Annotated in this window: 98 protein-coding genes and 7 tRNA genes (1 of these 105 running past the window's edge); 51 read left to right on the top strand and 54 right to left on the bottom strand. The window is 66.4% G+C overall.

Going from position 1 to position 111,428, the window contains the following annotated elements; all coding sequences use genetic code 11:
• Window positions 1–241: the 5' portion of a MetQ/NlpA family ABC transporter substrate-binding protein gene (locus tag A4F85_RS10960; RefSeq protein WP_012204689.1), read on the bottom strand. It extends 545 nt beyond the left edge of the window; only the first 241 of its 786 coding nucleotides appear in the window; it begins with the start codon at window positions 239–241; its stop codon lies off the left edge, out of view.
• Between the two features lie 196 nt (window positions 242–437).
• Here A4F85_RS10960 and A4F85_RS10955 point away from each other — a divergent pair, with 196 nt between their 5' ends.
• Window positions 438–656, top strand: coding sequence for a DUF3820 family protein (locus A4F85_RS10955; RefSeq protein WP_063326593.1), 219 nt, complete (start codon window positions 438–440; stop codon window positions 654–656).
• 38 nt (window positions 657–694) lie between these two features.
• Here the strand turns inward: A4F85_RS10955 and A4F85_RS10950 are convergent, their stop codons facing one another.
• Window positions 695–2,035, bottom strand: a complete 1,341-nt coding sequence (locus A4F85_RS10950) for an aminotransferase-like domain-containing protein (protein WP_063326592.1) — start codon at window positions 2,033–2,035, stop codon at window positions 695–697.
• A gap of 102 nt (window positions 2,036–2,137) precedes the next feature.
• Between A4F85_RS10950 and A4F85_RS10945 the strand changes: the two genes are divergently transcribed.
• Window positions 2,138–2,623, top strand: coding sequence for a PaaI family thioesterase (locus tag A4F85_RS10945; protein ID WP_063326591.1), 486 nt, complete (start codon window positions 2,138–2,140; stop codon window positions 2,621–2,623).
• Between the two features lie 63 nt (window positions 2,624–2,686).
• On the opposite strand, the gene A4F85_RS10940 is transcribed toward A4F85_RS10945, so the two are convergent.
• The 4 genes from A4F85_RS10940 to mfd all read right to left on the bottom strand — a co-directional run bounded on the left by A4F85_RS10940 (window position 2,687) and on the right by mfd (window position 8,528).
• On the bottom strand, window positions 2,687–3,250 hold the full coding sequence (locus A4F85_RS10940) for a hypothetical protein (RefSeq protein ID WP_043819363.1): 564 nt from the start codon (window positions 3,248–3,250) through the stop codon (window positions 2,687–2,689).
• 307 nt (window positions 3,251–3,557) lie between these two features.
• A complete protein-coding gene (gene serB / locus A4F85_RS10935; RefSeq protein WP_012204694.1) occupies window positions 3,558–4,271 on the bottom strand; it encodes a phosphoserine phosphatase SerB in 714 nt (237 codons plus the stop codon).
• Between the two features lie 79 nt (window positions 4,272–4,350).
• Window positions 4,351–5,016, bottom strand: a complete 666-nt coding sequence (locus tag A4F85_RS10930; RefSeq protein ID WP_063326590.1) for a hypothetical protein — start codon at window positions 5,014–5,016, stop codon at window positions 4,351–4,353.
• A gap of 17 nt (window positions 5,017–5,033) precedes the next feature.
• Complete coding sequence (gene mfd, locus A4F85_RS10925; RefSeq protein WP_063326589.1) at window positions 5,034–8,528, bottom strand: transcription-repair coupling factor; 3,495 nt, start codon at window positions 8,526–8,528, stop codon at window positions 5,034–5,036.
• 161 nt (window positions 8,529–8,689) lie between these two features.
• Here mfd and ispD point away from each other — a divergent pair, with 161 nt between their 5' ends.
• Together ispD and ispF are read left to right on the top strand one after the other, a co-directional pair.
• The gene (gene ispD, locus A4F85_RS10920; RefSeq protein WP_043819361.1) at window positions 8,690–9,520 is read left to right on the top strand and encodes a 2-C-methyl-D-erythritol 4-phosphate cytidylyltransferase; all 831 of its coding nucleotides are present in this window, start codon (window positions 8,690–8,692) and stop codon (window positions 9,518–9,520) included.
• Window positions 9,521–9,536: 16 nt separating this feature from the next.
• Window positions 9,537–10,016: a 2-C-methyl-D-erythritol 2,4-cyclodiphosphate synthase gene (ispF, locus tag A4F85_RS10915; RefSeq protein WP_063326588.1), complete on the top strand. Its 480-nt coding sequence runs from the start codon at window positions 9,537–9,539 to the stop codon at window positions 10,014–10,016.
• Between the two features lie 103 nt (window positions 10,017–10,119).
• Here the strand turns inward: ispF and A4F85_RS10910 are convergent, their stop codons facing one another.
• Together A4F85_RS10910 and ompR are read right to left on the bottom strand one after the other, a co-directional pair.
• Window positions 10,120–11,622 (bottom strand): ATP-binding protein, encoded by a 1,503-nt coding sequence (locus A4F85_RS10910; protein WP_012204699.1) that lies wholly within the window; start codon window positions 11,620–11,622, stop codon window positions 10,120–10,122.
• A 243-nt stretch (window positions 11,623–11,865) separates the two neighbouring features.
• The gene (ompR, locus tag A4F85_RS10905) at window positions 11,866–12,603 is read right to left on the bottom strand and encodes an osmolarity response regulator transcription factor OmpR (RefSeq protein ID WP_017404718.1); all 738 of its coding nucleotides are present in this window, start codon (window positions 12,601–12,603) and stop codon (window positions 11,866–11,868) included.
• Window positions 12,604–12,908: 305 nt separating this feature from the next.
• On the opposite strand from ompR, the gene A4F85_RS10900 reads away from it, so the two are divergent.
• Window positions 12,909–13,655, top strand: coding sequence for an SIMPL domain-containing protein (locus tag A4F85_RS10900; protein WP_063326587.1), 747 nt, complete (start codon window positions 12,909–12,911; stop codon window positions 13,653–13,655).
• A 72-nt stretch (window positions 13,656–13,727) separates the two neighbouring features.
• Here A4F85_RS10900 and A4F85_RS10895 read toward each other — a convergent pair whose 3' ends face one another.
• Window positions 13,728–14,522 carry a 3-hydroxybutyrate dehydrogenase gene (locus A4F85_RS10895; RefSeq protein WP_012204702.1) on the bottom strand — a complete coding sequence of 265 codons (795 nt, stop codon included), beginning with the start codon at window positions 14,520–14,522 and terminating at the stop codon, window positions 13,728–13,730.
• Between the two features lie 69 nt (window positions 14,523–14,591).
• Here A4F85_RS10895 and A4F85_RS10890 point away from each other — a divergent pair, with 69 nt between their 5' ends.
• The 4 genes from A4F85_RS10890 to A4F85_RS10875 all read left to right on the top strand — a co-directional run bounded on the left by A4F85_RS10890 (window position 14,592) and on the right by A4F85_RS10875 (window position 18,533).
• The gene (locus A4F85_RS10890) at window positions 14,592–15,599 is read left to right on the top strand and encodes an alpha/beta fold hydrolase (RefSeq protein WP_175403263.1); all 1,008 of its coding nucleotides are present in this window, start codon (window positions 14,592–14,594) and stop codon (window positions 15,597–15,599) included.
• On the top strand, window positions 15,596–17,845 hold the full coding sequence (locus A4F85_RS10885; RefSeq protein WP_013803154.1) for a RelA/SpoT family protein: 2,250 nt from the start codon (window positions 15,596–15,598) through the stop codon (window positions 17,843–17,845). Before A4F85_RS10890 ends, A4F85_RS10885 begins: the two co-directional genes overlap by 4 nt.
• Window positions 17,846–17,912: 67 nt before the next feature.
• Window positions 17,913–17,989, top strand: a tRNA-Val gene (locus A4F85_RS10880).
• 130 nt (window positions 17,990–18,119) lie between these two features.
• Window positions 18,120–18,533, top strand: coding sequence for a DUF1801 domain-containing protein (locus A4F85_RS10875; RefSeq protein WP_063326585.1), 414 nt, complete (start codon window positions 18,120–18,122; stop codon window positions 18,531–18,533).
• Between the two features lie 10 nt (window positions 18,534–18,543).
• Here A4F85_RS10875 and speG read toward each other — a convergent pair whose 3' ends face one another.
• Both speG and A4F85_RS10865 read right to left on the bottom strand, forming a co-directional pair.
• Window positions 18,544–19,074 (bottom strand): spermidine N1-acetyltransferase, encoded by a 531-nt coding sequence (gene speG, locus A4F85_RS10870; RefSeq protein WP_016445275.1) that lies wholly within the window; start codon window positions 19,072–19,074, stop codon window positions 18,544–18,546.
• A 4-nt stretch (window positions 19,075–19,078) separates the two neighbouring features.
• Window positions 19,079–19,759 (bottom strand): TetR/AcrR family transcriptional regulator, encoded by a 681-nt coding sequence (locus A4F85_RS10865; RefSeq protein ID WP_013803152.1) that lies wholly within the window; start codon window positions 19,757–19,759, stop codon window positions 19,079–19,081.
• Window positions 19,760–20,083: 324 nt separating this feature from the next.
• Here A4F85_RS10865 and A4F85_RS10860 point away from each other — a divergent pair, with 324 nt between their 5' ends.
• The 9 genes from A4F85_RS10860 (at window position 20,084) to A4F85_RS30545 (ending at window position 29,858) form a co-directional block, all read left to right on the top strand.
• Window positions 20,084–21,451 (top strand): NAD(P)-dependent oxidoreductase, encoded by a 1,368-nt coding sequence (locus tag A4F85_RS10860; RefSeq protein WP_063326584.1) that lies wholly within the window; start codon window positions 20,084–20,086, stop codon window positions 21,449–21,451.
• 34 nt (window positions 21,452–21,485) lie between these two features.
• The gene (gene preA, locus A4F85_RS10855) at window positions 21,486–22,805 is read left to right on the top strand and encodes an NAD-dependent dihydropyrimidine dehydrogenase subunit PreA (RefSeq protein WP_063326583.1); all 1,320 of its coding nucleotides are present in this window, start codon (window positions 21,486–21,488) and stop codon (window positions 22,803–22,805) included.
• A gap of 132 nt (window positions 22,806–22,937) precedes the next feature.
• Window positions 22,938–24,431 carry an NCS1 family nucleobase:cation symporter-1 gene (locus tag A4F85_RS10850; protein ID WP_013803149.1) on the top strand — a complete coding sequence of 498 codons (1,494 nt, stop codon included), beginning with the start codon at window positions 22,938–22,940 and terminating at the stop codon, window positions 24,429–24,431.
• A gap of 30 nt (window positions 24,432–24,461) precedes the next feature.
• Window positions 24,462–25,922: a dihydropyrimidinase gene (gene hydA, locus A4F85_RS10845; protein ID WP_063326582.1), complete on the top strand. Its 1,461-nt coding sequence runs from the start codon at window positions 24,462–24,464 to the stop codon at window positions 25,920–25,922.
• 24 nt (window positions 25,923–25,946) lie between these two features.
• Window positions 25,947–27,212 carry a Zn-dependent hydrolase gene (locus A4F85_RS10840; RefSeq protein ID WP_012204713.1) on the top strand — a complete coding sequence of 422 codons (1,266 nt, stop codon included), beginning with the start codon at window positions 25,947–25,949 and terminating at the stop codon, window positions 27,210–27,212.
• A gap of 70 nt (window positions 27,213–27,282) precedes the next feature.
• Window positions 27,283–27,359 (top strand) — tRNA-Val (locus A4F85_RS10835).
• A gap of 213 nt (window positions 27,360–27,572) precedes the next feature.
• The gene (gene phaR, locus A4F85_RS10830; RefSeq protein ID WP_013803147.1) at window positions 27,573–28,112 is read left to right on the top strand and encodes a polyhydroxyalkanoate synthesis repressor PhaR; all 540 of its coding nucleotides are present in this window, start codon (window positions 27,573–27,575) and stop codon (window positions 28,110–28,112) included.
• A gap of 736 nt (window positions 28,113–28,848) precedes the next feature.
• On the top strand, window positions 28,849–29,541 hold the full coding sequence (locus tag A4F85_RS29580) for a DUF2806 domain-containing protein (RefSeq protein ID WP_197485481.1): 693 nt from the start codon (window positions 28,849–28,851) through the stop codon (window positions 29,539–29,541).
• Window positions 29,542–29,567: 26 nt separating this feature from the next.
• Complete coding sequence (locus A4F85_RS30545; protein WP_156517005.1) at window positions 29,568–29,858, top strand: hypothetical protein; 291 nt, start codon at window positions 29,568–29,570, stop codon at window positions 29,856–29,858.
• Between the two features lie 65 nt (window positions 29,859–29,923).
• On the opposite strand, the gene A4F85_RS29575 is transcribed toward A4F85_RS30545, so the two are convergent.
• The 3 genes from A4F85_RS29575 to A4F85_RS10820 are packed head-to-tail and all read right to left on the bottom strand — an operon-like array spanning window position 29,924 to window position 32,087.
• On the bottom strand, window positions 29,924–30,196 hold the full coding sequence (locus tag A4F85_RS29575) for a hypothetical protein (protein WP_082848183.1): 273 nt from the start codon (window positions 30,194–30,196) through the stop codon (window positions 29,924–29,926).
• The gene (locus tag A4F85_RS10825) at window positions 30,193–30,723 is read right to left on the bottom strand and encodes a hypothetical protein (protein WP_063326581.1); all 531 of its coding nucleotides are present in this window, start codon (window positions 30,721–30,723) and stop codon (window positions 30,193–30,195) included. The genes A4F85_RS29575 and A4F85_RS10825 overlap by 4 nt, the downstream gene beginning before the upstream one ends.
• Complete coding sequence (locus A4F85_RS10820) at window positions 30,720–32,087, bottom strand: hypothetical protein (protein WP_063326580.1); 1,368 nt, start codon at window positions 32,085–32,087, stop codon at window positions 30,720–30,722. The genes A4F85_RS10825 and A4F85_RS10820 overlap by 4 nt, the downstream gene beginning before the upstream one ends.
• Before the next feature lie 414 nt (window positions 32,088–32,501).
• Here A4F85_RS10820 and A4F85_RS30540 point away from each other — a divergent pair, with 414 nt between their 5' ends.
• The 4 genes from A4F85_RS30540 (at window position 32,502) to A4F85_RS31310 (ending at window position 34,059) form a co-directional block, all read left to right on the top strand.
• On the top strand, window positions 32,502–32,771 hold the full coding sequence (locus A4F85_RS30540; RefSeq protein WP_156517004.1) for a hypothetical protein: 270 nt from the start codon (window positions 32,502–32,504) through the stop codon (window positions 32,769–32,771).
• Between the two features lie 109 nt (window positions 32,772–32,880).
• Complete coding sequence (locus tag A4F85_RS10815) at window positions 32,881–33,207, top strand: hypothetical protein (RefSeq protein WP_156517003.1); 327 nt, start codon at window positions 32,881–32,883, stop codon at window positions 33,205–33,207.
• Window positions 33,204–33,641, top strand: a complete 438-nt coding sequence (locus A4F85_RS10810; protein WP_063326578.1) for a D-Ala-D-Ala carboxypeptidase family metallohydrolase — start codon at window positions 33,204–33,206, stop codon at window positions 33,639–33,641. Before A4F85_RS10815 ends, A4F85_RS10810 begins: the two co-directional genes overlap by 4 nt.
• Before the next feature lie 85 nt (window positions 33,642–33,726).
• Window positions 33,727–34,059: a DUF2514 family protein gene (locus tag A4F85_RS31310; RefSeq protein WP_331710734.1), complete on the top strand. Its 333-nt coding sequence runs from the start codon at window positions 33,727–33,729 to the stop codon at window positions 34,057–34,059.
• A gap of 41 nt (window positions 34,060–34,100) precedes the next feature.
• Here the strand turns inward: A4F85_RS31310 and A4F85_RS29565 are convergent, their stop codons facing one another.
• The 3 genes from A4F85_RS29565 to A4F85_RS31300 all read right to left on the bottom strand — a co-directional run bounded on the left by A4F85_RS29565 (window position 34,101) and on the right by A4F85_RS31300 (window position 36,925).
• Window positions 34,101–35,099 (bottom strand): acyltransferase family protein, encoded by a 999-nt coding sequence (locus A4F85_RS29565; protein ID WP_197485480.1) that lies wholly within the window; start codon window positions 35,097–35,099, stop codon window positions 34,101–34,103.
• A 533-nt stretch (window positions 35,100–35,632) separates the two neighbouring features.
• The gene (locus tag A4F85_RS31305) at window positions 35,633–36,187 is read right to left on the bottom strand and encodes a zinc ribbon domain-containing protein (protein WP_331710733.1); all 555 of its coding nucleotides are present in this window, start codon (window positions 36,185–36,187) and stop codon (window positions 35,633–35,635) included.
• A gap of 168 nt (window positions 36,188–36,355) precedes the next feature.
• Window positions 36,356–36,925: a recombinase family protein gene (locus tag A4F85_RS31300; protein ID WP_331710724.1), complete on the bottom strand. Its 570-nt coding sequence runs from the start codon at window positions 36,923–36,925 to the stop codon at window positions 36,356–36,358.
• Between A4F85_RS31300 and rimO the strand changes: the two genes are divergently transcribed.
• On the top strand, window positions 36,924–38,318 hold the full coding sequence (gene rimO / locus A4F85_RS10800) for a 30S ribosomal protein S12 methylthiotransferase RimO (RefSeq protein WP_013803131.1): 1,395 nt from the start codon (window positions 36,924–36,926) through the stop codon (window positions 38,316–38,318). The two genes, A4F85_RS31300 and rimO, sit on opposite strands and share 2 nt — an antisense overlap.
• 150 nt (window positions 38,319–38,468) lie before the next feature.
• On the top strand, window positions 38,469–39,497 hold the full coding sequence (gene adhP / locus A4F85_RS10795; protein ID WP_012204716.1) for an alcohol dehydrogenase AdhP: 1,029 nt from the start codon (window positions 38,469–38,471) through the stop codon (window positions 39,495–39,497).
• Window positions 39,498–39,558: 61 nt separating this feature from the next.
• Here the strand turns inward: adhP and A4F85_RS10790 are convergent, their stop codons facing one another.
• The 5 genes from A4F85_RS10790 to A4F85_RS10770 all read right to left on the bottom strand — a co-directional run bounded on the left by A4F85_RS10790 (window position 39,559) and on the right by A4F85_RS10770 (window position 44,528).
• Entirely contained in the window at window positions 39,559–40,977 is a 1,419-nt protein-coding gene (locus tag A4F85_RS10790; RefSeq protein ID WP_063326577.1) for an MATE family efflux transporter, read from the bottom strand.
• A 54-nt stretch (window positions 40,978–41,031) separates the two neighbouring features.
• A complete protein-coding gene (locus A4F85_RS10785) occupies window positions 41,032–41,634 on the bottom strand; it encodes a DUF2239 family protein (RefSeq protein WP_063326576.1) in 603 nt (200 codons plus the stop codon).
• A gap of 153 nt (window positions 41,635–41,787) precedes the next feature.
• A complete protein-coding gene (gene efp, locus A4F85_RS10780; RefSeq protein WP_012204719.1) occupies window positions 41,788–42,342 on the bottom strand; it encodes an elongation factor P in 555 nt (184 codons plus the stop codon).
• Window positions 42,343–42,504: 162 nt separating this feature from the next.
• Window positions 42,505–43,638 carry an elongation factor P maturation arginine rhamnosyltransferase EarP gene (earP, locus tag A4F85_RS10775; RefSeq protein WP_063326575.1) on the bottom strand — a complete coding sequence of 378 codons (1,134 nt, stop codon included), beginning with the start codon at window positions 43,636–43,638 and terminating at the stop codon, window positions 42,505–42,507.
• Window positions 43,639–43,643: 5 nt separating this feature from the next.
• Window positions 43,644–44,528, bottom strand: a complete 885-nt coding sequence (locus tag A4F85_RS10770) for a LysR family transcriptional regulator (protein WP_012204721.1) — start codon at window positions 44,526–44,528, stop codon at window positions 43,644–43,646.
• A gap of 168 nt (window positions 44,529–44,696) precedes the next feature.
• On the opposite strand from A4F85_RS10770, the gene A4F85_RS10765 reads away from it, so the two are divergent.
• From A4F85_RS10765 to A4F85_RS10695, 16 genes are all read left to right on the top strand, one after another.
• Window positions 44,697–45,914 (top strand): CaiB/BaiF CoA transferase family protein, encoded by a 1,218-nt coding sequence (locus tag A4F85_RS10765; protein WP_013803127.1) that lies wholly within the window; start codon window positions 44,697–44,699, stop codon window positions 45,912–45,914.
• Window positions 45,911–46,900 (top strand): hydroxymethylglutaryl-CoA lyase, encoded by a 990-nt coding sequence (locus A4F85_RS10760; RefSeq protein ID WP_063326574.1) that lies wholly within the window; start codon window positions 45,911–45,913, stop codon window positions 46,898–46,900. The genes A4F85_RS10765 and A4F85_RS10760 overlap by 4 nt, the downstream gene beginning before the upstream one ends.
• Window positions 46,901–46,951: 51 nt before the next feature.
• On the top strand, window positions 46,952–47,938 hold the full coding sequence (locus A4F85_RS10755) for a Bug family tripartite tricarboxylate transporter substrate binding protein (RefSeq protein ID WP_043823497.1): 987 nt from the start codon (window positions 46,952–46,954) through the stop codon (window positions 47,936–47,938).
• 58 nt (window positions 47,939–47,996) lie between these two features.
• A complete protein-coding gene (gene uvrC, locus A4F85_RS10750; RefSeq protein ID WP_063326573.1) occupies window positions 47,997–49,949 on the top strand; it encodes an excinuclease ABC subunit UvrC in 1,953 nt (650 codons plus the stop codon).
• A gap of 77 nt (window positions 49,950–50,026) precedes the next feature.
• Entirely contained in the window at window positions 50,027–50,596 is a 570-nt protein-coding gene (gene pgsA, locus A4F85_RS10745) for a CDP-diacylglycerol--glycerol-3-phosphate 3-phosphatidyltransferase (RefSeq protein WP_026062576.1), read from the top strand.
• Between the two features lie 452 nt (window positions 50,597–51,048).
• Window positions 51,049–51,321 carry an HU family DNA-binding protein gene (locus A4F85_RS29560; protein ID WP_012204727.1) on the top strand — a complete coding sequence of 91 codons (273 nt, stop codon included), beginning with the start codon at window positions 51,049–51,051 and terminating at the stop codon, window positions 51,319–51,321.
• A 14-nt stretch (window positions 51,322–51,335) separates the two neighbouring features.
• Window positions 51,336–51,411, top strand: a tRNA-Val gene (locus A4F85_RS10740).
• Window positions 51,412–51,471: 60 nt separating this feature from the next.
• A complete protein-coding gene (locus A4F85_RS10735) occupies window positions 51,472–53,367 on the top strand; it encodes a SurA N-terminal domain-containing protein (protein ID WP_063326572.1) in 1,896 nt (631 codons plus the stop codon).
• Between the two features lie 74 nt (window positions 53,368–53,441).
• Window positions 53,442–53,517: transfer RNA gene (locus A4F85_RS10730), tRNA-His, on the top strand.
• A gap of 253 nt (window positions 53,518–53,770) precedes the next feature.
• Window positions 53,771–53,846, top strand: a tRNA-His gene (locus A4F85_RS10725).
• Between the two features lie 447 nt (window positions 53,847–54,293).
• Window positions 54,294–54,806: a GspH/FimT family pseudopilin gene (locus tag A4F85_RS31245; protein WP_063326571.1), complete on the top strand. Its 513-nt coding sequence runs from the start codon at window positions 54,294–54,296 to the stop codon at window positions 54,804–54,806.
• Window positions 54,807–54,829: 23 nt separating this feature from the next.
• Complete coding sequence (gene pilV / locus A4F85_RS10715) at window positions 54,830–55,351, top strand: type IV pilus modification protein PilV (RefSeq protein WP_231890525.1); 522 nt, start codon at window positions 54,830–54,832, stop codon at window positions 55,349–55,351.
• A gap of 28 nt (window positions 55,352–55,379) precedes the next feature.
• Window positions 55,380–56,174 (top strand): prepilin-type N-terminal cleavage/methylation domain-containing protein, encoded by a 795-nt coding sequence (locus A4F85_RS10710; RefSeq protein ID WP_013803119.1) that lies wholly within the window; start codon window positions 55,380–55,382, stop codon window positions 56,172–56,174.
• Complete coding sequence (locus tag A4F85_RS10705) at window positions 56,171–56,764, top strand: pilus assembly PilX family protein (RefSeq protein WP_034392036.1); 594 nt, start codon at window positions 56,171–56,173, stop codon at window positions 56,762–56,764. Before A4F85_RS10710 ends, A4F85_RS10705 begins: the two co-directional genes overlap by 4 nt.
• Window positions 56,765–56,810: 46 nt before the next feature.
• Window positions 56,811–61,289: a pilus assembly protein gene (locus tag A4F85_RS10700; RefSeq protein ID WP_231890523.1), complete on the top strand. Its 4,479-nt coding sequence runs from the start codon at window positions 56,811–56,813 to the stop codon at window positions 61,287–61,289.
• 80 nt (window positions 61,290–61,369) lie between these two features.
• Window positions 61,370–61,783, top strand: a complete 414-nt coding sequence (locus A4F85_RS10695; RefSeq protein ID WP_185070527.1) for a type IV pilin protein — start codon at window positions 61,370–61,372, stop codon at window positions 61,781–61,783.
• Between the two features lie 105 nt (window positions 61,784–61,888).
• Here the strand turns inward: A4F85_RS10695 and A4F85_RS10690 are convergent, their stop codons facing one another.
• Together A4F85_RS10690 and ycaC are read right to left on the bottom strand one after the other, a co-directional pair.
• Entirely contained in the window at window positions 61,889–62,578 is a 690-nt protein-coding gene (locus tag A4F85_RS10690; RefSeq protein ID WP_013803115.1) for a hydrolase, read from the bottom strand.
• Between the two features lie 10 nt (window positions 62,579–62,588).
• Complete coding sequence (ycaC, locus tag A4F85_RS10685) at window positions 62,589–63,215, bottom strand: isochorismate family cysteine hydrolase YcaC (RefSeq protein ID WP_063326568.1); 627 nt, start codon at window positions 63,213–63,215, stop codon at window positions 62,589–62,591.
• A 132-nt stretch (window positions 63,216–63,347) separates the two neighbouring features.
• On the opposite strand from ycaC, the gene A4F85_RS10680 reads away from it, so the two are divergent.
• Window positions 63,348–64,250 (top strand): LysR family transcriptional regulator, encoded by a 903-nt coding sequence (locus A4F85_RS10680; RefSeq protein WP_016445413.1) that lies wholly within the window; start codon window positions 63,348–63,350, stop codon window positions 64,248–64,250.
• Between the two features lie 428 nt (window positions 64,251–64,678).
• Here the strand turns inward: A4F85_RS10680 and A4F85_RS10675 are convergent.
• The 4 genes from A4F85_RS10675 to A4F85_RS10665 form a co-directional block, all read right to left on the bottom strand.
• Window positions 64,679–64,755 (bottom strand) — tRNA-Arg (locus A4F85_RS10675).
• Window positions 64,756–64,840: 85 nt separating this feature from the next.
• Window positions 64,841–66,598, bottom strand: a complete 1,758-nt coding sequence (locus A4F85_RS10670) for a M14 family metallopeptidase (protein WP_013803103.1) — start codon at window positions 66,596–66,598, stop codon at window positions 64,841–64,843.
• Window positions 66,595–66,744 (bottom strand): hypothetical protein, encoded by a 150-nt coding sequence (locus tag A4F85_RS30535; protein ID WP_156517002.1) that lies wholly within the window; start codon window positions 66,742–66,744, stop codon window positions 66,595–66,597. Before A4F85_RS30535 ends, A4F85_RS10670 begins: the two co-directional genes overlap by 4 nt.
• Before the next feature lie 94 nt (window positions 66,745–66,838).
• Entirely contained in the window at window positions 66,839–68,638 is a 1,800-nt protein-coding gene (locus A4F85_RS10665; protein WP_063326567.1) for a DEAD/DEAH box helicase, read from the bottom strand.
• Window positions 68,639–68,905: 267 nt separating this feature from the next.
• Here A4F85_RS10665 and ettA point away from each other — a divergent pair, with 267 nt between their 5' ends.
• The 3 genes from ettA (at window position 68,906) to A4F85_RS10650 (ending at window position 74,544) form a co-directional block, all read left to right on the top strand.
• Window positions 68,906–70,567, top strand: a complete 1,662-nt coding sequence (ettA, locus tag A4F85_RS10660; RefSeq protein WP_013803101.1) for an energy-dependent translational throttle protein EttA — start codon at window positions 68,906–68,908, stop codon at window positions 70,565–70,567.
• Between the two features lie 60 nt (window positions 70,568–70,627).
• Window positions 70,628–73,231, top strand: a complete 2,604-nt coding sequence (locus tag A4F85_RS10655) for a DUF1631 family protein (protein WP_063326566.1) — start codon at window positions 70,628–70,630, stop codon at window positions 73,229–73,231.
• Window positions 73,232–73,398: 167 nt separating this feature from the next.
• Window positions 73,399–74,544, top strand: coding sequence for an FAD-dependent monooxygenase (locus A4F85_RS10650; RefSeq protein ID WP_012204753.1), 1,146 nt, complete (start codon window positions 73,399–73,401; stop codon window positions 74,542–74,544).
• A 6-nt stretch (window positions 74,545–74,550) separates the two neighbouring features.
• Here A4F85_RS10650 and A4F85_RS10645 read toward each other — a convergent pair whose 3' ends face one another.
• From A4F85_RS10645 to A4F85_RS10600, 10 genes are all read right to left on the bottom strand, one after another.
• Window positions 74,551–75,561, bottom strand: coding sequence for a P1 family peptidase (locus A4F85_RS10645; protein ID WP_063326565.1), 1,011 nt, complete (start codon window positions 75,559–75,561; stop codon window positions 74,551–74,553).
• Window positions 75,562–75,627: 66 nt separating this feature from the next.
• The gene (locus tag A4F85_RS10640; protein WP_063326564.1) at window positions 75,628–76,029 is read right to left on the bottom strand and encodes a copper-binding protein; all 402 of its coding nucleotides are present in this window, start codon (window positions 76,027–76,029) and stop codon (window positions 75,628–75,630) included.
• 14 nt (window positions 76,030–76,043) lie between these two features.
• The gene (locus tag A4F85_RS10635) at window positions 76,044–76,553 is read right to left on the bottom strand and encodes a DUF411 domain-containing protein (RefSeq protein ID WP_013803096.1); all 510 of its coding nucleotides are present in this window, start codon (window positions 76,551–76,553) and stop codon (window positions 76,044–76,046) included.
• Between the two features lie 35 nt (window positions 76,554–76,588).
• Window positions 76,589–77,080 (bottom strand): cupredoxin domain-containing protein, encoded by a 492-nt coding sequence (locus A4F85_RS10630; protein ID WP_063327955.1) that lies wholly within the window; start codon window positions 77,078–77,080, stop codon window positions 76,589–76,591.
• 20 nt (window positions 77,081–77,100) lie between these two features.
• On the bottom strand, window positions 77,101–78,483 hold the full coding sequence (locus A4F85_RS10625; RefSeq protein WP_034392056.1) for a multicopper oxidase family protein: 1,383 nt from the start codon (window positions 78,481–78,483) through the stop codon (window positions 77,101–77,103).
• 1 nt (window position 78,484) lies between these two features.
• On the bottom strand, window positions 78,485–79,933 hold the full coding sequence (locus tag A4F85_RS10620; RefSeq protein WP_063326563.1) for a TolC family protein: 1,449 nt from the start codon (window positions 79,931–79,933) through the stop codon (window positions 78,485–78,487).
• Complete coding sequence (locus A4F85_RS10615) at window positions 79,930–80,289, bottom strand: hypothetical protein (protein ID WP_063326562.1); 360 nt, start codon at window positions 80,287–80,289, stop codon at window positions 79,930–79,932. The genes A4F85_RS10620 and A4F85_RS10615 overlap by 4 nt, the downstream gene beginning before the upstream one ends.
• Window positions 80,290–80,410: 121 nt before the next feature.
• Window positions 80,411–80,920 (bottom strand): hypothetical protein, encoded by a 510-nt coding sequence (locus A4F85_RS10610; RefSeq protein ID WP_063326561.1) that lies wholly within the window; start codon window positions 80,918–80,920, stop codon window positions 80,411–80,413.
• A gap of 30 nt (window positions 80,921–80,950) precedes the next feature.
• A complete protein-coding gene (locus tag A4F85_RS10605; RefSeq protein WP_063326560.1) occupies window positions 80,951–81,337 on the bottom strand; it encodes a DUF3703 domain-containing protein in 387 nt (128 codons plus the stop codon).
• The gene (locus A4F85_RS10600) at window positions 81,334–83,520 is read right to left on the bottom strand and encodes a heavy metal translocating P-type ATPase (RefSeq protein ID WP_063326559.1); all 2,187 of its coding nucleotides are present in this window, start codon (window positions 83,518–83,520) and stop codon (window positions 81,334–81,336) included. The genes A4F85_RS10605 and A4F85_RS10600 overlap by 4 nt, the downstream gene beginning before the upstream one ends.
• Before the next feature lie 39 nt (window positions 83,521–83,559).
• Between A4F85_RS10600 and A4F85_RS10595 the strand changes: the two genes are divergently transcribed.
• The 4 genes from A4F85_RS10595 (at window position 83,560) to A4F85_RS10580 (ending at window position 86,689) form a co-directional block, all read left to right on the top strand.
• Complete coding sequence (locus A4F85_RS10595; protein ID WP_013803089.1) at window positions 83,560–84,024, top strand: Cd(II)/Pb(II)-responsive transcriptional regulator; 465 nt, start codon at window positions 83,560–83,562, stop codon at window positions 84,022–84,024.
• Window positions 84,025–84,096: 72 nt separating this feature from the next.
• Complete coding sequence (locus A4F85_RS10590) at window positions 84,097–84,900, top strand: MlaE family ABC transporter permease (RefSeq protein ID WP_012204765.1); 804 nt, start codon at window positions 84,097–84,099, stop codon at window positions 84,898–84,900.
• A 65-nt stretch (window positions 84,901–84,965) separates the two neighbouring features.
• Window positions 84,966–85,958, top strand: coding sequence for an MlaD family protein (locus A4F85_RS10585; RefSeq protein WP_013803088.1), 993 nt, complete (start codon window positions 84,966–84,968; stop codon window positions 85,956–85,958).
• A complete protein-coding gene (locus A4F85_RS10580) occupies window positions 85,955–86,689 on the top strand; it encodes a hypothetical protein (protein WP_063326558.1) in 735 nt (244 codons plus the stop codon). Before A4F85_RS10585 ends, A4F85_RS10580 begins: the two co-directional genes overlap by 4 nt.
• Before the next feature lie 59 nt (window positions 86,690–86,748).
• Here A4F85_RS10580 and A4F85_RS30875 read toward each other — a convergent pair whose 3' ends face one another.
• A complete protein-coding gene (locus tag A4F85_RS30875) occupies window positions 86,749–86,913 on the bottom strand; it encodes a hypothetical protein (RefSeq protein ID WP_013803086.1) in 165 nt (54 codons plus the stop codon).
• A 235-nt stretch (window positions 86,914–87,148) separates the two neighbouring features.
• Window positions 87,149–88,177: a porin gene (locus A4F85_RS10575; protein ID WP_013803085.1), complete on the bottom strand. Its 1,029-nt coding sequence runs from the start codon at window positions 88,175–88,177 to the stop codon at window positions 87,149–87,151.
• A gap of 529 nt (window positions 88,178–88,706) precedes the next feature.
• Here A4F85_RS10575 and A4F85_RS10570 point away from each other — a divergent pair.
• Entirely contained in the window at window positions 88,707–89,345 is a 639-nt protein-coding gene (locus tag A4F85_RS10570) for a LuxR C-terminal-related transcriptional regulator (RefSeq protein WP_034392075.1), read from the top strand.
• Window positions 89,346–89,369: 24 nt separating this feature from the next.
• On the opposite strand, the gene A4F85_RS10565 is transcribed toward A4F85_RS10570, so the two are convergent.
• Complete coding sequence (locus A4F85_RS10565) at window positions 89,370–92,021, bottom strand: hybrid sensor histidine kinase/response regulator (protein WP_063326557.1); 2,652 nt, start codon at window positions 92,019–92,021, stop codon at window positions 89,370–89,372.
• Between the two features lie 223 nt (window positions 92,022–92,244).
• Here A4F85_RS10565 and A4F85_RS10560 point away from each other — a divergent pair, with 223 nt between their 5' ends.
• A complete protein-coding gene (locus tag A4F85_RS10560; protein WP_063326556.1) occupies window positions 92,245–93,591 on the top strand; it encodes a dicarboxylate/amino acid:cation symporter in 1,347 nt (448 codons plus the stop codon).
• Window positions 93,592–93,751: 160 nt separating this feature from the next.
• Window positions 93,752–94,726, top strand: coding sequence for a DUF4434 domain-containing protein (locus A4F85_RS10555; RefSeq protein ID WP_063326555.1), 975 nt, complete (start codon window positions 93,752–93,754; stop codon window positions 94,724–94,726).
• Between the two features lie 17 nt (window positions 94,727–94,743).
• Here A4F85_RS10555 and A4F85_RS10550 read toward each other — a convergent pair whose 3' ends face one another.
• The 13 genes from A4F85_RS10550 to A4F85_RS31100 all read right to left on the bottom strand — a co-directional run bounded on the left by A4F85_RS10550 (window position 94,744) and on the right by A4F85_RS31100 (window position 111,297).
• Window positions 94,744–95,889, bottom strand: coding sequence for an acyl-CoA dehydrogenase family protein (locus A4F85_RS10550; RefSeq protein ID WP_063326554.1), 1,146 nt, complete (start codon window positions 95,887–95,889; stop codon window positions 94,744–94,746).
• Window positions 95,890–95,915: 26 nt separating this feature from the next.
• Window positions 95,916–96,617, bottom strand: coding sequence for an alginate O-acetyltransferase AlgF (locus A4F85_RS10545; protein ID WP_063326553.1), 702 nt, complete (start codon window positions 96,615–96,617; stop codon window positions 95,916–95,918).
• On the bottom strand, window positions 96,614–98,098 hold the full coding sequence (locus A4F85_RS10540; protein ID WP_063326552.1) for an AMP-binding protein: 1,485 nt from the start codon (window positions 98,096–98,098) through the stop codon (window positions 96,614–96,616). The genes A4F85_RS10545 and A4F85_RS10540 overlap by 4 nt, the downstream gene beginning before the upstream one ends.
• A gap of 57 nt (window positions 98,099–98,155) precedes the next feature.
• Window positions 98,156–98,395: an acyl carrier protein gene (locus A4F85_RS10535; RefSeq protein ID WP_012204786.1), complete on the bottom strand. Its 240-nt coding sequence runs from the start codon at window positions 98,393–98,395 to the stop codon at window positions 98,156–98,158.
• 21 nt (window positions 98,396–98,416) lie between these two features.
• Window positions 98,417–99,997 (bottom strand): MBOAT family O-acyltransferase, encoded by a 1,581-nt coding sequence (locus A4F85_RS10530; protein ID WP_063326551.1) that lies wholly within the window; start codon window positions 99,995–99,997, stop codon window positions 98,417–98,419.
• 13 nt (window positions 99,998–100,010) lie between these two features.
• Window positions 100,011–101,156, bottom strand: a complete 1,146-nt coding sequence (locus A4F85_RS10525) for an alginate O-acetyltransferase AlgX-related protein (RefSeq protein ID WP_063326550.1) — start codon at window positions 101,154–101,156, stop codon at window positions 100,011–100,013.
• A 4-nt stretch (window positions 101,157–101,160) separates the two neighbouring features.
• The gene (locus tag A4F85_RS10520; protein WP_063326549.1) at window positions 101,161–102,201 is read right to left on the bottom strand and encodes an alginate O-acetyltransferase AlgX-related protein; all 1,041 of its coding nucleotides are present in this window, start codon (window positions 102,199–102,201) and stop codon (window positions 101,161–101,163) included.
• Window positions 102,202–102,258: 57 nt separating this feature from the next.
• The gene (locus A4F85_RS10515) at window positions 102,259–105,126 is read right to left on the bottom strand and encodes an NfrA family protein (RefSeq protein ID WP_063326548.1); all 2,868 of its coding nucleotides are present in this window, start codon (window positions 105,124–105,126) and stop codon (window positions 102,259–102,261) included.
• The gene (locus A4F85_RS10510) at window positions 105,123–106,844 is read right to left on the bottom strand and encodes a glycosyl transferase family protein (protein ID WP_012204791.1); all 1,722 of its coding nucleotides are present in this window, start codon (window positions 106,842–106,844) and stop codon (window positions 105,123–105,125) included. The genes A4F85_RS10515 and A4F85_RS10510 overlap by 4 nt, the downstream gene beginning before the upstream one ends.
• Window positions 106,845–106,886: 42 nt before the next feature.
• Window positions 106,887–109,112 (bottom strand): hypothetical protein, encoded by a 2,226-nt coding sequence (locus A4F85_RS10505; RefSeq protein ID WP_063326547.1) that lies wholly within the window; start codon window positions 109,110–109,112, stop codon window positions 106,887–106,889.
• 79 nt (window positions 109,113–109,191) lie between these two features.
• Window positions 109,192–110,394 carry a non-hydrolyzing UDP-N-acetylglucosamine 2-epimerase gene (gene wecB / locus A4F85_RS10500; protein ID WP_063326546.1) on the bottom strand — a complete coding sequence of 401 codons (1,203 nt, stop codon included), beginning with the start codon at window positions 110,392–110,394 and terminating at the stop codon, window positions 109,192–109,194.
• 621 nt (window positions 110,395–111,015) lie between these two features.
• Window positions 111,016–111,105 (bottom strand) — tRNA-Ser (locus A4F85_RS10495).
• Between the two features lie 33 nt (window positions 111,106–111,138).
• Window positions 111,139–111,297 (bottom strand): hypothetical protein, encoded by a 159-nt coding sequence (locus A4F85_RS31100; RefSeq protein WP_156517001.1) that lies wholly within the window; start codon window positions 111,295–111,297, stop codon window positions 111,139–111,141.
• Window positions 111,298–111,428: the final 131 nt, after the last annotated feature.

Raw genomic sequence — 111,428 nt, 5'->3', positions numbered from 1 at the left:
AGGGCTGGTGCTGGAAGAAGTTCACGTCCAGCTGCTTGTCCTCGACGGCCGCATTGGGCTGCACGTAGTCGCTGAATTCCTTGATCTGCAGGTCGATGCCCTGGGCCTTGAGGGCCGGCTTCACATGGTTGAGGATTTCTGCATGAGGCACGGCGGTGGCGCCGACCTTGAGCACGTCGGCGGCCTGGGCCGTCAGGGCCAGCGTGGCAATCGCGATTGCGGAGAGGGCTTTCTTCAACATGACCGGAGGACTTTCTTCAACGGGTTGCAAAAACGCCGCAGGCCCGGTGGAGTGGTTCTGTATCGGGCGGTACGGCAGGCAGGCGCATAGTCTAGTGCGGCGCCAGCGGCCGCAATGAACAATTTTGCTATTTGGTTATAAGGCTGTGGCTTTTTATGCAGATTCTTGCGATGCCGCAGCGCGTACCATCGCCGCCATGGACTCCGAAATGCTGCAAAAGCTGGTGCAGGTGCACATGCCCTACGGCAAATACAAGGGCCGGCTGATCGCCGACCTGCCCGGCAACTATCTGAACTGGTTTGCACGCGAAGGCTTCCCCAAGGGAGAGCTGGGCCAGTTGCTGGCGCTGATGCAGGAGCTGGACCACAACGGCCTGTCGCACCTGCTGCAGCCGCTGCGCGCCGGGCCGCGCTGAAGCGCAAGGCCGCTGAACCGGGCCCTGGCCCGGCAGGCTCAGGGGGGAAAGCCTTCCACGGTATCCCGCAACTGAACGAGTACGGCCTCCAGTTGCGGCAGAGGCACCGAACCCAGTCCCAGGCGCAGCGCATGCGGGGCATGGGGTGTCGTTGCGTAGGCGTGGGCCTGCGATACGGCGATGCCGCACTGGGCCAGCGCCGTGGCCACCCGGTCCATTCGCAGCTCCCCGGGCAGGCGCAGCCAGAGGAAGAGCGAGCAGGGGTGGGCCAGCATCTGCATTCCTGCCAGCGCCTTGCGCGCAATCGCCTGCCGGCGCCGTGCCTCCTGCCGCATGCGTTGTTCCTGCTGCCGCACGGAGCCGCTGGCCATCCAGCGCGTGGCCATGGCCGTGACCAGGCCCGGCATGCTCCAGTGGCTGGCGCGCACCACGGCCTTGACGCGGCCAACCCATGCCTGGGGCACCACCATGAAGCCGAAGCGCAACCCGCTGGCCACGCTTTTCGAGAGGCTGGAGACGTGAATGCAGCGCTCTGGCGCCAGCGTTGCGAGGGCTGCGGGCGCCTTGCCTGCAAGAAAGGCATAGGCAGCATCCTCGATCAGCAGGCAATCGTGGCGCCTTGCGATCTCCACCAGGCGCTGGCGCTGCGCTAGCGGCATCACCCATCCCAGGGGGTTGTGCAGCGTGGGCATGGCATGGATGGCGCGTATGTGCCGGCGCGCGCACAGCCGCTCCAATGCATCGAGGTCGGGACCCTCGTCAAGGGCAGGGACCGGCTGGAGGTCTAGGTCCTGGAGCTCGGCCAGCATCCTGAAGCCCGGGTAGGTCAGCGCATCCACGGCCACCGCATCGCCGGGCCGCAGCAGCGCACGCACGGCAATGTCCAGTCCTTGCTGCGCGCCGTTGACCAGGAAGATGCGTTCCGGCTCGGCAGCCAGGCCGCGTTCGCGGGCAAGGAAGTCGGCCACGATGCGCCGCTCGTGCAGCCGGCCGCCGGGCGGCTGCTGGTGCATGAGCGCAGCCAGGTCGCCCGAAGCAGCCAGTTCGCGCAGCATGGAGCGCAACAGCCCGGCCTGCCCGGGCCAGGTGGGATGGTTGAAGGACAGGTCGGCCGTGTCCGAACTCAGGCGGGATTCGTCTCCGCCATCCCATTCGCGCTGCTGCGGCCGATCCCGCACAAAGGTGCCGCGCCCGGTTTCACCGATGACCAGGCCGAGGGAGGCCAGCCGCGCATACACCTTGCTGGCGGACGCCACGGCCATGCCATGGCGGGCCGCGAGGTCGCGGTGCGTGGGCATCAGCGTGCCGGGCGCGAGCCGGCCGGCGCGGATGTCTTCGGCCAGCCGTTCAGTCAGCAGAGCAACGCGAGAGGCAGCCATGGAGTGTAGCTAGGACAATTTTTTGATTGTTCCAGTCTAGGTCATCACACTGGCGAGACGGGCATTCCCGGGCCTTGCCCTCCCTCTCCAGACAGGAAATCCATGCATCTTCCCAGCACTTATCTCCCCGTGCTCGACTATCTGCAGCGGCAGATCGAAGGGCGGCTTGCCGCAGACGAGGCCACGCACATGCGCTATCCCTCCGCGATCTCGCAGATGCTGGGGTTTCGCATAGTGGCCGTCGGCGAAGCCATGGCCGTCGTGGAGTTCGACGCCGATGCGCAGCGCCATGGCAACCAGCAGGGCACGGTCCATGGCGGAATGCTGTGCGAACTGGCCGATGCTGCCATAGGCACGGCGCATTCCACTTTGATGGAGCCAGGCCAGAGTTTCACCAGCATCGACCTGAAGGCGGCCTTCCTGCGTCCGGTCTGGCGCTCCAGGCTGTGCGCGCGGGCGTGGGCCGAGCACCGTGGACGCACGATCAGCCACTACCGCTGTGAAATCGAGCGTGATGATGGTAAGACCGTTGCGAGCATTGCCAGCGCCGTGATGACGCTGCGTGGAGAGCATGCGCAAGGCCGTTGAAGCAGGCGCTGGACAAAACAGAAAGGCCGCGACAGGCGCGGCCTTTTGCAAGGAGCAGGCGGTTTACTTGGCGGCAGCGCGGGCGGCTTCTGCCTTGGCCTTGGCTTCGTCGGCCTTGCGCTGCAGCTCGGCTGCCTCGGTTTCAGCGGCCTTGGCCTTGGCTTCGGCTTCCTTGGCGGCCGCATCCTTTTCAGGGGTCATGGCGCCAGCCAGCGCATTGCCGGCCATGGAGCCTGCCACGGCGCCCACGGCAGCGGCGCCCAGCGTGCCCATCATGCCGGAGCCGCGTGCTGCGGGAGCGGCAGCCGCGCCAGGTGCAGCAGCAGCGGGGGCGGCCCCAGCCGCAGGTGCAGCAGCGGGGGCTGCCCCAGCGGTCGGGGCTGCAGGAGCGGCTGGTGCGGCGGGGGTGGACGGAGTCGCTGCCTTGCTGGCGGTGGGTGCCGCAGGCGCTGCGGGCTGAGCGGGGGCCTTGCCGATCGACGCCGGGCGCACGGACTTGCCGCCGCTGCCCATGCGCTTGGCCTGGGCCAGCGTGGGCACGGTCAGCGATGCAATGGCCAGGGCGATCACGGAGGCAGTGGCGCGGAACGAAGTCTTCACGGAGTTTTTTCCAATCATGGTGGTCATGTACACGGTCGGCGCAGGCGGGCCCGCGCCGGTCGGCGCGCCACAGGCTGCCCGTATGCGGGCAGGCCTGCGGCCTTGTGTGTCACATGGGGATGGGGGAGGAGATTCCAAGCACCGGCGCGCGGATGCGCCGGCGTGCAGCCTGCTGTTGTAGGTGGGCCACCCGGCGCTGGGGCGGTGGCCTATGGGGCTGCGTGATGCATTGTAGAAAAGACTGGGGCTTGCCGGAAAAGCAAGCCCACAGAACATTCTCAGCTATTGATTGCGGAGCGGCGCAGCGGCCTGCGCGCGCCGCTGCCACCCGTTTTCAGCGCAGGACTTCCAGCAGGCGGTCCAGGCCGCCTTCGGTGATGGAGACCTTGGCTTCGTTGCGCACGCGCGGCTTGGCGTGGTAGGCCACGGACAGGCCTGCGACCTGCATCATGGGAATGTCGTTGCTGCCGTCGCCCACGGCGATGCACTGGTCGGGGCGAATGCCCAGCAGCGAGGCGACTTCCAGCAGGGTGCGGCGCTTTTCGGCGCCGTCGCAGATGTCGCCCCAGGGCTGCTCGATCAGGCCGCCGGTCAGCGCGCCGTCACGCATCTCCAGCACGTTGGCACGCACGAAGTCGATGCCCAGCATGCCGCGCACATGTTCGGCAAAGTAGGTGAAGCCGCCCGAGACCAGCAGCACCTTCAGGCCCGCAGCCTGGGCTGCGCGCACCAGGGTTTCGGCGCCCGGGGAGAGCTTCAGGCGCTCGGCCAGCACGCGGGCCATGTCGGCCTCGGTCACGCCGACGAGCTTGCCCACGCGCTGGCGCAGGCTGTCCTTGAAGTCGGTGATCTCGCCGCGCATGGTGGCTTCGGTGATGGCCGAGACCTCGGCCTTCTTGCCGGTGGCGTCGGCGATCTCGTCGATGCACTCGATGGTGATCAGCGTCGAGTCCATGTCGAACGCGATGAGCTTGTAGTCGGCCAGCTTCAGTGGCGGCTGGATGCCGCGGATCAGCAGTCCGGGCGCGAATTCGGTGACATCGGTCATGGGTGGGGCAGCAAAAAGGGGACGGGCCGCCGGGCTGGCGGGAAACAGGCGCAAATCATATCCAGTGGCGGGCCTGCCGTCAGGCTGCGGGCGGCTGGCGCAGGTAGATGGCGTCCGACCAGGTGGCCAGCCATTGGGGGCGAAACACCACGAAGATGGCGGTGACCATGCCGGTGACCACGGCATCTCCCCAGGCCATGAGCCAGCGCGCGATGCGCGACAGATCCTCGTTGACGCCGGGCAGGGCGTGGCCCGCCGCCTGGGCCAGAAGCGCGGCGATGAAAACGCACAGCACCGTGCCCGCAAAGCCGCGCGCGAGGATGTAGACAAAGATCTGGTGCGGCAGCCAGCGCCGCAGCGCCGCACCCCAGAGCATGGCCAGCGTGGCGGGCACGATGCCCTGCCAGACCGAGATGCCCAGCGCATCGCCCCAGCCCAGGGCCGGCGACAGCAGGGCGGCCAGCCCGCCCACGATGAGCAGCAGCGGCACGGCTAGAGGCCAGCCCAGCATGAGCACCACCAGCGGCGCCGAGGACCACTGCAATTGCAGCGGCATGCGGTGCAGCGTGGGCAGGGCCCAGATCCAGGGCAGCAGCACGAGCACGCCCAGCAGCGGCGTGACCAGGGGCGAGGCCATGCGGTCCTGCGGGCCGCCCGGACCCGGGCGGCCGGCCAGCATGCGCCAGGGGCGCAGCCACAGCGCGGTGACCAGGGCCAGCAGGGCAATGCTCGCTTCGAGGAACATGGCTGGAACGACGCGTTCTATGCGGGCTGGGCCGCCTTCGCCTCCACCAGCGGCTGGCCCAGGCTGCGCAGCACGTCGCGCACCATCTGGGCGCGGTCCTTGGGGTTGTCCAGGGCACGCTCGATGCGCAGCTTCTCGTTGCCGGCCAGCTTGATGTGCTTGTTCTTCTGGATGAGGTGGATGATGGCCATCGGGTCCACGGGCGGCTGGGGCTTGAAGGTGATGTTGATGACGCCGGGCGCCGCATCCACCTTGACCACGCCGTAGGGCTGGGACAGCACGCGCAGGCGGTGCACGTCGATCAGCGTCTGCGCCTGGGGCGGCAGCTTGCCGAAGCGGTCCACGATTTCTTCGAGCAGGGTGTCGATCTGGTCGCTGGTGCGGGCCGTGGCCAGCTTCTTGTAGAAGGACAGGCGCAAATGCACGTCGCCGCAGTAGTCGTTGGGCAGCAGGGCCGGCGCGTGCAGGTTGATGTCGGTGGAGGCCGACAGCGGGCTGAGCAGATCGGGCTCCTTGCCGGCCTTGAGGCTGCGCACGGCCTCGGACAGCATCTCGTTGTAGAGCTGGAAGCCCACCTCCATCATGTTGCCGCTCTGGTTCTCGCCCAGCACCTCGCCGGCGCCGCGGATCTCCAGGTCGTGCATGGCCAGGTAGAAGCCCGAGCCCAGTTCCTCCATCTGCTGGATGGCCTCCAGCCGCTGCTGGGCCTGCTTGGTCAGGCTGTCCAGGTCGGGCACCATCAGGTAGGCATAGGCCTGGTGGTGGCTGCGGCCCACGCGGCCGCGCAGCTGGTGCAGCTGGGCCAGGCCGAACTTGTCGGCGCGGCTGATGAGGATGGTGTTGGAGCTGGGCACGTCGATGCCGGTCTCGATGATGGTCGAGCACAGCAGGATGTTGTAGCGCTGGGCCACGAAGTCGCGCATCACGCGTTCGAGCTCGCGCTCGGGCATCTGGCCGTGGGCCACGGCAATGCGTGCCTCGGGCAGGATTTCCTCGAGCTTTTGCTTGCGGTTCTCGATGGTCTCGACCTCGTTGTGCAGGAAGTAGCACTGGCCGCCGCGCTTGAGTTCGCGCAGCACGGCCTCGCGGATCACGCCCGTGCCCTCGTTTCGCACAAAGGTCTTGATGGCCAGGCGCCGCTGGGGCGCGGTGGCGATGACGGACAGGTCGCGCAGGCCTTCCAGCGCCATGCCCATGGTGCGCGGGATGGGCGTGGCCGTCAGCGTGAGCACGTCCACCTCGGCGCGCATGGCCTTCATGGCTTCCTTGTGGCGCACGCCGAAGCGGTGCTCCTCGTCGATGATCAGCAGGCCCAGGTTCTTGAACTGCGTGGACTCCGACAGCAGCTTGTGCGTGCCCACGACGATGTCCACCGAGCCGTCGGCAATGCCCTTGACGGCCGCCGTGATCTCCTTGCCCGAGCGAAAGCGCGAGACTTCGGCCACCTTGATCGGCCACTTGGAGAAGCGGTCCACCAGGGTCTGGTAGTGCTGCTCGGCCAGTAGCGTGGTGGGCGCGAGGAAGGCCACCTGCTTGCCGCCCGTGATGGCCACGAAGGCCGCGCGCAGCGCCACCTCGGTCTTGCCGAAGCCCACGTCGCCGCAGACCAGGCGGTCCATGGGCTGGGGGCTGATCATGTCCTGGATCACGGCGTGGATGGCGGCGCGCTGGTCCGCCGTTTCCTCGAAGCCGAAGTCGTTGGCGAACTGCTCGTAGTCCTGGGGCGAGTAGCGGAAGGCATGGCCCTGGCGTGCGGCGCGGCGCGCATAGATGTTCAGCAGCTCGGCTGCCGAGTCGCGCACCTGCTCGGCCGCCTTGCGCTTGGCCTTTTCCCACTGCGTGCCGCCGAGCTTGTGCAGCGGCGCGTCCTCGGGCGAGACGCCCGTGTAGCGGCTGATCAGCTGCAACTGGCTGACGGGCACGTAGAGCACGGCGTTGCCCGCGTACTCCAGGTGCAGGAACTCCTGCACGGCCGGCGTGCCGTCAGGGTTCTTCTGGCCCATGTCCATGTTGACCAGGCCCTGGTAGCGGCCGATGCCGTGGTCCGAATGCACCACGGGGTCGCCCACCTTGAGTTCGGACAGGTCCTTGATCAGCGCCTCCACATCGCTGACCTGCTCCTGGCGGCGGCGCCTGCGGCCCGTGGGGCTGGTGGCGAACAGCTCCGTCTCGGTGACGAAGTCCAGGCCTTCCTCCACCCAGGCAAAGCCGTTCATCAGGCCGGCCGTGGCAATGCCCACCTTCTCGCCCGCATCGCCCTGGAACTCGGCCAGCGAGTCGAAGACCGGCGGGTTCACGCCCGAGGCGCGGAAGAAGTCCAGCAGGCTTTCGCGCCGGCCATCGGACTCGGCCAGCAGCAGGATGCGGTGGGCGCTGCTGGCAATGTGCTTTTGCAGGCGCGCCAGCGGGTCTTCCGCGCCGCGCACCACGGACAGGTCCTCCAGCTTCTGGAAGATGGCGCTGTCTGCCACGTCCTCGGTGCCTGGGCGCAGCGCGAGCTGGGCATGCTCCTTGGCGCGCGTGTAGAACTGGTCGGCGGACAGGAACAGCACCTCGGGCGGCAGGGCCGGGCGCTCGGGGTCGCCCTGCACCAGGCGGAAGCGCTCCTTGGTGTCCTGCCAAAAGCGCTGGAAGGCCGGCTCCAGGTCGCCATGCATCACCACGGTGGCATCGGCGCCCAGGTAGTCGAACACGGTGGCCGTTTCGTCGAAGAACAGCGGCAGGTAGTACTCGATGCCGGCCGTGGCAATGCCTTGGCCCATGTCCTTGTAGATGCGGCTGCGCGTGGGATCGCCCTCCAGCAGCTCGCGCCAGCGCTGGCGGAACTTGGCGCGTGCGTCCTCGTCCATGGGGAACTCGCGGCCGGGCAGCAGGCGCACCTCGGGCACGGGGTAGAGGCTGCGCTGGGTGTCGGGATCGAAGGTGCGGATGGAGTCGATCTCGTCGTCGAACAGATCCACGCGGTAGGGCTGCAGCGAGCCCATCGGGAACAGGTCGATCAGGCCGCCGCGTACCGCGTACTCGCCGTGGCTGACCACCTGGGAGACATGCTGGTAGCCGGCCAGGGTCAGTTGGGCCTTGAGTTTGGCCTCGTCCAACTTCTGGCCGCTCTTGAACTCGAAGGTGTAGCCGGCCAGGAAGGAGGGTGGTGCCAGCCGGTACAGCGCCGTGGTGGCGGGCACCAGCACCACGTCGGCACCATGCTCCTTGTCGCGCTGGTTGATGCGCCACAGCGTGGCCAGGCGCTCGCTGATCAGGTCCTGGTGGGGAGAGAAGCTGTCGTAGGGCAGGGTCTCCCAGTCGGGGAAGAGCGCGCAGCGCAGGCCCGGGGCGAAGAAGGCCATCTCGTCGATCAGCCGCTGGGCATCCGAGGCGTCGGCCGTGACGATGGCCGTCACCCGGCCTGCAGCCTTCTCGCGCTCGCCCAGGCGGGCCAGCAGCAGGGCGTCGGCGCTGCCCACAGGGCGGGGCAGGGTGAAGCGTTTTCCGGGAGTGAGCTTGGGCAGTTCCATGGTGCTTGGACGTGGGCGCTGCAGCGCCTGGGCGAAGTAACGACAAAACCCCTCGGCAGGCGCAGAGGGGTATCGAACCATTTTAGCCAGCACGCATGGCGGCCATGCAGGCATGCCCGCATGTCCATGGTGGCGCATGGCCGTCACTACAATGCGCCACCATGACAGATCTGCTTGCGGCGGCTGCGCCCGCGTCCCTGGAGCCGGCCCGCCTGTGGGCCTTGATCCCCTGCGCGGGCACGGGCTCGCGCGCCATCGCGCCCGATGCGCCTGCGCCTGAACTGCCCAAGCAATACCACCTGGTGGCCGGTGCGCCCATGGTGGCGCACACGCTGGCCGCCTTTGCGGGCACAGCGCGCGTGCACCACACGCTGGTGGTGATCGCGCCCGGCGACGACTTCTGGCGCCAGGGCCTGCCGGGCCCGTCGCCCACGCGCTACTCCACGGCGGCCTGCGGCGGCGCCACGCGGGCTGAATCCGTGACCAACGGCCTGAAGGAGCTGCTGGCGCGCGGTGCGAGTGCGCACGATTGGGTGCTGGTGCACGACGCCGCGCGCTGCCTGGTGACGCCCGAACTGATCGATGCCCTGATCGACGCCTGCGAGCACGATGCCGTTGGCGGCCTGCTGGCGCACAAGCTGCCCGACACGCTCAAGACGGCCGTGACCGGGCCTGGCGGCGTGCGCGTGGCGGGCACGGTGGACCGCAGCGACAAATGGCTGGCGCAGACGCCGCAGATGTTTCGCATCGCGCCGCTGCTCGACGCCCTGGAACACGCGGGATCGGCCGTGACCGACGAGGCCAGCGCCATGGAGGCCGTGGGCCAGCGCCCGCGCCTGGTGCCCGGCGGCGCGCAGAACTTCAAGGTCACCTATCCCGACGACTTTGCGCTGGCTGCCGCCGTGCTGTCGCAGCGCGCGCATGGCGCGACGCTGGAACGCTACCGGGGCAAGCGCGACCAGCCGCAGGCGTCGGGCAATCCGTTTTTCTGAACCTGGAATGTTTCACATGAATTTTCGTATTGGCGAGGGCTGGGACGTGCATGCCCTGGTGCCCGGGCGCAAGCTGATCCTGGGCGGCATCGAGGTGCCGCATGAACTGGGGCTGCTGGGCCATTCCGATGCCGACGTGCTGCTGCACGCCATCACCGACGCGCTGCTGGGCGGCGCGGCGCTGGGCGACATCGGCCGCCATTTCCCCGACACCGACCCAGAATTCCATGGCGCCGATTCGCTGGTGCTGCTGGTGGAGGCGGCGCGCCGCGTGCGCGCCACGGGCCTGGAGATTGGCAACATCGACAGCACCATCATTGCCCAGGCCCCCAAGCTGGCGCCGCACATTCCTGCCATGCGCGAGCGCATCGCCACGGCGCTGGGGCTGGCGCTGGACCAGGTCAACGTCAAGGCCAAGACGGCCGAGAAGCTCGGGCCCGTGGGCCAGCAGCAGGCCATGGAGGCGCGCGCCGCCGCCTTGCTGTTCCGCGCCTGACCAGCGGGGTGCCGTCCCCATGGCAAAAGGCCCCGGCGATCGGTCAATGATCGCCGGGGCCTTTGTGTCTGCCGAACGTATCTGCCGAACGCGCGCTGCGAGCTCAGTCCTCTCCGTCCAGGGCGCCGTCCTGCGCACGCGGAGGCAGCTGGCGCTTGATCTGCGGGCGCTGCAGGCGCTGCTCGGGCTCGGCACCCTTGGCCACGCCCGAGGCACGCTGCAACTGCACATGGGCGACCAGTCCGCCCGTGGAGGAGTTGGACAGCGCAAACACGCCGCCCATGCGCTGCACCGTCTTGTCCACGATGGACAGGCCCAGGCCCGCGCCCGCTGCGGCCGTGCGCGCGGAGTCGCCGCGGAAGAAGGGCTGTGTCAGGCTGGCCAGCTGCTCGGGCGGCACGCCACGGCCATGGTCGCGGATGCGGATCACGACCCAGCTTTCGCGCTCCGATGCCGTCACGTCCACATGCGTGGTTTCGGTCTCGGGCGTCTTGCCGTAGCGGCGTGCGTTCTCGAACAGGTTGGAGATCACGCGCGCCAGTTCCACCTCGTCGGCCAGCACATAGACGCCTTCGGGCACGGCCATGCTGATCTGCAGCTCGCGGTGGTCCTGCACCGCATAGACGCAGGAAGACACCACGGCATGCAGGTTCACCGGATTGAGGGTCACATGGTCGGGGCGGGCGTAGTCCAGGAATTTGTCGATGGTGGCGTCCAGCTGCACGATGTCGGCCACCATGTGCTCGCGCGCCACGTCGTCCACCACGCTCATCTCGGTCTCCAGCCGCAGGCGGGCGAGCGGCGTGCGCAGGTCGTGGGAGATGCCGGCCAGCATCACCGCGCGGTCCTGCTCCAGCTGGGCCAGTTTCTGCGCCATGCGGTTGAAGCCGATATTGACCTCGCGGATCTCGCTGGTGACGGCTTCCTCGTCGAGCTGGCTGGCGTCGAAGTCGCCATCTCGCACGCGGTTGGCCGCATAGCTCAACTGCTTGAGCGGCCGGTTGATCAGGCGCGCGATGGCTGCCGCCCCCGCCAGGGACAGCAGGCCGGCCGTGATCAGCCAGATCAGCCAGGTGCGCCCGCTGGCCGGCGTGAAGCGCGAGCGGTCCATCAGCAGCCATGTGCGGTCGCCATTGATGGTGAAGCCCACCCACAGCCCCGGTTCGCCATTGACGCTACGCGCCACGATGGTGCCGTAGCCCAGGCGGCGCGTGAGCTCCTCGGTCAGGCGCTTGCCCAGCGTGCTCTGGTCCAGCAGCTCGAAGCTGTCACCAGGCTCGCGCGGCAGAATGCGCACGCCTTCCTGGTCGGCCATGGTCTTGATCAGAGAGACGCGGTTGATGGCATCCGAATGCACCAGGGCCGCGCGGCTGAGGTTGACCAGCGAGGCGATCTGCTGGGCGGTGTGCAGCGTGCGCGGCTCGAACTCGAAGGCGCGCAGCGTCTGCAGCCACGCCAGGATGCTGCCCACCAGCAGCAGGGCCAGCAGGCAGAAGGTACGCCAGAAAAGATTGAGTCCCAGCGGAGAGCGCGCAGTCATGCGCCGCTCGTAGTCGAGCGGCGCAGGGCTGGTGGCGTCGTGGGGCGGGACGGTGAAGGAACTCATGGAATGCGGTTCGTCATTCTAGGGGCCGGCTGCGAGATTACGCCTGTGCCGGCCAGCCTGCGTTACCGGTTGTCTCGGGCGACAGGGTGAGGTTTTGGCGCTGCGCATTGTCAACGGCACATAAAACGTTACGGCCCCAACCCAGGGACGCCGAGCAAGAGCCGCCTCGCGGCGAGGGCGTCGTCCCCCTCCCGCGGAGCGAGAGAGGGGGAAGGCGCGCAGCGCCTCAGGGGGTGATGCATTTCAGTTCGCGCCGTCCGGTACGAACACGTAGCCCACACCCCAGACCGTCTGGATATAGCGCGGTGCGGCAGCATCTTCCTCGATCAGCTTGCGCAGGCGCGAGACCTGCACGTCCAGGCTGCGGTCGAAGGGCTCGAACTCGCGGCCGCGCGCCAGCAGGGCCAGCTTCTCGCGCGACAGCGGCTGGCGCGGGTGGCGCACCAGGGCCTTGAGCATGGCGAATTCGCCCGTGGTCAGCGGCAGTTCCTCGCCGTTCTTTTGCAGCACGCGCGTGCCCAGGTCGAAGGTGAAGGGGCCGAAGCTCACCACCTCGTTGTCGCCGGAGGGCGCGCCCGGCGCTTCCTGCGGCGGGCGGCGGCGCAGCACGGCATGGATGCGCGCCAGCAGTTCGCGGGGGTTGAAGGGCTTGCCCAGGTAGTCGTCGGCGCCCACTTCCAGGCCCACGATGCGGTCCACATCCTCGCCCTTGGCGGTCAGCATGATGATGGGCGTGCGGTCATTGGCCGAGCGCAGGCGGCGGCAGATGGACAGGCCATCCTCGCCGGGCATCATCAGGTCAAGCACGATCAGGTCCACTGTTTCGCGCAGCAGGATGCGGTTCAGCGCCTTGCCATCTTCGGCAATCATGATCTCGAAGCCTTCCTGCGTCAGGTAGCGGCGCAGCAGGTCGCGGATGCGCGCATCGTCATCCACCACCAGGATCTTGTCGGTGCGGTTGGTCGTAGTGGCCATGTTCATCCTCGGTCGGTCATTTGTAACAGCCGCCATTGTTACCAGCTTGCGCTGAAAAGTCTGGTCAAAACCCCGAACTTTTGCCGTGTGTTACAGATGTTGCGTTTAAATTTAGAACGAAAAATGTGTCTTTAGAATATTTAACTATGGGTTTGCCGCGTTGATGCATTTATCGTTGCAATAATGTTGTGAATGACGGGGCGAATAGGCCTGAACGGCTCCACACCTGTCACCATCTGGCGGCATGCCGTAGCGAAAGGGCGGCATGCAGTTGTATCCCTGAACTACCTTTCATTTCAAAGGGTGAACGCATGAGCAAGCTTTCCAAACAGCTGTCCCGCCCCTGGGTCAAGTCCGTGGTCGCGGCCACTGCGCTGGCCTGTGCCAGCGGTGCCTGGGCGCAGAACGCCGCCTCGGCGCAGGCACAGCCGGCCAATGTGGTGCAGTTGTCTGCAGAAGGCTCGGTGGATGTGGTGCAGGACCTGCTGACCGCCACCTTGTCGGCCACGCGCGAAGGGCGCGATGCGGCCACGGTCCAGTCCCAGCTGCAGAAAGTGGTCGAGGCCGCCATGGCAGTGACCAAGCGCAGCGCCCAGTCGGGCCAGATGGATGTGAGCACCGGCAGCTTCGGCATCTATCCGCGCTATGGCAAGGACAACAAGGTGGAGGGCTGGCAAGGCCGCGCCGAGATTCTTCTGCAGGGCCGCGACTTCGCGCGCATCACGCAGACGGCGGCCCAGGTGCAGGACATGACGCTGTCGCAAGTGGGCTTCGGCCTGTCGCGGGAGGCCCGTGAAAAGGTCGAGGGCGAGGCCCAGGCCAAGGCCATCGAACAGTTCAAGCAGCGTGCCGCCACGCTGTCCAAGAGCTTCGGCTTTGCCAACTACAGCCTGCGCGAGGTCAATGTGAGCAGCAGCGACACCTCCGTGCCCATGCCGCGTCCGCGCATGATGGCCATGTCCGCCAAGGCCGCCGGCGCGGAAATGGATGCCGTGTCCGTGGAAGCGGGCAAGGCCCAGGTGATGGTCCACGTGTCGGGTTCGGTGCAGATGTACTGACCGGGTGACCCATCCATGAAAAAAGGAGCGCCGTGGCGCTCCTTTTTTGGCAGTGGTCCTGTCTGGCCGCGATTACTGCGCAGCCCAGCCGCCATCCATGTTCCAGGCCACGCCGCGCACGTTGGCGGCAGCGGGCGAGCAGAAGAACACGGCCAGTTCGCCAAGCTCCTCGGGCGTGGTGAACTGCATCGAGGGTTCCTTTTCGCCCAGCAGCAGCTTTTTGGCTTCTTCATTGCTGATGCCGTGCTGCTCGGCCTTGGCGTCCACCTGCTTTTGCACCAGCGGTGTCAGCACCCAACCGGGGCAGATGGCGTTGCAGGTGATGCCGGAGGTGGCGTTCTCCAGCGCCGTGACCTTGGTCAGCCCGACAATGCCGTGCTTGGCCGCCACATACGCGGACTTCTGCGCCGAGCCCACGAGGCCGTGCACCGAAGCCACGTTGATGATGCGGCCCCAGCCCTTGCCGCCATCGGCCGCCTGCATCATGGGCAGGACCAGGCGCGAGGTGTGGAAGGCGCTGGACAGGTTGATGGCGATGATGGAATCCCAGCGCTCGGGCGGGAAGTCTTCCACGCGTGCCACGTGCTGGATGCCGGCATTGTTCACGAGGATGTCGATCTGGCCGAAGTTGCGCACGCTGTACTGGACCATGTCCTCGATGTCTGCCACGCGGCTCATGTCGGCACCGTGGTAGGCGACCTGGGCGCCGGCGGCCTGGCCTGCGGCCAGCACTTCGGCACGGGGGCCGTCCACATCGCCGAAACCATTGAGCACGATATTGGCGCCCTGGCGGGCCAGCGCCTTCGCGATCCCGAGGCCGATTCCGCTGGTCGAACCGGTCACGAGGGCGGTCTTGCCTTTCAACATAGAGAGTCTCCGAATGAATGTACGATGCAACACAGCCATTATCGGCGCCGGCTCCGCGAATGCGTTTCCATGAATCATCCTACGCTGAACTACGTATCCTGCCCGGCAGTTGCCGGGCGTGCCTCACCCTGGAGCCGTACTGCCAGCCCGGCTGCTCAAGAGAATGCGTCGCACCGCATGGCCTATTGGGAATGGAATCGCACCGGCGATCCGAACCATCCCCATGTCGTGGTCTGCGTGCACGGCCTGTCGCGCCAGGGGCGTGACTTCGACGTGCTGGCCGAGCGGCTCAGCGAACGCGCCCGCGTGATCTGCCCCGACGTGGTCGGGCGTGGCGAAAGCGACTGGCTGCAGGATCCGGCCGCCTACCAGGTGCCTCTTTACGCAGCCGACATGCTGGCCTTGCTGGCCCAGGTGCATGCGCAGGCGCCCGTCGAACAATTGGATTGGGTGGGCACCAGCATGGGCGGGCTGATCGGCATGGCGCTTGCAGGCCAGCCGGGGCTGCCGCTGCCGGCGCCCATCCGCAGGCTGGTGCTCAACGATGTGGGGCCTGTCATCGAGTGGTCTGCCCTGGAGCGCATAGGTCAGTATCTGGGCAAGGGCCTGCATTTTGAAAATCTTGAACAGGCAGCCCATGCGCTGCTCTTGATTTCCGAAGGCTTCGGCCCACATAGCGAAGGGCAATGGTTGCGATTGACGCGACCTATGATGCGGCCGGCCGCCGATGGCGGCCTTGTCTTGCACTATGACCCTCAGATTGCAGTGTCCCTGCAGCAGATGACGCCCGAGATGGCCCAGGCCGGCGAAGCGCTGCTGTGGCAGCTGTATGACCAGATCAAGGCACGCGTCTTGCTAGTTCGTGGTGCGCAGTCCGATCTGCTGACTGCGGCCACGGCGCAGGCCATGGCGCAGCGCGGCCCGAAGGCGCATTGCGTGGAATTTGAAGGGGTGGGGCATGCGCCCACCTTCGTCGCAGCAGGGCAGGTGGCCTTGCTGTGCCGGTTCTTATGGGGAGAAGAGCGCTTGCCAAGCACCATGAATCTTGCCGAGCAGGCCAGGGAGAGTGACGAATGAAGACCGCCAGCAGCGAGGCCGCCGTGCAGGCGCCTTCGCCCGCCGCAGCCGCGCCGGGCCAGGTGCCGGCGGTTCTGCCGCACCTGATCACGGCCACGTCGCAGACCCTGCCCGAACAGGTCAACGCGCTGGCCCGCGCGCGCAGCTTTGCCGAGCCGCTGATCGCCACCGAGACCATGGAGTCCGGCGAGAACACGATGGCCCATGCCGATGCGGTGGCCGCCATCCTCAAGACCATCGGCGGCTCCGAAACGATGCAGGCGGCGATCTATCTGGTGCATGCCAGCGTGCACCTGAATCGCCCGCAGGAAGTGATCGCCAAGGCCTTTGGCGAGAACTTCGCCACCCTGGCCGTGGAAACCAACAAGCTCATGCGCGTGCAGCAGCAGGCGCGCGGCGCCGAGCTGGGCGGCCAGTATCTGGACGATGAGGCCACGCAGACCGAGAACGTGCGCAAGATGCTGCTGGGCTTCTCGCGCGATCTGCGTGTCGTGCTGCTGCGGCTGGCTTCGCGCCTGCAGACGCTGCGCTACTACGCGGCCAGCAAGCGCCCGGTCTCTCCCGGCATTGCGCGCGAGGCGCTGACGGTGTTCGCGCCGCTGGCCAACCGCCTGGGCATCTGGCAGATCAAGTGGGAGCTGGAGGATCTGTCCCTGCGTTTCCTGGAGCCCGAGACCTACCGCGAAGTGGCCCGCCTGCTCGATGAAAAGCGCGTGGAGCGCGAAGCCTACATGGAGCAGATGCGGGCACGGCTGGAGGCCGACCTGCGCGCGCACAGCATCAGCGCAACGGTGCAGGGCCGGCCCAAGCACATCTACAGCATCGTCAAGAAGATGCGCGGCAAGTCGCTGAACTTCGACCAGGTCTTCGACATCCGCGCCATGCGTGTAGTCGTGCCCACGATCAAGGACTGCTACGCCACACTGTCCTGGGTGCACGAGCAGTTCACGCCCATCGAGGCGGAGTTCGACGACTACATCGCCAAGCCCAAGCCCAACGGCTACCAGTCACTGCACACCGTGGTGCGCGACGAGACGGGCCGTGCCATCGAGATCCAGATCCGCACCCAGGCCATGCACGACCATGCCGAGCACGGCGTGGCCGCCCACTGGGCCTACAAGGAGGCGGGCACCAAGGGATACGCGGGCGTCACCGCCAGCAGCGAGTACGACGCCAAGATCGCCGTGCTGCGCCAGCTGCTGGCCTGGGGCAGCGACCTGGCGGGCGCGCACCATCGCGGCCTGTTCGAGGACCGCATCTACGTGCTCACCCCCGACGCGGCCGTCATCGAACTGCCGCAGGGCGCAACACCCGTGGACTTTGCCTACTCGGTGCACACCAGCCTGGGCCACCGCTGCCGCGGCGCGCGCGTGGACGGCGCCATGGTGCCCTTGAACACGCCGCTGCAAAACGGCCAGACCGTGGAGATCACCACGGTCAAGGAGGGGCGCCCCTCGCGCGACTGGCTCAACGCCGACCTGGGCTATCTGACCAGCAACCGCGCCAAGGCCAAGGTGCGCGCCTGGTTCAATGCCCAGGCCACGCACGAGACCGTGGCGCGCGGCCGCGAGGCCGTCGAGAAGCTGCTGCAGCGCGAGGGCAAGACCGCCGTCAAGCTGGAGGAGCTGGCGGTGCAGCTGGGCTTCAAGTCGGCAGATGCGCTGTTCGAGGTCGTCGGCAAGGACGAGTACTCGCTGCGCAATATCGAGACCGTGCTGCGGCCCGCCGAGGTGGAGGAAGAACCCGAGGAATTCACCCTCGTGCGCAAGGCGCGCGGCACGGACTCGCCCAAGGGCGGCGTGCTGGTCGTTGGCGTGGACTCGCTGATGACCCAGCTGGCCAAGTGCTGCAAGCCTGCGCCGCCGGACGACATCCGGGGCTTCGTCACGCGCGGCAAGGGCGTGAGCGTGCACCGCTCCGACTGCTCCAACTTCCGCGAGATGGCGGCGCGCAATTCCGAGCGCGTGATCGACGTGGCCTGGGGCCAGCCCAAGGCGGCCACCGTGGCCTCGGCCGTCTACCCGGTCGATGTGTCCGTGGAGGCCGCCGACCGGCAGGGCCTGCTGCGCGATATCTCGGAAGTCTTTGCGCGCGAAAAGACCAATGTCATTGGCGTGCAGACCCAGTCCGTCAAGGGAACGGCCTGGATGACCTTCACCGTGGAGGTGGCCGATTCGGGCCGCCTGAGCAAGGTGCTGGGCATCGTGGCCGCCGTGGCGGGCGTGCGTTCGGCGCGGCGGCGTTGAGCATGTTCAGGCATTTTTGCCTGGAGGCTGAAAAAGCCGTGCTAGAATCGCTTTCTCGAACAAACACAGGCGCGTAGCTCAGCTGGTTAGAGCACCACCTTGACATGGTGGGGGTCGTTGGTTCGAGTCCAATCGCGCCTACCAATTTTCCATTGCCAGATGGAATGCAAAAAGCCTTCTGATCACTCAGAAGGCTTTTTTGTTTGTGCGTTCTCCCTGTGGTCTTGCCTTGGCCTGTCTTGTGATCGAACATGCATCACTTTGGGAGACATGGATGATCAAGACAGTTTCGCCCGAGGCGGCCGCGTCGGCCAGCGTATTGATCAACCAGCGCATTGCCGAGCTGGGCGGCTGGCGCGGCGAGGTGCTGGCGCATGTGCGCCGGCTCATCGTGCAAGCGCTTCCGGACGCGGTGGAAGAGTGGAAATGGTCGGTGCCGGTCTGGTCGTGCAGCGGCATTCTGTGCACGGGCGAGGCCTACCAATCGGCCGTGAAGCTCACCTTTCCCAAAGGCGCATCGCTGGCCGACCCGCAGCACCTGTTCAACGCCAGCCTTGAAGGCAAGGTGCGCCGTGCCATCGATATCCGCGAGGGCGAGGAGATCGATGCGCAAGCGTTCAAGGACTTGGTGCGCGAGGCAGCCGCCCTCAACGAGGCGGCTGCCAGGAAGAGGTCGCCGAAAGGATGAAGGTCCGCGCTCAGGTGCCGACTCCGGCCTGTGCCTGCAGGTAGTCGTTTTGCAGCAGGTACATGCGGATGGCGTTGCGGTACTGGCCGTTGGCGAAGAACTCGTCGATCAGCACGCCTTCCTGCACGAAGCCTATGCGCGCGTAGATGTGGATGGCCTTCTCGTTCTCCTGGTCCACATGGAGAAAGATCTTGTGCAGGTTGAGCGTCTTGAAGCCATAGTCCAGCGCCAGCCGCGTTGCCTGGGCTGCGATGCCCTGGCCTTGCTGCTCGGGGGCGATGATGATCTGGAATTCGGCGCGCCGGTGGATCAGGTCGATCTCCACCAGCTCGACGAGACCGGCGCGATCGCCCTGGTGCTCGACGATGAAGCGGCGCTCGGTCTGGTCGTGCACGTGGGCGTCGTAGAGCGCGGAAAGCTCGTCGAAGGTCTCGTAGGGCTCCTCGAACCAGTAGCGCATGATGGCGGCATTGTTGTTGAGCAGATGCACGGAGCGCAGATCTTCGCGCTCCAGGGGTCTCAGGCGGATGCTGTGATTCATGCGCTCATTGTGCGAGAGCCGCGGTATCCGGCTGCAGGCCACGGATTACCAGCCGGTAGATCAGATCGGCCGCCGTGTCGTAGTCGTCGGCGGTCAGTTCCGGCCGGCCCAGCAGCAGCGCGAACTGGGCCTGCTGATCGGCATAGGCCTGGGTCACGGACCAGAGGATGAACATCAGGTGGGTGAAATCCACGCGGGCAATCTTGCCCTGCGCCACCCAGCGCTCGAAGGCCTGTACGTCGGCCGCCAGCGCCGGGCCCACCTGGCTCGCTATGGCCTGCCCGAAGCGGGGCGCACCGGCCATCACCTCGCGCGTGAAGACACGGGAGCCATGGGGCCGCTCGCGCGAGGACTGCAGCTTGGCCCGGATGTAGATGCGCAAGGCCTCCGCAGGGTCGTCGCCGCGCAGCAGGTCGGACATGCCGGCCAGCCACTGCGTCAGCACGTCGCCCAGCACGCGCAGGTACAGCTCCTCCTTGCTGGCGAAGTAGTACAGCAGGTTGTGGCGGCTCAGGCCGGCGTCGTGCGCGATCAGTTCCAGCGATGCGCCTTCGAAGCCGTATTGCGCAAAGTGCAGTTCGGCCGTCTGCAGGATGTTCAGTTCCTTGCGCAGGCGTGCAGCCGTGGGTTTGCGCGTGGCCGATCGTGCCAGGGAAGGGGGCGCATTGTCAGAAAGGGTTGCCATTGCGCAGATGGTAAGTCGGGATAAGTGGCGCCATTTTGGTGCGATTGTCTGGCATCTTTCTTGCTGACGACTTTCTGGGTGATTTTACTGATTGGTAAATTTTTTCACCCGCGTAAATTCCGTTCCACCCCCAGTGCGCCCGACAAGAGGCGTCACTCACACATGCGAGGACCACGATGAAACCTCCGAAGACTGTGTTGTTGGATCCGGGGCCGTTCAGGAGTCCTTCCTGCGGCCCGCCTTGCGTTGTCCGAGATGGCCTGGCGTGCACCTGCATGCCGCGGCCCCTTTCACGCCCTCAATCCTGACTCTGGAGGATGCACCATGGATAGCCCCGCGCAACGCGCCTGCGGCATTGCCGCCGGCCGACTGAACCTGGCCGACTACGCGGCCAATTTCTCCGACGCCCATCCCGCGCTGAACCGTTCCCAGGCCTTGATCGAGGCCGAGCGCTGCTACTACTGCTATGACGCGCCGTGCACCACGGCCTGCCCCACCAGCATCGATGTGCCGGCCTTCATCGCCCGCATCGCCCAGGACAACGTCCGTGGCGCGGCGCGCGAGATCCTGACGGCCAACCCGCTGGGCGGCATGTGCTCCCGCGTCTGTCCCACGGAGCAGCTGTGCGAGCAGGCCTGCGTGCGCAACACCCAGGAGGACAAGCCGGTCGAAATTGGTGCATTGCAACGCTATGCGACCGATGCCTTCATGGCCTCCGATGGTGCACCGTTGTTCCAGCGTGCTGCCGCCACGGGCCGCAAGGTGGCCGTGGTCGGGGCAGGGCCTGCCGGCCTGACCTGCGCCCATCAGCTGGCGCTGCAGGGCCACGAGGTGGTGCTGTTCGACGCCCGGCCCAAGCTGGGCGGGCTCAATGAATACGGCCTGGCCAGCTACAAGACCCCGGGCGATTTTGCGCAAAAGGAGATCGACTGGCTGCTGTCCGTGGGCGGGATCACGCCGCGCAACAACCAGCGGCTGGGGCGAGATTTCACGCTGGATTCGCTGCTGGCGGCGCACGACGCCGTGTTCCTCGGCCTGGGCCTGGCGGGCGTCAATGCGCTGGGCACGGCCGAGCCGCAGGCCGAAGGCTTGCGCAATGCGGTGGACTTCATTGCCGACATCCGCCAGGCGGCGGACAAATCCACGGTGCCGGTGGGCCGGCGCGTGGTGGTGATCGGCGGTGGCATGACGGCGGTGGATGCGTCCGTGCAGGCCAGGCTGCTGGGCGCCGACGAGGTCACCATGTTCTACCGCCGTGGCAAGGATGCGCTGTCCGCCTCCTGGGTGGAGCAGGAATGGGCGCAGACCCATGGCGTCAACCTGCGGCTGTGGGCCGCGCCCCAGGAGATCCTGGTGCAGGACGGCAAGGTCTGCGGCGTGCGCATGGCCAGCACCCGCATGGAGGGCGACAGGCTGCAGGTGACGCAGGAGGTGTTCGACGTGCCGGCCGACATGGTGCTCAAGGCCATTGGCCAGACCTATGTCGGCACGCCGGCGGGCGCGGCCATTGCCCTGCGTGACGGCCGCATCGACACCGACGACGAAGGCCGCACCAGCGTGCCGCGCGTGTGGGCCGGCGGCGACTGCCGCGCCGGTGGCCAGGACCTGACCGTGCAGGCGGTGGAGCACGGCAAGGTCGCCGCGCGAGCCATGCACCAGGCGCTGACCAGCGCCGTGGCGGCCGGGGTTTGAGCGGCTGTGCCCGCGCTTTTCAAGGAGCATCGACATGGCAGACATCAGCAGCCGCTTTCTGGGCATTTCCAGCCCCAATCCGTTCTGGCTGGCCTCGGCACCGCCCACGGACAAGGAGATCAACGTCACTCGCGCATTCGAGGCAGGCTGGGGCGGCGTGGTGTGGAAGACGCTGGGCGAGGACCCGCATGTGGTCAACGTGAACGGGCCGCGCTACTCCACCCTCATGGCGCAGGACCGGCGCGTGATGGGCCTGAACAACATCGAGCTGATCACCGACCGGCCGCTGCGCACCAACCTGGAGGAGATGACCCGCGTGAAAAAGGCCTGGCCTGACCGCGCGCTGATCGCCTCGCTGATGGTGCCCTGCGTGGAGGAAAGCTGGAAACGCATCCTGCCCATGGTGGAGGACACCGGCGCCGACGGGCTGGAGCTGAACTTCGGCTGCCCGCACGGCATGAGCGAGCGCGGCATGGGCGCGGCCGTGGGCCAGGTGCCCGAGTACATCCAGATGGTCACGCAGTGGTGCAAGCAGTACAGCCGGCTGCCCGTGATCGTGAAGCTGACGCCCAACATCACCGACGTGCGCTTTCCCGCGCGTGCGGCCAAGGCCGGCGGCGCGGATGCGGTGTCCCTGATCAACACCATCAACTCGCTGATGGGCGTGAATCTGGACACCCTGGTCATGCACCCCAGCACCGATGGCCAGGGCTCGCACGGCGGCTACTGCGGCCCGGCCGTCAAGCCTATCGCCCAGAACATGGTGGCCGAGATCGCGCGCGACCCGCAGACGGCGGGCCTGCCCATCTCGGGGATTGGCGGCATCACCACCTGGAAGGACGCGGCCGAATACATTGCGCTGGGATGCGGCAATGTCCAGGTGTGCACGGCGGCCATGGTCTACGGCTTTCGCATCGTGCAGGACATGTGCGACGGGCTGTCCAACTACATGGACGCGCACGGCTTTGCCCGCATCGAGGACTTCCAGGGCCGGGCCGTGCCCACGGTCAGGGACTGGAAGGACCTCAACCTCAACCACATCGACAAGGCCGTCATCAACCAGGACAGCTGCATCCAGTGCGGGCGCTGCCACGTGGCCTGCGAGGACACCTCCCACCAGGCCATCACCTTCAGCAAGGAGGGCGGTGTGCGCCGGTTCGAGGTGGATGACGCCGAATGCGTGGGCTGCAACCTGTGCGTGTCCATCTGCCCCGTGCCCGAGTGCATCACCATGCGCAGCCTGCAGCCGGGCGAGGTGGACCCCCGCACCGGCCAGACGGTCACCGGGGAGTATGCGAACTGGACCACGCATCCGAACAACCCCATGCGCCAGGCCGTGACGGCTCAGGGCTAGAGGGGGCATTGCGGCAGGTCGGCGCACGGCCCGCATCCGGGCCGACCTGGCACGAAATGCGCTTGATGGAAAAGGTCAGACCCTGGATCAGCAATGGATTGGTGATTTCTCTCTTCGAGAAGGAGCTTCGCAATGTCGCATGCCCCGCATTCCGGTGAGTCCACAGGCAGCCTGTGGAACCACGACCTCGCCCCCACGCTGCCTAGCCAGCGCACCTGGACCTGGTACCACTTCGCCGCCCTGTGGATAGGGATGGTGATGTGCATTCCGGCATACACCCTGGCCGCCAGCATGATCACGAACGGAATGTCGTGGTCGCAGGCGGTGATGACGGTGTTCCTGGGCAATCTCATCGTGCTGATTCCCATGCTGCTCATCGGCCATGCCGGGGCCAGGTACGGCATTCCCTTTGCCGTGCTGGCCCGTGCCTCCTTCGGCACCCACGGGGCCAAGCTGCCCGCACTGCTGCGGGCCCTGGTGGCCTGTGGCTGGTACGGCATCCAGACCTGGTTCGGCGGCATGATGATCTACACCCTGCTGGGCGTGCTGCTGGGCCATCCGCTGGAAGGCGAGAAGATCGCGGGCCTGGGCATCAATGTGGGGCAGCTGGTGTGCTTTCTGGTGTTCTGGGCGATCCAGTTCTACTTCGTGGTGCATGGCATAGAGTCCATCCGCAAGCTGGAGACCTGGACAGCGCCGCTCAAGATCCTGATCTGCTTCGTGCTGCTGGGCTGGGTCTACCAGAAGGCCGGCGGCTTCGGCCCCATCATGGAGCAGCCTTCGCAGTACGCGCCGGGCGGCCCCAAGGCGGGCCAGTTCATGTCGGTGTTCTGGCCGTCGCTGACGGCCATGGTGGGCTTCTGGGCCACGCTGGCCTTGAACATTCCGGACTTCACGCGCTTTGCCAAGTCGCAGAAGGATCAGGTCGTGGGCCAGGCCATCGGCCTGCCGGTGCCCATGGGGCTGCTGGCCATGCTGGCGGTGGTGGTGACATCGGGCACCGTGGTGATCTACGGCAAGGCCTTGTGGGACCCCGTGGATGTCGCCAGCCGCATGACGGGGGCGGCCGTGCTGATCGCGCTGATCGTGCTGCTGATCGACACCGTGAGCGTGAATTTGGCGGCCAACCTGGTCGGGCCGGCCTATGACTTCTCCGCCCTGGCGCCCAAGAAGATCAGCTACCGCGTGGGCGGCTACATGACGGTGGCCATTGCCATCGTGATGATGCCCTGGAAGATCCTGGAATCGACCGAGGGCTACATCTTCACCTGGCTGATCGGCTACTCGGCCCTGCTGGGGCCGATCGCGGGCATTCTGATGGTGGACTACTTCCTGGTGCGCAAAAAGCAGCTGGTGGTGGAAGACCTGTACAGGGAAGAGGGCGTCTACCGCTACTCCAACGGCTGGAACTGGGTGGCCGTGGCGGCCTTCGCTCTGGGCGTGGCGCCCAACCTGCCCGGCTTCCTGCACGCGGCGTTCCCCGCTGCATTCCCGAACGTGGGTGATTTCTTCAAGCATGCCTATGACTACGCATGGTTCATCGGCCTGTTCATTGCCGGCGTGGTCTACCGCATCGGCATGGCAGGCCAGGTGACCAAGGGCGCACCCGCGCTGAGCAAGGCATAGGCCGGACCAACCAACAGGAGGCATGACGCTATGGGTCAATCACAGGGTTCGGTATGGGTGCGTGGCGGCACGGTGGTGAATGCAGACCGGCAGGAGAAGGCCGACGTGCTGTGTGTGGATGGGGCGATTGCGGCCGTGGGGCCGGATGTGGCGGCCCTGGTGCCGGCCGGGGCGCAGGTGATCGATGCCTCGGGGCAGTTCGTCATGCCCGGCGGCATCGATCCGCACACCCACATGCAACTGCCCTTCATGGGCACGGTCACGGCCGATGACTTCTACACCGGCACGGCGGCGGCGCTGGCCGGCGGCACCACCAGCATCATCGATTTCGTCATTCCCGATCCGCAGGAGCCGCTGCTGGACGCCTACCGCAAATGGCGCGGCTGGGCCGAGAAGGCTGCGGCCGACTACTCCTTCCACGTGGCCGTCACCTGGTGGAGCGACAGCGTTCATGCTGATATGGGCACGCTGGTGCGCGAGGAGGGCATCAACAGCTTCAAGCACTTCATGGCCTACAAGAACGCCATCATGTGCGACGACGAAACGCTGGTGAACAGCTTCAAGCGCGCGCTGGAGCTGGGCGCCATGCCCACGGTGCATGCCGAAAACGGCGAGCTGGTCTACCTGCTGCAGCAGGAAGTGGCCAAGATGGGCATCACCGGGCCCGAGGGCCATCCGCTGGCCCGCCCGCCCATGGTGGAGGCCGAGGCGGCCAACCGCGCCATCGCCATCGCCGGCGTGCTGGGCGTGCCCATCTACGTGGTGCATGTCAGCTGCACCGAGGCGGCGCAGGCCATTGCCGCGGCCCGTGCACGCGGCCAGCGTGTGTATGGCGAAGTGCTGGCCGGCCATCTGGTGATCGACGAAAGCGTGTACCGCGACCCTGACTTTGCCAAGGCGGCAGCCCACGTGATGAGCCCGCCCTTCCGCGCCAAGGGCCACCAGGAGGCCTTGTGGCAGGGCCTGCAGTCGGGCCAGTTGCACACCACGGCCACCGACCATTGCACTTTCTGCGCCGCGCAGAAAGCCATGGGCCGGGACAACTTCGCCAAGATCCCCAACGGCACCGGCGGCGTGGAAGAGCGCCTGGCCGTGATCTGGGATGCGGGTGTGAACACCGGCCGGCTGACGCCCAGCGAATTCGTGGCCATCACCTCGGCCAACACCGCCCGGCTGTTCAACATCTATCCGCGCAAGGGCCTGGTCGGCGTGGGGGCCGATGCCGATCTGGTCGTCTGGGACCCTGCCGCCACCCATACCCTGTCGGTCAAGACCCAGCATTCCAAGGGCGACTACAACATCTTCGAGGGGCGCACCGTGCAGGGCATGCCCAGCCACACCATCAGCCAGGGCGTGGTGGCCTATGCGAAGGGCGATCTGCGCGCCGAGATGGGCAAGGGGCGCTATATCAAGCGCCCGGCCTTCGGCCCCAACTTCGACGCGGTGCAGCGCCGCGCCGCCACGCTGCAGCCCACGGCCGTGGCGCGCTGAAGCCCGCATGACAAGGAGACCGCAATGGATACAGATACCCAAGTGAAGCAGGACATCGCGCAGCTGCGCGTCAACGGAAGCCGGCTGTGGGATTCACTCATGGAGCTGGCGCAGATCGGCGCTACGCCCAAGGGCGGCGTCTGCCGCCTGACGCTGACCGACCTGGACCGCCAGGGCCGTGATCTGGTGACCCGCTGGGCGCGCGAGGCGGGAATGACGGTGACCATCGACAAGATCGGCAACGGCTTCATGCGCCGGCCCGGGCGCGACAACAGCCTGCCGCCCATCATGACGGGCAGCCACATCGACACCCAGCCCACTGGCGGCAAGTTCGACGGCAACTACGGCGTGCTGGCGGGGCTGGAGGTGGTGCGCACGCTCAACGACCACGGCATCGAGACCGAAGCGCCCATCGAGGTGGCCTTCTGGACGAACGAGGAAGGCTCGCGCTTCGTGCCGGTGATGATGGGCTCGGGCGTGTTCGCCAAGGCCTTCACGCTGGAGCATGCCTATGCGGCTACCGACTCCGAAGGCAAGACCGTCAAGGGCGAGCTCGAGCGCATCGGCTATGTGGGCAGCCAGGAGCCGGGCGACCACCCGATCGGCGCCTACTTCGAGTCCCACATCGAACAGGGCCCGGTGCTGGAGGACAACGCCAGGACCATTGGCGTGGTCACCGGCGTGCTGGGCATCCGCTGGTACGACTGCGTGGTCACGGGCATGGAAGCCCATGCCGGCCCCACGCCCATGGCCCTGCGCAAGGATGCGCTGCAGGCCGCCGCGCAACTGATGCAGGAAGTGGTGGCCTGCGCCCACCGCCATCCGCCCCACGGGCGCGGCACCGTGGGCATGGTGCAGGTCCATCCCAACAGCCGCAACGTGATCCCGGGGCAGGTCAAATTCAGCATCGACCTGCGCAACGCCACCGATGCCGACTGCGAAGCCATGGACGCCGACATCCGCGCCGTGGCCGACCGCATCAGCCGGGAGACGGGCCTGCCCATAGCGATCAACCTGGTGTCCAGCTACCCCGCCCAACCCTTCCATGCCGACTGCGTGGATGCGGTGGCGCGCGCCGCCAAGGCCCTGGGCTACTCGCACATGCCCGTCGTCTCGGGCGCTGGGCATGATGCGGTCTACATGGCGCGGCTGGCACCGGCCGGCATGGTATTCATCCCCTGCAAGGACGGCATCAGCCACAACGAGATCGAGGATGCCACGCCGGCCGACATCACCGCAGGCTGCAATGTGCTGATGCACGCCATGCTGGAACGCGCCAGGGTGCTGTGATCGGAAAAACTGCGCAACTTGCCCGGAAGCCCTGTTTTGCACTGCTATACTTGCGGCTTCAACAAACGACAGGCGCGTAGCTCAGCTGGTTAGAGCACCACCTTGACATGGTGGGGGTCGTTGGTTCGAGTCCAATCGCGCCTACCAAACAAAGCAGTCTCACCAGGGGCTGCAGAAAATCCCGCTTCAAGCGGGATTTTTTTTGCCCGGACGGCGGCAAGGCAGCCATTCGCTCTGTCGCATGCGTTGATCACCATCAGGGTTACTGCTGCGCCAGGTGCTGTGTGCGCTGCCTAGAATCTGTTGCAGTGCAATAGATCAATTGCCCGTACAAGCACGTACAAGAGGAGAAGCATTGCAATGCAAGAGACGACAACAGCCGCCGCCCCCAGCGCTCAGCGCGTGATCAAGAAATACCCCAACCGCCGTCTCTACGACACCAACACGTCTTCCTACATCACGCTGACGGAAGTCAAGCAGCTGGTAATGAGCAACGAGCCCGTGGTGGTCAAGGACGCCAAGAGCGGCGAAGACCTCACGCGCAGCATCCTGCTGCAGATCATTCTGGAAGAAGAGGCCGGCGGCGCGCCCATGTTCTCCGAGACCGTGCTGGCCAACATCATCCGTTTCTACGGCCATGCCATGCAGGGCTACATGGGCTCCTACCTGGAAAAGAACGTGCAGATGTTCACCGACTTCCAGAACAAGCTGGCCGAGCAGGCCCAGGGCACCTCGCCCGAGGCCTGGAGCCAGTTCATGCGCATGCAGCCGCCCGCCATGCAGAACATGATGAGCAGCTACATGGAGCAGTCGCAGAACATGTTCACCCAGATGCAGGACCAGATGCAAAAGCAGACCGAGCAGATGCTGGGTGCCTTGGGCATCAAGCGCGGCAGCTGAGCTTTCAGGGATAAGTTCGGGTCGATGTGCCAAGTTCACGCAGAACTGGACAATATCGCCCCTGATGAATCCCACGAGCGACGCGACAACCATGACAATCCCTGCCGGCGCGGCCGCTCCGCGCGTGGGTTTCGTGTCTCTAGGGTGCCCGTAGGATACTGCATCTATATCGTTAAAGGGTCGGTCACATATTGGAGCACTGTAGGGCGCCAACGTGGCTTATCGCTATCTGTGGGATGGTCCGAGCTTGGTTGATCGCAGGCGAGACGAGGGTGCAGTCGGTGTCGATGGATCGACCCTCGCCGAAACCAACGCAATCCGGTCGTTGACCGCAACCGCCGAGTCATTGTCAACAGTAGATGTTCTCACGCAACTGAGGGTTTGCACTCAATCTCTCTTGGTGTGCGTCTGAATTGGGTCACAAGCCAACAGTAGTTGCACTGCGGGTCGATGGCGCTGAAGGTCTCCGTTTAACTGTCTCATGAGTTGCTGTAGAGTCTAATCAACACATTGCCGCGTCGGTTCCTGTTGATCGAAAACGCGTAGATCAGTAGATTTGTTGTAACCGACGCTCTTGCAAATGGGCTGCTGAACGTGCATTAGAGACTCGGGTGCGAATAAATTTGTGAACAATCAACCGCACAGGTCAAAGAATATATTGTTATTGACTTAGGTCTATGGCTGCAGGGATTTGATTGCGCTCAGTGTTATGAGTTTCGTTAACTGTGGAGGATTTATGGAGCTGCCTGGCGAAAAGTTAGTGATCAAGTTATGGGAAACTCTAGTAGAAAGAGGAATGGGTTCGTTGCTTTCGCCTTGGCAAGCTGGTCGAGAGGGGAGAGTGAGGAACGAGATTCGTCGAGCTGAAATGCTTATGTTGGCACAGGCTGAAGTGGATGTTGCTGATATTCGCTCTGGTAAAAAGCAGCTTCAGTCAGATGGTTCATTGCTATTAAAAAATGGGTTAAATGAAATTAGCCCGATAAATGAGCGAGTAGAGCCTTTTTTTGCTCTTTCATTGGCTGTTGAAAGTGGGAAAAAAACCGAATTTTCAGCTGCTGCGCGTTCCGAAATAAACTCATCTAAAGCCATTATCTTCGCCGAGGAACAGCTTGCTGCCGATGGCCATATTCCATCTGAAAAAGGTATTGAGGAAGATTGGTTGTTTATATGGCGTGAACATGCTGGACGGGTATCTTCAGTGGATTTGCAACGTTTGTGGGGCAGTGTGTTGGCTGGAGAGTTGAAAGATCCTGGAAAGCACTCAATTCGAACATTAGAGTTTCTAAAGACACTTTCTAAAGCAGATGCTGAATTAATTTCCTCTTTGGCGAGGTACGTTGTTGATAATCGGATACAGCGGGTCTCTGGGATTACTTGGCTACTAAGGGGATTTCATTTACAACTCTTCTGGAGGCTCAGGACTTAGGTGTTCTTAGTGGTGTTGACACCGGGGTGCTATCAACCTATAAATCAATTAAAGAAGATAAATTTTTTGCCGCTTTAATATCTCACAATAAAGCTATTATTGTGGAGCACACTGAGCCGTCGAAAGAGCTACAAATGCCTTGTTATTTGCTGACAGCCGTTGGTCGTCAAGTGCTTGGGCTTGGATCATTTGAGCCCGACCTAGATTACTTGCGTGTAGTGGGAAGAAATTTTGTGGAGCAAGGGTTTACTGTAAAAATCGCAGATTGGGTGGGCATGCCGGGTGGCGGGGGAAATACTTTAATGCCAAATTATTAGATTAGGTTTGATATGTAAATGGAAATCCCGCTATGTAAGATAGCGGGATTTTTTAATCATAGTATCTAACTGGTGTCTCTGGTGTCTGTGCGATCAGTCAGAATTGGTCTGCTTAGAATGCGCAGGAAGCCTTTGCCTTGAAGGAAGTTGCGGTAGCAGTTGACGGCGACGGCTTGGGCTTCCCGAGCCACGTCTTTGCCTGCCGCTATGATTTGGCCATCATCCGAGATGATGGCCAAGCGCCCGGGTTTGCCGTTGATACTGACGGTCAGCCCCTCATGACTTACTGCGCTGATTTGCACGCCGTCGATGGCGCCAGTGGGTTGTGTGCCGATCATGCGGGTGCCTCCTCTCGGCTCTTGCGATACGGTTTGGTTTTGCTCAGGTCCACGTCGGTTTGCAGCATCTCTCCACCGCTGCTCTCTGTACGAGCGATCAGCCTGCGCGTCACTTCTTGGATCTCATGAGCCGTCAACTGCTGCAACTGGAATTCATGCAGGTCAATCGCGGTGGTGAGAGCGTCCAGCTCGTAGAAGTGCACGGCGCTGGGATGCCAAGCACCGCCGGCGCGGCAGCGGGCAAAGTAGGCTTCGCATGCGGCCTGGGCGCTGTTGAAATGTTCGGCCAAGCCGTGGACGATGCCCCCGCGTTCTATCTCCTGGGCCACATGGATAATGCTGTGCATGACGGTGGCGTGCACCTCAGTGGCTGTGCCGGCGCGGATCTGCGCAAAGCATTCGCGCACGGGGTCGATGATTGAGGCGATCTCTCTGCTTGTCAGCTTGGTGCCGTGGTGATTGATCACGGCAAAGGTGTCGGGACGACCCGCCCAGCGACTGCGGAAAGGTTTGCGGCGTCCGTTCATGCCAGGCTCTCCAGTTCCTTGGTATCGAAAATTGCAGCCTTGGCCACGGTGCCAGGCTTGCCCGAGAACTCCACTTTCCAGCCGTCTGCCGTGCATGCTCTGATCGTGCCTTCTCGCCAGCGATAGGCGCTGTCCGGATTGAGTACGCGCACGCGCTGGCCCACGATGGGGTCTGCTGTGTAGCGCTCCAGCTCCTCCGGCTCAAACCCTGTGCGCTGGCCCACGCCGGCACCAAATTCCACGATCAGTGACAGATCTCCGAGGCGCACTACGCCCACGCGGCCGCACTCTTTGCGTGGGCGCCCGGTTGTGCCCTTGAGGCCAGCTTTCACGCGCACCAGGTCGCCGCTGTGAAACTCGGGCGCCTGGCTGGTGGCTGCTTGATCTGCTGCCCCGGTGCCGGCGTCCGCACTGTCCTGGCCATTGTCAGCGGGGGCAGTCTGCGTGGGCGCAGACTGCTGCGTGTCAGGGAATTTGGCCTGGTCAACATCAGCGGCCGCAGGGGAGGGCGGCAGGCCCTGCGCAGCGTCAGCTGCGACTGGGCCTGCATCGTCGCCTTGCGCGGCTGCGGCCGCGCCTGATTCTTGGTCTTGGAGCGCGGCCGCGATAGCGGCCGAGGCTTCGTCGGCAGTCGTCTTCGGCTCGGCGCTCGCACGCGCAGCGGGGGATTTCTTGGCTTTGCCCTTCGCGCGACTCTCGCCAGCGCGCGCAGCGGGATCAAGGGGTAGATCTGCCTTCGGAGCGGCAGGTTTGACGGGGGCAATCTTCGGCAGATGCTTGTCGGCCGCTGCCATCTTGACCTCTTTGATTACAGCCTGCAGGCGCTCCTGCAGCACAGCGCCGGCCACCAGCATCAGGCCCTCATTCGGCGTGCCGTTGTAGGGGTTGTGCGTGGCGCGGCTGTCGCCCTGCATGATGCACAGGAGCTGCAGGAAATCGGGGTTGACGGTTTCCTTGGCGTACTCGATCAGCGCGGCATGGGCGCCCACGCGGTCGAAGCCGAGCACATCAGCAATGGCCTGTGCGTCGTCGGTCCCGAGGCTTTTGACGGAGCGCAGGGCGAGATAGCGATGCACATCAAGATTGAAGGCCGGGGGCTGTTCGGCATTGAGGGTGTTCCATGCGCGATCCAACAGGCCATCGCGCCATGCCTGTTCGAATTTGGCCTGTGCCTTCGCTTCGGCCTGGGCCTTCTTGGACTCGGAGAACTGCCGCGCTTCCTTGGCCACTTTCTCGGACGCCTTCGCTTGGCCGTCCACGATCTTCAGCAGGCGCAGCACCGTCTCATTGGGCAGGGCGTCAACAAGCTCGCCCTTGCGGCGTGGGTGTTCGACTTTGACCGGCTGGATGCCTTCGGTCTTCATCTGCGCGCCAATGATCTTGCGCAGCGGCTCGTCGGTGGGGCTGTCCTCGCTGTAGTCCAGGTGAGATAACCCTTCAATTTCTCGTTGTAGCCCTGAGTCTGCAGCTCTGCAGCTTCCTTTCCAATGAGGACGGTATGGCCCTTGTCTTTGGCCTCCTGTACCAAGCGGGCGGTATGCGCTTCGGCCTTGGCCTCATAACATGGCTTGTCAGTGCAGATGGCCGCAGGCACAACAGTGCCAGAGCCCAATACGGCTAATGGTGAAGTCGCATGGATCGCCAGTGGCAGCTATCCCATTGACGATCTGTGCACCTCAAATGGATCTGTCTACTCGTGCTTCCGGGCGCACTCGGGCCGCACGGTGCGTCTTGAGGCTGATCCTGGCTATTGGCTCCGCAAGGGGCCAACAGACCGGATGGCTCCTTTCGATGATTATTCGGCGACGAAATCTCGCGGCAAAGGGGCCATCACGTTCGTGCTGACCCCTGGTTGTGTGAATGGTGTGAGCGTGTATGGCCCTGAGGGGGCCACCTATTCGCTTGTCGTCCGAGAAGCCCGGGGGGGGGGCGCGGTGATACGGGAGGCGGTGATCCAAGACGCAAGCGTGCGCAAGTACATCGACCTGGACAACCCGGATTTGCCGGCAGGCCTGGCCATCCTGCAGGCGTGCCGGGCACGCAATTGATCCTGCTGCGATCCTCGACGCGCCGATCCAGCCGCACGAACTGTCCTGCCAGATGACACCCCACAACAAACCGCCTTCGGGCGGTTTTTTCATGCCCGGAGGAGGGCACATGGACAACAACTGGTTCGATCAAATTCGACCCAAAGTGCCGGGGATTCTCGGCAGTGCAGGAGCGCTTATGTGGATGCAAGGTACACGGCCGCGCAAGGCGGCAGTGCTGGTGCTCGGGATCGCAGCGAGGAACTACGGTACGCCTGACTTCGTGGTGACGACAGGCCTTTCCGAGGGGCTCGCCGGCTTCGTCGTCGGCATGTTCTCGATGACTACGGCCGACTGGGTGTTCCGGGCCTGGGATCAGTTCGCACTCGGGCCGTTGCTCAATGAATGGGTGCGCAAACGCCTGGGCCTGCCGCCAAAGGATGGGGGTGCTGTATGACTCCTCATTTCAGCCTGGCCGAACTCACGGCCCAGTGCCAGGGCCTGGACAACACGCTAACTCCCGAAGCCCTGCAGCGCCTGGCGCTCACGGCCGCGATGCTGGAGCGCGTAGGTGCGCACCTGGGCGTGCCCATCATCGTGACCAGCGGCTACAGCTCGCGCGCTGTAAATGCGGCCGTTGGCGGCGTCACAAGCAGCGACCACGCGATAGGCTCCGCCGTTGACATCGTGGCGCCGAAGTTCGGTGCGCCCTACGCCGTGGCCAAGACCCTGGCCCCGCACGTCAACGCGCTGAGCATCGGGCAGATCATCTATGAGAGCGTGGGAGGCAAGCACTGGGTGCACTTGTCCACACGCACGCCGGACAAGCCTGTCAACCGCGTGATCACCATCAGCGGCAAAAGCACGCTGGTGGGCATTCAGGAGGCGTAGATGCTTACCCTCCTCAAATCCCGCGCCTAGCGGCTTCTGGCCTTGGTGCTGGCATGGCAGAGCCGGGCGCACCAGCTTGCTCAGCGTGCGGTCGACAAGGCCCGCACCGACCTGGCGATGGAACGTGCGGCCGCCGCCGCACTGGTCGCTGAAACGTCAGAGCGCTATCGAAAACTGGAAAGCACCTACCGTAAAAACCTCGATACTATCGCCCGCGAGTCTGGCCGTGCACAAGCCCGCGGCTGCCGGACAGTGCGCGCCAGACACCGCAGCCCTCGATCTGCTCGCCGAGCTGCAGCGCCGCGCTGACGAGCGAGCGGGAGAATTGGCGCGCATTGCTGATGACGCCAGAAGTCGTGGTGAAGCCTGCGAGCGCACTCACGAAGCTGCAATTTCACTGATTGTGCTGGCGCACTGAGGTCTGTTTTATATATATTAATCAGAGTTGAATATTTATATTCATTTAAGAGGGAATTTTTTCTTTATAAAGATGGATATGGGTTTTTCGATAAACCTGAAGCTAAGATAAGAAATGGCTGCAATTCCTATAACGCTTAAAGCAATTGCATTTTTTTCATCAATCAACATTATTTTGGTGAATTCAATGGAAATTGATATTATTATTACATGAAACAGATATGTAGAATAAGACCAGTCGCCTAGGTGCTTAAAGAACTTTAGGCGCTTAAAATATTTCTCTTGAGTGATTATGGAAATGAAAATTAGCGCGCAAGGTATTCCATTTTTTACTGGATCGTGAGATGCTCCGCCCGCTGCGTGCAATAAATATATTCCAATAGAAAATAGAATGACTGATATTATTATGTTTATGTCCTTTGATTCGCTCTTTTCATAAAATGAGCCTATCAGTATTCCGATCATGAACTCATATATGATAGTGGATGAATAGAATTGAATATTTGGTATGAATTTTGCAGGTATGGTATTTATTAAAAATATTCCAATGAATATCATGGATATTAAGTTTTTCTTACCAAAAAATATGGCTAAGAAAAATATCAAATAGAATGCCGCCTCGAAATTTAGCGTCCATCCAACAGTAACCAGGGGGTAAATGCCAATCCCTGACGGGTTTGGTGATGGGATAAAAAGCAGACTTTTGAGGAAAAAGCTTAGTTCAAAAGCGGTGGACGGTATTAGTTTGGGCCAACTGATAACCAGTACTGCTGTAATTGCTGTGCAAATCCAGTAGATTGGTAATATTCTGGCTACTCGATGAACTGCAAAGGTCATCGCAGTTGTTGTATTATTTTTTGTGGCGAGATAAATTACAAAGCCACTTATTATGAAAAAGATATCTACACCAATTGCACCGTAGTTTGAGAGAAATGCCAGAGTTGGCGTTGCTTGGCTGAAGCCATGGACTATCTGTACATAGTGATGAGCTACTACAATCCAGGCGGCAATTGCTCGTAATATTTGAATGGAGTAAAGCACGATTTATTTATAGTCAATCCGAAGCATATTTTAAACTGTAGCTTTTGTGGATAAATGGTCGTTTTAGTGTCTCCAAAAATTCGCTGATTTTGAAATTTTGATTTTGAAGATTTTTATTACTCCCTGTTCACGAATTGTGTGGTTTCCTCGAATAAGTGTCTCTGTTGTGATTATAAAAGCGTTTCAACGGAGGATTGATATGATTGCTCCCCTGCAATCCAGTTGCCCTGCCGATCAATCGTAAGCATGCGGGCTGTGCCCCCTCGAGCGATCAGTACGAGGTCAATTTTGCAGGTGCGTTCGGAGCAATCAGGCTGAGGATTGACACCTCGCGCGTACACCACTATGCGCTCAAACGTGTCCGCCACTAGCTGGCGGGCCTGCAGTCTGGGCCCTATCTCCTGTGCCTCCACGCCGGTAGCCAGCGCGCGCCAAGCGGCATCGGCGCCAGCGATGTCTGTGCGCGTCGCGCCGGCCAGATCCAGTTCGGCCGCCTGCAGCCGGGCTTGAGCAGCGGCCAGGTCGACCTCCAGCTAGCGGGCGCGCCATGCGAACACTGCCGGCGTGCCCTCATCGGCGCTGGCCAGCATCGCGTCGGTGAGCTTGTCGAGCTGGGCGCTGATCTGGTCCACCTCCTGGCGTGCTGCAACCACCTGGGCGCGGGGCGCCTGGTTGCGGTCTGCCCCGTACAGCGCCTGCAAGTTCACGATGTCGCTGCAATAGGACATGATCGCGCGCTCAACAGGGGCCACGCTGGTGCTCCCTGACACTGGGCAGCCCCCGCCATAGGCGGCAGCCGAGGCGCAGAGCAGGCGCCGATTTCCGTCGCGTAGTCTCCCATCTGGCAGGCGATTCTTGGTCGCCAGGTGCTGGCCGGACATCGGGCGGCCGCAGTATCCGCAGATCGTGATACCGAGACCTGTGATGACATGCGGCAGATCCCCTTTGACCCGCCTGCGGCCGCTCTGCGCGGCGACGCGCTGCAACTCGGTCCACTCGTCTGCACTCAGTAGAGCAGGGTAGTAGCCGCGCAGCTGGTACTCCTCGCCATCGATGGCAATGGGCTTGATGCCTGCAAGCTGGGGCATCTTCAACAGGCGGTAGATCTGCGGCGTTCTCCGCCGATGTGCTGTAGAGCTTCAGTCCCTCGGCATCGAGGCGCTGCACAATGCCCTTGCTCCCATGGCCTTGGACATATAGCTGACCGGCCCGGCGCACGGCGGCCGCGCGGTCGGAGTCGATCTCCCGTCCGCCTTCTACCTCCTTGACCCATTCGGGTCATGTCCCTGGCGCACATGCCCCCGATACGTGCCGTTCTGCCACCCCTCGCACAAACGCCTGATGCTGGCCTTCACGCGCTTGCTCTTCGTGTCGCTTTCTTCGTGCGCGCGGATCATCACCAGCAGGCTGTAGACCAGATCCATGGGGTTTTCCTTCAGCCGTGCCCGGCTGTAGGCCTTTCCGTCGCTCGCTGTGACCACGGTGATGCCCGCATTTACAATCTGGGCCAGTTGCGCCTGAGCCTGGATGGGCTCTGCGCGAGAGAGGCGGTCCAGCCCCTCCACGATCAGCACAGATCTATGCGGTACACGCTCGTCCTCCACGGCCCGCAGGAACACCCCGAGCGCACCACTTTTGATGTGCTGCTGGTGGTAAGCGCTCAGGCCCTCGTCGCGAAGGGTCAGGCTGCTGTCAAGCTGCAGGCCGTGCTCAGAGGCCCATTTTTCCGCGTATGCCAGCTGCCTGTCCGTGCTGCTCCCCGTTGACTGCTTGGGGTCCGAGAACCGCAGGTAGCTATAGACAAGACCTTTAGAAGTTTTTCCCATGAATGAAACTGCTGTCAAAGTGGATCGGCTGCCCCGTATAGGTATGGTCTCCCTCGGGTGCCCCAAGGCACTCACGGACTCCGAACTCATCCTTACCCAGCTCAGCGCCGAGGGTTACCAGACCTCCAAGACCTTCGAGGGCGCTGACCTGGTGATCGTCAACACCTGCGGCTTCATCGATGACGCCGTGCGCGAGAGCCTGGACACCATTGGCGAGGCGCTGGCCGAGAACGGCAAGGTCATCGTCACGGGCTGCCTGGGCGCCAAGGCGGGCAAGGATGGCGGAAACCTGATCCAGGAAGTGCATCCCAGCGTGCTGGCCGTGACCGGTCCGCACGCCACGCAGGAGGTGATGAACGCCGTCCACACCCATCTGCCCAAGCCGCACGATCCCTTCATCGACCTGGTGCCGGGCGCCTTTGGCGAGGCGGGCATCAAGCTCACGCCCAGGCACTACGCCTACCTGAAGATCTCCGAAGGCTGCAACCACCGCTGCACCTTCTGCATCATCCCTTCCATGCGCGGCGATCTGGTTTCGCGTCCGGTGGGCGATGTGCTCAAGGAGGCGCGTGCGCTGTTCGAGGGCGGCGTCAAGGAGCTGCTGGTGATCAGCCAGGACACCTCGGCCTATGGCGTGGATGTGAAGTACCGCACGGGCTTCTGGGACGGCAAGCCGGTCAAGACGCGCATGCTCGAACTGGTGCAGACGCTGGCCGAGATCGCCGAGCCCTATGGCGCCTGGGTGCGCCTGCACTATGTCTACCCGTATCCCAGCGTGGACGAGATCATTCCGTTCATGGCCACGGGTCGCGTGCTGCCCTATCTGGACGTGCCCTTCCAGCACAGCCATCCCGATGTCTTGAAGCGCATGAAGCGCCCCGCCAACGGCGAGAGGAACCTGGAGCGCCTGCAGCGCTGGCGCGAGATCTGCCCGGATCTGGTGATCCGCTCCACCTTCATCGCGGGCTTCCCCGGCGAGACCGAGCAGGAGTTCGAGCACCTGCTGCAGTTCCTGCGCGAGGCGCAGATAGACCGCGCTGGCTGCTTTGCCTACAGCCCGGTCGAAGGCGCTGCCGCCAACGAGATTCCCGGCATGCTGCCCCTGGAAGTGCGTGAGGAGCGCCGTGCGCGCTTCATGGCCGTGGCCGAAGAGGTTTCCACTGCGCGCCTGCAAAAGCGCGTGGGCCAGACCATGCAGGTGCTGGTGGACAAGTCCGTGGGCCTGGGCAAGAAGGGTGGCGTGGGCCGCAGCTATGCCGATGCCCCCGAGATCGATGGCCTGGTGCACCTGCTGCCGCCCGAGAAGGCCAGCAAGACCTACAAGGTGGGCGACTTCGTGAAGGCGCGCATCGTGGGCACGCAGGGTCACGACCTGGTGGGCCAGCCCGTGTAAGGCCTGCATTCGCATCCCTGAAAAGCGGGCAAGGTTTTCCTTGCCCGTTTTTTTTGTCCTTGATGGTCCAAGGCCTGATTTTGATCAAGGCGTTCAGGTCGCTTCGCTGAAATGCTGTCCCTACTTTGACGCAAAGAAAGGATGGCGCGAATGAACAGGACCATGAAGGCCGCCGTGGTGCGGGAGTTTGGCAAGCCGCTCACCATCGAGGAAGTTCCGGTGCCCAGGCCCGATCCCGGCCATGTGCTGGTGAAGATCGAGGCCTGCGGCGTCTGCCATACCGACCTGCACGCGGCGCAGGGCGACTGGCCCGTCAAGCCCAATCCGCCTTTCATCCCCGGCCATGAAGGCGTGGGCTATGTGGCCGCCGTGGGTGCAGGCGTCACCCATGTGAAGGAGGGCGACCGCGTCGGCATTCCCTGGCTCTACACGGCCTGCGGCCATTGCGAGCATTGCCTGGGCGGCTGGGAGACGCTGTGCGAGCAGCAAAAGAACACCGGCTACTCGGTCAACGGCGGCTTTGCGCAGTACGCGCTGGCCGATGCCAATTTCGTGGGCCTGCTGCCGGGCAGCGTGGACCTCATCGAGATCGCTCCCGTGCTATGCGCGGGCGTCACCGTCTACAAGGGCCTGAAGGTCACCGACACCAAACCCGGCAACTGGGTGGTGATCTCGGGCATCGGCGGCCTGGGCCACATGGCCGTGCAATATGCCAAGGCCATGGGCCTGAATGTGGCAGCGGTGGACGTGGATGACGACAAGCTGGCGCTGGCCCGGCGCCTGGGCGCACAGGTCACGGTCAACGCCATGACCACGGACCCTGCGGCCTACCTGAAAAAGGAGATTGGCGGCGCACACGGCGCCCTGGTGACGGCGGTATCGCCCAAGGCCTTCGAGCAGGCGCTGGGCATGGTGCGGCGCGGCGGCACGGTGTCGCTCAACGGCCTGCCGCCCGGCAGCTTTCCGCTGCCCATCTTCAACATGGTGCTCAGCGGCGTGACGGTGCGCGGCTCCATCGTGGGCACGCGGCTGGACCTGCAGGAGTCGCTGGACTTCGCGGCCATGGGCAAGGTCAAGGCCACCGTGTCCACAGACCGGCTGGAGAACATCAACGACATCTTCGCGCGCATGCATGAAGGCAAGATCGAAGGGCGCGTGGTGCTGGACCTGAACGCCTGACGCCTTGCCCACCCCAAAAAACAGGCTTCCCTTGGGAAGCCTGTTTTGCATGGCGCATGCCTTACACCATCCGGCGGATGGGGCGCTTCTTCCAGACCAGCTTGTAGTAGGCGGTCTGCAGGCACAGCGTCAGGGTGTAGGACAGCGGAAGCGCCATCCAGATCCCCATCAGCCCGAAGCCGCGGCTCAGCCACCAGGCCATGGGCAGCTCCAGCACGGCGAGCACCGTGATGGTGATGGCCGTGGGAATGACCACATCGCCGCTGGCACGCATGATGGACGACAGGGCGATGAAGCAGCCCAGCAGCAGGCCGCTCCACAGCACGATGTACAGCAGCTCGATGGCCAGCACCAGCACCTGCTCGTCGGTGATGAACATGCCCAGCAGCGGCCGTGCGAACAGGCTGCCGATCAGGGCCAGGGCGGCGCCCAATGCCAGGTTCATGCGGATGGCCGTGGCCGTGATGGCTCCCAGGCGCTCGCTGCGTCCCGCGCCGATGGCCTGGGCTCCGAGGATGGAGGCCGTGATGGCGACCGAGATCACGGGAAACTGCGCAAACGAGTTGATCTGGTTGACCGCGCCATAGGCGGCCGTGGCGCTGGAGCCGAAGCCGTTGACCAGCGACACGACGACCAGCCCGGCCATGGACGAGGCAATCATCTGCACGCCCGTGGGAATGCCCACGCGCAGGATGCTCTTGAGCAGGGTCCGGTCAATGCGCATCGCCTTCCACAGCGCGGCATTGGGCGCCAGCGGGCTGCCGATGCGGCGCAGCCGCCAGCCCAGCCAGGCCAGCGCCAGGGTGAAGCCCAGGATCATGGATACACCTGCGCTGGCCACGCCCAGGCGCGGCAGGCCGGCCCAGCCCGCGATCAGCGCCGGGGTGCAGGCCAGGCCCGTGCCCGTGGAGATCAGCAGGGCCAGCATGGGCGAGACCGTGTCGCCCACGCCGCGCAGCAGCGAGGTGGCCAGCAGGAACACGAACAGCCCCGGCATGCCCAGCAGCACGATGCGCGAGTACAGCGTGGCCTGCTCCATGATGTCGGGCGGCGTGCCCAGCAACCGCATCAGCGGCTCGGTGAACAGCCCGCCGAACAGGGCCACGATGGCGCCGAACAGCAGTCCTATGCACATGGCCGTGCCCGCAATCGCGCGCAGCTTGTCATGCATGCGCGCGCCGTAGGCCTGGCCGATCAGCACCGAGGAGCCCGCGCCCAGGCCGATCACGAAGGCGATGAAGAGGAACATCACCGGAAAAAAGGCCGCGACGGCGGCCAGCGCCTGCACACCCAGCATCTGGCCGATGAAGACGCTGTTGATGGTGCCCGACAGCGATTGCAGTATGTTGGCCAGCACCATGGGGCCCAGGAACACCAGAAAGGTGCGCCACAACGGCTGGCTGCCGGCAATGGGCGGCCCGCCGTGGCTGGATGCGGCAGGCGCGGCGGCCTGGGGCAGGGGTTCGGTTGGTTTCGTCATGTTGTGTCTGGTAATGCGACGAGAAAAGCAGTGAGGTCGGGCCGTTTCAGGTCTTCAGTCCTGGGCTGGCGCCGCAGGTGAGCCCGCCCACACGGGGCCGCCCAGTTGCTGCAGATAGCTTCGCACATCCTTGGGCCAGGCGGCGGTGTGCTGTGCAAAGGCTTCGGCCTGGCGTGCAAACAGGGCGCGGCTGGCGTCCTCGAAATGGGGCAGGTCGCCCGCCATCTCGCTCATGAAGCGGTAGACGGCTTCGGTGGCGGCGCGCACGGCATCCTGTGCGGCGTGCTTGCCGCGCGCCTCGTCCACCAGCCTGCGCAGTGCGCCGGAGGCGCCGCCGGGCTGGCGGTTGAGCCATTCCCAGTGGCGCGGCAGCAAGGTGACTTCGCGTGCCACCACGCCCAGCTTGGGGCGGCCCACGCTGCGCGGGGCGGCGGCTTGACCGGGTGCGGGCGATGCGGCCAGTTCGCTGCGCCAGTCCAGGTCCAGCCGCATGCCGCTGTGGTCGTCGAAAACCCACAACGGCGGTGCCGATCCACTGCCCTGCGCCTGTTGTTCATGGCTTTGCAGGAACTGCAGGACGGCAGGCCTGTCCCCCTGGAGCAGACGGCCATGGCCCTGGAAGATGGTGTAGCTGGGTGCGGGCTCGGCGCCCGCCATGCAAGAGTCGGTAGTCATGCGGAGGATATTAGCCGGGTAAAATTCGCAAGTCAATTAAATCCGGGTAAATATCTGCGTGGATACCGCGCGCCCAAAGAAAAAGCCCCTGGCAGAGACTGCCAGGGGCTTCGCAGAGGGAACTGCAGGCGTTGTTTAGACGCGCTTGCGGTACTCGCCCGTGCGGGTGTCGATTTCGATCTTGTCGCCCTGGCTCACGAACAGAGGCACGGGCACTTCGAAGCCGGTGGCAATCTTGGCAGGCTTGAGCACCTTGCCCGATGTGTCGCCCTTGACGGCGGGTTCGGTCCAGGTGATTTCGCGTTCCACGGAAGTGGGCAGTTCGCAGGAGATGGCCTTGCCGTCGTAGAACACGACTTCGGCTTCCATGCCGTCTTCCAGGTAGTTGATGGCGTCACCCATGTTGGTGGCTTCCACTTCGTACTGGTTGAAGTCGGCATCCATCCACACGTACATCGGATCGGCGAAGTAGGAGTAGGTGCACTCCTTCTTGTCCAGGATCACGTTGTCGATCTTGTCGTCGGCCTTGAAGACGACTTCGGTGCCCATGTTGCCCAGCAGGGACTTGAGCTTCATGCGGACGGTGGCGGCGCCGCGGCCACCGCGAGCGTATTCGGTCTTCAGGACGATCATCGGGTCCTTGCCGTGCATGATCACGTTGCCGGCGCGGATTTCTTGAGCGATTTTCATAGCTTGCTTGGCTGAGGTTGAGCCGCTCAACAGGGCAGGCAAGCGAAGTCGCTGGGACGGTGCGCCTGCCGCAGTTCCGCGGCGGGTGCAACCCTGGTTGGTCGATGGCGGCCGGCTGGCGGTCGCCCGCAGCGGCGCCTCCAGGGAGGCAAAACGTGCATTCTAGCTTTTTTCGGTCACGAAAGCTTGTAGCTGCTCAATCAATGGGGTCTGTTGCAGCAGCCGCAGGCGTGCCGCCTGCACGCATTCCTGCCATTGCTGCAGCAGCGCAGGCGTGATTGCGGGCAGGGTGCTTGCCGGTGCCATGCCGTTCCAGGCATGGTGGAAGGCGCGCAGGCTGGCCGGTGCCTGCAGCCAGTCAAGAAAGGCGTCGAGCTTGTCGTGATGGGCGTCGTCGTGCTGAGGATAGATGTGCCAGACCAGCGGCTGGCCCGCCCACAGCGCGCGTACCAGCGAATCCTCGCCGCGCACCAGGTTCAGGTCGCAGGCCCAGAGCATTTCGTCGAACTGAGGTTGGGGGCAGGGCTGCAGCGCATGCCGGGTCACCGCGCCTTGTTCCGTGGCGGGCACGCTGGTCATGGCCTGTTGCACGGCGGCGGCTGCGCGCCCCGGGGTCACCAGCAAATGCGTGGCCTGCGGCGCAGGGGGCGCTGCATGCAGTTGGGCCAGCCATTGAGGCAGGGCAGGGGGCTCGTAGCAGAACAGCGAGATGGCGCAATCGCCGGTGCCTATGCCGTGGCGTGTGCGCCAGGCCTGCCGGCCCTCGGAAGCAAAAGCCGCCTGGCGCGCGGCCAGGTCCGGCTCGCGCAGCAGGCCGCCCGTGGCGGCCGTGAAGCCCGGGTAGAAGAACCAGCGCGTCAGTCCCGCAGCCGGCCCCGACATCAGCGGCGAGGGCAGGCGGTGGCAGCGCTCCACATAGTCCTCTGCCGACAGGTATTCGAGGTTGATCCACAGCGGTGACCGGCGCGCGATGGCCGCCAGAAAGGGCGGCGGGATCTCGCAGCCGAAGGCCTCGATGACTACATCGCCCACGGCCTGAGGGACATCCTGCGCCTGCGTGGGCCAGCCGTGCACGCTGAGCCCGGCCGGGTGGGGCGGGGGTGCCATCCAGGCCAGGGCGCTGGCGTCGTCCATCCACAGCCGCACGCGCTGGCCGCGTGAAGCCAGGTCGGCCGCCGCGCGCCAGCACACGCCGATGTCGCCAAAGTTGTCTATGACCTGGCAGAAGATGTCCCAGGTCCGTGCAACGGCCTGCTCTGGCAGAGGGGCCGGGGGGATGGGTTTGAAGGCAGGCATGGGGATCAGGGTTCGCACAGGTGTTCGACCAGCAACTGCGCCACGGGCGGCAGTGCCTCTTGCGAGCGCACGCACAGCATCAGCTGGCGCTCGGCCCAGGGCTCGTCCAGCGCAATGCAGCGCAGCGGCAGGGCGCCCAGGTACAGGCGTGCGCTGCCTTCGGGCAGGATGCCGACGCCCAGGCCCGAGGCCACCATCAGGCACAGCGCGTCATAGCCCGTGACCTTCATGCGCAGCCGGGGCTGCAGGCCCAGGTCGGCCGCGGCGCGCGTGATCTGGTGGTTGAGCGCGCTGCCGGCGTGCATGCCCACCAGGTCATGGTCCAGCACCTGGGCCAGCCGCAGCGAGCGCCGCCGTACCAGCGCATGGCCCTGGGGCACGATGACGATGAGGCGATCGCGCCGGTAGGGGCGCAGGCGGATCTTCTCTCCGTAGCTGCCCTGGTTGAGGATGCCGATGTCGGCCTCGTTGTCGGCCACGGCGCGCGCGATGTCGCTGCTCACCCGCTCCTGCAGGCGCACGTCCACATGCGGGTGCTGGTCCAGGAAGCGCTGCAGCTGGGAGGGCAGGAACTGCGTGATGGCCGAGATGTTGGCCATCACGCGCACATGGCCGCGCAGGCCGCTGCCGTACTCGCGCATCTGCTCGCCGATGCCGTCCAGGTCGTTGAGCACGCCGCGCGCCATATTCAGCAGTGCATAGGCGGCGGCCGTGGGCACGCTGCCGCGGTTGCTGCGGGTGAACAGCTCCACCTGCAGTTGGCTTTCCAGCTCAGCCAGCCGCCGGCTGGCGGCCGAGGGGGCGATGTGTTCACGTGCGGCGGCGCGGGCGATGGCGCTTTCCTCCATCACGGCCACGAACAGGCGCAGCGAAATCGGGTCGAGTTTCATGGGGTGGCGATTATCTCCCGGCCCCGCCCGGCTGGGTTCTGCCATGCCGGTTTGCGATGGCAGCGTCGCGCTTGAGCGTTTTGCAGCGCGCGCGGACGGCGGCAAGATCGGCGCCGCGGCAATGCCATCGGAGGCTGGCCGCAGGAGACAAAGAGGAAGCGCTAACCCATGACACAACAGACAAGGCAGGCACCCACACCCGGCGCGCTCAATGGCGTGCGCGTGGTCGAGATGGGGCAATTGATCGCAGGGCCGTTCTGCGGCAAGACGCTGGGCGAGTTCGGCGCCGACGTGGTCAAGATCGAGGCGCCGGGCGCGGGCGATCCCCTGCGCAACTGGCGCCTGATCAAGAACGGCACCTCGGTCTGGTGGCAGGTGCAGTCGCGCAACAAGCGTTCGGTGGCGCTGGACCTGCGCCAGCAGGAGGGCCAGGACATCGCGCGGCGCCTGATCGCCGAGGCCGATGTGCTGGTCGAGAACTTCCGCCCCGGCACGCTGGAAGGCTGGGGCATGTCGCCCGAGGAGCTCCATGCGCTCAACCCCGGCCTGGTCATCCTGCGCATCTCGGGCTACGGCCAGACCGGCCCCTACCGCGACCTGCCGGGCTTTGGCGTGATCGGCGAGGCCATGGGCGGCCTGCGCCACCTGACGGCCGAGCCGGGCCGCGTGCCGGTGCGCGTTGGCGTCTCGATTGGCGACACGCTGGCCGCGCTGCATGGCGTGATCGGCGTGATGATGGCCCTGTACCACCGCAAGGTGAACGGCGGTGCCGGCCAGGTCATCGACGTGGCGCTGCACGAGGCCGTCTTCAACGTCATGGAAAGCCTGCTGCCCGAATACAGCGCATTTGGTGCCGTGCGCGAGGCGGCGGGCAGCGCGCTGCCGGGCATTGCGCCGTCCAACGCCTATCCCTGCCAGGACGGGTGGGTGCTGGTGGCCGGCAATGGCGACTCCATCTTCAAGCGCCTGATGGCCACCATCGGCCGCCAGGACCTGGCCGACGATCCGCAATTGGCCGACAACGCGGGCCGCGTGGCGCGCATCGCCGAGATCGACGCCGTCATCGGCGGCTGGACGCGCTCGCAGAGCGTGCAGGCGGTGATGGACCAATTGGCCGCCGCGCGCGTGCCGGCCGGCAAGGTCTACACGGCCAAGGACATTGCCGAGGACCCGCACTACCGCGCCCGCGACATGATCCTCAGCCAGCACACGCGCGACGGCGACGACATCGAGGTGCCGGGCATCGTCCCCAAGCTCTCGCTCACGCCCGGCACTGTGCGCAGCAGTGCGCCCCATGTGGGCGATGACACCGATGCCGTGCTGGCCGAGGCCGGCCTCACGGCCCAACAGATTGCGCTGCTGCGCAGCAAGGGAGTGATCCAATGAATGCCGTCCACCCCACGGATGTCTGGCAGGGCGCGGGCCGCCGCGTCTTCTTCAACGAGGTCGGCACGCGCGACGGGCTGCAGATGGAGCAGGCCTTTGTCCCCACCGAGGACAAGATCGCCCTGGTCAATGCGCTGTCGCAGGCCGGCCTGTCCAAGATCGAGGTCACGGCCTTTGTCTCGCCCACGGCCATTCCCGCGCTGCGCGATGGCGAGATCGTCATGCGTGAGATAGAACGCCGGCCCGGCACCGTCTACACGGCCCTGGTGCCCAATGCCCGCGGCGCCGAGCGCGCCATCGAGGCGCGCACGGACGAGCTCAACCTGGTCATGTCGGTCAGCGAGACGCACAACCTGTGCAACCTGCGCATGCAGCGCAGCCAGTCGTTCGCGGCGCTGGCCCAGGTCGTGGCCACGGCGCAGCAGGCGGGCGTGCCGGTCAACGTCTCGCTGTCGTGCTGCTTTGGCTGCCCCATGGAGGGCGAGGTGCCGCAACAGGAAGTCTTCGACTGGGTGCAGCGCTTTGCCGACCTGGGCGTGCAGGGCATCACGCTGTGCGACACCACGGGCATGGCCTTCCCGACTCAGGTGCGTGCCATGGTGGCCGCCTTCCGGCAGCGCTGGCCGCAGCTGGGACTGACCCTGCACTTCCACAACACACGCGGCATGGCCCTGGGCAATGTGCTGGCCTCCATCGAGGCGGGCGGCGACCGCTTCGACGCCTCCATCGGCGGCCTGGGCGGCTGCCCCTACGCGCCCGGCGCATCGGGCAATGCCTGCACTGAGGACATCGTCCACGCGCTGCAGCTCATGGGCTACGACACCGGCGTGGACCTGGCGCAGATCGTCGCGGCCGCGCGCAGCCTGCCCGCGCTGATCGGCCATGACACGGCCAGCCAGATCGCCAAGGCCGGTGCCCGGCTGGACCTGCACCAGCCACCAGCCGACTTTGCAGCCATCCGCGAACGGGCTTTGGCCAAGGGCTGAGGCCGGCGCGCATTCTCATTCACAAGAACCGAGCAAACCAAGGAGACAAAGATGAAGAAGATTCAACGCAGACAGATCGCAGCCGTGGCCATGGCCATCGCAGGGCTGGGCCTGGGCGGCACAGCCGCGCTGGCCCAGGGCGGCTACCCCGCCAAGACCATCACCATGATCGTGCCGGCCGCAGCCGGTGGCACCACCGACCTGGCGGCGCGCATGGCGGCCCAGGCCCTGGCGCCCGTCATCGGCCAGTCGGTGGTGGTGGACAACAAGGGCGGCGGCAACGGCTCCATCGCAGCCAGCCTGGTCAAGCGTGCCGAGGCCGATGGCTACACCCTGCTCATGCAGTACTCGGGCTATCACGTCATCTCGCCCCACCTGACCAAGGCCCGCATCTGGGAGCAGGGCGACTTCCAGCCCGTGGCCAATGTGCTGTCGGCGCCGCAGATCATCGTGGTGCGGTCCGAGCTGCCCGTGAAGACGCTGGCCGAACTCGTGGCCTATGCCAAGGCCAACCCCGGCAAGCTGAACTACGCCTCGTCGGGCAATGGCTCGCTGCAGCACGTGACGGGCGCCATGCTGGAGCAGCAGGCCGGCATCAAGATGGTCCACGTCCCCTACAAGGGCACCGGCCCCGCGCTGCAGGACCTGCTGGGCGGCCAGGTGGACCTGACCTTCGGCACGGCGCCGCCCTTCATGCCCCACGTGCAAAGCGGCAAGCTGCGCGTGCTGGCCGTCACCGGCACGCAGCGCCTGCCCAGCCTGCCTGATGCGCCCACCACGGCCGAGGCCGGCTATGCGGGCGTCAACGCCACCTCCTGGTTTGCCGTGTTCGCGCCCGCCGCCACGCCCAAGCCCGTGATCGACAAGCTCACGGCCGACCTCAAGAAGGTGGTGGAGAACCCGGCCTTCAAGCAAAAGGCACAGGAGCAGGGCGCCACGGCGGACTACATGAGCCCGCAGCAGCTGGGCGCCATGGTCAAGACCGAGTGGTCCAACTGGGCCCAGGTGGTCAAGTCCTCGAAGATCGAGGCCGAGTAAGAGCCCGAGGGCCCGCAGGCCCGCTGCGGCGGGCCCGGGCAGCGGCCACAATAGGCGCATGTCCGAACCCCATTCCGATGAACTGCTGGCCCAGGTGGCAGCGCTGCCGGGCCTGCCCGGCGTCTACCGCTATTTCGACGCGGCAGGCACGCTGCTGTACGTGGGCAAGGCCATCAATCTCAAGCGCCGCGTCTCCAGCTACTTCACCAAGAACCATGGCGGCACGCGCATAGGCCACATGGTGGGCAAGATCGCCCGCATGGAGACCACGGTGGTGCGCTCCGAGGCCGAGGCCCTGCTGCTCGAAAACAACCTCATCAAGACGCAGCACCCCAAGTACAACATCCTGTTTAGGGACGACAAGAGCTATCCCTACCTGAAGATCACCGGCGTGGCCGCGCGCGACGGCCAGGCTGGCGAGCCTGCCCACCAGCGCTTCGCGCGCATGGCCTACTACCGTGGTGCCGTGGACAAGCGCCACCGCTACTTCGGTCCCTATCCCAACGCCTGGGCCGTCAAGGAAAGCATCCAGCTGCTGCAGAAGGTCTTCCGGCTGCGCACCTGCGAGGACACGGTCTTTGCCAACCGCTCGCGCCCCTGCCTGCTCTACCAGATCAAGCGCTGCAGCGGCCCTTGCGTGGATCTGATCTCGCCCGAAGCCTATGCGCTGGACGTGCGCAATGCCGAGGCCATGCTGCGCGGCGAAACCCAGGAACTGCTGCGCCAGCTGGAGGCCCGCATGATGGAGCACGCCGGGCGCATGGAATACGAGCAGGCCGCCGAGGTACGCAACCAGATGACGGCGCTGTCGCGCGTGCTGCACCAGCAGGTCATAGAAACCGCCGACGACCGCGACGTGGACATCCTCGCCGTGAAGGTGCAAGGCGGCCGTGCCTGCGTGAACCTGGCCATGGTGCGCGGCGGCCGCCACCTGGGCGACCGGCCGTACTTTCCCGCCAACCTGGGCGATGCCGCCTCGGTCTACGCCGGCGAGGAAGAGGCCAATCTTGCCGAATCCGCGCGCCCGGTTGAGGACATCGTGCTGGAGGCCTTCATCGCCCAGCACTACACCGGCGTGGCCGTGCCGCCTGTGCTCATCGTCAGCCACCCGGTGGACAAGAAACTGCTGGCGCTGCTGAGCGAGCAAGGCGGCGTGCGCATTACCGCCGTGCAGCAGCCGCGCGAGCAGCGGCGCATCTGGCTGGAGATGGCGCAAAAGAACGCCGACATCCAGATGGCCCGCCTGCTGGCCGAAGAAGGCTCGCAGCAGGCGCGCACGCGCGCACTGGTCGAGGCGCTGGACCTGGCCTGCGAGAACCTCGATGAACTCACCATCGAATGCTTCGACATCTCGCACACGGCGGGCGAGGCCACGCAGGCCTCCTGCGTGGTCTTCCATCACCACAAGATGCAAAGCAGCGAATACCGGCGCTTCAACATCGAGGGCATCACGGGCGGTGACGACTATGCCGCCATGCGCCAGGTGCTGACGCGCCGCTACAGCCGCGTGGCCGAAGCGCAAAGAGAGGCGGGTGGTGCCGAGCTCACGGGCAAGCAGCCGCAACTGCCGGACCTGGTGCTGGTCGACGGCGGCAAGGGCCAGGTCAGCATGGCGCGCGAAGTCTTCGAGCAGCTGGGCCTCGATGTCTCGCGCATCGTGGGCGTGGAAAAGGGCGAGGGGCGCAAGGTCGGCCTGGAAGAGCTGGTCTTTGCCGACGGGCGCGAGAAGATCTACCTGGGCTACGACTCGGCCGCGCTGATGCTGGTGGCCCAGATCCGCGACGAGGCCCACCGCTTCGCCATCACCGGCATGCGCGCGGCGCGTGCCAAGGTGCGGGTGGGCGGCGGCAAGCTCGAGGAGATTCCGGGCGTAGGCCCCAAGAAGCGCGCGCGCCTGCTGCAGCGCTTTGGCGGCGTGCGCGGCGTGTCCGAAGCCACCGTCGAGGACCTGTGCAGCGTGGACGGCATCTCGGCCGCGCTGGCTGAAGATATCTACCGTGCATTGCATTGAAATGACCGTCCCGCAGGCTGCACCGCGGGCCTTGAAACAGAACCTCAAACACCAAGGTACGTGACACAATGGCGGCCATGTTTCTCACAATCCCCACCTTGATGACCTGTACGCGGATCGTCGCGATTCCGCTGATCGTCGGGGTGTTCTACGCGCCGTTCGATGTGGCGACCCGCAACCTGGTCGCCACGGTCATGTTCATCGTCTTCGCGGCCACCGACTGGCTCGACGGCTACCTGGCGCGCAAGCTCAACCAGACATCGGCCTTCGGCGCCTTCCTCGACCCGGTGGCCGACAAGTTCCTGGTCTGCGCGTCGCTGCTGGTGCTGGTGCACCTGCAGCGCACCGATGTGTTCGTGGCCCTGATCATCATCGGCCGCGAGATCGCCATCTCGGCCCTGCGCGAGTGGATGGCGCACCTGGGCGCGGGCAAGAGCGTGGCCGTCCACATGCTGGGCAAGCTCAAGACCACGGCGCAGATGGTGGCCATCCCCTTCCTGCTGTACGACGGCCGTGTGTTCGGCATGATCGACACCGGCGTCTGGGGCCAGGTGCTGATCTGGGTGGCGGCGGTGCTCACCGTCTGGTCGATGGTGTACTACCTGCAAAAAGCCCTGCCCGAGATCCGCGCGCGGGTCACGCACTGAGGGCCTTTCCGGCCGTTCCCGGGATCCTGCGCCAGACACGTCAAACTGTCTGGCGTTGCTATTTTTTTGGAAGCATTTGAATCAGGCAGGGCAGTAGCTGCGGCGTCGTGGATGCGAAGCGGTGAGGCGCATTGCAGCACTGGCAAGGCCTGCAGCGGACAAGTCCATTGTCAACCCTTGTCAATTCGTGAAGCCGCTAGCCTGCGCCGGGCGCAAAAAACCGGCCGCAAAGCCAAAGCTGGCGCCAAAACCGCATAGAATCGTCCCCTGTCGCTGCGATGCGCAGCGTGCATTGACACCTGGAAGGTCGATGGCTTTAATTCACCGATGTCTGCCCCGAGGCAGGCGTCGAACGGCAAGCCAGATTCCGTATCCGTCGCGCCGGGTTTCTGGCCGAGCCAAGTTGGTGGCCGCAGAGACATCCCATTCACTTATTTCTCCAGAGGCATCTTGTGAATAAAACCGAACTGATTGAGCACATCGCTAACAACGCCGACATCTCCAAGGCTGCGGCTGCTCGTGCACTGGATTCCACGATTGAGGCTGTGAAGAAAACCCTCAAAAAGGGTGGTACAGTGTCGCTCGTTGGTTTTGGCACATTCGCCGTTGGTAAGCGCGCTGCTCGTACGGGCCGCAACCCCCGCACCGGCGAAACCATCAAGATCAAGGCCGCCAAGGTTCCAAAGTTCCGTCCGGGCAAGGCATTGAAAGATGCCCTGAACTGACACCAGTCAAGGTGGGGTGCTTAGCTCAGTTGGTAGAGCGGCGCCCTTACAAGGCGTAGGTCGGCGGTTCGACCCCGTCAGCACCCACCAAGAACAAAAGGCGAACGAAAGTTCGCCTTTTCTATTTCTGCCATTGAAAGACGACAGACCATGTTCGAATCCATCCGCAAGCATTCCAAGTTCGTGATGATCTTGTTGTTCTTGCTGATCATTCCCTCGTTCATCTTCGTGGGTGTGAACCAGAACTACTTCACAGAGTCCAGCGTCATCGTCGCACGTGTCGATGGTCATGAGATCAAGCAGGCCGACTGGGAGAACGCGCACCGCATGGAGAGTGATCGCCTGCGCGCCGAGAACCCCAACATCGACCCCAAGCTGCTGGACTCGCCGCAGGCGCGCTACGCCACGCTGGAGAAGATGGTGCGTGACCAGGTGCTGGCCGCTGCCGTGCAGAAGATGCACCTGGCCGCATCCGATGCGCAACTGGTGCGCACGCTGCAGGAGATCCCCGCGATTGCCGCGCTCAAGAAGCCTGACGGCTCGATGGATGCCGAGGCCTACCGCGCCCTGGTCGGATCGCAGGGCCTGACGCCCGAAGGCTTCGAGGCCAACCTGCGCCGCGAGCTGTCCATGAACCAGGTGATGGGTGGCGTGACGGGTACGGCCTTTGCGACCGACACCCAGGTCAAGCAGGCCATCGATGCGCTGTACCAGCGCCGCGAAGTGCAGGTGGCACGCTTTGAAGCCAGCGCCTACGCCAGCAAGGTCCAGCCCACCGAGGCAGACCTCAAGGCCTACTACGACGCTCACACCAGCCAGTTCCAGCAATCGGAGCAGGCCAAGGTGGAATACCTGCTGCTGGACGTTCCCAGCATCGAGGCCGGCATCACGCTGAGCGAAGACGATGTGCGTTCCTACTACAACCAGAACGCCGAGCGCCTGGCCGGCCCCGAAGAGCGCCGTGCCAGCCACATCCTGATCAATGCAAGCAAGGATGCGCCTGCCGCCGAGCAGGAAAAAGCCAAGGCCAAGGCCGAGGAACTGCTGGCCGAGCTGCGCAAGGACCCCAAGCGCTTCGCCGAACTGGCCAAGGCCAATTCGCAGGACGGTGGCTCCGCTGCATCGGGTGGCGATCTGGGCTACTTCGGCCGCGGTGCCATGGTCAAGCCCTTCGAGGACGCAGCCTTCGGCATGAAGGTGGGCGACATCAGCGACGTGGTGCACAGCGACTTCGGCTACCACATCATCTCGCTGGTGGACATCAAGAAGCCCAAGGCGCCGAGCTTCGAGCAGATGCGTCCCAAGCTGGAAGCCGAACTCAAGCAGCAGCAGGCCCAGCGCAAGTTCGCCGAACTGGCGGAAGGCTTCTCCAACGCGGTCTACGAGCAGTCGGACAGCCTGCAGCCCGTGGCCGAGAAGTTCAAGCTCACCGTGCAAAAGGCAGACCATGTGACGCGCCAGCCCGGCCCCAACGTCAAGGGTCCCCTGGCCAACCCCCGCTTCCTGGAGGCGCTGTTCTCCAGCGACTCGCTGAACAACAAGCGCAACACCGATGCGGTGGAGCTGGGTTCCAGCCAACTGGTGGCCGGCCGCGTGGTGGAGTACACGCCTGCCCGCACGCTGCCCATGGCCGAGGTAGCCGACAAGCTGCGCACCCTGTACGTGGCGCAAAAGTCCGCCGAACTGGCCAAGGCCGATGGCGAGGCCAAGCTTGCAGCATGGAAGGCCAAGCCTGATGCGGCGCAACTGCCTGCCGCCAAGGTGATCAGCCGTGACCAGCCCGAAGGCCTGTCGCGCGAAGTGGTGGATGCCGCCCTGCGCGCACCGACCGCTCAGCTGCCTGCCTGGACGGGTGTTGACATGGGTGCCCAAGGCTATGCCGTGGTCAAGATCAACCGCATCGTCGAGCGCCCGGCCGATGATGCACAGGCTGCTGCCGCGCAGAAGCAGGACTTCCTGCGAAGCTCTGCGGTCGCAGAAGCTATGGCATACTACGAGCTTCTCAAGAAACAGCTCAAGGTGCAGATCAAGGTCCCGCGCCCCTGATGAGAGAAATTTCTAGCAAAACAGAAATTTCAGAAATCAAGCAGTTTTTTGGAATAGAATAGCGTTCTTCTACGGTGGCTGTAGCTCAGTTGGTAGAGTCCAGGATTGTGATTCCTGTTGTCGTGGGTTCGAGCCCCATCAGCCACCCCAAATAAAAAAATCCCCAGAGCAGAAATGCTCTGGGGATTTTTGCTTTGGGCGGCAGGGGGACTGGTTGTCCCGAAAGCTCCAGGGACGCCGGAAAAGGTTCCTGCCGGCTGCGGCTGCATGGAGGATGGCGGCATCATGCCCGTTGCCCGCGTCCTCGATGCACCTTTGTTCCTGCTGCTCCCGATGCGTCACGCAACGCCTGTTCCAAAGCATTTGCCTGCTAGTTTTTGGCATATAATCGAATGCTTCAACGGTGGCTGTAGCTCAGTTGGTAGAGTCCAGGATTGTGATTCCTGTTGTCGTGGGTTCGAGCCCCATCAGCCACCCCAAACAAGAAAATCCCCAGTGCAGAAATGCACTGGGGATTTTTGCTTTGGGCGAAAACTTTTTCTTCCTCGGGCTGCAAGCAGACGGGATATTCGCATGGCCAATCGCGCTGCGGCTGGATTGCGGCCGCTCATGCTGCCGTGGATTTTCAGGCGCTTGATGCGAGGCCTGCCTGCCTGACTTCGCGGTCTGCCGTATCGCCAATGGCCATGCCCGTTGCGCGGGCCGTTCCGCCGAGCTTGCGTGCGCGGACGGCGGGCCGGGCTTGCTGGATGGGGTGTTGCGCTCTGCGCAGGTTTTATAAGACAAGTCCTATATTTGTCCCATGACCTGTGTCAATAGGTGTTTTGCATTGCTATTGAATTACGATTGCAAACATCAATCAAGAGCAATGGCGCAGGGCTTGCAGGCCTGTCGCATGGTCCCCCGCCAACGAGAAGCACGCTTGCATGAAAAATCCCGGTTACACACGCAACGGCTGTCCAGGTGGCAGGTGGCAATGGCCCCGTGGCTTCACCCTCATCGAGATGATGGTTGTGGTGGCGCTGGTCGCGATTCTGGCCGCTCTGGCCGCTCCTTCCTTCATCGTTCAAATAGCCAACCAGCGCGTCAGCTCGGCTGCGCTCGAGTTGCAGTCGTTGCTGCAGCTGGCTCGCTCCGAAGCGGTCTACAAACGGGTGGAAAGCAGCTTTGTGGGCGCGGGGCAGACATGGTCCGCCAAGTCGGGAGGGCAACTGGTGCGCGAGGCCCGGGTGCCTGATGCCGTGACCGTGTCGCCCTCCGGTGATTCTTCCCAGGGCGTCCTGTTCGAAACCACGGGGACCGCCAGGCAGTTCTCCGGCGCCAGCACGCTGTACACGCTGACCGTCACGGCTCGCCATGCCACGCGCATGCACTGCCTGAGAGTGACTCGCGCCGGGCTTGTGCGCCAGCAGCGGCTGCCTGCCGGCGGCAGTTGCTGATGCGCGTGCAACGGGTCTGCAACATGTCCATTCCTTTTTCTTCTCGCAGGCAACGCGGCGCAGGCCTTATCGAGGTACTCGTCGCCGTGCTGCTGGTGGCCGTGGGGCTGCTGGGCGCCGTGCGTATCCATGTGCGTGCCATTGAATACACCGTGGATACCGAGCGGCGCCAGATGGCATCCATGCTGGCTTCCGAACTGCTGGAGACTCTGCGGGGGGATACAGCCACGGTCCTGGACGCGAAGGGCGCGCCCGTGGAGGAACTGGCCGGCTATCAGAAGCTGGAGGGTGCGGCGATGCCCGCGGCCCCTGCGGCCTGCCAGCCTCTGCCGCAGCCGCGTGAGCAGCGCCTGGCCTGCTGGGGCGATCGGGCCCGCAAGCTGGTGCCCGATCTCACCGCGGACCGCATCGACAGCTCCTTCGCCGTGAGCGCCGATGCCGATGGCCTGGTGTCCGTGACGGTGGCCTGGCCGGTCAAGAAAGGCCAATGTCTGGATGGAAGCGACAATGAATTTTGCACATTCACGCTGCGGTCGCGGCTTTGAGCGCGGGCCGGGCGCACGGGCGTGCCGCATGCGCATGCCGTCACAGGCAGGCATGTCCCTGGTGGAGATTATGGTGGCGCTGGCCATCGGCCTGTTCCTCGTGCTGATTGCCACCACCATCTACATGCAGGGGCTGTCGAGCTTCGGTTTTCGCGTGGGGCAGAGCGAGAACCTCGGCAACAGCCGGCTGGCACTGGCCGTGCTGGACTCCGAGTTCTCCAAGGCAGGCTACAGGAGAGACCCTTCGCAGGCGATGTTCGACGCATTTCCTGCCGATTCCTCGCCCCATCCCAACGGCTGCCAGTTCGCCCAGGGACAGGCGCTCTACGCGGCTGACGCGCAGAGCATCTGCCTTCGCTTCCAGCCCCGGGACGCTGCGGAAACCGATTGTGCCGGCACGCCCGCGAACCTGGGAGCCGCCGGCCCCTATGACGCTCCGGCGCCGGCGACCGGCATGTTCGCGGAGAAATACACCGTCGAAAGTGGTGTGCTGGTCTGCCGGGCAGCGCAGGAGGTTGTGCCGCTTGCCGATGGCGTGCGGGCGGTGCATTTCGAGTTCGGCATCGATCGGCAGACAGCGCCCGGCGCGATACGCAGGGTCGATGCCTTCGCGGCCACGTTGCCCGGGCAGCAGGAAGCCATCCGTTCCCTGCGCCTTGCCCTCTTGCTGGAAAGCTCCGGCAAGGTGACGCAGGGCATGGCCTCCACCGTCTGCGAGCGTTGGGCGCAACTGGGCGGCGCCGCGGCCCGATGCGATGCGAATGCCGGCGCCCTGCTGCAACTGGCCACCGGCACGCTCACCCTGAGGAATCTGATGCCATGACCGCGCTGATCGGAGCCCGGAGCCGCCGCTGCATGTCCTGTGTCCTGCACGGGCGCCAGCGCGGCAATGCCTTGCTGGTGTCCATGATCATGCTGCTGCTGGTGTTGTTGCTGGCGGTGGTCGGCATGCGCGTGGCCACGCTGGAGGCGCGCATCGCCGCCAACATGGTGGATAGCCAGCGGCTGTATGAAACCGCGGATGGCACGCTGCGAGAAGGCGAGCGCAAGCTGCTGGAGCATGCCGTCGCGCTCAAGCCTTGCAATGGCGCCGGCACTCCGGTGGCCGAGGGCAGCGGCATTCCCTGCTCGGTGTCCGACGTGCGTACGGACTCCATCGGGCTCGGTACGGATTTTCGGACGACCAAGGCCAAGGCGGCCGGGTTTCAGAAGCCCGATGGGTACTGGTATCCCCGATACATCACGACCGCCTGTCCCAAGTCGGGTAGTGCGACGTCCGCGCTGGATGCACCCGCCACCGGCTGCACGGACTTCTATGAGGTCAATGCCCAGGCCACGGAAAAGTCGCAGGCCCAGGCCTGCGGAGCGGATGCGCTGTGCCTGCGGTCCAGCGTCAACATGTTCATAAAGTAAGCAGGGGGAGGGAGCTTCAATGGCTCGCATTGCAAGTTGGAAAACCATGCATGGCCCGAGGGCGCGCCAGGGCCGGGCACTCGCGTGGCCGGCCCTGGCGCTGTGGACGTGCGCACTGGCACTGGCCAGTACGCCGGCGCATGCCCAGGGGCGCGCGGACACCGTGCTGTCCCAGATGCCGCTGTTCGTGAACCAGGCGTTGGCGCCCTTGAACATGCTGGTGATGGGGCGTGACCACAAGCTGTACTACGAGGCCTACAACGATGCCTCCGACCTCAACGGCGACGGTGTGATCGATGTCGGGTACAAGCCGGACCAGATCGACTACTACGGCTACTTCAACAACAACGTCTGCTACAGCTATTCCAAGGGTGTTTTCGTGCCCTCGCAGGCAGCGACCGGAAGCAACAGGAAAAAGTGCTCGAACAACTGGAGTGGCGACTTCCTGAACTATCTGGCCACATCGCGCATGGACGCCATACGCCGCGTGCTCTATGGCGGCATGCGTGCGGAGGACACTGCTTCGCGCACCGTTTTGCAGACCGCCTACATTCCCAGGGATGCGCACAGCTGGGGCAAGGCCTATGACCCTGCGCGGGATCTCGGGGTCTACAGCATTTCGGACTATGCGCCGCTGCGCCAGCCGGCGTCCGGCACGCGCCATCTGTTTGCCGTCACCACGCTGGGGGAGGCCGCTGGCGTCATCACCCAGTTGCGCGTGCTCAATGACTCCTCGTTCCAGATCTGGGATTGGGTGTCCCAGGAGGGCTTTGCAGGGCAGAGCAACTGTGCAGGCGGCAATTCGTGCGCGCGAGGCACCAGCAGGATCACCGACTACAACCTGCTTGTGGAGGCCTGCTCCAGCAGCAATGTCCAGTTGCTCGAGGCCAGCTGCAAGGCCTATCCCAACGGCGGCAAGACCATCTACAAGCCCACGGGGCTGCTGCACGACTTCGGAGAGAACGGGAAGATGTACTTCGGCCTGCTCACAGGCTCGTACGAGAAAAACATCGCCGGCGGCGTGCTGCGCCGCAATATCAGCAATTTCGCAGAGGAAGTCGACCCTCAGACGGGCCAGTTCAGGACGGGTGTCAATGGCGTGGTCGCCAACATAGACCGCCAGCGCCTGATCGGCTACACCGGCGGCAAATACGTGGAATGCGGCTGGATCACGTCCGGCCCCATCAGTTCGCTGGACAAGCCATCGAAGTGCGCCATGTGGGGCAATCCCATCAGCGAAATGATGTTCGAGACCATGCGCTATTTCGGCGGCGCGTCCCAGGCCCTCGGCATCTATGACTACGCCGGCGGCTCCTCCAAGGACGCGTCCCTGGGCCTGTCCAAGCCCGCCTGGGAAACGCCCTACAGGGCCAAGGCCGAAGGCGGGGGCGGCTACCAGTACTGCTCCCGTCCCGTCATGACGGTGCTCAGCGACATCAATCCCTCCTACGACGGCAAGCTGCCCGGCAGCCGCTACGCGAGCGTCGGTGCCAGCGCCCTCAATGGCTTCAATGTCTCTGACGAGGTGGCGGCCATCGGCTCGGCCGAGCGCATAGACGGGAAGAACTTCTTCATCGGCCAGTCAACGTCGGCCAATGCCGACCAGGCTCCTTCGGTCAAGACCATTGCTGACCTGTCCTGGGCGCGCGGCCTGTCTCCCGAGGAGCCCAGCAAGGAAGGCACCTACTATGCCGCCGGCGTGGCCCGTTTTGGCGCCAGGAATGCCATCTTCGGCAACAGCCAGGGCAAGAATGCGCTGAGGACCTACTCCGTGGCCATTGCGTCACCGCTGCCGGAAATACGCTTTCCGATCGGCGGCAAACGCTTTGTGACCATTGCGCCGTTTGCCAAGACCGTCTCCGGCAGTGCCGGCGGCAGCACCGTGAACAATGCGGTCTTCACGCCGACCAACCAGATCGTTGACTACTACGTGGTCAACATTGCCAACACGGGCAAGGCGGACATCGATGCCTCGGTCAATGGCGGGCGGCCCTATGCGGAGTTCCGCATCAACTACGAGGACGTGGAGCAGGGCGCCGACCATGACATGGACGCCATCGCGCGCTACACGATCGCGCTGCAGGCCGATGGCAAGGTGAAGATCGACATGGTGTCCGAATACGCCGCTGGCGGCCTGGGACAGCACATGGGCTATGTGATCTCGGGCACCACCAAGGACGGCATGTACCTGGAGGTGCGTGACAAGGACACGGCCTCGGCCTACTACGCCTACAACACGCCACCCAATCGCGATCCGGGCTACTGCCGGGGCAGCATCTCGGCCCAGCAGCGCACGGAATGCACGAACCTGGGGCTCACGGCCACCCGCAGCTTCACTCCGGGCAATGCGACCGACGCGGGCAGCTTCCTGAAGGGGCCGCTGTGGTATGCCGCCAAGTACGGTGTGCCGGACCGCGATCCCTCCAAGATCACGGGAGATCCAGACAACTATTTTCTGGTGACCAATGCCGGCACGCTCAAGGACCAATTGACCAAGGCGTTCAACGACATCCTGCAGAGCATCAGTTCCGTGACGGCGGTCAGCGTGGACATGCCCACGGCGACACTGGGCGAAGGCGCCGACCTGTATCGCACCACGTTCGAGGTCCAGTACTGGAGCGGCGATGTCATCCGCGAGAAGCTCACCACCAGCGACAGAACGCTGGTCTGGAGCGCGGCGGAACTCCTGTCGGCGCGGTCCGCCGATGACCGCAAGATCTACTATCCCAGCAGGACCGGCAGTGCCGTGTCGCTGAGCCCTTTCACGTACTCCAGTCTCAGCGGGCAGCGCTCCGATGCGTCCTGGCTGGCCGTACTCAACACGGACCCGGCCACGAACTCCGCCGATGGCCAGGCAAAAAAGCGCATCGAGTTCCTGCGTGGCGAGGTGCGCGATGACTTGCGCGTGCGCAAGCCCCTGGACAGCGGAAAGCCCAATGTGCTGGGCGATATCGTCAATTCCTCGCTGGTGCGGGTCAAGGGCGGCCTGTACCGCGCCTCTGCCGCGGACAAGCTGGAGGGCAGCACCACCTATGCCGCCTTTGCCGCGAAACAGGCTGCCAAGGAGATGCTGTATGTGGGCGCCAACGACGGCATGCTGCACGCCTTCGACGCGGCATCGGGCAAGGAGGAGTTCGCCTTCATTCCATCGGGCGTGAAGGATTCGCTCAATGTCCTGGCGTCCCGGTATGGCGCGGGCGGCGCTCCCCACCGCTACTTCGTGGACGGGACGCCCGTGGTCTCCGATGTCTACTTCGGCAACGCCTGGCACAGGGTGCTGGTCGGCAGCCTGGGCGCGGGCGGGCGGCAGGTCTTCGCGCTGGACGTCACGGACCCCACCTCCCCCCGGTTGCTGTGGGAGTTCGGGGTTGAACAGGACGAACGCATGGGTTACTCGATGCCCGCGCCTGTCGTTGCGCGGCTCAACGACGCCGGCCGGTCCAAGGGCAGGTGGGTGGTATTCCTGTCCAATGGCTACCAGGCGTCGAACAGCGCCTCCGGCGAGTCCAGCCTGTTTGTGCTGGATGTCTCCAGTGGCGAGGTCATCCGGCGCTTTGATTTTGCGGCAGGCATGACGGCCGCAGAGCTGAACGCGCTGCCTGCGCCGAAGAACGGCCTGTCGCGCGCCGCCGTGGTGGACAACAACGGCGATGGCAAGGTGGACCTGGCCTATGCCGGTGATCTTGCGGGCAATGTATGGCGCGTGGACCTGGCCAGTGGTGCCAGCGGCTCATGGAATGCGCAACTGTTCTTTGTGGCACGCGAGTCCGAACGCAGCGGCGGCAAGCGGCTGTCCATCACCACCGCACCCTACGTGGTGCGGCACTCCAGCGGCAAGGGCGATGTGGTGGCCTTCGGCACGGGCCGCTTCATGACGGATGACGACAAGCTGGACATGCGCCGGCAATCGGTGTTCGGTATCTGGGATCGCTACGGCACACCCGCCACGACTGCGCCGCAGCCGCTGCCTACCGCCGGCAAGGGGCGTGGGGATCTGCAGGCCCAGCAGTTCACCCAGGTGAGCGGCTTTCCGGGCAAGTTCGCCCTGTCGGCCAACCCGGTCACCTGGTACAAGGACGCCACCAGCACCGCCGACTCCAATGTGCACAGCTGGGGCTGGTACGTCGATCTGCCGCGCGACGGAGAAAGACTGGTCTACGACATGAGCCTGTACGGGCGGGGGCTGGTGTTCACCTCCATCCGGCCGCCGCTGGGCGACCCCTGCTCCGCAGGCCTGGCCAGCACGATCTACGCCATCGATCCCGACACCGGGGGCAAGACCGACTATGTCGCCTTCGATGTGAACGGCGACGGCATCTTCAACGCCTCCGACAACCTGGCAGGCCAGCAGGTCAACGGCCGCGAGGTGGGGCCGGGCAGGCCCACCATCAGCGGCGCGAAGATCTTCGACTCCAGCGGAAAGCCAAGCGGGGCGGGAGACCCAGTCAAGACCGGGGGCGACGATATCAACAGCGGAGTGGACCGGGGGCGACAGAGCTGGCGCCGCCAGCCAGCGAACCCGTGACCGCCATCCCATCCACTACACACAGGGGCCTGCCGGCCCCGGCCGTCTGGCTGGCCCTGCGGGCCCCCAAGGAGAAATGCGTGCGCAGCAAGCTACATGGATTCACGCTGATCGAGCTGATGATCACGGTGGCGGTGGTCGCCATTCTTTCGGCGATCGCCTACCCCTCCTACCAGGAATACGTGCTGCGATCGCGGCGCGTGGAGGCGCAAAGCCTGCTGGGCGAGGCCGCCGCCCGGCAGGAGCGCTGGCGGGCGCAGAACGGTGGCTACACAAGCTCCGTCGCCAACCTCAGACTGCCCTGGGGGGACAAGTCCGAGAACGGCCACTACACCCTGACGATGGCCACGGCCGCCAATGACGGCGGCTACACGCTCAAGGCCACGCGCACCGGCCGCCAGGCATCGGACAGGCGCTGCGGCGACTACACCCTGAACGCCCTGGGCGTGAAGGGCATCTCGCCCCTGGGAACGGTGGGAGACTGCTGGCGCTGAGCGCCTCCGGGGCCGGGGTCTCAGTCCTGCGCCTCATCCACAAATTCCACCATGGCCGCCGACACCTTGGGCAAGCGGCCTCGTACCCGTGCCGTGCTACCGCAGTCAGGTGCGTTGCGAATCCAGCTGCTCACCGTTCCTGGCCACTTCCTGCGCCTTGGAGTAACTTTCAATCAGCAACTGGTAAGGCGGGAAGACTGCGCTGTAGGCCTGCGCCCACTGCAACGCGTCCTCACGGTTCCAGGTCTTTTGCACCTCCGAGCACACCGCCGCCGTGTCCATCGGCACGACACCAGCCTGCACGATGCGCGCCAGCGTGATCTCCTGCGCCATTTTCGAGTAGGTCCCCGAGGCGTCGATCACCGCGAAGACCTGGTAGCCCTCGTGCACCGCGGCGATGCTGGGAAAGGCCATGCAGACGCTGGTGATCGTCCCCGCGATGATGAGCTGCCTGCGCCCAGTGGCCTTGACGGCAGCGACGAACTCCGGGTTGTCCCAGGCGTTGATCTCGCCCTTGCGCGCAACGTACCGGGCATGCGGGGCGTACTGGTGGATCTCGGGGATCAAGGGGCCGTTCGGACCCTGCGGCACCGATGCGGTGGTGATGACCGGGATCTTCGCCAGTGTCGCTACCTTGGCGAGTGTGGTGGCATTGGCACGCACCTCGGTGAAGGGCATGTCCTTGATGGTCTGGAACAGGCCGCTTTGATGGTCGATCAGCAGCATCGCTACATTGTCGGGATCGATGACCGGGCGGGCGCCGTTGAAGTTGGCGATGGTTTGGGGTGTGCTCACGGTCTTCTCCTCAATTGCCCTGGGTGAGCATGGTGTGGCTAGTGATCAGGTTGCGATAGTCGGGGATGTGGTTGTAAAACAGAGTGCCCAGCCCCTGCACGTCGTTGCGCCAGTCGCGGTGCAGTTCGCAGGCAGCGCCGAACCAGCTCATCAGTTGCACGCCGGCCTGCGACATGCGATTCCATGCCGCATCGCGGGTGATGGAGTTGAAGGTGCCGGAGGCGTCAGTGATCACGAAGACGTCGAAGCCTTCCTCGATGGCCGACAGTGCGGGGAAGGCCACGCACACCTCGGTCACCACGCCGGCGATGATGAGTTGCTTCTTGCCCGTGGCCTTCACGGCCTTGACGAAGTCCTCGTTGTCCCAGGCGTTGATGTTGCCGGGCCGGGCGATGTAGGGCGCCTGGGGAAACTGGCTCTTGAGCTCCGGCACCAGCGGTCCGTTGGGGCCGTTCTCGAAGCTGGTCGTCAGGATGGTGGGCAGCTTGAAATAGCTGGCGATGTCGGCCAGCGCCAGCACGTTGTTCTTGAACTTGTCCGGGTCGATGTCGCGTACAAGGGATAGCAGGCCGGTCTGGTGGTCTACCAGCAGCACGGCGGCGTTGTCCTTGTCCAGGCGGACGTAGGGCTTGGTCATGGTGAGTCTCCTTGGGTCGCCGAGACAAAGGTCTTGGCTGACGGATAGAGAATAGGATTTGAACGATGAACGCGGTAGTCGTTAATAATTGCCATCAGAGTCCTATCTGAGGAACGATGAAGACGGTGTGCAATGAAAGACCTGAACGACCTCTACTACTACGTGCAGGTGGTGGACCACGGCGGCTTTGCGCCCGCGGGCCGCGCGCTGGGGATGCCCAAATCCAAGCTGAGCCGGCGCATCGCGCAGCTTGAGGAGCGTCTCGGCACGCGCCTGATCCAGCGCTCCACGCGGCGATTTGCCGTCACCGAGACCGGCCAGACCTACTACGGCCACTGCAAGGCGATGCTGGTGGAGGCCGACGCCGCCGACGAGGCCATCGCGCTGACCCACGCCGAGCCGCGCGGCATCGTGCGCATGACCTGCCCGGTGGCGCTGCTCGATGCGCGCATCGCCGACATGCTGGCGGCCTTCATGGCCGCGTATCCGCGCGTGGAGATCCACCTCGAGGAAACCAACCGCCGCGTGGACGTGGTGGGCGAAGGAATCGACGTTGCTATCCGCGTGCGCCCGCCGCCGCTGGAGGACAGCGACCTGGTGATGCGCATGCTCGCCGAGCGCGGGCAATGCCTGGTGGCCTGCCCGCAGCTGTTGACAGGCGGCATCCCCCAGGTGCCCGCCGACCTGGCAGGCCTGCCGAGCATGGACCTGGGCCTGCCGCAGCATGAGCATGTGTGGCACCTGATCGGCCCGGACGGCACGCAGGCGGCCATCCGCCACCGGCCGCGCCTGGTCACGCGCGGCATGCTGGCGCTGCGCGCGGCGGCCTTGGCGGGGGTGGGCGTGGTGCAACTGCCCTCGATGATGGTGCGCGAGCAGATCGCGCGCGGTGAACTGGTCCACGTCATCCCGGGCTGGGCGCCACGGCGCGAGATCATCCATGCGGTGTTCGCCTCGCGGCGCGGGCTGCTGCCGGCCGTGCGGGCGCTGCTGGATTTCCTGGCAGAGCGGTTTGAGGCGCTGGACGAAGACTGAGCTGCCGGGAAGCCGACTGGCTACCACCCGGAGCTCCATCTTCATCGCTGACAGATGAACGATCCGGCCGGGTACCTTGATGCCTTCCACCTCCGGAAGCTGCTTTTCCAGAGCGACCAGATTTTCAATCAATCGGGACCGTGAGATCACGCGGCCGTCGTGTTGCATCTGCGCCGAGCGGACGCCAGGAGACAGCTCTTGTGCGCCATCGATCCTGCCCGTAGAGCACGGCAATGTCCCGGTGCTTGCCGTTAGTCAGGCACGTAGTCAGGCACGTCGAACCCACTCCGGATGGCATCACGTCACGCGTGTATCGCGCCACCGGGGCGCCGTTGGACGACATCGAAAGCTAGGTGTACCTGAAGCCCGAGGCCAGCGCGGGCCCTTGGACTTCTTTGGACGTATTGGGATTTCTTGGGATGCCAGGATGGCCTGCCCGGAGGGACTCGAACCCCCGACCTATTGCTTAGAAGGCAATTGCTCTATCCGGTTGAGCTACGGGCAGGTATGGCCGCTGACGGGCCAGCGCGGATCATACCCGCAATGGGTGGGCGCTCAGGGCTTGGCGGCGTGCCCTGGCGCCCTTGCCGTCATTCGGCGTCGTCTTCTTCCTCGAAAACCACCGAAGGAGGCGCCATCACGCGCGCCATGTCGGTCATCGTGGGAACCAGGCCGCGTGCAAGGTAGCTGTAGGGTGTGTCCGGCTCCAGCGCCGCAGCGGCAAGATTGGCCATGGGCTGGTTCATCGTCAGGTAGTAGCTGCCCACGGGCGCTTCGACGGCGCCGCGCGTGAGCGCATAGGCGCCGCTGGCGGGCGTGGCCGAGCGGGCTTCGTTGTACGAGTCGGCCAGCAGCTGGCCGGGCTCGGCCACCTTGAGCACCTGCAGGCCCAACAGCCGCAGCCTGTCCACGGCGGGCTGGGCGCTGGCGGACAGCCAGTAGCCGCAGGAGCGCGGGCGCGACAGCGTGGTGCGCGGCTGCAGCGAAGCGTTCCAGTCCACGCGCACCTGCTGGTCGGCGCCCGTGTCGGGCTGGATCATGGTGAGGGTGCGCTGCTCGGGCGTCTGCTCGGCCAGTACGGCCAGTTGCTGGTGGCAGGCAAGGGAGGCGGTCTCGCGCGCCACGAAGGCCTGCACCTGGGTGAGGTCCTTGGCGCGCTCGGCGCTGGAATGCAGCATGCGTGTGGACGCGGTGACCAGGGTGTGCACGCGCCGCTGGATGTGGGCGCGGCCCAGGTCCGAGCCACGGCTGCTGACCAGGTAGCCCACCGAGTTCTTGAGCCCGCTGACGTTGCGCAGCGAATCGGGCGCGAGGCTGCCCATGGAGATGGACTTGTCCTGCAGATCCTGGCTGGTGGTGTAGTACCAGTCGCTGCTCAGCCCGGCCTGTGACAGCGCGGTGCGCAGCGGCGCCGTGTACCACTCGCGCGCAGCCTTGGTCACGAATTCATTCTGGTTGGCCGTGGCCGAGTACTGCAGCAGGGCGTCGTAGCGCTGTATGGCCTGGTACTTCTGCAGGAAGATGCTGGCGGCGGGGAATTCCTGCAGGTCCACCACGGCGACGGGGCGGTAGTCGCGCGCCAGCGTGGCCAGGGCCTTGGCCTCCGGCGTGTTCAGGAGAAGGTGGTCATGGGCGATGTCGGTGCCATCGGCTGCATTGCGCGTGCCGGCTTCCACGGCGTCGGGGTTGGCGCGCGGCACGAGGATCACGTTGATCTGCTGCAGCAGCGGCTCCAGCAGGCCGCCGGGAGCGAGCTCGCGGGCGATGATGAGCAAGGCCTCCGTACCCGCAGGTTCGTCGCCGTGCTGGCCGGCCACGAGCATGACCGTCGGGCGGCGGCTGTCATAGAGCGCCGACGGCTGAATGCCGGGTGCGCGCGTGGCCACCAGGGCCTGGATGGGGCTGCCGCGCTGCGAGCTGCCGGGCTGCACGATACCCAGGCGCGTGTCGCGGCCCAGGGATTTGCTGGCCTGGCTGTTCAGCCAGGAAGACAGTTCGCTGGCCGTGGTGAACTGGTTGCGCTGCGGCGCCAGGCCCGGTGTGTCGTAGCGGGTGGCTGGATCGGGAAAGCGCGCAGCCACGGCCGCGTTGTAGGGCAGGGGGACCAGGTTGTTGGCCGGCGCGATGGGCTGCGTGGTCGCCTGCGGCACCACCGGGGTGGCCGGGGCCGGCCGGGTGGGGGCGGGCGCCTGGGGCTTGGAGGTGGTGGGCCATGGCGGCAGCGGGGTGCTGGCGCAGGCGGAAAGCAGGGCTGCGCACGCCAGGGCCGACCACCGCAACCTGTCCTGTGGCAGCTCCGAATCGGGGCGCTGGCTGGAGGGGGTGGCGTGTGGGGTCTGCAGTGTCATGGCGTGGCCTTGAGGAACCAGTCGGGGGAGTCTTTGAAATCCGGGAAAAGGGCGCGGCCTTCAATCGCCGCAGGCCGCAATGCTATCGGGATGATAGCCATGCAGGCTTGCGGCGCGCTGTCGGCTGAATGCGCAATCTGCGCCATGTGAAAAGGGCTGCAGCCCCGGAGAGATGCAGCCCTTTTTTGCTGGCGGATTCCTCGGCTTGCCGCAGGGCATGCCAAGGAGCCGTGGTGCAGGTCAGCGACCGTAGCCGCCGCGCGAGGGGCCGCCACGGCCACCGCCGCCGAAGCCGCCACCACCGCCGCCGCCACCATTGCCGCCGCGGTTGAAGCCGCCACGGCGGCCGCGTTCGGCCATGGTGTCCACGCTGGTGCGCATCGGATCGGGCTGGCCGCCACCTGCGCTGCCACGGGGGCCGCTGCTGCGTGCATGGCCCAGCTGGGTGCCCAGGTGGGCATCAGCGCGCGGGGGTTGGTCATCGAAGCGACGGACACCACCGCCGCCTTCGCCGTCAGGGCGCGGGCCGCGCCGGGGGGCGTTCTGGGGGGCTGCCTTGGGACGGTGGGCGGCGCCGGAGCCATTGCCCGGACCATCGAAGCGATCGCGGCGCGGCTTGTTGTTTGCGCTTGCACCGGCGTGGTTGCGGCCACGGCCCTGGCCGCCGGCGTTGCCTTCGGAGCGGCCTTCGTCCGAGCCGGCCTTGGGAGCCTGGCCACGGCCGCCTGCGCGGCCGCCACGGTCGGGCTGGGTGGCCTTGGTGGTGCGGATGCGGTCCATCATTTCCTGGCGCGCAGCCTTGGCGGCGGCCTGCATGACGTCACGGCTGGGCGGCTTGCCTGCACCGCCCCAGATGGTCTGGCGGCCCATGGCAATGGGCTCGGCCACTTCGTCCTCTTCGGGGCCGAAGCCTTCGAGCACCTGCACCGGGATTTCCTGCTTGGTGAAGCGCTCGATGTCCATCATGAAGCCTTCTTCGTCCATGCAGACCAGGCTGACGGCGTGGCCTTCGCGACCGGCACGGCCCGTGCGGCCGATGCGGTGCACGTAGTCCTCGGACACGTTGGGGATCTCGTAGTTCACGACGTGCGGCAGCTCGTCGATATCGATGCCGCGTGCAGCGATGTCGGTGGCGACCAGGGCGCGCAGCTCGCCGGTCTTGAAGCCGGCCAGGGCCTGGGTGCGGGCGCTCTGGCTCTTGTTGCCGTGCAGCGCCATGGCGCTGATGTTGTTCTTGGTCAGGAATTCGGCAACGTTGTTGGCGCCGAACTTGGTGCGCGTGAACACCAGAACCTGGCTCCAGTTGTTCTCGTTGATGATGTGCAGCAGCACCTGCTTTTTCTTGCCGCGGCCCACGGGGTGGATCACCTGGGTGATGCGCTGCACGGTGGTGTTGCTGGGCGTGACCTGGATGGACTGCGGGTTGCGCAGCAGGCCGTTGGCCAGGTCGCGGATCTCGTCGCTGAAGGTGGCCGAGAACAGCAGGCTTTGCTTGTCCTTGGGCACCAGGGCCAGCACCTTCTTGACGTCATGGATGAAGCCCATGTCCAGCATGCGGTCGGCCTCGTCAAGCACCAGGACTTCGACGGTGGACAGGTCCATGAAGCCTTGCTGCTGCAGATCCAGCAGGCGGCCCGGCGTGGCGACCAGGATGTCCACGCCCTTCTTGATGCGGTCGATCTGGGGCTTCATGCCCACGCCGCCGAAGATGACGGTGGAGTTGATGTCCAGGTACTTGGCGTAGCTGCGCACCGATTCCTCGACCTGTGCGGCGAGTTCACGCGTGGGCGTCAGCACCAGGGCGCGGATGCCCTTGCCGCCGAACTTGTTGCGCGGCACCTGGCCTTGCGAGAGGCGGTGCAGCATGGGCAGGGTGAAGGCAGCGGTCTTGCCGGTGCCGGTCTGGGCACCTGCCAGCAGGTCGTGGCCGGCGAGCACCGCAGGGATGGCCTGTGCCTGGATGGGAGTCGGGTTCTCGTAACCCTCCTCAAGCACGGCCTTCAGAATGGCGGGAGCCAGATTCAGTTCTTCAAATGTCATGTGATCAAAGATGCGCCCGTCCGGGGCGCTGGGTATCTGCCTGTCGAGGCAACCAGGGCGGTTGCCGGACCAGTCGTAGGCGGATGTAGTTCAATGTCGGGAGCCTGGAAAACAGCGTCCATCGTCCCCAGCTGGAATGCTGATGTCACGGGCAACTGGAACCCGTGACGCAGGGTATTGTCGCATGCGCGGATAATCACGGCTGGCGTGCAACCGATTTGTTGCCCGGTTTTTGCAGAAATCAACGATTCAAGTACTCGGACCAGAATGGCTCAATACGTTTTCTCGATGAACCACCTCACCAAGACCGTGCCGCCCAAGCGGCAGATCTTGAAGGACATCTCTCTAAGCTTTTTCCCGGGCGCCAAGATCGGCGTGCTGGGTCTGAACGGCTCGGGCAAGTCCTCGCTGCTCAAGATCATGGCTGGGGTGGACAAGGAATTCGAAGGCGAGGCGCTGCCCATGCAGGGCCTGTCCATCGGCTACCTGCCGCAGGAGCCGCAGCTCAATGCGGAGCACACCGTGCGCCAGGCCGTGGAAGAGGCCATGGCCGAAGTCAACGCGGCCCGTTCGCGCCTCGATGAAATCTACGCCGCCTATGCCGAACCCGACGCCGACTTCGACGCGCTGGCCGCCGAGCAAGGCGAGCTCGAAGCCAAGATCGCCGCTGCCGGCACCGACTCCGAGCACCAGCTGGAGATCGCTGCCGACGCCCTGCGCCTGCCGGCCTGGGATGCCGTGATCGGCAAGCTGTCCGGTGGCGAAAAGCGCCGCGTGGCCCTGTGCAAGCTGCTGCTGTCCAAGCCCGACATGCTGCTGCTTGACGAACCCACCAACCACTTGGACGCCGAGTCCGTGGAATGGCTGGAGCAGTTCCTGCACCGCTTCACCGGCACCGTGGTGGCCATCACCCACGATCGCTACTTCCTGGACAACGCTGCCGAGTGGATTCTGGAACTGGACCGTGGCCACGGCATTCCCTACAAGGGCAACTACTCCGAATGGCTGTTCCAGAAGCAAAGCCGCCTGGAGTCCGAGCAAAAGGGCGAGGAAGCCCGCGCCAAGGCCCTGAAGAAGGAACTGGAGTGGGTTCGCCAGAACGCCAAGGGCCGCCAGACCAAGTCCAAGGCCCGTATCGCGCGCTTCGAGGAACTGAGCGATTTCGAATACCAAAAGCGCAACGAAACCCAGGAAATCTTCATTCCTGTGGCCGAGCGCCTGGGCACCCAGGTCATCGAGTTCAACAACGTCACCAAGAGCTTTGGCGACCGCGTGCTCATCGACAACCTGACCATGAACATCCCCGCTGGCGCCATCGTCGGCATCATCGGCCCCAACGGTGCCGGCAAGTCCACGCTGTTCAAGCTGATCGCGGGGCGCGAGCAGGCCGACTCCGGCGAAGTCATCGTGGGCCAGACGGTCAAGATGGCCTATGTGGAGCAGACGCGTGACGCGCTGGCCAACGACAAGACGGTGTGGGAAGACATCTCGGGCGGGCTGGACATCATCAACGTCGGCAAGTTCCAGATGGCTTCGCGTGCCTACGCAGGCCGCTTCAACTTCAACGGCCAGGACCAGCAAAAGAAGGTCGGCAACCTCTCCGGCGGCGAGCGCGGCCGCCTGCACCTGGCCAAGACGCTGATCCAGGGCGGCAACGTGCTGCTGCTGGACGAGCCGTCCAACGACCTGGACGTGGAAACCCTGCGCGCGCTGGAAGATGCGCTGCTGGAGTATGCGGGCACGGTGCTGGTGATCTCCCACGATCGCTGGTTCCTCGACCGTATCGCCACGCACATCCTGGCCGCCGAAGGCGATTCGCAATGGGTGTACTTCGACGGCAACTACCAGGAGTACGAAGCCGATAAGAAAAAGCGTCTGGGCGAGGAGGGTGCCAAGCCCAAGCGCATGCGCTACAAGGCACTGAAGTAAGCATCAAAGGCAAGCCTCAAAGCGCCTCCGGCACGGGCTGGAGCCTGTATTCTTCGGGCCATGAATCCTCCACCCGTTTCTGTTGCCGCGTTGCAAGCCTGCCTGGTGCAGGCTGTGCGTGGCTCGGAGGCGCTGATCCTGCGGCTGCTGCAGCGCACGGCGCATGCCATGGAGCAGGCCGACCAGCCGGGCTCGGGCCTGCCGCGCCGCGCTGAAATCCCCGAGGCGCTGGAGCTGCTGGCCCGCCACCGGGCGCCCATGCTCAAGGGCTATGGGCGGGCGCTGCTGGAATGCTTTGGTCAATCCGGCGGCGCTGCGGCCTGGCCCCCTGTGCCTGGCATGTCCGGTGCATCCGGTGTGCCCGGAACCACCGATTTCGCCTCTCTCTCCCTCCTGGACGACTCCGTGCTGCAGTCGCAGCTGGCCCACCAGCGCCTGCTGCAGCATGTGGCGCCGCAGGTGGAGATCGCGCTGGCCGAGCTCGATGCCCTGGTCAGTGCCGTCCAGGGCCTGGACCGTGTCCAGCCCGAACGCAATCCGCTGCGGCCCCACAGCTATGTGCAGGCGCTGCAGCGCGTGATCGACGACACCGGGGTGGACCCCGGCTCCGCCGCCTGCTGGCTGGGCTTCATGCGCGAGCACCTGGGTGCGCTGCTGGTGTCCGAGTACGGCCATATCGCCCAATCCCTGCGTGACAAGGGGGTGCAGCCTGCGGCCTATGGCCTGGCGCCGGCACAGGCCCCATCGCCCGACGCGGGGCGCCGCCATTCCGACCTGCCGGGGCAAAGCCGCTGGCGGGCGCCTTCCCACTATGGCGATGCCGTGGCCCAGAGCCGCGCCTATGGCTCCTTTGGCCAGCAGGCCCAGGAAGATGAGCTGACGCGGCGCCTGGTGGCCGCCCTGCTGTCCGATCCACGCTGGATGGATTCGCACCGCGAGGCGCCCACTTCGGCGCCTTCTTCCATGTTGGCGCTGGCCCACACATCCGCCTATTCCGTGCCCGGGCAGTTTGCGCCGGCCATGGACGGCGCAAGCCGCCTGCAGACCACCGCCCGGCAGGGCAGCGAGACGGCACCCACCGTGCTGGCGGCGCTGCCCGAAGGCTGGACTTCGCTGAGCTGCATGGCGCTGGAGTCCGTGCAGCACCACTCGGCCCAGCTGGAGCAACTGATGCAGGCGCTGCAGCCGCCCGAGCAGCAGGAGCCCGCACCCGGCGTGCGTGCCGACGACGGCGCCGCGCTGCACACCCTGCAGCGCATGATGCGTTTCATGGCGGCCGACACGCGCTTGCTGCCTTCCGTGCAGCGCACCGTGGGCCGTCTGGAGCCGCTGCTGCAGCAGCTGGTGGTCCAGGACGCACGCTTTTTTGAAGACCGCAGCCACCCCGCGCGCCAACTGCTGGATGAGCTGACGGCACGCAGCCTGTGGTTCGACAGTGAATCCGCGCCGGGCTACGGACAATTCCTGCAGGTGGCCGATTCCGCCGCCATGCGGCTGGCGGCCCTGCAGCGTGCCGATGCGTCGGCCTTTGCCACGGTGCTGCAGCAGCTGCGCGACGGTTGGGGCGGCAGCGGCATGCAGCCCGTGGGTCCTGGCGAAATGCCGGAAGGCGGCACGGTGACCGGGCCTGTCTCGGCTGCGCTCAGGCATGTGGAAAGGCGGGGCGTGGACCCGCGCTGGCCCGAAATCGCCATGCCCAGGGCCGAGCAGATTGCAGCCGCCATCCGGCGCCTGCCCAGCGCCCAGGGCGTGCCCGATGACATTCTGGAATTCGCCACGGGACCCTGGGCCGAAGTGATCGCCAGCGTTCAGGAACCCGTGGACGGCAGCGAGGCCCGGGACCCCGGCGGCTATCTGGCCCTGGTGCCCAGCCTGCTGTGGAGCGTGTCGGCACATGCGGGCCGTGATACCGACCGCCTGGTGGCGCTGGCACCCCGGCTGCAGGCCCGGCTGCGCGCCGGCCTGCGCAGCGTGGGGCGTACGGAAGAGGAAATCCAGGCCTTTGCCGCGCGCCTGGCCGGCCTGCACCAGGATGCGCTGGATGCCGGTGTGGTCCGCCAGCCCATAGAGAGCGTGGACATTTATCTGGACTCCGTACCGCCGACCATCTACGGGTCGGACTCGGTGCTGGCGTCCCTGTCTTCCTCCACTGGTGCGGCAACGCTTGGCCAGACAACGCCCGGCTCCCTGGCGGGCCGTCTGCCGCAGTCTTTGTTTGGCGTGGCGGCCTCCCTGCCGGTGCCGCTCGATGTGCGGCGGCCGATGGTGGACGATATCGGCGCGCTGACCGAGCAGGACCTGGAGCTGCCCGAGGCGCTGCAGTATGAGCTGCCGGCCACCCCGGCTGCACAAGCGCCGCAGGCCCTTGCTGGGCTTGCGGGGCAGGCTGCGTTGGCCGTTGGCGAAGCCGCCCCGATGCCTGCCGAGCCCGCGCTGCCCCTGGAGCCACCGCCGCCGGTGGTTCCCGTGGTGTCCGAAGACTGGGCGCTGGGCACCTGGGTGGAACTGTCCAACGCCCGGCAGTGCATCCGCACCCAGCTGACCTGGGTCAGCCCGCAGCAGACGCTGTTCCTGTTCACGGCCACCGATGGCAGCACCCAGTCCATGACGCGCCGCATGCGCGACAAGCTGCTGGCACAAGGGCAACTGCGGCGCGTGGACTGAGGCGCCTGCCGGACATGCGCCGGCGCCGATGGGGACGAATCGTGCCCAATTCGGGCCTTGCGGAGGTTGAGGCCTGAGGCCTGTCAAAAAGACAATGTCCTGCATCGGTGCGCTCCGGATCACGGGGCGCATCACCGAATAGACCCCACCAGCAGGAGACAGGAACCATGGCGCGTTTGAGGATAGGCATCGTCGGAGCAGGCATTGGCGGACTGGCGGCAGCCAATGCGCTGCACCAGGCAGGGCATGAAGTATTGGTGTTCGAGCAAAGCCGGCAGTTTCTGCGCGTGGGCGCGGACATCAACCTCACGCCCAATGCCGTGCGCGCCCTCGATGGCCTGGGCGCCGACATTGCCGCCGCCGTGCGCGCCAGCGCCGCCCGGCCCACGCACCGCATCAGCCGCAACTGGGACACGGGCGAGGAAACCTCGCGCCTGACCATGGGTGACGAGGCCGAGCGCAAGTACGGCGCCCCGCAGTTGACCATCCACCGCGCCGATCTGCTGGCCGCGCTGGCCGATGCCTTTCCGCTGGACCAGGTGCAGTTGGGCAAGCGTGCCAGCCAGATCACGCAGACGGGGCAAGGCGTGGATATCGCCTTCACCGATGGCAGCGAAGTGGCCGGGCTGGACGCACTCATTGGCGCGGACGGCATCCACTCCGTGGTGCGCGCGGCCCTGTTCGGTGCCGAGAGCCCGCGCTTCACGGGTGTGGTGGCCTTCCGCGCGGTGGTGCCCACCGAGCGCGTGCGCCATGTGCCCGACATCCAGGCCTTCACCAAATGGTGGGGCGCCACGCCGCAAAGCCAGATCGTGACCTTTCCTCTGAACCAGGGGCGCGACACCTTCATCTTCGCCACCACGGCCCAGGATTCCTGGCACGAGGAATCGTGGACCACGCCCGGCAGCGTTGAGGAGTTGCGCGGCTTCTACGCCGATTTCCATCCCGATGCCCGGGCGCTGCTCGACGCCTGCGATGGCGTGCTCAAGACTGCGCTGTACGAGCGCGATCCCCTGCCGGCCTGGTCGCAGGACCGCATCACGCTGTTGGGCGATGCCTGCCACCCGATGATGCCCTTCATGGCCCAGGGCGCAGGCATGGCCATCGAAGACGCCGTGGTGCTGGCCCGCAACCTGGATGCCGCCCCGGGTCCGCAGCAGGTGCCCGAGGTCCTGGCGCGCTACCAGGCCATGCGCATGCAGCGCACCAGCGAGATCCAGATCGGCTCGCGCGGCAACAACTGGCTGCGCGCCGGTGGCAATGCCGATGGCGTCTACGGCTACGACGCCTGGGCGGTTGCGCTGCAGGCCTGAACCCGGTCAGGGCCGGCAGGCGGCCAGTTCCCTGGCGCAGGGCAGCTCCAGCCCTTCGGCCGTGGTCAGCGACTGCGCGGCCAGCACGGCGCGCACCGTGGCCAGGGCGACGGCCTCGGCGGCCATGGCGGACAGGGTCAGCATGCCCAGAGAGTGCTCGGCCAGGCCGGTGCCCAGGGCGAACAATGTGTCGCCATCGCTCATGGTGTGCACGGGGCGTATGGCGCGTGCCAGGCCGTCATGGGCCACCACGGCCAGGCGCTGGGCCTGGACCTTGGTGATGCGTGCATCGGTGGCAATCACGCCGATGGTGGTGTTGGTGCCTGCCAGCAGCGGCCGGGGCTCTTCGCCGCGCAGCAGGGCACGGCAGGTGTCGTGCAGCTGGCGGCCATCGGGGCTGCGCGCGCCGGCCAGCAGCGCGCCGCTGTGGGGGTCGACCACATCGCCCACGGCATTGCAGGCGATCAGCGCGCCCACGGTGACGCCGTGCACGGTGAGCGAGGCCGTGCCGATGCCACCCTTCATGGCGCGATCCATGCCGAAGACCTTGCCCACGCAGGCGCCCATGCCGGCGCCCACATTGCCCTCGGCAGGCCGCGCGGCGCTGGCGGCCTGGCAGGCCGCATGGCCGGCATCGGCACCCGGGCGGATGCGGCTGTCGCCCACCGCCAGGTCGAACAGCACGGCGGCCGGCACGATGGGCACGCGGCCCACGCCCACATCCAGCCCTATGCCCTGCTCATCGAGCCAGCGCATGGCGCCGCTGGCAGCGTCCAGCCCCCATGCGCTGCCGCCCGAGAGCATGACGGCATGCACCTGCTGCACCAGGTTGGAGGGATGCAGCAGGTCGGTCTCGCGCGTGCCGGGGGCGGCGCCACGCACATCGCAGCCCCCCACGGCACCGCCGCGCGCCAGCACGACGGTGCAGCCCGTGGGCCGGCGGGCATCGGTGTGGTGGCCTACCTCGATGCCCTGTACGCGGGTGATGGAGCCGGGGTCTGAGTCGGTGCTTGGCATGCGCTGCTCTGCTCGGTGATGGACAGGCCTTCACCTTAGCCGAAACGGCAGCCCTGCACCCGCTCTTCAGCGCAGCACTTCCAGCTGCGTGACCACGAAGGCGCCCTGGTCCTGCTCGGCGCGAAAGCGCACCTTGTCGCCGGCCTTGAGGGCGGGCTCGGGTGCAGCCACGCGCAGCTGGAAGACCATGGTCATGGGCGGCATGCCCAGGTTCTTGAGTTCGCCGTGGCGCAGCGTGACCTTGCTGGTGCGAGCATCCCAGCGCGTGACCTCGCCTTCGCTGAGGTCCTGGCTGGCGGCGGCAGGTGCGGTTTCTGCAGATTGCGCGCCATGCGCCGCATGGTCGTGGGCCGTGGCCTGGGCACCGGCCCAGGCCGGGATCAGCGCGGCGGCAAGGGCCAGGCGCACGGCAAGGGCGGTACTGGACGTACGGGACGTACGGGAAACAAGGAGGGCTGTGTTGTGCATGGTGTGCTCCGGGTTCAGCGGTAGCTGGTGAAGGTGCGGGTGGAAACGTCGCTGTTCATGAGGTTCTTGGTGATCAGCAGCACCTCGTAGGGGTCCTTGCGGCCGCCGTACTCGGGGCCGTCCATGCCGGGGCTGCCCACGGGCATGCCGGGCACGGCAATGCCCACCGCCTTGGGCTTTTGCTTGAGCAGCTTGTGCACGTCGGCCGCAGGCACATGGCCTTCGAGCGCATAGCCTTCTACCAGGGCCGTGTGGCAGGAGCCCAGGCGCGCCGGAATGCCCAGCCTGGCGCGCACGGCGCTGTTGCCGGTGTCGTGCACGGTGACGGCAAAGCCGTTTTGCTCCATGTGCACCACCCAGTCCTGGCAGCAGCCGCAGTTGGGGTCCTTCCAGACCTCGACGGGGATGCGGGCCGTGGGTGCGGCCGCCCACAGCGAAGGGGCGGCGAATGCCGTGCAGGCCAGGGCCATGCGGCGCAGCGCACTGCGGCGCGGGTGGGCGGATGCCATGCGTTCATGTTTCATGGGGTGCTCCTGAAGGGGTGGAAGAAGTGGCGCGCTCATTGCGTCACCGTGATGGTTCCGCGCATGCCGGCCTGGTAGTGGCCGGGGATGAGGCAGGCAAAGTCGAAGCTGCCTTCGCGGTTGAAATTCCAGACCAGGTCGCCGGATTTGCCGGGCGAGACATGGGCCATGTAGGGCTCGCCGTGCTCCATGGTGGGGAACTTGAGCATCATCTGCGCGTGCTCGTCCAGCGAGGCCGGCGTGCCCAGCACGATCTCGTGCATGACCTGGCCTTTGTTGGCCACGCGCAGGCGCACCGTCTCGCCGCGCTTGACGCTGATGCGCTCTGGCGTGAAGCGCATGTTGTCGCTCATGTCCAGGGTGATGGTGCGCCGGGCGGCCGAGGCATCGCCGGCAATGCCCCAGGGCTTTTGCTCCTTGACCGCGGCGGTCTTGGGAGCTTCATCGTGGGCTTCGCTGCCATGGGCGAAGACGGCAGCGGGGCCGGCGAGCAGTGCGGTGGCGAGGAGGAGGGCAAAGGTGTTCATGAGGTGCTCCTTGGATGGCATCAGTGGTGCTCATGGCCCGCACCGGGCTTGCGCACGCTGGGTGCGCCGGGGGACTGGCCGGGCGTGGTCTGGCGCGGTGCGGAGGCTTCGGCCGCCGGCCCCTTCCATTCATAGGCCACGCTGCCCTTGGGGTGGGTGAACCAGCCCGGGTCGCCGTAGTCGTTGGCGCCCAGCTGCTCACGCACCTTGAGGGTGGTGAACATGCCGCCCATCTCGATGGGGCCGAAGGGGCCCGTGCCCGTCATCATCGGGAAGGTGTTGTCGGGCAGGGGCATTTCCATGGAGGCCATGTCGCCCATGCCGCGCTCGCCCATGACCATGTAGTCGGGCACGATCTTCTGGATCTTGCCGACCAGGCCCCGGTGGTCCACGCCGATCATGGTCGGCGTGTCATGACCCATGGCGCCCATGGTGTGGTGGCTCTTGTGGCAGTGCAGGGCCCAGTCGCCCAGCTCGTCGGCGATGAACTCCACCTGGCGCATCTGGCCCACGGCCACGTCGGTGGTCACCTCGGGCCAGCGCGCGGACCGGGGCACGGGGCCGCCGTCGGTGCCCGTGACCTCGAATTCGTGGCCGTGCACGTGGATGGGGTGGTTGGTCATGGTCAGGTTGCCCACGCGCAGGCGCACGCGGTCGCCACGCCTGGCGACGACGGGGCTGATGGCGGGGAACACCCGGCTGTTGAAGGTCCAGATGTTGAAGTCCGTCATCTCGGCCACGCGCGGCGTCATGGAGCCGGGCTCCACGTCGTAGGCCGACAGCAGGAAGGCGTAGTCGCGCTGGACCTCGGCGATCTGCGGATGGGCCGCCTTCGGATGCGTGATCCACAGTCCCATCATGCCCATGGCCATCTGCACCATCTCGTCGGCATGCGGGTGGTACATGAAGGTGCCGGGACGGCGCGCCGTGAACTCGTAGACGAAGGTCTTGCCGGGCGGGATGTGCGGCTGGGTCACGCCGCCCACGCCGTCCATGCCGTTGGGCAGGCGCTGGCCGTGCCAGTGCACGGTGGTGTGCTCGGGCAGGCGGTTGGTCACGAAGATGCGGACCTTGTCGCCTTCCACCACCTCGATGGTCGGTCCCGGGCTCTGGCCGTTGTAGCCCCACATGTTGACGAAGAAGCCCGGTGCCACCTCGCGCACCACGGGCTCGGCCACCAGGTGGAATTCCTTGACGCCTGCGTTCATGCGCCAGGGCGTGGTCCAGCCGTTGAGCGTGACCACGGGGCGGTAGGGGCGGCCGTTGGGCGGTGCCAGCGGGGCGGCGGTTTCGGCCGAGGACTGGGTCGCTGCCTCGGGCAGGGCGGCCAGGGCCACGCGGCTGACGGCGGCGCTGGAGACGGCGGCCACGGCCGCGCCGGTGAAGAAGTTGCGGCGGTTCATGTCAGTGGCTCGCTGTGTTCGTGGGAGTCGGTGCGGCGGCGCTGGATGCGGCCTCGACCGTGCCTGGCGAGGTTCCGGCCAGAGCCAGCTGCAGGTCGGTGTCGGCCAGCCAGAAGTCGCGCTGGGCGTCGGTGGCGGTGGCCACGGCCTGGGCGCTGTTGCGGGCCTCGGCCAGCAACTCCCAGACGCTGACGAACATGCCGTTGTAGCGGAGCATGGTTTCGTCCTGGATGAAGCGGCGCAGCGGCAGCACCTCGGCCTGCTGCTGGTGGGCCAGGTCCCAGGCCGTGCGGTAGCGCATCCAGCTGCTGCGCGCCTCGGCCCGCGCCTGGATGGCGCCTTGCTGCAGCTGGGCCGCGCTGCGCTGGACCTCGGCGCGCGCGCGGCCGCTGGCGGCGCCACCCCAGTCGAACAGCGGCAGGGGCAGGTCGATCTCCCAGCCGCGTGTCACATCGCTGTGGCCGGTGGCCCGGTCCGTGGCGGTGTTGCGGTTGTAGCCCAGGCCGATGTCGCCGAACATGGCGCCCAGGCGTGCCCAGCCACGGCGCTCGGCCAACTGGTCCAGGTCGCGGCGCAGGGCGCGCAGGTCCAGGCGCTCGCGCAGCGCGGTGGCTTCGGCATCGTCCCCGGCGCGTAACTGCGTGGCGGCCTGCGGGATGGCGGGCAACTGGTCGGGCAGCTTGAAATCGATGCGCCGTCCCCACAGGCCCATCAGACGGGCCAGTTGCTCATGCTCGGCCGTGGCGGCAAGGCGCGCACGCGCCAGCTGGGCTGCGGTGTCCTGCTGGATGCTGAGCTCGCGTGCCTGCTGCAGCCGGCTGAAGTTGCCCACGCGGGCCATGCGCCGCGCCAGCTCGGCACCGGCCTCGGCCGCTTCGTGCATGCGCTCGCTGGACGCCAGCTGCTGGCGTGCGGCCACGGCGCGCAGCCAGGCGCGGCGCGTGTCGGCGGCCAGCCGCAGCACATCCTGCGCGGCGGTCAGGGTGGCCTGTTCCATCTGCATGCCCTGCCAGCGGCTGCGCCAGGGCAGGGTGATCAGGCTGACCAGGCCAAAGCTCAGCTGGCGCTCGATCTCGCGCTCGTCGCTGTTGACCATGCGGCCCAGGGCCAGCGTGGGGTTGGGCAGGGTCAGGGCCTGAACGCGTTCGGCATCCTGCACGCCCAGTTGCGCCAGGCGCGCCTGCAGGCCGGGGTTGTTGAGCAGTGCGATGCGCACGGACTGGTCCATGTCCAGCGGCTGGCGCAGCCACTCGTCGATGCGCTGCTGCGCCGCGTCGCGGGCCTGCAGATCGGTTGGCGGCAGCTGGGCGCCGTCCGGCAGGCGGCTGGCGGTATGGGATTGGACCGCGCCGCGCAGGCCGTCGGGCGAGATGCTGGCGCAGCCGGCCAGGACCAACACGGCAGCCATGGCGCCGACCAGCCGGGTGGGGGCGAAGAGGGTGCGCTTCATGGCCGGCCTCCGTGCTGCATGTGAGAGCCGTGCGGGGACGGCGCAGGCGTGGATCGGCCGCCCTGGGCGGCTTCCCAGCGCAGGATGTCCATATGGCCGTTGGGAAACTCGGCCACGGCCGCATTGGCCTGGCGCCAGTCGGTCAGCTCGGTTTCCACGGCGCCACTGGCCGGCAGCGGGGCATGGCGCAGCGGCAGGCTGGCCGCAGCCGGATCGATGGCGCCGGTCAGGCCTGCGGAGGAAGAGGCCGGGGGGTGGCTGCCGTCATGGGCTTGGGCCCAGGCAGCGGGGCTGGATGCGGCAAGGGCCGCCAACCCGAATTGGATAAGGGGGACGAGAAAATGCGCACGGCGCATGGTGTTCTCCTGAATGCGAAACGGACAACGCATCCGCGGCCAGACGCCCCGCCATGCCCGCAAGCGGGCTGCCCATGAAGGGGCGGCAGGGATCGCGCGGACGCACTTCGGGCGTCAGGCTTCAGGAAATGGGTGGCTTGATGGCCTGCAGCTTGGCCGCGCTGGCAAAGCGCGCGCTGCCTTGGGGGCGCAGTGCGGCGGACGGCGCTGCGCCGTCCGAACCGATCTGGCCAGGGGTGAAAAGGGCCGAATGGCAGATGCCGCACAGGGTGCAGCTGGGCCCATGTTCATGTTCGCCGCAGCTGCCGCCCGCAGGGCCACCGGCCTGGGGAGCGCAGGCTGCACTGTGCTCGGCGTGTGATGCGTGATCTGGGCCGTGGTCTGCGGCGTGCGCCGCATGATGCTGCTCGGGGCTGTCCGGCGATTGCGTGATTTCCAGCGCGACTTCCCGCGCGATTTCGGGCGCGTGGTGGTGGAGTGCCGACGCCGGAGCCAACGCTGGCGCAGATGCGGCAGCCGGCGCCAGGGCCGACATGACCGGCGCAGCCCCCATGGCCATGGCGTCGCCCAGCAGGCCACGAAGGACCAGCAGCAAGACCAGGACAATGGACAGGGGGCGGCGCATAGGCATGGATGATACCGGACGGTGCTGCGAAGTTCCTCAGGTGCGGGCCCTTCGCCCGGGCGGGCGGCGCGTGGCGCGCAGGGCCTCGGCGATCAGGGCCGATACGGCGGGCGGCATGTCCATGGGCAGGGTGGCCGGCACCGTGGCGCGGCCTGTGTTGCCGCGCGGCAGCCGGTCCAGCAGGTGGCCTGCAGGCACCAGGGCCAGGCGCAGCAACTGGCCTGCCACCTCCCCGCCATCGCGCAGTTGCAGCGCATGGCGCAGCATCCAGCAGTGGGATCGCCAGTGCAGGCCCAGCAGCTGCTGGCCCAGCACATGGCTGGCCTCCAGCAGCAGCCAGCGCTGTGCGGGCGCCTGGTCCTGGCTTGAGCGGAAGCTGTGCAGCAGGTGGGTGAAGGCGGCGCGGCGCTGGGCGTCGGTCATGCCGCCTCCCTGTCGCTGCCCCAGCGGCGCAGCCGCAAGCCGTTGGCGACCACCAGCAGGCTCACGCCCATGTCGGCGAGCACAGCCAGCCACATGCTGGCGTTGCCGGCCAGGGCCAGTGCGAAGAACACCAGCTTGACGCCCAGCGACAGGGCGATGTTCTGCCAGAGCACGGCGTGGGCGCTGCGCGACAGCTCCACCACTTCGGGCAGGCGGCGCAGGTCGTCGTTCATCAGCACCACGTCGGCGGTTTCCATGGCCATGCCCGTGCTGTGCATGCCGCCCATGGCAAAGCCGATGTCGGCCTGGGCCAGTGCCGGTGCGTCGTTGATGCCGTCGCCCGTCATGGCGGTGGGGCCGCGGGTGCGCTGCAGCTCGGCCAGTGCGTCGAGCTTGTCCTGGGGCAGCAGGCCGCCGCGCGCATCCTGGATGCCGGCTTCGGCAGCGATGGAGCGCACGGTGGCCGTGTTGTCGCCGCTGAGCACCACGGGCTGTACGCCCAGGGTTTGCAGGCGTGCCACGGCCTCGTGGGCCTGGGGCCGCAGCGGGTCGGCCACGGCGAACAGGGCACGCACGCTACCAGCATCGGCCAGCAGGGTCACGGTGCGGCCCTGGGCTTCGTGCATGGCCAGGCCGGCGCGCAGCGCGGCGCTGTCCCAGCCTTGCTCCTGCACCCAGCGCAGGTTGGCCAGGGTCCAGAGCTGGCCGTCGATCTCGGCCTGCACGCCACGGCCGGGCAGGGCCAGCAGCTTGCTGACCGAGGACCGTGCGGCCACGGCGGCCACGCCGGCATCGGCCTGGAGGCCGGAAGCAATGGCGCGCGAGACCGGGTGGTCCGAGCGGCCGGCCAGGGCCAGGGCATATGCGGCGGGCTGGCTGGAGTCCTGGGCCGCGTCTTCTTCGCTCCAGGATTTCCATTCGACCAGCTTCGGGCTGCCCGTGGTCAGCGTGCCGGTCTTGTCCAGGGCAATGGCGCGCAGCTTGCGCGCCGATTCCAGCGCCTGGCCGCCCTTGATCAGCAGGCCGCGGCGTGCCGCGGCCGTGAGCGCGCTGACCACGGTGACGGGAGTGGACAGCACCAGGGCGCAGGGGCAGGAGATGACCAGCAGGGCCAGCGCCTGGTAGGCCGCGTCATGCCAGCTCCAGTCCATGACCAGCGGTGCCAGCACCGCCAGCGCAATGGCCAGCACCAGCACGATGGGCGTGTAGACGGCAGCAAAGCGGTCGACGAAGCGCTGGGTGGGCGCCTTGGAGGCCTGGGCCTGCTCCACGGCATGGACGATGCGCGCAATCAGGCTGTCATTGGCCGCCGAGGTGACGCGCATCTGCAGCTCGCCATCCTGGTTGATGCTGCCGGCGTAGAGCTCGTCGCCCGGGGCCTTGTCGGCCAGGGCGCTTTCTCCGGTGATGGGCGCCTGGTTGACCGAGCTTTGGCCTCGCAGGACCACGCCGTCCAGCGGCACGCGCGCGCCGGGGGCCACGCGCACGGTGGCGTCCAGCGCCACGTCGGCGGCGGCCACGCGCTGCACGCTGCCATCGGGCTGGAGCACGTCGGCCGTCTCGGGCGCCATCTGCAGCAGGCTGCGGATGGCATTGCGCGCGCGGTCCATGGCCTGGTCCTCGATGCGCTCTGCCGCGGCGTACAGGGCCATGACCATGGCGGCCTCTGGCCACTGGCCGATGGCGAAGGCGCCCGTGACGGCAATGGCCATCAGCGCATGGATGCCCAGCTTCAGGCGCAGCACGTCGCGGATGCCGGCCTTGTAGACGCCCAGGCCCGACAGGGCAATGGCCAGCACGGCCACGGCCATGCCGCCGTATTGCAGGGCCGGCACGCCGCCCTGGGAGCCGCTGAACCAGTGGGCGGCTTCGGCCAGCACGGCTGCAATCAGCGCGGCCGTGATGCGCGGCCAGCCGGGCAGCACGCTGTGGTCGTGGCCGGCATGGGGATCGCTCTCGTCGTGACCGTGGTCATGGTCGTGGTCGTGGCCATGGCCCTCGCCATGCGCATGCGAGTGGCCTTGGGCCTTCTTGCGGGCCGGCGTGGGCTGGGTGAGGGTGAAGGGCGCGCAGCAATCGGTGCCGCAGGCGGAAGACGGCGAAGTCGAGGCGGGCTTGGAAAGGGCTGGGGAGGCTTTCAGGGCCTCGTTGCCCTGAGGGCTTGGCAGGCGATTGGAGTTCATGCGAGCATTGGAAACGGTGAAGTCACTTCAAGGTCAAGCATGTCACAGCATGAATCTGCGCGCTGGCGCATCGGCGAGGCGGCCAAGCGTTCCGGCGTGGCCGCCGCCAACATCCGCTACTACGAGAAGGAAAGGCTGCTCAGTGCAGGCGTGCGCGAGGACAACCAGTACCGGCTGTACAGCGACAGCGATGTGCACCGGCTGCGCTTCATCCGCCTGTGCCGCGCCATGGACATGTCGCTGGACGAGGTCCGCACCCTGCTGGCGCTGGACGGCGCCAGCAAGGCCGACTGCGTGGCCGCCAACGAAACCCTGGATGCGCATCTGGGCCATGTGCGCGAGCGCCTGGCCGAGCTGCGCGCGCTGGAGCATGAGCTGATGCAGCTGCGCAGCCAGTGCGACGGGTCGGACAGCTACTGCCATCTGATCGAGGCCCTGCACGCCCAGGCCGACGAACCGCTGGCACCCGCCCTGGGCAGCTCCGGCGCCAAGCGCCATGTGTAGCGCCGTCCGCAGCTGCCTGTCTTGCGCCGGCGTCCGACGGACCGTCCCGGTACGGCTCGCTATCATCGCCCGATGAGCCTCAGCCACGCAGCCCTGTCCCTTCCCGACCGCATCTGGGCGGCGCTGCGCGACCATGCGCTGGCCTGGTGGCGCAGCGTCTACCTGGGCGCCGTGCTGCTGGTGCTGGCCATGTCCCCTTCCAGCTACCGGCGCGGCGCGCGGCGTGCCATGGCGCACCAGATCTATGTGCAGACCGGCCCCATCCTGCTGGGTTTCACGGCGCTTGCGGCCCTGTTGTGCGCGGTCATCACGCGCATCGTCATCGTCACGGCGCTGAGCTATGGGCTGTCGCGCTATGCGCTGGAGATGGTGGTGCGTGTGCTGGTGATCGAGCTGATCCCGCTGACGGCCGCGCTGTTCGTGGCCATGCGCTGCACCATTCCCAATGGCACGCTGATTGCGCAACTGCGCGCGCGGGGCCAGCTCCAGGCCTGGCAGGAGCGCGGCTCCGATCCGCTGCGCATGGCCCTGGTGCCGCGCGCCGCCGGGGGCGTGTTTGCCTCGGTCACGCTGGCCGTGCTCAGCTGCGTGGTGGCCCTGGTTACCGTCTACCTGAGCGTCTATGGCTTCACGCTGGCGGGACTGCCCGGCTACACGCGCATCTTCGGCCAGATCTTCACGCCGGCCGTGACCCTGGTCTTCGTGCTCAAGACCTGGTTCTTCAGCCTCACCGTGGCCATCATGCCCATGGCCTCGGGCCTGTATGCGCCGCTGCGGCGCCACCGGCTGGGCGGCGCGGCGCTGGGCGGCTTTGCGCGCATGTTTGCCGTGCTGCTGGTGATCGAGGTGATCTCGCTCATGGGCAACTATTACTGAGCACGCCCGCTGAACTCCACGAACCCCACATGCACGGCAAGGCCCGTGCCAGAACAAGGAATGCCATGACCGATACGCGGCGCACGCCGCCAGACCCCTGGGACGGCGAGGAAATCGAGGCCCTCAAGCCCGTGGCGCACCTGCGCGCCAAGGCGGCTGGACTGCTGCTGTTCACGCTGGTGCTGATTCTTGGATCGGCCCTGTACCTGCTGTACTCGCGCGGCGTGTTCGACGCCACGCAGCGCCTGGTGCTCACGGCCGACGACTCCGAGGGCGTGAGCGTGGGCATGGACATGACCTTCTCGGGCTTTCCGATCGGGCGCGTGCGCCGCATCGAGCTGGCCGAGGACGGCAATGTGCGCATCCTCATCGACGTGCCGCGCAAGGACGCGCACTGGCTGCGCGAGTCCAGCGTCTTCACCCTGGTCAAGGGGCTGGTGGGCGGCACCACCATCAAGGCCTACAGCGGCATCCTCAGCGATCCGCCGCTGCCCGACGAGGCCGTGCGCCCCGTGCTGCGCGGCGATGCCACGGCCGAGCTGCCGCAGATCATGTCCACGGCCAAGGAAGTGCTGGGCAACATCGCCCAGCTCACCGCGCCGGACTCGGCCCTGGGCGGGTCGCTGACCGAACTGCGCGGCCTGGCCGGCCGGGCCCAGGGGCCGGGCGGCGTGCTGGGCGTGGTCATGGGCAGCGAGCAGGAGGCGCGCAAGGTCACGGCCCTGCTGGACCGCGCCAACGCCACGCTGGCCCGCATGGAGCGCATGGTGGCGCGGGCCGACAGCCAGGTGTTCGACGCCGGCGGCGTCATGCCCGAGGTGCGTTCCACCGTGGTGCAGCTCAACGGCCTGCTGGCCGATACGCGCCGCACGCTGGGCAAGGTGGACGCCGTGCTGGCCGAGGCCCAGGCCGTGGGCTCCAATGCGCGCGAGGCCACGGCAGACCTGGGCGCCCTGCGCGCCGAGGTCGAGGGCAACCTGCGCCGCCTCGAAGGCGTACTGGCCGACCTGCAGCGCAAGTGGCCGTTTGCCCATCAACCGGAGTTGAAGCTGCCATGAGTGCTGCCGCCAAGAAACTTTCTGCCGCAACCCTCCTGGCGCGCCATGCCGTCGCCGGCGCCGTGCTGACCCTGGTGCTGGCCGGCTGCAGCAGCCGCCCGCCCGCGCCGGACTGGGCGCTGAATGCCGAATCTGCGTCCCAGCGCGCATCCACCGCCTACCTGGAAGGCCGTCAGCGCGTGCAGGCCATGGAATGGGACAAAGCCCGCGCCGAGGTGGCCGCCACGGGCCGCACCGACCTGGCCGCACGTCTGGAGCTGATGCGCTGCGCGGCCCAGGTGGCCAGTCTCGAATGGGATGACTGCCCCGGCTACCAGGCGCTGGCGCTTGACGCTGCGCCGGCCGAGGCCGCCTATGCGCGGTATCTGCAAGGCAAGCTCCGGCCCGAGGACATTGCGCTATTGCCAGAATTACAGCGCCCCGTGGCACAGGCGCTGCTGGGCGGGTCTGCGCCGGCGCTGGCCGCCGTGAGCGCCATCAAGGAGCCGCTGCCCCGGCTGGTGGCAGCCGGCGCGGCCTTGCGAGCGGGTGCGGCGCAGCCGCAATTGCTGGAGCTGGGTGCCGAAACCGCCTCGGCCCAGGGCTGGCGCCGTGCGGTGATGGCCTGGCTGCTGCTGCAGGCCAGGGCCCATGATCAGGCGGGCGAGGTGGACAAGGCCCAGGCCGTCAGGCGCAGGCTGTCGCTGCTGGAGAAGACGGCCAGCAGTGGGGGCACATCGGCCGGCAAATGAAAACAGCGCCAGTCCGAAAGGGATGGCGCTGGGCAGGCATTTGCAGGCGTTTGCAGGGCTTACATCGACGACAGCAGGGCGCCCGGGTCTTTTTGCAGCAAGGTGTCTGCGGCCGGGGCGGCGCTGTCCAGCCAGAAGGTGGCAACGCTGGCGGCTACGGCAAGCACGACCGTGGCGGTGAAGGCGATGAAGGGATGACGTCCGAAGGGGCTGGGTCTGCGCATGGTGGACCTCCTGTCTGGCAGCGCAGGCAGAGCATTGGGCTGGGCCTGGACTCCATTGCACACCGGATTGCGCAGCGCGGCTGTCGGACAATCGCTTTCTCTCTTGACGTTTGTAAAAAACTGCTGAGAGAAAATTTCTATCGACTTTCAAGAGGCCGAAAAAAAAGCGAGGCAGAGCCTCGCTGAAAGTTCGGGACGTAAGTCCCTGGCCCGTGCTGGCAGGCCAGGCGTCGCCTTAGAAACGGTGGCGGATACCCGCGATCAGGCTGGTGCCCGACTTCAGGTCCGTGATGCGGTCGTGCATCAGCACGGTGTACACATCGGTGCGCTTGGACAGGTAGTGGTCGTAGCCCAGGCTGGCCGTGGTGCGCGTGGAGTCCACGGCGCCGATTTCGGCCTTGGTGCGGGCCAGGGCTGCCTTGATGGTGCCGGCGCTGGTCACGGGCACGTCCAGGCCCAGCGAGTAGGTGCTGTTCTTGCGGTCCAGATCCTTGACCTTGGCCTGGCCGTAGGTTGCGTACAGCTTGGCCACTTCGAAGTTGTAGGTGCCGCCCAGCATCCAGTCGGTCTTGGTGGGCATCACGGCCAGGCTCACGGGGTTGCTGATCTGGGCGCGCTCGTAGAAGGCCACCAGGCTCAGGGGGCCACCGAAGTACATGGCGTTCACGCCGATGTTCTTCTTGCCGGAATCGCCGCCCTTTTCACCGAACTGGTAGTGGACGTTGGCCTGCAGGCCGCCGAACTTGGGCGTGGTGTAGACGACCTGGTTGCTCCAGCCGGTGTCGGACGGCGTGGTCAGGTTGGCCGAGCCCCAGGCTGTCGTGCCCACGTTGGCGTGCAGCACCAGCGGGGAGATGGTGAAGGAGTCGCCGAAGGGGTTGGTCAGGATGGTGGGCAGGAAGTTGGGCGCCATGCCGCGGCCCAGGCGCACCGTGCCGAAGCCGCCGGACAGGCCGACGTTGGCATCGCGCGAGAAGTACGGGTCACCATCGAAACGGCCGGGGCTGCCAGTGTCCACACGCATGAAGGCCGTCAGCTGGAAATCGACCTTCAGGCCGCCGCCCAGGTCTTCCTGACCCTTCATGCCCCACCAGGAGGTGGTCATGCCGCCCGAACCCACGACACCCTTGCCGCTGGCGTCGCCAGCCATGCGCATGGAGCCGGCATAGGCGTCCACCAGGCCAGTCAGCTGGACCGAGCTTTGGGCGTGTGCAGCGCCGGCGCAGGCCAGTGCAGCGGCCAGTGCGATGAAGGAACGTTTCATGTTGAGGAGTCTTTCATTGTTGGAGAGTGGAAACGGGTGGCCAGTGCTGTGACCGGGGCAGACGATGAACCAATCGCCCGGGCTGGGCTACGTGGCAAACCTGGGACAGTGGCGTTTTCGCATCAGGGGCGGGCTGGCGTCGGCACGTCTTTGCGGCCTGCGTGCAAGGCGGTCTTGACTGGCTAAGCCGCGTATTACAACGCATCCCAGCCATTGCGCCGGCCATAAAGTGGTGTCTTTGACACAGTTATGACGAAACTTAATTTGTGTTTTGCACTCTCGCGGCTTGAACACTGCCGTGCACTGGGATGGGGCCGGGGCACCAGGGCTGTGCAGCAGGTCGTTGCAAGAGGGCTCAAAGGTCAATTCAGGGCTCCTTGTTCGTCGGTTGGGCGGTGGATTTGTGCCTGTTGCCAGGCCTTTGGCTGCAACTGATTGCAAACAGCGTGCCAGCTTGCAACCCGGCCATGGACCAGGCATGGGCCCCATGAGCCGGGCATGTGCTTCCAGACGTGTCAGACTCGCGCCCATGTCCGAATCCACCCTGCTCGTTGCCGATGACCACCCGCTGTTCCGCGCCGCGGTGATCCATGTGCTGCGCGAGGCCCTGCCGCAGTTCGCCGTGCTGGAGGCCGCAAGCGCCGCCACGCTGGGCGCGGCGCTGCAGCAGCACCCCGAGATCGAGCTGGTGCTCCTGGACCTGGCCATGCCGGGGGCGCGCGGCTTTTCGGCGCTGCTGCATGTGCGTGGCGAGTACCCCGATGTTCCGGTGGTGGTGATTTCCTCCAACGACCACCCGCGCGTGATCCGCCGTGCGCAGCAGTTCGGTGCCGCGGGCTTCATTCCGAAATCGGCGCCGGCCGAGGCCATAGGCACGGCGCTGCAGGAAGTGCTGGACGGCGGCAGCTGGTTCCCGCCCATGGCCGCCGAGCGCTCCGAGGCCGACGCCGCGCTGGCCGCGCGGCTGGCCCAGCTCACGCCCCAGCAGTTCCGCGTGCTGCTGTGTCTGGCCGACGGCCTGCTCAACAAACAGATCGCCCACGAACTGGGGCTGGCCGAGAACACCGTCAAGGTGCATGTGACGGCCATTCTCAAGAAGCTGGAGTGCTACAGCCGCACGCAGGCGGCCGTGCTGGTCAAGAGCCTGGAGAACGACGGCACGGTCTGAACGCCAGGCCCTGCCGTGCCACGTCTATCGGTGGCGCAGCAGCATCTGGCTCATGAGCGCGCGCAGCGCGGGCGGGCGCACGGGCTTGGCCAGAAAGCCCCAGCCGCGCTCGGCCGCCTGGCGGCGCACCATGCCGTCGCGCTCGGCCGTGACCAGGATCACGGGCGGCGACTGGCCCCAGCGCTGGCACAGCTGCGCGTAGACATCGGGGCCGTGCAACTGGCCCAGGCGCACATCGAGCAGCACCAGCTGCGGCGCTTCGCCGGGCGCGGCCAGCGCCAGCGCCTCGGCCGGGCCACCGGCCAGCGGCACGTTGCAGCCCCAGCGCTGCAGCAGGGCGCGCATGGCGGTGCAGGACTGGGCATCGTCTTCCACGTACCAGGCGCTCATGCCCTGCAGCGGTGCGTCCTGGCCTGCCTCGCCGCAATGCGTGGCCGCGGCGATCTGCGGCACGGCTGCGGGATCGCCCAGCGGCACGCAGACCCAGAACACGCTGCCCCGGCCCAGGTGCGAGCGCAGACCGATCTCGTGGCCCAGCAGGCGGCCCAGGCGCTCGACGATGGCCAGGCCGAGCCCGGCGCCACGGTCGTCGCCATGGCCTTCGTCCAGGCGGCGGAATTCCTCGAAGATCTCGTGCTGCAGGCTTTCGGGAATGCCCGGTCCCTGGTCGTGCACCTCGATGCGCAACTGCTGGCCCTGGCGCCGGCAGCCGATGACGATGCGGCCCTGGCGCGTATAGCGTATGGCGTTGGACAGGAAGTTCTGCAGGATGCGGCGCAGCAGCGCCTCGTCGCTGCGCACCACGCAGCGCGTGTCCACCGCGCTCAGGCGCAGGCCCCGGCTTTCGGCCAGGATGCCGAAGTTGTGGCGCATGACCTGCAGCAGCGGCCCCAGCGCGAAGTCGCGCACGCGCACCTCCAGCTGGCCCGATTCCATGCGCGAGATGTCCAGCAGGCTGCCCAGGATGGCGTCCTGCGCGGCCAGGGCGCCGTCGATGCTGTCGGCCACGTGGCGGCCCGCGTCGTCATGCAGATGGCTGCGCAGCAGGGAGCTGAACATGCGCGCGGCGTTCAGCGGCTGCAGCAGGTCGTGCACGGCGGCGGCCACGAAGCGGGTCTTGTAGCGGTTGGCCTGCTCGGCCTCGCGCTTGGCTTCGGCCAGGTCGCGCGTGCGCTCGGCAATGCGCTGCTCCAGCGCATCGGCCAGCGAGCGCAGCTCGCGCGCGGCGTTCTTGTAGCTGGTGATGTCGGCGTAGCTGGTGACGAAGCCGCCATCGGGCAGCGGGTTGCCGCGGATCTCCAGCACCGTGCCGTCGTCCTTGGTGCTTTCACGCAGGTGCGGGCTGCCGCTGCGCAGATGCTGCAGCCGCCGGTGGATGGCCTCCTCGATGGGGCCGGGCCCCAGCAGGCCGCGCCGGGCGTTGTAGCGGAACAGGTTCTCTATGGGCTGGCCCGTGCGCAGCAGTTCGGAGGGAAACCGGAACAGCTCCACGTAGCGCGAGTTCCAGGCCACCAGGTTGAGGTCGGCATCGATCACCACCACGCCCTGGGGCAGGTGCTCCAGGCTGCGGCTCAGGCCCGTGTCGGCCTGGCGCGCGGCCTGGACGATGCCGTCCTGGGCCGTGCGCAGCTCCTGGGCATGCTGGCGCAGCACGGTCTCCAGCTCCAGGCGGCTGCGCAGGCGCAGCGCGGCCAGCCGCCTGCGCTGGCGCACGAACAGCACCAGCAGGCCCAGGGCCAGCCAGCCGCCCGCAGCGGCCGCCGCCGCCCAGCGGCTGGCCACGGTGCTGGCCTGCGTGTCGTGCAGCAGGTGCAACTGCCAGTCGCTGCCGGGCAGGGGCAGGGTCTGCCACAGCGTGGTGCCGGGCAGGGCGGGCTCCTGCATCTGCACCAGGCGGCTGCCTTGCTCCAGGCCTTGGCGCACGCGGTAGCGCATGGGGTGCAGTTCCTGGTCGATGTACTGGCGCGTGGCGGCCAGGTCCGCCTCGTCGGCGGGGCTCAGGGGTGACAGCAGGCGGTAGCGCCAGTCGGGCTGGCTGGCCAGGAAGACCACGCCGTGCTCGTCCGAGGCCATGACCACGTCGGGCGTCTGCAGCCATTCGCGCTCCAGCTCCAGCAGCGCGATCTTGATCACCACCAGGCCCGCGACGGCGTTCTGTTCGTCCAGGATGGCCTGCGACAGGAAGTAGCCCGGCAGGCCCGTGGTCAGGCCGATGCCGTAGAAGCGTCCGCTGCCGCGCGACAGCGCCTGCTGCACATAGGGCCTGAAGCTGTAGTCCACGCCCACGTTGCTGCGCGTCTCGCGCCAGTTGCTGGCGGCCAGGGCCGTGCCGTGGCGGTCGATCAGGGTCAGCGTGGACGACTGGCTGGCGCCGTTGGCCTGCTCCAGCTTGCGGTTCAGGGCATCAACCTCGGCGGCGGACAGCGGGTGGGTGAGGGCGGCGCGCAGCTGCGCGTCCAGCGCCAGCACCTCGGGCAGGGTGCGGTAGCGGTCTATGCGCTGGCCCAGGGCCTGGGCGTAGAGGCTGAGCTGGCGCTGCACGCTTTCGGCCTCGCCGCGCAGGGCGCGGTGGTAGACCAGCTCACCGGCCAGCAGCATGCAGGCGAGCATGCCGCCGAACAGCAGCAGCAGGGTCCAGAAGGAGCGGCGTGAAGGGCGTCGAACGGGTTGGGGCATGGTGGTCTGGACCCGATTGGGCGCCAGCTTGGTGCCTTCCAGGGGCGGGAAGGGGTTGGGGATTACCCTGATTCTGCGTGCATTCTCCCTGGGAGAGCACCTGCGCCTAATACCAATAGGTTATCGGCGCCGGAGGATGCCAGCGGTACAACCTGCACCTTCCCGCAACTTGCCGCACCTCGGTGGTGCGTCAACCCCACAGAAATCCTGCCGGAGCCGCACCATGCATGCCGTCCCCACCCACGCCGCCAGCCCCGAGCGGCTGCCTTTCTACCGCCAGCTGTATTTCCAGGTGGTGGTCGCCATCGTGGCAGGCGTGCTGCTCGGCCACTTCGAGCCCCAGTACGCCGAGCAGTTCAAGCCGCTGGGCGATGCCTTCATCAAGCTGGTGAAGATGATCATCGCGCCGGTGATCTTCCTGACCATCGTCACCGGCATTGCGGGCATGACGCACCTGCGCACCGTGGGCCGCGTGTTCCTCAAGGCCATGGCCTACTTCCTGTTCTTCTCCACGCTGGCCCTGGTGGTCGGCATGGTGGTGGCGCACGTGGTGCAGCCCGGCGCGGGCATGAACATCAACCCGGCCGACCTGGACCAGGCCGCCGTCAAGGGCTATGTGGCCAAGTCGCACGAGCTGACGCTCACCGGCTTTGCCATGGACATCATCCCCAAGACGCTGGTCAGCCCCTTTGTGGGCGACAACATCCTGCAGGTGCTGTTCGTGGCCGTGCTGTTCGGCATCTCGCTGGCCATGGTCGGTGATGCGGGCAAGCCCGTGCTGAACTTCCTGGAGGCGCTGACGGCCCCCGTGTTCAAGCTGGTCGGCATCCTGATGAAGGCCGCGCCGCTTGGAGCCTTTGGCGCCATCGCCTTCACCATCGGCAAGTTTGGCCTGGGTTCGCTGGTGAACCTGGCCTGGCTGGTGGGCTCGTTCTACATCACCTCGCTGCTCTTTGTGGTCGTAGTGCTGGGCTTCGTGGCGCGGCTGTGCGGCTTCTCGGTGCTCAAGCTGGCGCGCTACCTGAAGGCGGAACTGCTGCTGGTGCTGGGCACCTCGTCCTCGGAATCGGCCCTGCCTTCGCTGATGCAGAAGATGGAGCGCGCCGGCTGCGGCAAGTCCGTCGTGGGCCTGGTCGTGCCCACGGGCTACTCCTTCAACCTGGACGGCACCAACATCTACATGACGCTGGCCGCGCTGTTCATCGCCCAGGCCACCAACACCCACCTGACCCTGGGCCATGAGATCGCGCTGCTGCTGGTGGCCATGCTCAGCTCCAAGGGCGCTGCCGGCGTGACCGGCGCGGGCTTCATCACCCTGGCCGCCACGCTGGCCGTGGTGCCCGAAGTGCCCGTGGCCGGCATGGCCCTGATCCTGGGCGTGGACCGCTTCATGAGCGAGTGCCGCTCGCTGACCAACTTCATGGGCAACGCCGTGGCCACCGTGGTGGTCTCGCGCTGGGAAAACGAGCTGGACTACACCAAGCTCAACGCCGCCCTGGATGGTGCTCCCGCCATGGAGGTGACCCCGGCAGGAACAGCGGTACCTGCCGCTGTCGGCAAGGTTTCCTGATCCATACCGGGGCGACGCATGGTGCGCGGCCCCTGAAAGCGACAACCCTCAGCCCAGCCAGGTCAAGCCTGGCTGGGCTGCTGCTTTTTAAGGCGGCTGCCGCGCCGCTTGGCTGTATTCTTGGTGCTTCGCTTCACGCAGCCTTGCGGCCGTTCCCACCATGCATTTGTCCAGACGCGAATTCCTCGGCGCCGGCGCGGCCGCCGCCTGTGCCTCGCTGGTCGGTTGCGCGGCCTCGGCGCCCGTGTCGGGCAGTTTTCTGCAGCCGTGGCGCAGCCATCTGGAGATGCCGCGCGACCAATGGCGCCAGCGCCTGGCCGCCACCCAGGCGCTGGGCTGCCGGGAGCTGTTCGTGCAATGGAGCGGCCTGCTGGGCGATTCCGAGGCGGACAGCTGGATGCTGGCCGACGCGCAGATCGCCGACCTGCTGGACATCTGCACCGAACTGGGCATGGGCGTGCACCTGGGCCTGCCCTATGACGAGCGCTGGTGGAAGCAGATCAGCCTTTCCAACGCCGCGGGCCCCGCGCCCTACCTGGCGCATATCGCCGAGCAGGGCGCCAGCCATATGTACGCCAGCACCTGGCCGCGCCACGCGGCGTTTCGCGGCTGGTACATCCCCTACGAGCTGGAGCAATACCACTGGGCCGCGCCCGAGCGCGTCGAGCTGCTGGTGAGCGCACTGCAGCCACTGGCGCAGGCGGCAGCGGCCACGTCCGGCCAGGTGCCCGGCATCTCCACCTATTTCAGCCAGCTGCAGACGCTGGGCAGCCTGCCCACGCTGTGGAGCATCCTGCTGGACCGGGTGTCCCTGCGCCCCATGGTGCAGGACGGCGTGGGCGTGGCGGGGCTGCGCAACTACGAGGCGCTGGCACCGCTGCAGCAGATGCTGCTGGAGCGCAGGGCGCCGTTCGACCTCATCGTGGAACTGTTCGAGCAACTGCCGCCCACGCGGCCCGATGGTTCGGACTTCCAGGCGCGCACGGCCAGTTTCGAGCGCGTGCGCCGCCAGTGGGACGTGGCCCGCGACTACGGCGCCCAGCGCGTCGTCGCCTTCGCCATCGACCCCTGGGTGCTGAACGACACGCCGGAGGCCCGGCAACTGCTGCGCGAGTGGAAGGCCGCCGCCCGCTGAGCGCGGTGGCTGCCGGGTCAGAAGCGCTTGCCGATGATCTCTCTGAGGATCTCGCTGCTGCCCCCGAAGATGCGCAGCGCCCGCGCATCGGCCCAGGCGCGGCCAATGCCGTATTCGGCCATGTAGCCGTAGCCGCCGTGCAGCTGCAGCAGTTCGTCCAGCACCTGGCCCTGCAGCTCGGTGGCGTTGAGCTTGGCCATGGCGGCGGTGACGGAGTCCAGTGAGCCTTCCATGTGCTGGGCCAGGCAGTCGTCCAGAAAGACGCGCAGCATGGTGGTCTTGGCCAGGGCGTCGGCGAACTTGAAGCGGGTGTTCTGGTAGTCGAGCACGCGGCGCCCGAAGACCTTGCGGTTGCGCACGAACTCGGCGGCCTCGTCCAGCATGCCTTCGGTGGAGGCTGCCGCGCGCAGCGCGATCGCCAGCCGCTCCTGCGCCAGCTCCTGCGTCACATGCTCGAAGGCGGCGTTTTCGCGCCCCAGCAGGTGGTCGGCCGGCAGGTGCAGTTCGTCGAAGAACAGCTCGCAGGTGTCCTGGCTGTGCTGGCCTATCTTGCGCAGGGCGGCACCCTTGCCCAGGCCCTTCATGCCTTCTTCCACCACGAACAGCGACAGGCCGCGCGCGCCCAGGTCGGGCTCGGTGCTGGCCAGCACCACCATCAGGCCGGCGTTGACGCCATTGGTGATGAAGGTTTTCTGTCCGTTGAGCACGTAGCCGCCGCCTTCGCCCTCGCTCTTGCGGCGGGCGCGCGTGCGCACGGCCTTGAGGTCGCTGCCCGCGCCGGGCTCGGTCAGGGCGATGGCGCCGATCAGCTCGCCCGTGGCCATGCGCGGCAGCCAGCGGTCCTTCTGCACCTGCGTGCCGAAGTTCCAGAGATAGGGGGCCACCATGTCGGAATGGATGGAAAAGCCGATGCCCAGGCAGTTGGCGCGCGCCAGCGCCTCGATGACCACGGCCGCGTGGCCGAAGTCGCCGCCCTGGCCGTAGGGCGGGGGCAGGTCGCAGTTGAGCAGGCCGCTGTCGCCCGCCTTGCGCCACAGGGCGCGCGGCGTGATGCCCTCGGCCTCCCAGTCATTGATGTGGGGCAGGATCTCGGTGGCCACGAATCGGTCCACCTGTTCCTTGAACAGCAGGTGGTCTTCACGCAATACGGAGCGGGTGCGCATGTCTGTGTCGGTCTCCTTGGGCTGGGTCAGGGACGATAGGTGTCGGTGGCGCTGGCCTGGCCGCGCAGCACGGGTGCGGCGGCCGTACCCGTCATGAACAGGCTGTAGTGGTCGCCCGGTTGCAGCTGGGGCAGCGCCAGCGGCGCGCTGGCCGCAGTGGCGCAGGTGGCGGCGAGCTGGGCGCTGACCGGGTTGATGGAGCGGCTGGCCGACCTGGCGGGCGCCACGCCCGTGAACAGCGGCGTGCCCGTGCCGGCGATCTTGAGCCCGCCTTCGGTGCAATCGTCGATCAGGTTGTAGAAGCGCAGCTCGGCCTTGAGCGCGTCCTGGCTTCCGCCGGAGTCGTCGATGGACGTGAAGCGCGCGGCCGCGTTCTTGCCCTGGCGCTGCGGCACCAGGGTGGTGAAGCTGCCCGGCGCCACCTTCATGCTGCCGGCGCTTTTGCCGTCCAGCTGAATGGCGAAGGGCGTGTCGCCCTTGACGATGGCGTAGCTGCTGGCCGGCTTGCTGCCGGACAGCGTCTGCTCGGGGCCGTCGCCGATCTTAACGCGCAGGCTGCCCGCGTCGGGGTGGACCACGCGCACGAAGGACGAGCCTGCGGGCGGGCGCGCCGCATAGAGCTGGGCCAGCGTGCCTTCGGCATGCGCGGCGGGCAGGCAGGAGAGCCCGGCCAGGCCGGCCAGGGCGAGCGCGACGGTACGCATCACGGGGGAAAAAGCGGAGGTCATGCCTGCGGGTCCTTGGTTTCCTTGGCGGGGCGCATGCGTGCATCAAGGTACATGCGCTCCAGTTGCTTGCGGTCGGCCTTGTCAGTCTGCGTCAGCGGAAAGCCGTGGCAGGCCAGCAGTTCCGACGGAATCATGTAGGGCGGCACGCGCTGGGCCAGCAGTTCGCGCCATCCGGCCAGGTCTTCGGGCAGGGGCTGCATGCCGGGCGGGCCGCTGCGGTCCAGGTCCACGAAGCCGATCATGCGCACGATGAAGCCATCGGGCCGCTTGAGTGCCACCGCCGCGCCTGCGCGCACGCCGGGCAGGGTGGCCAGCACGGCATCGACCTCGGCCAGCTCGATGCGGTAGCCGTGCATCTTGATCTGGTCGTCGCGCCGGCCGTGGAAGGTGACCAGGCCCTCGCTGTCGATCTCGCCCAGGTCGCCCGTGCGGTAGCCGCGCTTGCCGTTGCGCATGAACATGCGTGTGGCGTGCAGGTCGGGGCGGTTCAGGTAGCCGCGCATCACGTGGTCGCCGGCCACGCAGATCTCGCCTTCGTCCAGGAACACATCGGCATAGGGCTTGGCCCGGCCGATGGGAAAGGGCAGCGGCGCGCGCTGGCGCAGCGCGGGGTCGATCTCCACCCAGGTGGTGGAGCAGGTGGCCTCGGTGGGGCCGTAGGAGTTGATGATGCGCGCCTGGGGAAAGCGGCTCCACAGCGCCTCGGCCACGGTGGGCGTGAGCGATTCGGCGCCGAAGACGAAGACGCGCAGGTCGGGCAGGTGCTGCTGGTCGAAGTCGGCATCCAGCAGCTGCTGGCGCACGAAGGAGGGCGTGGACGCCCAGACGTTCACATGGGTGCCCGCCAGGTAGGCGGCAAAGGCCTGGCGGTCGGCAATGGTCTCGCGCGCGCACAGCACGCAGGCGCCGCCCGTGACCAGGGCGCCCATCCAGTTGAACAGCGAAAAGTCGAAGCTGAACAGCATCTGGTCCATGAAGACCGGCGCCTCGCCCAGGGCCAGGCAGTCGCGTATCCAGCCGGCGAACAGGCCCAGGCTCTCGCGCCCGATCTGCACGCCCTTGGGATCGCCCGTGCTGCCCGAGGTGAACATGATGTAGGCCAGCGATTTTTCCTGCAGCGGCTGCGCGGCGATGCCGGTGTCCAGGAAGCTGCGGGCCTGCGCGTCGTAGTGCAGGCCGGCCTGCACCAGCGTGGCGATGCGCGCCATGCGCTCGGGCGGGTTGATCACGTCCACCGGCACGAAGGGCACGCCCAGGCGCAGGCAGCCGAGGATGGCCACGAGGAACGCGGTCTCCTTGTGCCCCGTGATCAGCAGCGGCTCGTCGCGCCGCGCGCCGCGCGCCAGCGCCTGCTGCTCCCATTGCGCCACGGCCTGGGCCAGTTGCTGCCAGTCCAGCGTGCCGGCGGCATCGATCACGGCGGGCCGCGCGGTGTCGGCGCCGGGCTCGGTGAAGTCGAAGCGGTCAAAACTGAATCGCATGCGGGCTCCTTGTTGCGCAGGGACAAAGGGACGGGGCGGCGGCGTGCAGGCGTTGCATCAGGCCTTGCGCTGCTCGGCCACGTACTGCGCCAGCGTGTGCACGGATTCCAGGTGCAGGTCGATCTCCGATGGCGGTATCTTGACGCCGAATTCCTTTTCGATGGCCAGTGCCACGTCCACGGCGGACAGCGAGTCCACCAGGCCCGATTCGAGCAGCAGCGTATCGGGCTCGACCGAGGTCAGGATGATGGCGCCGATGATCTGGGCAATCTTGGTTTCGATGTCATTCAGGGACATGGTTTCTCTCCAACAGGTGTTTCAGAACTGGAAATACAGGAAGCGGGTTTCCTTGTGCAGATTGACCAGGCACAGGAAGAGCAGGACCAGGGTCACGGCCGTCCAGCCTGCGCTGGGGCGCCAGCGCATCCAGGCGCGGGGCGCTTCCTGCACCTTGAACATGGCGGGCGAGAAGCGGCCCAGGATCTGGTGGGCATTGGGCGTGAACCAGGCAATGGCCAGCAGCAGCAGGACCAGGGCCAGCTGCATGTGGTGGCCTATGGCCAGGCGTATGGCATCGCCCAGTGCCAGTCCCTGGACGTGGGACAGCGACTCCAGCGCCTCCACGCCGCGCAGGCCGGCCATGCCCTTGAGCAGCAGCATGGCGTCGCCCACGCCGTGGGCGCGGAAGAAGGTCTGGGCGATGAGCACGGCAATGAAGGTGATGACAACGCACAGCGCCTGCACGCCCCGGCCCGACTTGCGTGCGGCGGCCGGCTTGCGGCTGACCACGAAGATGCGCCAGGCATGGTTGACCGACAGGTAGAAGGCATGCAGCAGGCCGAAGATCACGTACTGCAGGCCCGCACCGTGCCAGATGCCCGCCAGCCCCATGGTGAACAGCGTGGGCACGACGATGGTGGCCGCAAAGCCGCCGGGCGTGCGCGCGGCGCTCGATCCCACGGACAGGCCGCGCTTTTCGCGTGCGCGCGAGATGGCCATGGCCACGGGGTAGTACAGGTAGGCCGTGAGGTAGCGCGTCAGCGTCATGTGCCAGCGTGCCCAGAAGTCGATGATGCTGCCGGCCTTGTAGGGCGAGTTGAAGTTCAGCGGGAAACGGATGCCGAACATGCGCGCCAGGCCCAGCGCCATGTCCGAATAGCCCGAGAAGTCGAAGTACAGCTGCAGCGCGTAGCTGAGGCTGGCACCCCAGGCGGCCCAGAACTGCAGGTCCCCGGGCGCGGCGAATCCCGCGTCTGCATAGGGCGCGATCTCGTCGGCCAGCAGCACCTTCTTGGCAAGGCCGATCACGAACAGCGTGCCGCCGATGGACAGGTTGTCCGCGCGGAACCGGTAGTTATCCGGCTGCGCGAACTGCGGCATCATTTCCTTGTGGTGCAGGATGGGCCCCGCGATCAGGTGCGGAAAGAAGGTCACGAACAGCACGTAGCTGAGCAGGCTGCGTTCCTTGACGATGCCCGAGCGGCAGTCCAGCAGGTAGCCGATCTGGGTGAAGGTGAAGAACGAGATGCCCAGCGGCAGGATCAGCTCGTGCATCCCGCCCTGCGTCAGCCCCCATTCGCCCAGGAAGTTGAACAGCGTGGCGAAGTACTTGTAGTGGAACAGCGCCGCCAGGTCGGCGCCCACGCCCAGGGCGGTGACCAGCCCCTGCAGCCGCGCGCGGCCCGCAAAGCGCAGGATCAGCAGGCTCACCACGTAGTTGAAGGCGATGGACAGCGCCAGCAGGGCGACGAACTGCGGGTTCCACCAGCCGTAGAAGACAAAGGACGTCAGGCACAGCCAGAACGCGGCCAGCCGCAGGCTGATGGCCCCGGCCAGGTAGTGGCCCGCCAGCGCGATGGGCAGGAACAGCAGCAGGAAAAGATAGGAATTGAACAGCATGTAGCGGGCGGGGTCACGCAGGCGGGGAGGCGGCGTCCAGCTCCTTGAGCGCCGCTTTTTCATCGTCCGTCAGGGGCAGGGACAAGGTGTTTTCCGAGAACTCCCAGATCACCAGCCGCAGGCTGGCCGGCCAGGAGGCGCGGCGCTTGAGCGCGGCCACCATGGCGCCGCTGAACTGGCCGCCGTCCATGCTGAGGTTCCAGACTTCCTGGCCCAGCGCGCGGCCGAGCTGCGGCGCGAAATTGCTGCGCAGCCCGTTGGAGCTGCCGGCCAGCAGCACCTGCACGGGCGGCGTCTCGTCCAGCAGGCCGCCGCCGCGCACGGGGGCAATGGTCTGCGGGCGCACCTGGTCGCGCCGTGGGCGCCAGCCGGCCGGGGCATCGGCCAGGCCGGCCAGGGCCAGCAGGTCGCCGGGCAGCGGCTGCAGCGGCCCGGGCGCGGATTCCTCGAAGGCCTGGGCACCGCGCTGCCCGCCCAGCAGCGGCAGCGCGGCCTGGGCCACGGCCAGGGCGGCGGCGCGTGCGCCCTCGGCATTCATGTGCACGTCGGTGCGAAAGAACACGGGTTGCGCCTGCTCCTGTGTCTGCAGGGCAGGGCGCAGGGCGGGGCGCAGATCGGCGAAGGCAATGCCGTCGGCCTGCAGGCGCTGCTGCCACAGGTCCAGGCGCTGGAGCATCACGGGTGCCACGGGCAGGCCGCACAGATGGGCGGCCTCGATGCGCGACTTGTCGGGCACGGCCACCACCAGGGTGGCAATGCCTTTGTCCTGCAACTGCCGGGTCCAGTGGCGCAGCAGGCGCTGGCGCGCCTCGAAGGGCGCGGCGCCCGTGCCGGGCTGGGGCCGCAGGCCGTCGCGGTAGAACATCCATTGCGGGCAGCCCAGGGCCACCTGCGCTCCCGTATCGCCCAGCAGGCGGTAGCGCAGCGCGGCCTGGCCGGTTTCCAGCGAGGACTGCGCAGGCAGGCGCAGGCCCTTGTTCAGCGCCGCGCCCGCGCGGCCATCCAGCCAGGCGGCCAGCTGCAGCTCGCCGGCCTTGGGGCCGCCGCTGGCCAGCGTCCAGCCGCCCCAGGCCAGGCCCGACAGCAGCAGGGCGCCCCAGATCCAGGCGTTGCGCCGGTGTCCTTTGTCGGTTTGCAGTTCTTGCGCGGTGGGGTCCACGGTGTCAGCCCTTGAGCGCGGCCCGCAGCCGCTCCAGCCAGGTGGCGTTGGGCATGAGCGAGGCGTTGTCCCACTGGCCGGCCGCGTTGGGGCCGTAGCTGTAGGTGGGCTCGAACATCTGCCACACCAGCACCTGGGGCTTGTGGGCCTTGAAGGCAGGCGACTCCAGGTACTCCAGCAGCATGGTCCACTGGCCCACGTTGCCGGGCTTCCAGTTCAGCGAGACCGGGCGGTCCAGCAGGTTGGAGAGCTTTTGCGGAAAGCCGAAGTAGGGCTGGACCATGCTGTGGCCGGTGACATGGACGGGGGCGGGCTCGTCGTCGAGCAGGCCCTTGGCCGGAGCCTGGCGGCGCACGGTGTAGACCTCGCGGCCGATCTGCTTGCGCTCCTCGGCGGTCAGAAACAGCTCGGCCAGGTCGCCATAGCGGCGCTCGGTGACGGTGTCGCCCAGGGCCAGGCCGCTGCCGGCGCTGCCGGCCAGCTGGGGCACCTCGCCCTGGACCATGCGGGCGGTGGCCTCGGCCGTGGCGTCGGCTGCCGCCTGGGTCCAGTGCTGGTCGGTGCGGTAGAACACGTCCTTGCCACTGTCGCGCACGGTGCGCAGCACGGCCTCGTCGTCAAAGCTGGGAATGCCGGCGGCCTGCAGCGCCTGCAGCACCTGCTTGTAGCGGCCCTGGACATCGGCGCTCATGGCCTTGCCGTCGGGCATCTTGTCGGCATAGAAGCGCACCTTGTCGGGCAGCAGCAGCACCTGCAGCTTCACGCCGCGCGCGGCCAGCAGGTTGCGCGCCTCGGTGATCAGCCGCGTGGATTCCGTGATGCCGGCGCGGTCCACCTGGGTCAGGCTGCCCCAGCCCGGAAACAGCCAGCCGTCCTTGCCCCTGAGAACGATGGAGGAGCTGTCCTGTGCCTGGGCCTGTGCCGTACCCTGCGCTGCCAGCGCGCCCAGCACCAGGGCGCAGCCGGCCAGTCCGCGTGCGGCGCGCGCCATGCCCGAGCGCAGTCCGTGCAGGGCGGGGTGGGGTGCTTGCTTGGTCGAATCCATGGGAGCTTTCTCCTTTTCTCTTGTCTGTGTGGTGGTAGCGGCGGCGGGGCAGGGCTTTCAATAGGACAGCGTCAGCGTCATGAAAAGGCCCTTGGCCCGGTCGGCCTGGCCGCCACCGATGTTGAAGCGGTACTGCATGGACCAGTCCAGATAGGACTGGGCCGTGCTGTAGTGGCTTTCGCGGAACCATTGGCGCAGGCTGACGCCCACGCCTGCGCTGGCGGACCAGCTGCTGCCATTGCCTTGCAGGGCCAGCGTCTGCCCCTGCTGGGCGGCCAACTGGGCTGCGGTGGGCGTGGCGCCCGGGGCGGCCTGCAGGGAGCGCACATCGACGCGGTTCCTCTGCTTGATCCAATCGGCCGCGACCACGCCGAACGGAAAGATCACCAGCCCCTGGTTGATGCCGTCGGCGCGGAAGCTGCGGCCGAAGCGGGCCTCGGTGGAGAAGAACCATTGCTCGCGCTTGTAGCGGCCCGAGCCGTCGCCCACCAGGGCGCCGTTGGTCTGGTCGGTCAGCGTGAAGCGCGAGGCCATGCTCTGGTTGGCATAGCCGGCCTGGCTGTAGCCCTCCATGGTGAACCAGCTGGAGCGGTCCGTGCGCCGGCCCGTGCCCTCGTAGAAGCCGTGGGTGACATAGGCCAGCCAGCCGCCCTGGCCCGCGCCCGCGCTGTACTTGGCCGATATCGGGTTGCCCAGCGCCGGGCCCGTGGGGTTGAGGGGGTCGCGCCCGCTCATCAGGCAGCGCAGCTGGGGCGATTCCGGCGTGATGAAGCCCGAGCGCGTGGCGGAGCCGATGTTGAACTGGCGCTCTATGCCAAAGGTCAGCGCGTACTTGGTGGACGGCGTGAAGCGCATGCCCAGCGAGCCCGTGGTGGTGGGCAGGCCAGAGATGCCGCGGTTGTCGCCCGCCTGCACATTGATGGGCAGGCCGGTGCAGGGGTCGATGGCGCTTTGGCCCAGCGTGGTGCCGCCGCCGTCGTGCAAGGTGCTGCCCAGCCGCCCGTAGACATCGAAGATGCGGGTGGACGAGTTCAGGAAGTTGGACGGGCGCCAGTAGGCCTCGGCCGTGCCGAAGACCGCATCGCCGGCCTGGGTGAGGATGCCGTCCGAGAACGCACGCCCCGCAGGCCGCGCACCCCGGTAGCCCATGGAGACGATGGCGCCCCACTCGCGTGCGTAGCCGGAGACGGCGCTGCGTGCGTTCTCGCGCTGGCCGGGCGTGAGCTTGGCGGTGCCGGCGTCGTCCAGGTCGATGGCTTCCTTGAAGGTGCGCACGGCGCCCCGGTTGTCGCCGGTGCCGGCCAGGGCATAGCCTTCGTCCAGCATGGCGCCCGCTGGCGCCTCGCCCGTGGCGCGCGCCGCGCGAAAGTCCTGCAGCGCCTTGGCCGGCTCTTCCTGGCGCGAGTACAGGTAGCCGCGCTGCATCAGCAGCTGGGCGTCGTTGGGGGTGAGGGACAGGGACTTGTCCAGCCGCAGCAGGGCCTGGCCCTGCTGGTCGCGGTTGCCTGCGGCCAGCGTGGTGGTCAGCAGCTTTTGCAGTTGCGCATTGTCGGGGTCCTGCTCCACGGCCGTTTGCGCATGTTCGATGGCGGCCTTGTAGTCCTGGCGCGCGTAGGCCGCATAGGCCTGGGCGCTGGGGCCGCCCGTGCCCTGGGCATCGGAAGGCTGCAGCTCGCAGACCGTGCCGTAGGGCGTATCGCGGCAGTCCTGCAGCGGCGGCGGGTAGTCGGCCATGGCCAGGGTTTGCGAGGCGCCGCGCGTATCGGCCACCATGGGCGTGTCGCGGCCGGGGCGCAGGTCATCGGCTTGCTTGAGGCGGCGGGCCACGGATTCATCCTGTGCCGGCATGGGCGCCAGCAGCGCGCGGGCGCGTGCCGCGTCGCCAGCGGCCAGGGCCGCGTCGGCCGCGATCAGGCGCAGGTTGGCGGACTGCTTTTCGTCCAGCCAGTCCTGCTTGAGCACGGCGTCGAAGTCCTCGTTGGCCTGTGCGGTCTTGCCCTGGCGCTGGCGGATGTAGCCGCGCATGCCCAGCGCCGCTGTGTCTTCGTTGTCCTGCGCCAGCGCCTCGTCTGCAGCTTTTTCCGCATCGGGCAACTGCTCGGCCAGCAGCAGCGAGGTGATCAGCAGCAGGCGGTGCGATGCCGTTCCCGGCGCCAGCGCCACTGCTTCGCGCGCAAAGGGCACGGCCTGCGCCGGGTTGTTGGCGATCAGCGCCTGGTAGGCCTTTTGCGCCGGCAGCACGGCCTGGCTGCGGCGCAGGGTCTGGCGCTTGGCCACCAGGTCGCTTTTGTTGGGAGGGTCCAGGGCCAGGGCGGCATCTGCGGCCTCGATGGCGGCGCCCAGCTGTTCCTGCGCCTCCAGCGCGCCTATCCACAGCAGCGCCCACTGGCCCTGGCTGGGGTCCAGGCGAAAGGCCTGCTCGGCCCTGCGCGCGCTGTCCGCGTAGTTCTTGGCGTTGTAGTCGGTGTAGGCCTGCGTGGCGATGGGAAAGGCCTTGTTGTAGGCCTCGGAAGCCGTGGCCCCCGCAGGCCCGCCCGCTGCCCCGCCTGCCGCTGCGGCCCGCACATTGGTTTCGGCCTGCTGCAGCGTGGCCTCGTCCAGCCCGGCGGCGCGGGCCGAGGCGATGGCCTTGAGCGCTTCCTCGTTCTTGCCCTGCTTTTGCAGCGAGTAGATCAGCAGCATGCGCAGGCGCAGCAGGTCGGGGCGCAGCTGTACGGCCGATGCGGCGGCGGTCGCGGCCCGTGCAAAGCGGCCGGCCTGGTAGTGGGCATAGGCCTGGTTGGCCAGTTGCCACGCGCGGCCCCTGAGCGGCGCCTCCGCCTTGACGGCCGCCACGGCCTGCGGCCAGGCCGGTGGCGTGTTCCAGCCGGCGCCCAGCAGCGCGGCCAGCGTGAGAGGGCGAACGAGGGGAGCGAGATGCTTCATATGCCGGCCCTTGGGGTGCTTGGAATGCCTTGTGCGGGAATGTCGGGATGCACCGTGGGGTCGGTGGGCTCCCCCTGCTGGAAGCTGATGGCCTCGCGCAGCGTGGCCTCGTCCAGCCAGCCCTGCTCCATGAGGATGGCGCCCAGCGGACGGCGTTCGCGCTGCTGTATCTCCAGCGCGGTGGCCAGCCGGGTTTCGTCGATGGCCTGCCATGACAGCAGCAGCTCGCCCAGGCGCTGGCGCTGGTGGCTCAACTGGTCGGTGGACGGGAAGTCGTGCATGGTCTTGTCCCAGGCCAGCCGCTTGCCCGTGACCAGGTGGACGATGAACAGCTTCCAGGCGCGCGCCGCCGCCATGGCATTGATGAAGTTGCCGATCACCATGCGCGGGATGGACAGCATGGCGTGCTCCCAGCCGTACAGGCGCGAGACGAACCAGGCGCGCTGCACCACGCGCAGCAGCAGGGCGATGACGTTGACGCTCATCAGCGTCACCAGCCAGCCGTTGGGAGCGAACAGGGACGGGTAGTACACCGTCCACCAGCCCATGTGATCGGCCAGCAGGAACAGCAGGAAGTTAAGCAGCAGCAGATAGGCCAGGATGGCCACGAAGGAGGTCACCAGCCCCTTGCGGTCACGGAACAGCAGGTACTTGGTGGACAGCGGCCCGGCCCAGCCGACCTGGCTCCAGCCCTGCAGGCCGATGCCCAGTGTCCAGCGCGCCTTTTGCCGGTAGGCGGTCTTGAAGGTGTTGGGAAAGAACTCGCGGATGCCCAGCGGCATGGTCAGCGTGGACACCTTTTCCTTGCCCAGGCCGAACAGCGGCTTGCGCCGTATCACGTAGTCCACGGGGAACTTGCCGAAGATCTGCTTCATGCCCCGGCGTGCCAGCCGCGCGCCGATGTCGTAGTCCTCGGTCAGGGTGTCGGTGTTGAAGGGCTGGTTGTGGGTCTCGGCCGCCAGCTCCTCCATCGCCTTGCGCGAAAAGCAGGTGCCCACGCCGGCCGAGGGCACCATGTGCGACATGCTCTCGCGCACCACCAGGTCCTTGGTGTGCCATTCGGCGAATTCGTCCATGTAGGTGCCGGCCACCAGCTCGTACCACTCGCGCTCCAGCGAGGTCACGGGCAGCTGGATGAAGTCCATGCGCGGCAGCAGGTAGTTGTAGTACTTGAGCTCCAGCGGGTGCAGCACGTCCTCGCTGTCGTGCAGGATCACGCCGGCAAAGGGCTCGGGCTGCAGCGTGTTCTGCTGGAAAATGGCCTGCACGATCCAGTTGAGGCAGTCGGCCTTGCAGGTGGGGCCGTCATGGGGCACCTCCACGCGGACCAGCTGGCGGTAGCGCCGGCGCATGCGCTCGACCTCGTTCTTGGTGCGTTCGTCGTTGCGGTAGGTGCCCACGAAGATCATGTAGTTCTTGTAGTCCAGCGTGCCCACCATGCTCTCCAGCATGGGCGCGATCACGTCGTACTCCAGCCAGGCCGGCACCATGATGGCCAGCGGCTTTTCCTCGACCTCCTGCAACTGCTGTGCCTTGAGCGGCTGGTAGCGGCGCTTGACGGTCAGCGCGCGCCAGGCCTCGCGCACCCAGTACCAGGCGTCGATGAACAGGTCGTCGATGCTGGACAGCAGGATGACGACGGCCACCACGGCGCTGACGATCTCCAGCGCGTGGTAGTAGTCGGCCACCAGGTAGGGCCAGTAGAGGGAAGAGATCATGGCGATCGCCTCATGCCGTCGTCATCGTTGCCCGGGCCGGGCTCAGTGCTTGGACTGCTTGCTGCGCGCCACCGCCCAGGCCAGCACCACCAGCAGCAGCACCACGAACAGCGCGATGGCGATGCCCGGCACGCTCCAGGAAAGGAAGTTGCGCCATTCGTGGAAGGCGCTTTCGCGCGGGCCCGACGGAATGCCGGTTTCGGGATTGCTGCTGTCCACCCAGGCCAGCGGGCCGTCGCCACCGATCACGGCGATGTTGCCGCGATTGAGCAGGAAGGGCTCGCCCAGGCCGCCCGTCCACTCGCCGATGGCATGCCACAGCACGCCCTGCTGGCCGCCTGCCGTGACCACTTCGGCCGAGGACAGTTGCTTGAGTCCCTTGATGTCCAGCCAGTCCGCCGACTTGCCGCGGATGCGCAGCTGCTGCCGGTCCGTCACCGTCACCAGGGGCTTGGCGCCGTCCACCGGCACTTCCATGGCGACAAAGGGCATGGAGGGCTTGGCCGTTGCATCGGCCTGGGCCACGACCAGCTCGGCCTGCGAAGCCGACAGGCCGCTGGCGGCCGCCAGGTTGGCCATGCGCTCCAGCGCGGCCGGCGCTGCCGACAGATAGCTGGCGGGCACCAGGAACTGCGACTTGGCGCCCAGCAGCGGCAGCAGGCCGATGAAGCTGCCGTTGGCCTCGGCCTTGCCGGGCGTCACGTAGCTGATGGCCGGCAGCACGCTGGCGGGGTAGGGCTGGGGAATCTCGTTGCAGTCGGCCGAGTAGGGCTGGCGCTGCACGGACACCCGCAAGGTGTTGTTGATGCCCAGCGCATAGCCGGGCACACGGGCGCGCAGGCGTTCGGGCTGGCCGTTGGCCTCCAGCTGGCGGGCCGACAGCAGCATGCCGTTCCAGAACAGCGTGGCCACGGGGCGCGTGGCCGAGGCGCCGGGGGCGGCGGCCACGTACAGCGTGATCTCGCCCGGCATCTGGCCCTGCGAGGCCACGGCGCTCAGCGGGAAGTTCATCGTCCAGTCGCCGCGCGACAGCACGTCGAAGCTGTCGGGACTGCCGCCCAGGCTGGACAGGCGTATGCCCTTGGCCTCGTCCCATTGCGGGGGCTGGGCCGCGGCCACGGTCACGTTGTCGCTGACCAGCAGGCGCTGCAGGGCGGCCTCCTGCAGGCCGGCCACGCGCGCACCCGCGTCGGCGGCCACGGCCAGCACCATCTGGCGGCCCATGGGCAGGGCGCGCAACTGCTGCGAGGCCAGCGCCTCGTTGGCCAGCGGCGCGCGCCGGGCGCGCCATTGCTGCAGGGCCTGGCCCGCATCGGGGTCGGCCGCCAGCTGGGCCTGCAGGGCCGCGAAGGCGGCGGTCAGGCGCTGCTGCAGTGCCTTGTCGGCCACCACGATGTCTCCGCTGACCTGGGCGGCCCCCAGCATGAGCAGCGCGCCCAGTTCGGCGTCACTGGCCAGCTTGTGCTGGGGCTCGGCGCCGCGCAGTGCGGCAAAGGCGGGCACGCCGGCCAGGACGGCGGGAACCTCCAGGCCGCGCAGGTCCAGCGTCTCCCCCACGGCGGGCAATGCATTCACCGTCATGCGCCTGTTGTTGCGCTGCAGGCTGGCGCCGATGCGCCAGGCACTGTCGAACGAGGCCTGCTCCAGCTGCCGGCCGGCCACCAGCACGGTGGCGCGCACGGGCAGGGTGTTCCAGACATCTTCGATGCTGCGCACATCGCGCGGGTCCACGCGGTAGCTCAGCCGTGTCTGCGGCGAGATGGTCAGGGAGTTGGCCAGGGAGTGGTTGTCATCGCATCGCACCTGGCCGTTGCGGCTGCGCCAGTTCACGCCCAGCCGCACGAAATCGCTGGCGCGGGCCTGCTGGGCGACGGGCAGCGTGCGCTGCAGCATGCCGTCACCGTCGGGCACGGTCTGCGACACGGCGGGCGTGCCGTTGAGCGAGATCACCACGGTCGAGACGCCGGGCTCGCCCTTGAGGTAGCGGCTGTCGAAGGCAATGCTGGCATCGCCCAGCGGCAGGCCGCGCGGCACGGGCAGGTAGAAGTCCTGGGTGGCCGTGCCGGCCAGCACCACGGGATCGACGATGCCCAGCTCCTTGAGCGTGACGCTGCGCTGCAGCCCGTCGCTGGCGCCCAGCTGGCGTATGGCGTCACCCAGCGCCGAGGCCGAGGCCGTCTGCGCGAACAGGGCGCCCAGGCCCAGCAGCGAACCCAGCGCCCAGCGGGCCCCGGTGCGGGAAAGCGATTGGCGGATGGTCGGTTGCATGGGGGCCTCTTTTCTCACTTCGGTGCTCGATTCGTAATGCGCTTCGTGGACGTGATGCGCAGGGTGGTGCGTGCGTGGTTCAGGCCGGCGCCATGCCCTTGGTCACGGCGGCCGCTATGTCCGGGACGGCCGCGCCGCCTGTGTGTCCGGCGGCAAACTCGTCGAAGGGCTGTCCCAGCAGGGCACGCACGATGCGCTGCGAGGCCTGGCCATCGCCATAGGGATTGATGCGGCGCGCAAACGAGGCGTGGTGCCCCTCGTCGGCCAGCAGCCGGTTGACCTCGGCCACGATGCGCGCGCGCTGCGTGCCCACCAGCAGCACGGTGCCGGCCGATACGGCCTCGGGCCGCTCGGTCACGTCGCGCATCACCAGCACGGGCTTGCCCAGGTAGGGCGCCTCTTCCTGCACGCCACCGGAGTCGGTCAGGATGATGTGGGCGCGCTGCATGAACCAGACGAAGTCCACATAGTCCAGCGGATCGATGAGGCGGATGTTGTCCATGCCGCCCAGCGTGCGCATGACCACTTCGCGCACGGCGGGGTTGAAGTGCACGGGGTAGACGATGAGCAGGTCCGGATGGCGCTGCGCCAGCTCGGCCAGCGCAGCGCAGATGTTCTGGAAGCCTTCGCCGAAATTCTCGCGCCGGTGTCCCGTGACCAGCAGCAGCGGGCGCTGCGCATCCACCCAGGGATGGCGCTGGGCAATGGCACGGGCCAGCTCGGGCTGGGCATCGAGCCGGTCGCACAGCGTGGCCAGCGCATCGATGACGGTGTTGCCCGTCACGGCGATGCGGCCCTGCAGGTTCTCGCCCAGCAGGTTGGCGCGCGACGTGGGCGTGGGCGCAAACATCCACTGGCTGACCACATCGACCACGCGGCGGTTCATCTCTTCGGGAAAGGGCTGGGCCAGATCGCCGGTGCGCAGGCCGGCTTCCACGTGGCCTACCGGAATGCGGCGGTGAAACGCTGCCAGCGCGCAGGCGGTGGCCGTGCTGGTGTCGCCGTGCACCAGCACGTAGTCGGGCTTTTCCTGCTCCAGCACGCCATCGGCACCTGCCACCACGCGGGAGAACAGGCCGTTGAGCGTCTGGTTGGGTTGCATGACGGCGAGATCGTGCTGCGCCTGCAGGCCGAACAGATCCATCACCTGGTCCAGCATCTGCCGGTGCTGGCCGGTGACGCACACCACGCTCTCGATGCCCCGCGTCTGCGACAGGGCCGTGACCAGTGGCGCCATCTTGATGGCCTCGGGACGGGTCCCGAAAAACGAAAGAATCTTCATGCCAACCCCTTTTGCGTTTTCCTGTGCTCTTCGCTTGTGCGTTCTTGTGCTGCGCTGTACCCGGCAGGGGCAGGACCCGTCTCAGCCCGAAGACGGGCCGGGCGGGCCGCAAAGCGGTGTGGAATATACGGCGGGTTTTTGGAATTTTCGATCGATTGCTCCGATTCGATTGAAAACTATCGTCAATTGAGAGAAATTGACGGAAGTTAAGAGGACTTGAGGGAGCTTGATGACCTTGCTTTCCATTGGGGAACCTCCGTCGAATCTCAAGCGCCGCAAGCCATGCGCGCCATGGGGCTGGATGCACGTTCGCGCCAGGGGTGCTGTTGCACAAAGCTGCGCGCCTGGGGGCTTTGTTGCAGCTAGTACATCACCGAAACAAGGATGTGCTTGTCAGACGCTTGCCTATTGCTGCCAGCTGCTGCCTATTGCAAGCCCTGGGGCGCGTCTGCGCAAGGCTTGGAGGGGGTGTCCGTGCTGTCGCTTTCCCTGATGTGCGGCCGGTGCGTGGGGCCGAGGCAGGGGCGGGCGCGGCGGGCGCAAACCTGGGCATGAACCTTGCCACAGGCCGGCCCGGAAACGAAAACGGGCCCCGTGTAGGGGCCCGTTTTGCTGGGTGTATGGCGGAGAGGGCGGGATTCGAACCCGCGGTGGGGATTAGCCCACACACGCTTTCCAGGCGTGCGACTTAAACCGCTCATCCACCTCTCCGAAGCCAGCGATTGTAGCAGTGATTTCGGGTGGTCACGGTAAGAAGCTGGAACCGGCAACGATGCGGGTGTGCCCCGCTGCACCTTGCAGGTACAACCGGCAAGGCAGCCCCGGTCGTTTAGCCGCAAGCCATTTGAGATGGTGAATGGTTGCAGTATCGTGAAATTCGGCGAACTTGTGATGCGGGTCCATCTAGGGAATCCTCGGTGCGCACTATTTGCAGTGGGCAACCCATGGCGTATCCGCATTGATTCAGGTTTTCCTCAGCCCAGTGCATTCGATGGAAGCAGATGTCGGGAGCTGTCATGTATACAAGAAGGTAT

The sequence above is a fragment of the Delftia sp. GW456-R20 genome, from assembly GCF_001622915.1.
Taxonomy (GTDB): Bacteria; Pseudomonadota; Gammaproteobacteria; order Burkholderiales; family Burkholderiaceae_C; genus Comamonas; species Comamonas acidovorans.
Note: the sequence above shows the minus strand (reverse complement) of the source record. Positions and strands in the feature narration are given on the sequence as shown.

What these genes read in the sequence shown, in the direction of transcription:
- A4F85_RS10650 (WP_012204753.1), top strand. Translation starts at nt 73,399, where the DNA reads ATGGCGCGTTTGAGGATAGGCATCGTCGGAGCAGGCATTGGCGGACTG.
- A4F85_RS10910 (WP_012204699.1), bottom strand. Translation starts at nt 11,622, where the DNA reads ATGAGTTCCTTCACCGTCCCGCCCCACGACGCCACCAGCCCTGCGCCG.
- A4F85_RS10945 (WP_063326591.1), top strand. Translation starts at nt 2,138, where the DNA reads ATGCATCTTCCCAGCACTTATCTCCCCGTGCTCGACTATCTGCAGCGG.
- A4F85_RS10890 (WP_175403263.1), top strand. Translation starts at nt 14,592, where the DNA reads ATGAATCATCCTACGCTGAACTACGTATCCTGCCCGGCAGTTGCCGGG.
- A4F85_RS10585 (WP_013803088.1), top strand. Translation starts at nt 84,966, where the DNA reads ATGACCGATACGCGGCGCACGCCGCCAGACCCCTGGGACGGCGAGGAA.
- A4F85_RS10680 (WP_016445413.1), top strand. Translation starts at nt 63,348, where the DNA reads ATGAAAGACCTGAACGACCTCTACTACTACGTGCAGGTGGTGGACCAC.
- A4F85_RS31245 (WP_063326571.1), top strand. Translation starts at nt 54,294, where the DNA reads ATGAAAAATCCCGGTTACACACGCAACGGCTGTCCAGGTGGCAGGTGG.
- A4F85_RS10735 (WP_063326572.1), top strand. Translation starts at nt 51,472, where the DNA reads ATGTTCGAATCCATCCGCAAGCATTCCAAGTTCGTGATGATCTTGTTG.
- hydA (WP_063326582.1), top strand. Translation starts at nt 24,462, where the DNA reads ATGGGTCAATCACAGGGTTCGGTATGGGTGCGTGGCGGCACGGTGGTG.
- A4F85_RS10755 (WP_043823497.1), top strand. Translation starts at nt 46,952, where the DNA reads ATGAAGAAGATTCAACGCAGACAGATCGCAGCCGTGGCCATGGCCATC.
- A4F85_RS10885 (WP_013803154.1), top strand. Translation starts at nt 15,596, where the DNA reads ATGAAGACCGCCAGCAGCGAGGCCGCCGTGCAGGCGCCTTCGCCCGCC.
- ompR (WP_017404718.1), bottom strand. Translation starts at nt 12,603, where the DNA reads ATGAACATGGCCACTACGACCAACCGCACCGACAAGATCCTGGTGGTG.
- ispF (WP_063326588.1), top strand. Translation starts at nt 9,537, where the DNA reads ATGAATTTTCGTATTGGCGAGGGCTGGGACGTGCATGCCCTGGTGCCC.
- A4F85_RS10505 (WP_063326547.1), bottom strand. Translation starts at nt 109,112, where the DNA reads ATGCAACCGACCATCCGCCAATCGCTTTCCCGCACCGGGGCCCGCTGG.
- preA (WP_063326583.1), top strand. Translation starts at nt 21,486, where the DNA reads ATGGCAGACATCAGCAGCCGCTTTCTGGGCATTTCCAGCCCCAATCCG.
- A4F85_RS10625 (WP_034392056.1), bottom strand. Translation starts at nt 78,483, where the DNA reads ATGAACCGCCGCAACTTCTTCACCGGCGCGGCCGTGGCCGCCGTCTCC.
- A4F85_RS10595 (WP_013803089.1), top strand. Translation starts at nt 83,560, where the DNA reads ATGTCACAGCATGAATCTGCGCGCTGGCGCATCGGCGAGGCGGCCAAG.
- A4F85_RS10810 (WP_063326578.1), top strand. Translation starts at nt 33,204, where the DNA reads ATGACTCCTCATTTCAGCCTGGCCGAACTCACGGCCCAGTGCCAGGGC.
- A4F85_RS10705 (WP_034392036.1), top strand. Translation starts at nt 56,171, where the DNA reads ATGACCGCGCTGATCGGAGCCCGGAGCCGCCGCTGCATGTCCTGTGTC.
- A4F85_RS10600 (WP_063326559.1), bottom strand. Translation starts at nt 83,520, where the DNA reads ATGAACTCCAATCGCCTGCCAAGCCCTCAGGGCAACGAGGCCCTGAAA.
- A4F85_RS10940 (WP_043819363.1), bottom strand. Translation starts at nt 3,250, where the DNA reads ATGACCACCATGATTGGAAAAAACTCCGTGAAGACTTCGTTCCGCGCC.
- A4F85_RS10630 (WP_063327955.1), bottom strand. Translation starts at nt 77,080, where the DNA reads ATGAACACCTTTGCCCTCCTCCTCGCCACCGCACTGCTCGCCGGCCCC.
- A4F85_RS10605 (WP_063326560.1), bottom strand. Translation starts at nt 81,337, where the DNA reads ATGACCGACGCCCAGCGCCGCGCCGCCTTCACCCACCTGCTGCACAGC.
- A4F85_RS10515 (WP_063326548.1), bottom strand. Translation starts at nt 105,126, where the DNA reads ATGAAGCATCTCGCTCCCCTCGTTCGCCCTCTCACGCTGGCCGCGCTG.
- A4F85_RS30540 (WP_156517004.1), top strand. Translation starts at nt 32,502, where the DNA reads ATGGCTCCTTTCGATGATTATTCGGCGACGAAATCTCGCGGCAAAGGG.
- A4F85_RS31300 (WP_331710724.1), bottom strand. Translation starts at nt 36,925, where the DNA reads ATGGGAAAAACTTCTAAAGGTCTTGTCTATAGCTACCTGCGGTTCTCG.
- A4F85_RS31305 (WP_331710733.1), bottom strand. Translation starts at nt 36,187, where the DNA reads ATGCCCCAGCTTGCAGGCATCAAGCCCATTGCCATCGATGGCGAGGAG.
- A4F85_RS10520 (WP_063326549.1), bottom strand. Translation starts at nt 102,201, where the DNA reads ATGGATTCGACCAAGCAAGCACCCCACCCCGCCCTGCACGGACTGCGC.
- earP (WP_063326575.1), bottom strand. Translation starts at nt 43,638, where the DNA reads ATGCCTGCCTTCAAACCCATCCCCCCGGCCCCTCTGCCAGAGCAGGCC.
- A4F85_RS10760 (WP_063326574.1), top strand. Translation starts at nt 45,911, where the DNA reads ATGAATGCCGTCCACCCCACGGATGTCTGGCAGGGCGCGGGCCGCCGC.
- A4F85_RS29580 (WP_197485481.1), top strand. Translation starts at nt 28,849, where the DNA reads ATGGAGCTGCCTGGCGAAAAGTTAGTGATCAAGTTATGGGAAACTCTA.
- A4F85_RS30875 (WP_013803086.1), bottom strand. Translation starts at nt 86,913, where the DNA reads ATGCGCAGACCCAGCCCCTTCGGACGTCATCCCTTCATCGCCTTCACC.
- A4F85_RS10615 (WP_063326562.1), bottom strand. Translation starts at nt 80,289, where the DNA reads ATGCGCCGTGCGCATTTTCTCGTCCCCCTTATCCAATTCGGGTTGGCG.
- A4F85_RS10765 (WP_013803127.1), top strand. Translation starts at nt 44,697, where the DNA reads ATGACACAACAGACAAGGCAGGCACCCACACCCGGCGCGCTCAATGGC.
- efp (WP_012204719.1), bottom strand. Translation starts at nt 42,342, where the DNA reads ATGAAAATCGCTCAAGAAATCCGCGCCGGCAACGTGATCATGCACGGC.
- A4F85_RS10570 (WP_034392075.1), top strand. Translation starts at nt 88,707, where the DNA reads ATGTCCGAATCCACCCTGCTCGTTGCCGATGACCACCCGCTGTTCCGC.
- A4F85_RS10665 (WP_063326567.1), bottom strand. Translation starts at nt 68,638, where the DNA reads ATGACATTTGAAGAACTGAATCTGGCTCCCGCCATTCTGAAGGCCGTG.
- A4F85_RS10865 (WP_013803152.1), bottom strand. Translation starts at nt 19,759, where the DNA reads ATGGCAACCCTTTCTGACAATGCGCCCCCTTCCCTGGCACGATCGGCC.
- speG (WP_016445275.1), bottom strand. Translation starts at nt 19,074, where the DNA reads ATGAATCACAGCATCCGCCTGAGACCCCTGGAGCGCGAAGATCTGCGC.
- A4F85_RS10700 (WP_231890523.1), top strand. Translation starts at nt 56,811, where the DNA reads ATGCATGGCCCGAGGGCGCGCCAGGGCCGGGCACTCGCGTGGCCGGCC.
- A4F85_RS10565 (WP_063326557.1), bottom strand. Translation starts at nt 92,021, where the DNA reads ATGCCCCAACCCGTTCGACGCCCTTCACGCCGCTCCTTCTGGACCCTG.
- mfd (WP_063326589.1), bottom strand. Translation starts at nt 8,528, where the DNA reads ATGGAACTGCCCAAGCTCACTCCCGGAAAACGCTTCACCCTGCCCCGC.
- A4F85_RS10930 (WP_063326590.1), bottom strand. Translation starts at nt 5,016, where the DNA reads ATGTTCCTCGAAGCGAGCATTGCCCTGCTGGCCCTGGTCACCGCGCTG.
- serB (WP_012204694.1), bottom strand. Translation starts at nt 4,271, where the DNA reads ATGACCGATGTCACCGAATTCGCGCCCGGACTGCTGATCCGCGGCATC.
- A4F85_RS30535 (WP_156517002.1), bottom strand. Translation starts at nt 66,744, where the DNA reads ATGGCGCAGATTGCGCATTCAGCCGACAGCGCGCCGCAAGCCTGCATG.
- A4F85_RS10560 (WP_063326556.1), top strand. Translation starts at nt 92,245, where the DNA reads ATGCATGCCGTCCCCACCCACGCCGCCAGCCCCGAGCGGCTGCCTTTC.
- A4F85_RS10825 (WP_063326581.1), bottom strand. Translation starts at nt 30,723, where the DNA reads ATGAACGGACGCCGCAAACCTTTCCGCAGTCGCTGGGCGGGTCGTCCC.
- uvrC (WP_063326573.1), top strand. Translation starts at nt 47,997, where the DNA reads ATGTCCGAACCCCATTCCGATGAACTGCTGGCCCAGGTGGCAGCGCTG.
- A4F85_RS10510 (WP_012204791.1), bottom strand. Translation starts at nt 106,844, where the DNA reads ATGATCTCTTCCCTCTACTGGCCCTACCTGGTGGCCGACTACTACCAC.
- ettA (WP_013803101.1), top strand. Translation starts at nt 68,906, where the DNA reads ATGGCTCAATACGTTTTCTCGATGAACCACCTCACCAAGACCGTGCCG.
- A4F85_RS10840 (WP_012204713.1), top strand. Translation starts at nt 25,947, where the DNA reads ATGGATACAGATACCCAAGTGAAGCAGGACATCGCGCAGCTGCGCGTC.
- A4F85_RS10575 (WP_013803085.1), bottom strand. Translation starts at nt 88,177, where the DNA reads ATGAAACGTTCCTTCATCGCACTGGCCGCTGCACTGGCCTGCGCCGGC.
- A4F85_RS10655 (WP_063326566.1), top strand. Translation starts at nt 70,628, where the DNA reads ATGAATCCTCCACCCGTTTCTGTTGCCGCGTTGCAAGCCTGCCTGGTG.
- pilV (WP_231890525.1), top strand. Translation starts at nt 54,830, where the DNA reads ATGTCCATTCCTTTTTCTTCTCGCAGGCAACGCGGCGCAGGCCTTATC.
- A4F85_RS10955 (WP_063326593.1), top strand. Translation starts at nt 438, where the DNA reads ATGGACTCCGAAATGCTGCAAAAGCTGGTGCAGGTGCACATGCCCTAC.
- A4F85_RS10710 (WP_013803119.1), top strand. Translation starts at nt 55,380, where the DNA reads ATGCGCATGCCGTCACAGGCAGGCATGTCCCTGGTGGAGATTATGGTG.
- A4F85_RS10860 (WP_063326584.1), top strand. Translation starts at nt 20,084, where the DNA reads ATGGATAGCCCCGCGCAACGCGCCTGCGGCATTGCCGCCGGCCGACTG.
- phaR (WP_013803147.1), top strand. Translation starts at nt 27,573, where the DNA reads ATGCAAGAGACGACAACAGCCGCCGCCCCCAGCGCTCAGCGCGTGATC.
- A4F85_RS10895 (WP_012204702.1), bottom strand. Translation starts at nt 14,522, where the DNA reads ATGTTGAAAGGCAAGACCGCCCTCGTGACCGGTTCGACCAGCGGAATC.
- A4F85_RS10875 (WP_063326585.1), top strand. Translation starts at nt 18,120, where the DNA reads ATGATCAAGACAGTTTCGCCCGAGGCGGCCGCGTCGGCCAGCGTATTG.
- A4F85_RS10815 (WP_156517003.1), top strand. Translation starts at nt 32,881, where the DNA reads ATGGACAACAACTGGTTCGATCAAATTCGACCCAAAGTGCCGGGGATT.
- A4F85_RS10640 (WP_063326564.1), bottom strand. Translation starts at nt 76,029, where the DNA reads ATGCACAACACAGCCCTCCTTGTTTCCCGTACGTCCCGTACGTCCAGT.
- A4F85_RS10635 (WP_013803096.1), bottom strand. Translation starts at nt 76,553, where the DNA reads ATGAAACATGAACGCATGGCATCCGCCCACCCGCGCCGCAGTGCGCTG.
- pgsA (WP_026062576.1), top strand. Translation starts at nt 50,027, where the DNA reads ATGTTTCTCACAATCCCCACCTTGATGACCTGTACGCGGATCGTCGCG.
- ycaC (WP_063326568.1), bottom strand. Translation starts at nt 63,215, where the DNA reads ATGACCAAGCCCTACGTCCGCCTGGACAAGGACAACGCCGCCGTGCTG.
- A4F85_RS10790 (WP_063326577.1), bottom strand. Translation starts at nt 40,977, where the DNA reads ATGACGAAACCAACCGAACCCCTGCCCCAGGCCGCCGCGCCTGCCGCA.
- A4F85_RS10530 (WP_063326551.1), bottom strand. Translation starts at nt 99,997, where the DNA reads ATGCTGTTCAATTCCTATCTTTTCCTGCTGCTGTTCCTGCCCATCGCG.
- A4F85_RS10670 (WP_013803103.1), bottom strand. Translation starts at nt 66,598, where the DNA reads ATGACACTGCAGACCCCACACGCCACCCCCTCCAGCCAGCGCCCCGAT.
- A4F85_RS10850 (WP_013803149.1), top strand. Translation starts at nt 22,938, where the DNA reads ATGTCGCATGCCCCGCATTCCGGTGAGTCCACAGGCAGCCTGTGGAAC.
- A4F85_RS10545 (WP_063326553.1), bottom strand. Translation starts at nt 96,617, where the DNA reads ATGACCTCCGCTTTTTCCCCCGTGATGCGTACCGTCGCGCTCGCCCTG.
- A4F85_RS10590 (WP_012204765.1), top strand. Translation starts at nt 84,097, where the DNA reads ATGAGCCTCAGCCACGCAGCCCTGTCCCTTCCCGACCGCATCTGGGCG.
- ispD (WP_043819361.1), top strand. Translation starts at nt 8,690, where the DNA reads ATGACAGATCTGCTTGCGGCGGCTGCGCCCGCGTCCCTGGAGCCGGCC.
- A4F85_RS29575 (WP_082848183.1), bottom strand. Translation starts at nt 30,196, where the DNA reads ATGATCGGCACACAACCCACTGGCGCCATCGACGGCGTGCAAATCAGC.
- A4F85_RS10580 (WP_063326558.1), top strand. Translation starts at nt 85,955, where the DNA reads ATGAGTGCTGCCGCCAAGAAACTTTCTGCCGCAACCCTCCTGGCGCGC.
- wecB (WP_063326546.1), bottom strand. Translation starts at nt 110,394, where the DNA reads ATGAAGATTCTTTCGTTTTTCGGGACCCGTCCCGAGGCCATCAAGATG.
- A4F85_RS10900 (WP_063326587.1), top strand. Translation starts at nt 12,909, where the DNA reads ATGAGCAAGCTTTCCAAACAGCTGTCCCGCCCCTGGGTCAAGTCCGTG.
- rimO (WP_013803131.1), top strand. Translation starts at nt 36,924, where the DNA reads ATGAATGAAACTGCTGTCAAAGTGGATCGGCTGCCCCGTATAGGTATG.
- A4F85_RS31100 (WP_156517001.1), bottom strand. Translation starts at nt 111,297, where the DNA reads ATGGACCCGCATCACAAGTTCGCCGAATTTCACGATACTGCAACCATT.
- A4F85_RS10535 (WP_012204786.1), bottom strand. Translation starts at nt 98,395, where the DNA reads ATGTCCCTGAATGACATCGAAACCAAGATTGCCCAGATCATCGGCGCC.
- A4F85_RS10550 (WP_063326554.1), bottom strand. Translation starts at nt 95,889, where the DNA reads ATGCGCACCCGCTCCGTATTGCGTGAAGACCACCTGCTGTTCAAGGAA.
- A4F85_RS10610 (WP_063326561.1), bottom strand. Translation starts at nt 80,920, where the DNA reads ATGCCTATGCGCCGCCCCCTGTCCATTGTCCTGGTCTTGCTGCTGGTC.
- A4F85_RS10620 (WP_063326563.1), bottom strand. Translation starts at nt 79,933, where the DNA reads ATGAAGCGCACCCTCTTCGCCCCCACCCGGCTGGTCGGCGCCATGGCT.
- A4F85_RS10820 (WP_063326580.1), bottom strand. Translation starts at nt 32,087, where the DNA reads ATGAAGACCGAAGGCATCCAGCCGGTCAAAGTCGAACACCCACGCCGC.
- A4F85_RS10555 (WP_063326555.1), top strand. Translation starts at nt 93,752, where the DNA reads ATGCATTTGTCCAGACGCGAATTCCTCGGCGCCGGCGCGGCCGCCGCC.
- A4F85_RS10950 (WP_063326592.1), bottom strand. Translation starts at nt 2,035, where the DNA reads ATGGCTGCCTCTCGCGTTGCTCTGCTGACTGAACGGCTGGCCGAAGAC.
- A4F85_RS10540 (WP_063326552.1), bottom strand. Translation starts at nt 98,098, where the DNA reads ATGCGATTCAGTTTTGACCGCTTCGACTTCACCGAGCCCGGCGCCGAC.
- A4F85_RS10645 (WP_063326565.1), bottom strand. Translation starts at nt 75,561, where the DNA reads ATGCCAAGCACCGACTCAGACCCCGGCTCCATCACCCGCGTACAGGGC.
- adhP (WP_012204716.1), top strand. Translation starts at nt 38,469, where the DNA reads ATGAACAGGACCATGAAGGCCGCCGTGGTGCGGGAGTTTGGCAAGCCG.
- A4F85_RS10770 (WP_012204721.1), bottom strand. Translation starts at nt 44,528, where the DNA reads ATGAAACTCGACCCGATTTCGCTGCGCCTGTTCGTGGCCGTGATGGAG.
- A4F85_RS10785 (WP_063326576.1), bottom strand. Translation starts at nt 41,634, where the DNA reads ATGGCGGGCGCCGAGCCCGCACCCAGCTACACCATCTTCCAGGGCCAT.